This window comes from Pseudomonas sp. 7SR1 (assembly GCF_900156465.1).
Taxonomy (GTDB): domain Bacteria; phylum Pseudomonadota; class Gammaproteobacteria; order Pseudomonadales; family Pseudomonadaceae; genus Aquipseudomonas.
In genome coordinates, this window is the sequence record NZ_LT707064.1 from 564,423 (window position 1) to 679,765 (window position 115,343).

A 115,343-nucleotide genomic window follows, 5' to 3' on the forward strand; every position below is an offset into this window, starting at 1 on the left:
GCCGAAATCGATATAGGCTTCGTCGACCACCACCACCGACCCCGGGTTGGCCTGGAGAATCCCCTCGACCGCCTCCAGCGCCAGCAGGCAGCCGGTCGGCGCATTCGGGTTGGGGAAGATGATCCCGCCATTCGGCCTGGCATAGTCGGCCGGGTCGATCCGGAACTGCTCATCCAGAGGCACGGCCTCGAACCGAATGCCATACAACCCGCAATACACCGGGTAGAAGCTGTAGCTGATGTCCGGGAACAGCAGCGGCAGGTCGTGCTGCAGCAGGCCATGGAAAATGTGCGCCAGCACTTCGTCCGAACCGTTGCCCAGGAATACCTGGTTGGTCTGCACGCCGTAGTATCGGGCCACGGCGCCTTTGAGCAGGTCGCTGTTGGGATCCGGGTACAGGCGCAGGCTGTCGTTCAGTTCGGACTGCATCGCCGCCAGGGCCTTGGGCGACGGGCCGTAAGGGTTTTCGTTGGTGTTGAGCTTGACCAGACGGGTCAGCTTCGGCTGCTCGCCCGGGACGTAGGGGACCAGGTCCTTGACGAACGGGCTCCAGAATTTACTCATGTTCAGTTCCCCTGCCCGTCAATGGAAGGCTCGTCAAGGATGCGATATTCGGCACTGCGGGCGTGGGCGCTCAGGGATTCGCCACGGGCCAGCACGGAAGCGGTCTTGCCCAGTTCGGACGCCCCCTGCTCGGAGCAGAAGATGATCGACGAACGTTTCTGGAAGTCGTATACCCCCAGCGGCGACGAGAAACGCGCCGTGCCGGAGGTGGGCAATACGTGATTGGGACCGGCGCAATAGTCGCCCAGCGCCTCGCTGGTGTGGCGTCCCATGAAGATCGCCCCGGCGTGACGGATCTGCGGCAGCCAGGCCTGCGGATCGGCGACCGACAGCTCAAGGTGCTCCGGCGCGATGCGGTTGGCGACCTCGATGGCCTGCTCCATGTCACTGACCTTGATCAGCGCACCACGGCCGTTGATCGACGTATTGATGATCTCGGCGCGGTCCATGGTCGGCAGTAGCTTGTCGATGCTGGCGGCGACCCTGTCGAGGAATTCGGCATCCGGGCTGACCAGGATCGCCTGGGCGTCTTCATCGTGCTCGGCCTGGGAGAACAGGTCCATGGCGATCCAGTCCGGATCGGTCTGGCCGTCACATACCACCAGGATCTCCGAAGGACCGGCGATCATGTCGATGCCGACCTGGCCGAACACATGACGCTTGGCGGTGGCCACGTAGATGTTGCCCGGCCCGACCACCTTGTCGACCCTCGGCACGCTTTCGGTGCCATAGGCCAGGGCGGCCACGGCCTGGGCGCCGCCAATGGTGAACACGCGGTCCACCCCGGCGATACAGGCGGCGGCCAGCACCAGTTCATTGATTTCACCCCGCGGGGTCGGCACGACCATCACCACTTCGGCGACGCCGGCGACCTTGGCCGGAATGGCGTTCATCAATACCGAAGACGGGTAGGACGCCTTGCCTCCCGGCACGTACAGGCCGGCGCGGTCCAGCGGCGTGACTTTCTGGCCCAGCACCGTACCATCGGCCTCGGTGTAGCTCCAGGAGTCCTGTTTTTGCCGCTCGTGATAGCTGCGCACCCGGGAAGCAGCCTTTTCCAGGGCTTCGCGCTGGGGCACGGTGATGCGGGTCAGGGCCAGTTCCAGGCGCTCGCGCGGCAGGATCAGGTCGGCCATGGACGCCGCTTGCAGGCCATCGAATGCCTGGGTGAATTCCACCAGGGCAGCATCGCCACGCTCGCGAACGGCCTTGATGATATCCAGCACCCGCTGATTGACCGAGTCGTCAGACACACTTTCCCAGCTCAGCAGATGATCCAGATGATGCGCAAAATCCGGGTCGGCAGCGTTGAGTCGGCGAATCGAGGTGGGAGCGGTCATAGCGAGGGCCTCATAAATGGCAAATGCTCAGGCGCCCTAAGCTACCAGTCCATTCGCGTGGGCACCTGAGAAAATTGGCTATGACGCGGATAGACGGGCGCGACCGAGGCCGCGCGGGTGAATCAGTCGCGGTGTCGCGATTCCACTGCCTTGCGCAGGGTATCGATCAAGGCCTGGATACGGGCGTGCTGCATTTTCATCGATGCCTTGTTGACGATCAGCCGAGAGGTGATGTCCGCGATGAAATCCTGGGGCTCCAGGCCGTTGGCCCGCAAGGTGTTGCCGGTGTCGACCACGTCGATGATCTTGTCCGCCAGACCGATCAGCGGCGCCAGCTCCATCGAACCGTACAGTTTGATGATATCGACCTGACGGCCCTGCTCGGCGTAATAACGCTTGGCAATGTTGACGAACTTGGTCGCCACCCGCAGGCGCCCCTTGGGCTCTGGTGCGCCGACCTTGCCGGCGGTCATCAGCTTGCAGCGGGCGATTCGCAGGTCAAGGGGTTCGTAGAGGCCCTGGCCACCGTATTCCATCAGCACGTCCTTGCCGGCGACCCCCAGGTCGGCGGCGCCATGCTCCACATAGGTCGGCACGTCGGTGGCACGCACGATCAGCAAGCGCACGTCGGCCTGGGTCGTGGGGATGATCAGCTTGCGGCTCTTGTCCGGATTCTCGGTCGGCACGATGCCCGCTTCAGCCAGAAGCGGCAAGGTGTCGTCAAGGATGCGGCCCTTGGACAGTGCGATGGTCAACATGGAAACGTCAGTCCTTATCAAGGTACTCATGCCCGGTCGCAAGCGGCGCCGGACACACATCGAGGGTGCAAACACCCTCGACCTGAAACGAAATCAACGGACACATCCTTGTGCCCACGCAAAGTGCCTGCGCGACGATCATACTGCGTTGAAAACAGGCTCGGATGCTCATTGACAACCAGTCAAGTCGGGCGCGCGCCCGGCCGTTCCTCGCCTGTTTTCGCCTTGCCTGATCGCTCCGCAGTCACTTTCCAATTAGCCCGGCACGCGGCGGATCTTGGCGCCCAGCATCTGCAGCTTCTCTTCGATGCATTCGTAGCCACGGTCGATGTGGTAGATGCGATCGATCAGGGTATCGCCTTCGGCGACCAGGGCCGAGATGACCAGGCTGGCCGAGGCCCGCAGGTCGGTGGCCATCACTGGTGCACCCTTGAGTTTCTCGGTGCCGGTCACGATGGCGGTGTTGCCTTCGACCTGGATCTTGGCGCCCATGCGGTGCAGTTCATAGACGTGCATGAAGCGGTTCTCGAAGATCGTCTCGATCACCGCGCCCGTGCCTTCGGCAATCGCGTTGAGGGAGATGAACTGCGCCTGCATGTCGGTCGGGAACGCCGGGTATGGAGCGGTCCGCACGTTGACAGCCCTGGGCCGCTTGCCGTGCATGTTCACCTCGATCCAGTCTTCGCCGCAAGTGACTTCGGCGCCGGCTTCCTTGAGCTTCTCAAGGACGGCCTCGAGGATGGTCGGATCAGTGTCCTTGACCTTGACGCGGCCACCGGTGACCGCAGCGGCCACCAGGTAGGTGCCGGTTTCGATCCGGTCCGGCATCACTTTGTAGGTCGCCGAGTGCAGGCGCTCGACACCATCGATGGTGATGGTATCGGTGCCGGCACCGCTGATCTTCGCGCCCATGGCGATCAGGAAGTTCGCCAGGTCCACTACTTCGGGCTCGCGGGCGGCGTTTTGCAGCACGCTGCGACCACGGGCCAGCGCGGCAGCCATCATGATGTTCTCGGTACCGGTCACGCTGACGGTGTCGAAGAAGAAGTGCGCACCGCGCAAGCCACCTTCAGGTGCCTTGGCCTTGATGTAGCCGCCTTCGACGTCGATGACCGCGCCCATGGCTTCCAGGCCACGGATGTGCAGGTCTACAGGACGCGAGCCGATGGCGCAGCCACCCGGCAGGGCGACTTCGGCTTCGCCGAAGCGGGCGACCATCGGGCCCAGCACCAGGATCGAGGCCCGCATGGTCTTGACCAGCTCATACGGGGCGACCAGGGTCTTGATGGTGCGCGGATCGATCTCGACGCTGAGCTTCTCGTCGATGACAGGCTCGATGCCCATGCGGCCGAACAGCTCGATCATCGTGGTGATGTCGTGCAGGTGCGGCAGGTTGGCCACGGTCACCGGGCCATCGCACAGCAGGGTCGCGGCCAGGATCGGCAGGGCGGAGTTCTTTGCCCCGGAAATACGGATTTCGCCATCGAGACGAACGCCGCCGGTAATAATCAGTTTATCCATTAAGAAGAATCTCGAGGCCCGTGGGCTCAGGTGCGATCGGCCCAGGCCGCGCTGCTGAAAAATTTCATCGTGACCGCGTGGATGCTGCCATCGGCGATCCATGGGTTCAAATGGGCATAGATGCTCTGCTGGCGCTTCACCGGGGTCAACGCCGCCAGTTCATCGCTGATAACGTTCAACTGGAAGTTGCAGCCTTCGCCTTCCACTTCCACCTGCGTACCTGGCAGCTTTCCCTCAAGAAAGTGCTTCACTTCGTAAGCCTGCATGCTCAACCTCAATCGGCGCCCAGTGCGCGCGGGTCGCACATCATACAAAAAAGCCCCGCGCCTGCGAACCCCGCGAAGCCGGACTCTGACGGGGGGCTTGTTTCCAGGGTGTGTCTCAGGAATGTACCAGCAACTCGGTCAGTTCGCTGACCTGGGCGATCTCACGCATGTCATCGGGCATGCCACGGATGCTCCAGGCCTTGCCGGCCGCCTGGGCGTCCCGCATGAAGCACAGCAGCAGGGACAGCCCGACGCTGCTGGACTTGTGCACCGCCGAGCAGTCGAAGACCAGTTCGGTGGCGCTGGCGGACTTGATCAGCGCCTGGCCCTGCTTGCGCAGGGCCGGGCCGGTGCGGTAATCCAGCACGCCGCTGAGCAGCAATTCACCACCCTCGCCCAGACGGACGGCCGACTCGCTCACCGTCTCGTTCATTGTTCCTGCTTCTCTTTGGCTTCTTCGGCCACTTCCTTGGCCTTGGCGACTTCACCGGCCCAGCCGTTGATGGTCTTGTCCAGGTCGTTGCCGTTGCGCTGCATCGCGTCGGCGAACTGATCGCGGAACAGCTTGCCGATATTGATGCCGTTGATGATCACGTTACGCACCTTCCACTCGCCGTTCAGCTTCTCGAGCGTATAGGACACCGGGTAGATCGCACCGTTGTTGCCCTTGACCTGCATGTCGACGCTGGTACGGGTGCCGCTTTCGTCCTTGGCCGGCGAAACGGTGATGCCCTGGTTGTTGTATTCGAGCAGCGCGTTGCCATAGAACTGCATCAGGCTGCGCTTGAAGTTTTCCTGGAAGCGGGACATCTGCTCCGGGGACGCCTTGCGCGAGTACTTGACGGTCATGATGCTGCGGGAGATACCGTCGGCGTCCACCACGGGACCGACGATGCCATTGAGCGCGTCATAGAAGGCGCCAGGATCCTGCTTGTATTTTTCCTTGTTGGCCGAAAGGTCGGCCAACAACCGGTTCGTGGTGTCCTGGATGATGTCGTGCGCCGAAGGCGCCGCCACGGCATTGGCCATCAACGGCAAGGCCGCCAGCAGGACCAACAGGGTGCGTCGCAGGATGGAAATCATCGAAAGCTCCTTATTTGGCTTCTTTGCTAACGGTATTGAGCAGGAATTTCCCGATAAGATCCTCAAGCACCAACGATGATTGCGTATCGTGGATGGTGCCACCGTCCTTGAGCAGGGTTTCTTCCCCGCCCACGCTGATACCGATGTATTTCTCGCCCAGCAGGCCGGCAGTGAGGATCGATGCAGTGGAGTCGGTCGGCAGGTTGTCCACCCGCTTCTCCAGTTGCAGGGTCACCCGGCCGGTGAACGTGTCGCGATCCAGATCGATTGCCGTGACCTTGCCGATGGTCACACCGGCCATGGTCACTTTGGCTCTGACCGTCAAACCGGCGATATTGTCGAAATAAGCATAGAGTTTATAGGTATCGGTGTTGGCGGTCGGCGCCAGGCCACTGACCCGCAAGGCCAGCAGCAGCAAAGCCAGGATGCCAGCCAGCAGGAAAAGGCCGACACCGATTTCCAGGGTGCGGTTTTGCATCAGAAATCTCCAAACATCAAGGCGGTCAGAATAAAGTCAAGGCCCAGGACGGCCAGCGAGGCGTACACCACGGTCTTGGTTGTGGCACGGCTGATCCCCTCTGACGTGGGCTCACAGTCATAGCCTTGAAACACGGCGATCCAGGTCACCACGAAAGCGAACACCGCGCTCTTGATGATGCCGTTGAGCACGTCATCGAGAAAATCGACGCTGTTCTGCATATTGGACCAGTAGGAACCTTCATAGACCCCCAGCCAGTCGACGGCGACCCAGGAGCCACCCCAGATCCCGACGACGCTGAAGATCATCGCCAGCACCGGCAGGGAAATGAATCCGGCCCACAGGCGTGGGGCGATAATGTACTTGAGCGGGTCGACACCGATCATTTCCAGGCTGGACAGTTGCTCGGTGGACTTCATGTTGCCGATCTCGGCCGTCAGCGCCGAACCCGCGCGCCCGGCGAACAGCAGCGCGGTGACCACGGGGCCGAGCTCGCGCAGCAGCGTCAGGGAAACCATCTGCCCCACCGCCTGCTCCGAACCATAGCTGGACAGGATATTGAAGCCCTGCAGCGCCAGCACCATGCCGATGAAGATCCCGGAGACCACGATGATCACCAGGGACATCACGCCTACCGAATGCAATTGCTTGACCAGCAGGCCAAAACCACCGCCTGTCGAGTTGCGCCCGAACAAGGCATGGACCAGGAACAGCGTCGAGCGGCCCAGCACCGCCAGTACGTCGATGCCGGAGCGCCCGAACAGGCGAATTCTTTCTATCAGCGATTTCTTGCGCATCAGCGCTTCCCCAGCAGATCGGTACGGTAATCCGTGGCCGGAAAATGGAACGCCACCGGGCCGTCCGCATCACCCTTCATGAATTGGCGAATGCGCGGGTTGTCCGAGGCCTTGAGTTCCTGGGGCGTGCCCTGCCCCAGCACCTGGCCATCACCGATCACATAGATGTAGTCCGCGATACTGGCGGTTTCGGCCAGATCGTGGGAGACCACGATACTGGTGATACCCAGCGCATCGTTGAGCAGGCGGATCAGCCGTACCAGCACGCCCATGGCGATGGGGTCCTGGCCGACGAAGGGCTCGTCATACATGAGGATCTTCGGGTCGAGGGCAATCGCCCGCGCCAGTGCCACACGGCGCTTCATGCCGCCGGACAGCTCGTCCGGCATCAGATCGATGGCCCCCCGCAGCCCGACCGCCTGCAACTTGAGCAGCACGATGTCGCGGATCATCTCTTCCGGCAGGTCGGTATGGACCCGCAGCGGGAATGCCACGTTCTCGAACACATCCAGATCGGTGAACAATGCGCCGCTCTGGAACAGCACGCCCATGTGCTTGCGCGCATCGAACAGGTCGCTGCGCGAAAGCTTCGGAATATTCTGGCCATTGACCCAGACTTCGCCGGCACTGGGGCGCAGCTGGGCTCCCATCAGGCGCAGCAACGTGGTCTTGCCGCACCCGGAAGGCCCCATGATGCCGGTTACCTTGCCGCGCGGGATACGAATATCGATATCATTGAAAATGCTGCGCGTCCCTCGCTTGAAGGACAGCCCCTTCAGCTCGACCGCGTAGGCGTTGTCGGCACTCATCTAAACTCCTTGCGATGCAGCCTCACATCCGGATGCCCTGGCCAGCCGGCCAGATGCCGGTACTGCCGGGCATTCGAATCGGCGGCGAACTATAGCACTGCAACACCCAAGCGCCCAAGGGTTACCCCCCTGCGGTTAAGCGTGGATTAAGGTAGAAGCCCCAGGTTTATGACAAACCTGGCGAGGTCTTCGCATAAAGCGTGACGAACTAGCGTGAGTGAATTGTTCATTGCCGCTATAATCGCCGCCTTTTCATCGGGCTATACGATTTCTGACATGAGCCAATCCAGCGACCTGATTCAATCGGCACAACGTACCATCCGCCTCGAGCTCGAAGCCGTGCAAGGCTTGCTGCCCCATATCGACGCTGATTTCGTACGCGCCTGCGAGATGATTCTGGCCAGCAAGGGCCGCGTCGTCGTGGTCGGCATGGGCAAGTCCGGACATATCGGCAACAAGATCGCCGCCACCCTGGCCAGCACCGGCACCACGGCATTTTTCGTCCACCCGGCCGAGGCCAGCCACGGCGACATGGGCATGATCACCCGGGACGATGTCATCCTGGCCCTGTCTAACTCGGGCTCGACCAATGAAATCCTCACGCTGTTGCCGCTGATCAAGCGCCTTGGCATCCAGATGATCAGCATCACCGGCAATCCGGCTTCGCCCCTGGCCAAGGCCGCCGAGGTGAACCTCAACGTGCATGTCGAGCACGAAGCCTGCCCGTTGAACCTTGCCCCGACCTCCTCCACCACCGCGGCGCTGGTCATGGGTGACGCCCTGGCCGTGGCCTTGCTGGAGGCCAGGGGCTTCACCGCCGAGGATTTCGCGTTCTCCCATCCCGGCGGAGCCCTGGGCCGTCGCCTGTTGCTGAAAGTCGAAAACGTGATGCACGCCGGGGAAGAGCTGCCTCGAGTCCAGCGCGGTACGCTCCTCAAGGACGCTCTCATGGAAATGACCCGCAAAGGGCTTGGCATGACGGTGATTCTCGAAGCCGACGGCAAGCTCGCCGGAGTCTTCACTGACGGCGACCTGCGCCGCACCCTTGACCGCGCCATCGACATCCGCAATGCCACTATCGATGAGGTCATGACCCTCCACGGCAAGACGGCCCGCGCCGACATGCTCGCCGCCGAAGCCTTGAAAATCATGGAAGACCACAGGATCAATGCACTGGTGGTCGTGGATGACGAGGACCGCCCGATCGGCGCCTTCAATCTGTCCGACCTGCTGCGTGCCGGAGTAATGTAATGACGACCGACCTGCTGCAACGCGGTAAAGATATCAAGCTCGCCGTTTTCGACGTTGACGGCGTGCTCACCGATGGCCGCCTGTACTTCCTGGAAGATGGCAGCGAATTCAAGACCTTCAATACGCTCGACGGCCAAGGCATCAAGATGCTGATGGCCGCCGGCGTGCAGACCGCCATCATCAGTGGCCGCAAGACCCCGGTGGTCGAGCGACGCGCGAAGAACCTCGGCATCCCCCATCTATACCAGGGACGCGAGGACAAACTGGTGGTGCTGGACGAGCTTCTGGGCCAACTCAACCTAAGCTATGAACAGGTGGCCTACCTCGGTGACGACCTGCCGGACCTGCCGGTGATCCGTCGGGTCGGCCTGGGCATGGCGGTGGCCAACGCGGCCAGCTTCGTACGTGAGCATGCCCACGGCGTCACCACGGCACGGGGCGGCGAAGGCGCGGCCCGTGAATTCTGTGAACTGATCCTGCGCGCCCAGGGCCGCCTCGAAGCGGCCAACGCCGCGTACCTGTGAGCCATTTATGCTGAGCAAGAAGATTCGCACCATCGTGGTGTTCGGCTGTATCGCGGCGATTTTCGCGGCGGTGGGCTATTGGAACATCAGCCCGGAACGCTTCCTCGACCAGCCTGCGGCCCAGGTCGAGGAAAAGATCGACTGGTATGCGACCAACACGCACACCCTTCAGTACCTGCCCGATGGCAAGGTGCAATACGAAATGACGGCCGACAAGGTCGATCACGTCAAGGCCACCGACATCACGCTGGTGACCACGCCGGACCTGAACATGTTTCGTGGCACCGATTTCCCGTGGCATGTGCAAAGCAAGCGTGCCGAAGTCAATTCCGGCGGCACTGAAGTGGAGCTCATCGATTCGGTACGCGTGGCTCGCACCGATGAGAAGAACCGTACGACCATCATCACCAGCAGCCGGATGACAGTGTTCCCGCAGCAAGAATATGCGCAGACCGAGCAACCCGTTAGAATCGACGGCGCCGGCGGTGTGTCGACCGGCACTGGAATGAAAGCGTATCTGAAGGAAAGCAGGATACACCTGCTATCGAACGTAAGAGGACAGTATGAAGCTCGCTAAAACCCTCCCTATTTTGCTCAGTCTGGGCGCAGCACTGGGAAGCGCGAGCGCCTGGTCCCTCCCCAACGACCGCGATCAGCCTATCCGCATCCAGGCCGACGACGCCCAGCTGGACGACAAGAATGGCGTGGCCACCTACAAGGGTGACGTGATCATTACCCAGGGTTCGATGAAGGTGACCGGCAATACCGTGACCATCACCCGCACCCAGTCCGGGGATATCGACGTGGTGACCTCGGTGGGCAACCTGGCCTATTTCGAACAGCTGCAGACCGCGGGCGACACCAAGCCTGTCCAGGGCTACGGCGTGACCATCCAGTACCATGCCTCCCAGGACCGCGTCGTGCTGATCGACCGAGCCAAGGTCATCGACAAGGATGGCAACACCACCCAGGGCGAAAAGATCGTCTACGACACGAACAAGAAACTCGCCAGCGCGGGTCGCGCCACCGGTAACAAGGTGACCGAGCAGCGCCCACGGATCGACATGGTCATCCAGCCGAAAAAGAAAACCGAGCAGAAGGCCCAGTAATGGCAACTCTGAAAGCTCAGCACCTGGCCAAGAGCTACAAGGGCCGCCAGGTCGTGCGTGATGTCAGCCTGTCCATCGATAGCGGGCAGATCGTCGGCCTGCTTGGCCCCAACGGCGCAGGAAAGACCACCTGCTTCTACATGATCGTCGGCCTGGTCCAGGCCGATCAGGGCCGCGTACTGATCGACGACCTGGACGTCAGCCACCAGCCCATGCATGGTCGGGCGAAAGCCGGCATCGGCTATCTGCCGCAGGAAGCGTCGATCTTCCGCAAGCTGTCGGTCGCCGACAACATCATGGCGATCCTCGAGACCCGCAAGGACCTCGACAAGGCAGGCCGCCGCCAGGAGCTGGAGAGCCTGTTGCAGGAATTCCACATCAGCCACATCCGCGACAACCTGGGCATGAGCCTGTCCGGTGGCGAACGACGCCGGGTGGAAATCGCCCGCGCCCTGGCCACCTCACCGAAATTCATCCTGCTCGACGAACCGTTCGCCGGCGTGGACCCGATTTCGGTAGGCGACATCAAACAGATCATCCACCACCTCAAGGCCAAGGGGATCGGCGTACTGATCACCGACCACAACGTGCGCGAGACCCTGGACATCTGTGAAACCGCCTACATCGTCAATGATGGGCAGCTGATCGCCGAAGGCGACGCTACCACCATCCTGGCCAACGAACTGGTCAAGGAAGTGTATCTGGGTCATGAGTTCCGCTTGTAAGCACAAGGTGCCTGGCAAATTGGCCCGGCACCGCTAATTTTATTGCTAGGCAAACACTTCAGTTTCAGGCATATAATTTGCTTAAGGTTTGGCGCTCCGGCGCCATGTAGTGGATGGCGCATGTGCGCCGGCGAATAAGGTGTTAAGCCCCTGCCATGAAACCATCGCTAGTCTTGAGAATGGGCCAGCAGCTGACGATGACACCGCAGCTGCAACAGGCCATCCGCCTGCTCCAATTGTCGACCCTGGACCTGCAACAGGAAATCCAGGAGGCCCTGGAGTCCAATCCGATGCTCGAACGCCAGGAAGAAGGCGACGACTTCGATAACTCCGACCCACTGGCCGACAACGTCGAACAGAAAACCAGTACCGAGATCCAGGAACCGTCCTATCAGGAGGAGTCCGCCCCCACGGTGGATAACCTGGAGGATGGCGAATGGAACGAACGCATCCCCAACGACCTCCCCGTGGACACGGCCTGGGAAGATGTCTACCAGACCAGCGCCAGCAGCCTGCCCAGCAGCGATGACGACGAGTGGGACTTCACCACCCGTACGTCCGCCGGCGAGAGCCTGCAAAGCCATCTCTTGTGGCAGCTGAACCTGGCGCCGATGTCCGATACCGATCGCCTGATCGCGGTGACCCTGATCGACTGCATCAACAACCAGGGTTACCTGGACGAGACCCTCGAAGAAATCCTCGAGGCCTTCGACCCCGAGCTGGACATCGAGCTGGATGAGATCGAAGCCGTTCTGCATCGCATCCAGCAGTTCGAACCGGCCGGCATCGGCGCCCGCAACCTGGGCGAATGCCTGTTGCTGCAGCTGCGTCAGTTGCCCGCCAAGACCCCTTGGCTGGCCGAAGCCAAGCGACTGGTCAGCGACTACATCGACTTGCTGGGCGGCCGTGACTACAGCCAGTTGATGCGGCGCATGAAACTCAAGGAAGATGAACTGCGCCAGGTGATCGAACTGGTCCAGAGCCTGAACCCGCGTCCAGGCTCGCAGATCGAGGCTACCGAGCCAGAATACGTAGTCCCCGACGTGATCGTGCGCAAGCACAACGATCGCTGGCTGGTGGAGCTGAACCAGGAAGCGGTCCCCAAGCTGCGGGTCAATGCCCAGTACGCCGGATTCGTGAGGCGCGCCGACACCAGCGCCGACAACACCTTCATGCGCAACCAGTTGCAGGAGGCGCGCTGGTTCATCAAGAGCCTGCAGAGCCGCAACGAGACCCTGATGAAGGTTGCCACCCAGATCGTCGAACATCAGCGCGGTTTCCTGGACTACGGCGACGAAGCGATGAAGCCGTTGGTCCTGCATGACATCGCCGAGGCGGTGGGCATGCACGAATCGACGATTTCCCGGGTGACCACACAGAAATTCATGCATACCCCACGGGGTATCTATGAACTGAAATACTTTTTCTCCAGCCACGTCAGCACCTCCGAAGGCGGCGAATGCTCGTCCACGGCCATCCGCGCGATCATCAAGAAACTGGTGGCAGCGGAAAATCAGAAAAAGCCGTTGAGTGACAGCAAGATCGCTGGTTTACTGGAGGCACAAGGCATTCAGGTGGCCCGCCGTACCGTCGCCAAATACCGTGAATCCCTCGGGATCGCGCCTTCGAGCGAACGCAAGCGGTTGATGTAACAGGCCACGCCACAGCGTTCCAGTGGCAGGCATTTCTGCCTGCCGCTTTATGCACTGGCAACGAAGGAGAAGCTGTATGCAAGTCAACATCAGTGGACACCAACTGGAAGTGACCAAGCCTCTGCGCGAGTACGTCGAGCTCAAGCTCAAGAAACTCGAAGGGCATTTCGACAAGATCACCAACGTGCAAGTCATCATGACGGTCGAGAAGCTTCTGCAGAAAATCGAAGCCACGCTGCATATCCCCGGCGGAGAAGTCGTTGCCAACGCGTCGCATGACGACATGTATGCCGCGATTGACCTGCTGACCGACAAGCTGGATCGCCAACTCAAAAAGCATAAGGAAAAGACCCAGAGCCTCCTCCAGGGCGCAACCGGTCGTTAATCCCCCCAATCCATGATCCGACTAGAAACCATCCTGACCCCCGGCCGTTCCCAGGTGAACGCGCCGGGTGGCAGTAAAAAGAAAGCCCTCGAACAAATTGCCAACCTGATCCACCGTGAAGTCGGGGATCTGGAAATGCAGGACGTCTTCGAGGCCCTGGTTGCCCGTGAGAAACTCGGTTCCACCGGTTTCGGCAACGGCATCGCCATTCCCCACTGCCGCCTCAAGGGTTGTGCCGCACCGATCAGTGCGCTGTTGCACCTTGAAGCCCCCATCGATTTCGACGCCATCGACGGCGCACCAGTCGACCTGCTGTTCGTGCTGCTGGTCCCGGAAGCCGCCACAGACGCGCACCTCGAACTGCTGCGCCAGATCGCCAGCATGCTGGACCGCAAGGAAGTGCGTGACAAACTGCGCAGCGCACCGAGCAACGAAGCCTTGTATCAGGTTGTCCTGGACGAACAGAACGGTCATTGAACATGCGCCTGATCATCGTCAGTGGCCGTTCCGGCTCCGGTAAAAGCACAGCCCTCAACGTGCTCGAAGACAATGGCTACTACTGCATCGACAACCTGCCGGCCGGGCTGCTGCCGGAGCTGGCCGAGCGGGCCCTGATCCATACCGAGCTGGCGCAGCCGCTGGTGGCGGTCTCCATCGATGCACGCAACCTGCCCAGCCACCTGTCGCGTTTCCCTGAGCTGCTCGAGGAAGTTCGCAACAAGCACATCCAGTGCGACGTGCTGTACCTGGACGCCGATGAAGAAACGTTGCTCAAGCGCTTTTCCGAAACCCGTCGGCGCCACCCACTGAGCAATGCCAGTCGCTCCCTGGCCGAAGCCATCCACGACGAAAGCCAGTTGCTGGGGCCGATCGCCGACCTGGCGGACCTGAAGGTCAACACCACGCACCTGAACCTGTATCAGTTGCATGACACCATCAAGCTGCGCCTGCTGAACCAGCCCGAGCCGGGCACGGCGTTTTTGCTCGAGTCGTTCGGGTTCAAGCGCGGCATGCCGGTGGACGCCGACCTGGTATTCGATGTGCGCTGCCTGCCCAATCCCTACTGGAAACCGGAACTGCGCGAGCAGTCCGGGCTGGACCAGCCGGTGATCGACTACCTGGCCGCCCAGCCGGATGTCGAGGACATGTTCCAGGACATCTCTGCCTACCTGCTTAAATGGCTGCCCCGCTTCGCCGCGAGCAATCGCGCCTATGTGACCATCGCCATCGGCTGCACCGGTGGTCATCATCGTTCCGTCTACCTGACCGAGCGCCTGGGTCGTCTCCTGCAACCCACCCTGAAGAATGTCCAGGTTCGCCACCGCGACCTCAGCTAAAGGATTCACATCGCGATGCCTGCTCAGGAAATTGAAATCATTAATAAATTGGGTTTGCATGCCCGCGCGTCAGCGAAATTCGTGGGTGTCGCGGGTAAGTTTCCAGATACCACGATCAGGGTCGGGCGCACGCCAGAGTCAACTGTCGATGGCAAGAGCATCATGGCGATGATGATGCTGGCTGCGGGCAAAGGCACCAGGATCCATCTGAGCACGGAAGGTGAAAAGGCCCAGGAAGCGATGGATGCGCTGGTTGCCCTGATCAACAACTACTTCGACGAAGGCGAATAGTCCCCCCTATGGTGAGGGATCCGCTGGTGAGTGGATTTAGCGAATCGTCGCACTGCCCCGCCGGGTTGCGAAGCAGCCCCAAAAAGAGCTCAGTCGACCTGATGCTCGGCGGTGACAGATATCAGGACTGCTTCGCAGCCCAGCGGGGATAAATCGCCTCGCCACCGATTGATTCCGGCCACCACTGATTGATCCCTGCCCCACCTACCTGCCCCGCAGGTTCCCCCTGTCACGCCAGCGCCGTATCCAGCACCATCATCAGGCAAAACCCCACCAACAATCCCAGGCTCGCCAGTTTCTCGTGACCATTGCGACGGGATTCGGGAATGACTTCGTGGGTCACCACCAGCAGCATCGCCCCTGCCGCCAACGCCAGGCCGAGGGGCAAGAGCATCTCGGCCAGGCTGACCAACCAGGCGCACAGTAGCGCGAACACCGGCTCGACCAGCCCAGACGCCGCGCCAATCAGGAACGCCTTGACCCGCGACATGCCCGCCGTGGCCAGCACCAGCGCGATCACCAGTCCTTCGGGGACATCCTGCAAGGCGATGCCCATCGCCAGGCTGTCGGCATCGGGCATGCCGCCCCCGGCCGACACGCCCACCGCCATGCCTTCTGGAACGTTGTGGGCGATGATGGCGAACACGAACAACCAGATCCGCGGTGCGATGATCGGACGTCCTGGCGCTGCCACCAGCCTCTCGGGGCTGGCCGAGACCTTGCGGTCCACCAGGTACAGCCCGAACGCCCCCGACAGAATGCCAAAGCAGATAAGGCCACTGGCGGCCCAAGGCGTGAACCCCAATTGCTCCGCTGCGGCAATGCCCGGCACGATCAGCGAAAACGCCGTGGCAGCGAGCATCACCCCGGCACCGAAGCCCAGCAGCGAATCGCTCACGGCCCGGGGCATACGCCGGATGACCAGCACCGGCACGGCCCCGAGCGCGGTGCCCAAGGCACAGAGTCCGCCGCCTTGAAGGGCTCGCAGCAACCTGGCCTCCAGGTCCAGCCACGCCAGGCCCTGGGCCGCTAGCAACGTCATCCCGGTCAACAACAGCAATGACCCCAAGGCATAGCGGAACATCCGTCCGCTTCCAATCGCCAGTGTTTGAGTATCCATAGTCAGCCTTGGAGGGGGTTCATGAAGGACTCGATGCCAGCGCCGCCTGATAGCGCCGGGCGACTTCAGGCCAGTTGATCACGTTGTAGAAAGCGTTGATGTATTCCGGCCGACGGTTCTGGTACAGCAGGTAGTACGCGTGCTCCCACACGTCCAGGCCCAGGATCGGCGTATTGCCGTTCATCAGCGGGCTGTCCTGGTTGGCGCTGCTTTCCACCACCAGGGCCTTCTGCGGGGTCACGCTCAGCCAGGCCCAGCCGCTGCCGAAGCGGCTCAACGCAGCCTTGGTGAACGCTTCCTTGAATCGCTCCAGGCCCCCCAGCTGTGTCTCGATCGCTGCGCCAAGCGCACCGTCCGGTTGACCGCCACCCTCGGGGGACATCACTTCCCAGAACAGGGAATGGTTGGCATGGCCACCGCCCTGATTGATCACCGCCGCCCGCAGGTTCTGCGGCAACTGCTCCACGCTGGCCAGCAGTTTTTCGATGGGCCATTGGGCGTACTCGCTGCCCTCCACCGCGGCGTTGAGGTTATTGATATAGGTCTGGTGGTGTTTCGTGTAGTGGATCTCCATGGTTTTCGCATCGATGTGCGGCTCCAGGGCATCGTAGGCGTAAGGCAGCGCAGGCAAGGTAAAAGCCATTTTCAATGAACTCCATAATGAAGAGGGGCATTGCGGTGCAAGAGTGATGTGTCTTTGCTTTGGAGCAACCGTTGGGTGCGGGGGTACTCGCCATGCTCACTGATGAAACCCAGCAGTTCGACATAAGTCCTGTGGCTCTGGCGCATCGCGGCCGCACGCAGCGCTGCCGGCATGCGCTCGTCCTGCAGGGTCTGCAGCAACCGTTGATGGATGGCGCACAAGTATTCGGCGCTCTCCTCTGGCTGGTTCAGGCGCAGGTGCAAGTCCGCCAGGTTGTGGTGGGAGACGACGCAGGCGGCCACGGCCTCGTCGGCGTCAGGCCAGCGCTCATACAGCACCTGCGCCAGGGCCAGGGCTTGCAGGTAGGCTTCGCGGGCATCCACCAGTTCGCCCAGCATGAAATGACGATTGGCTCGTTCGATCGTGCGTTTCCAGTGCTCCATGATGAGTCCTCCACACAGGGATCGGAATTACACACCACCCGCCGTGAGCTTCTCGGGGTCCAGCAAGACCTCCAGTTCGCTACGCGACAGGTCGGTGTGTTCCAGGGCGACATCGATGACCGGGCGGCCTTGTTGATAAGCCGTCTTGGCGATTTGCGCGGCTTTCTGGTAACCGATGATCGGGTTCAATGCTGTAACCAGGATCGGGTTGCGCGACAGCGCCTCCTTGAGCCTGGCCTCGTTGACCTTGAAGGTGGCAATGGCCTTGTCCGCCAGCAACCGGCTGACATTGGCCATCAAGGCGATGCTGCTCAGCAGGTTCTGAGCGATGATCGGCAACATCACATTCAGTTCGAAGTTGCCCGACTGGCCGGCCACGGTGATCACCGTGTCGTTGCCGATCACCTGGGTCGCGACCATCGCGGTGGCTTCCGCAATCACCGGGTTGACCTTGCCGGGCATGATAGAGGAGCCCGGCTGCAAGCCCTCCAGTTCGATCTCGCCCAGGCCAGCCAGGGGCCCGGAATTCATCCAGCGCAAGTCGTTGGCGATTTTCATCAACGACACCGCCGTGGTCTTGAGTTGCCCGGAAACCGCCACCGCGGTGTCCTGGGAACCGATCAGGGCGAACAGGTTCTTGCCAGGAGTGAATTGCACCTGGGTCAGCAGGGTCAGCTGCTGGCTGAACAGCTCGGCGAAGCGAGGGTGGGCATTGACCCCGGTCCCCACCGCAGTGCCCCCCTGGGCCAGGGCCTGCAGGCTTGGCAGCAGGTCCTGCAGATGGCCGATATTGGCTTTCAACTGCTGCGCCCATCCCTCCAGCACCTGGCTCAGGCGGACCGGCATCGCATCCATCAGGTGGGTGCGACCGGTCTTGATGAACGGATGAACCGCCACCGCCTTGCGCTCGATCACCTGGACCAGATGTGTCAGCGCCGGCAACAACTGCTCATGCAAGGCCAGTGCGGCGCTGACATGAATGCAGGTGGGAATGATGTCGTTACTGCTCTGCCCGCAGTTGACGTGGTCGTTAGGATTGACCGTCTCTCCCAGCAGCCGGCTGGCGAGGGTGGCGATCACTTCGTTGGCGTTCATGTTGGAACTGGTGCCGGAGCCGGTCTGGAAGATATCCACCGGGAAGTGATCCATGAAATGACCTTCGAGCAACCCTTGGGCCGCATCGACGATGGCTTTGCCCTGGGCCGCGCTGATCTGTCCCAGCTCCACGTTGGCCCGGGCGGCGGCGGCCTTGGCCAGGATCAGTGCGCGAATGAACGCCGCCGGCATGCGCTGGTCACTGATGGGGAAGTTATCCACGGCACGCTGGGTCTGCGCGCCGTACAGGGCATCTGCCGGGACATGGAGCTCGCCCATGCTGTCGCGTTCGATACGGGTATTACTCATCGGGAAATCCTTGTACCGGTTCATTGAGAGAGAGGGAGGGTGCCAGGACACAGGTCGCCAGCGCCCAGGCATGGCTCTGCCAACGCCTCAGGCGACATTGGCAGAGTGATTGGCGTTCGAGATCGCGCAATGGCCGCCAGGCCTGGTCAAGACAGAGCGCCCGCCAGTGCCAGGGCAGCGCGATATCCGAGGCGGTGTCGAGCAGCAAGCGAAAGGCCGTTTCGCCGATCATCCATGGCGAAGTGGCGGTACAACAGGCCAGATAGCGCCCCTCAGCCAGGTAATGCTCAATCAACCGCGGTTCGTCCGGGTTCATCGCGCAACGGATCTGGCGACTCATCCAGCGCCAGCTTTCAAGGTAAGGCTGTTCGTGCAAGGCAGGACTCATGACCGGGGCTCAATCGGCAAATGAGATTAATTATTAGATGATAATAAGAAGCAACACAAGTCTGGAAAGGAACAGATTGTGCCATCGGGAGCCCATGTCCTTGGGCCAGATAGGGTCAAGCGGACACAAAAAAAGGCGCGTCACCCGCTAGGATGACGCGCCGTCCTTATTGCGATGGCAGGTCAGCTGCCCGCCACCGTCATCCGTTCGATCAGCACGGAACCGGTGCGGATGTTGCTGCGCAGTTCCAGGTCGTTCCCCACGGCGAGGATCTGCTTGAACATGTCGCGCATGTTGCCGGCGATGGTCACTTCCTGGACCGGGAACTGGATCTCGCCATTTTCGACCCAGAACCCCGCCGCCCCCCGGGAGTAATCCCCAGTCACCATGTTCAGGCCGTGGCCCATCAGTTCGGTCACCAGCAACCCACGTCCCATGCGGCGCAGCAAGGCCGCCTGGTCCTCTTCGCCATGGCTGACGAACAGGTTGTGCACGCCACCGGCATTGGCGGTACTCGGCATACCGAGCTTACGGCCCGAATAGGTGCCCAGGATGTAGGACACCAGCTCGCCCTTCTCCACGAACGGCTTGGCATAGGTCGCCAGCCCATCGCCGTCGAAGGCCGAACTGCCCATGGCTCGCATCAGGTGCGGCCGCTCATCGATCGTCATCCATTCCGGAAACAGTTTCTGCCCCAGCGCGCCTTCGAGGAACGAAGACTTGCGATACAGATTGCCGCCGGACACTGCCGACAGGAAACTGCCGAACAGCCCACCGGCCAGTTCGGCGGCAAACAGCACCGGCACTTCGCAGGTCGGCACCGGCCGCGCGCCCAGGCGGCTGGCCGCCCGCTGCGCGGCTTTCTGGCCGATGCTCACCGGGTCCGCCAGCAGGTTGCCCTGACGGTTCACGTCGTACCAGTAGTCGCGCTGCATCTGCCCGTCGGCCTCGGCAATCATCACGCAGCTGAGGCTGTGACGGGTCGAGGCGTAGCCACCAATGAATCCGTGACTGTTGCCGTAGACCCGGCAGCCCTGGTGGGTATTGAGCGTCGTACCGTCGGCGTTCCGGATCCGGCTGTCGGCATCGAACGCCGCCGCCTCGCAGCGCAACGCCTGTTCGATGGCCTGCTCGGGCGTGATATCCCAGGCGTGAAACAGGTCGAAATCAGGTTGTTCCTTGCACATCAGCGCCGCATCGGCCAAACCCGAGGCTTCGTCTTCGGACGTGTGCCTGGCAATCGCCAGTGCCGCGGCGACGGTTTCGCGGATGGCATCAGGACCACTGGCCGAAGTGCTGGCCGAGCCCTTGCGCTGGCCCACGTACAAGGTGATACCGAAACCCTGGTCGCGGTTGAACTCGACGGTCTCCACCTCCCGCTGGCGCACCGACGTCGACAGTCCCTGCTCCAGGGACACAGCCACTTCGCAGGCGCTGGCGCCCTGTCGCCGGGCTTCGGCGAGGATCTGCTCGACTTGTTCCTGCAGTGCCGGCAATGCTTGCGGACCGACGCTTTGAACTGCACTCATGGTGTTCTCCACTCAAATTCTGCTTTCGGTCGGGGCCTGCGGGAAAAGTGCCTGCGCGACTTTTCATACAAACCCGAGGCCTTCGAGCGACCGGGCCGGACAAGCGGCCCCCGACTGGTTATCATGGCGGCGTTTCTTTGCGGACTGCCACCATGGTTGATTCTTACGACGACTCCCTCTACGAGGGCGAAAAAAGCAAATCCCAGGTCAAACGCGAGCTGCATGCTCTGGTTGACCTCGGCGAGCGCCTCACGACACTCAAGCCCGACTTGCTGGCCAAACTGCCCCTGACCGACGCCCTGCGCCGGGCCCTGGCCGATGCGCCCAAGCACACCGCGAACATCGCGCGTAAACGGCACCTGCAGTTCATCGGCAAACTGATGCGAGATCAGGACACCAGCGCCATCCTGGTCCTGCTCGATCAACTCGATGCCTCCACCCGGCAATACAACGAACGCTTCCATAACCTGGAGCGCTGGCGTGATCGCCTGATCGCGGGCGACGACGGCACCCTGGAAAAATTCGTCATCGAGTACCCGGAGGCCGATCGCCAGCAATTGCGCTCCCTGATCCGTCAGGCCCAGCACGAACTGGCGCAGAACAAGCCACCGGCCTCGAGCCGTAAAATCTTCAAGTACATCCGTGAGCTGGACGAGACTCAACGCGGTTTGCGCTGAGTCGCGCCACGGGTGGAGGCCTTGCACTCCACCCGACGCTCCCATCATGCGCCCGTGCCACCCACGGTAATCGCATCGATCTTCAGGGTCGGCTGCCCGACACCCACTGGCACCGATTGCCCATCCTTGCCACATGTACCCACGCCGCTGTCCAGCGCCAGGTCGTTACCCACCATCGACACCTTGCTCATCGCCTCCGGTCCGTTGCCGATCAGCGTCGCGCCCTTGACTGGCGCGGTGATCTTGCCGTCTTCGATCAGGTAGGCCTCGCTGGTGGAGAACACGAACTTGCCGCTGGTGATGTCTACCTGGCCGCCGCCGAGGTTGGCGCAGTAGATGCCTTTCTTCACCGAAGCGATGATCTCAGCCGGGTCGCTCTGGCCACCCAGCATGTAAGTGTTGGTCATGCGCGGCATGGGCAGGTGCGCGTAGGATTCCCGGCGCCCGTTGCCGGTGCGGGCCACGCCCATGAGCCGGGCGTTGAGCTTGTCCTGCATGTAACCCTTGAGCACGCCGTTTTCGATCAGCGTGGTGCATTCGGTCGGGGTGCCTTCGTCATCGACGCTCAATGAACCGCGCCGTCCGGCCAGGGTGCCATCATCGACAATGGTGCAGAGTTTCGAGGCGACCATCTCGCCCATGCGTCCGCTATAGGCCGAACTGCCCTTGCGGTTGAAATCCCCTTCCAGGCCATGGCCCACCGCTTCATGCAGCAGCACGCCGGACCAGCCGGACCCCAGCACCACTGGCAACGTGCCAGCCGGCGCCGGAATCGCTTCCAGGTTGACCAGGGCCTGGCGCAACGCCTCGCGGGCGTAGCCCATGGCGCGGTCTTCGCTGAGGAAATAACGGTAGTCGGTACGTCCGCCACCGCCGTGGCCGCCACGCTCGCGGCGACCGTTCTGCTCGACGATCACGCTGACGTTGAAACGCACCAGTGGCCGTACGTCCGCCGCCAGGCCGCCATCGGTGGAGGCCACCAGGATCCGCTCCCAGACCCCGGCCATGCTCACCGACACCTGCTGGATACGTGGGTCCAGGGCACGGGTGGCGACGTCGATACGCTTGAGCAGCTCGACCTTTTCGGCGCGGCTCATCACCTCAAGCGGGTTGTCCGGCGCATACAACTGCGCGACGTCCTGGCGGGTGAATGCCTGGACCTTGCCGTTCTGCCCGGCACGGGAAATCGAGCGGGCCGCGCGGGCGGCAGCTGCGAGGGCTTCCAGGGTGATGGCGTTGCTGTAGGCAAAACCGGTCTTTTCCCCGGACTGGGCCCGTACACCCACCCCCTGGTCAAGGTTGAAACTGCCTTCCTTGACGATACCGTCTTCCAGGGACCAGGACTCGGAAATCTGCCCCTGGAAATACAGGTCGGCTGCATCGATGCCCGGGCCGGCCAGGTCGCCCAGCACGCTCTGCAGGCTTTCCAGGGTCACGCCGCCGGGGGCTAAAAGGTGTTCGCTGACTGAGGACAACAACCCGCTCATATGTTCTACGCCTTGAATTCGTCGTCTTGGACAGGCCGCTGTCGAGCGCCCTGCGAGAAAAAGCGCCGATGGCTTGCCACCGGCATGCGCGCCCTGATGGACGCCTGTTCGCTGCTGTCCAACTCGGCCAGCAGCACGGCTTCGCCTTGATCCTGGTGCGCCAGCACCCGCCCCCACGGGTCGACGATGGCGGCGTGGCCAAAGGTTTCACGTGGCCCCGGATGCACGCCACCCTGTGCGGCCGCCAGCACGTAGCACTGGGTTTCAATGGCCCGGGCGCGAATCAACACCTCCCAATGAGCGGCACCGGTGACCGCCGTGAACGCCGAGGGCGCGGTGATCAGCTCGGCCCCGGCAGCCCGGAGCTCGCTATAGAGTTCCGGAAAACGCAAGTCATAGCAGACCGTCAGGCCCACCCGCCCTACGGGCGTATCGGCGACCACCACGTTACCGCCATAAGCATAGTCATCCGACTCACGATAGCGTCCCCGATTGTCCGCCACGTCCACGTCGAACAGGTGCAGCTTGTCGTAGCGCGCCACCACCTGGCCCTGATCGTCCACCAACAGCGAACAGGCATGGGCCTTGGCCTCGGGCCGATCCACCGGCGGCAAGGGCAACGTCCCGGCCACGATCCATAACCTGAGGTCGCGGGCGACCTGTTTCAACCAGGGCAGGATCGGCCCCTGACCAAAGGCTTCGGCGCGACCGATGTCGGCAATGTCACGCCGTCCCATGGCCGCGAAATTCTCGGGCAGTACCGCCAGTCTCGCGCCGCCGGCAGCGGCCTGCTCCAGCAGTACCCGGGCGCGGGCCAGATTGGAGAGCACATCGCTCTGGCTGACCATTTGAATCACGGCGACTGGCATGGTGTTTCCCTCATTTTCTGCATCATTCTCCTGTGGGGGCGCGCAAGCTCGCTCCCACGGGAGTTATCCCATCGTCCATCAGAACGGCTTGTCGAAGGTGATCTTCGGCTCCTTCCAAGGCCCTTTGACGTCGTATCTTACGCTGGCGAACCGCGCCACGCGGTCGCCGATCAGTTTATCGATCAGAAACAATGCGCCTCCCACCGCCGGTGCGCCGACAATCAGCGCGGCAATCGGCAGGTTATTGGTCACCGGCAGCGTCACCAGCAGCTTGGCGTCGACCCGGTCGCCCACCATGTCCAGCGTTCCGTTGAGTTCCAGGTTGCTCGACGGCCCCGTCAGCGTAATGGGTTCACGGGTCACGTAGACACCATCGCTGGCCACCAGCAGCCCCTTGACCCGGTCATAGCTCAGGCCCTTGCCGAACAGATCGGAGAAATCCAGGCGCAGCCGTCGGCCGATGGAGTTGAAGTTCAGCAAACCGAATACCCTCAGCGCCTGGGCGCTGCCTTCGATCTCGACGAACTGGCCCTTGCTCAGCGAGGCATCGAGGCTGCCGGAAAAGCGCTTGGTGGCGACCCACGCCGGCGAGCCGGGCCAACGGCCATCGACATCCAGGCGGAACTCCTGGCTGGTCACGCTGGGGGCGAAGCCCCAACCCTTGAGCACGTCGGCCAGGTTCTTGCCGCTGATGCGTCCCTTGTACCAACTGCTGGTGGCGCCTGGCGCACCTTCCCAACCGCCGCTGCCGTTCAAGACCATGCCCTTGAGCCCCATGTCCAGGTTGCTCAGCGCGATGCCCTTGGCAGTCGGCCGTACTTTCAGAGACCACGCGCCGATCAGGTCAGTGCCCTGGAACAATTGGCCGATGGCGATATCCATGGCCGGGATCCGGGTGGGATCGACCGATGCCAACGGGTCTGGGGCATTTTCGTCGGCCTGTACCGTCGGGTCCGCAGCCGGCAGGCGGACATAATCCAGCTTGATGCCGATGGGCGCGGCCTTGGCGTCCGGCAGGCTGACATTGCCCTTGGCCTGCTGGCTGTCGAGGCGCAAGGCCCAGGCGTCCGGCTTGCGGTCGAGCTGCAGCGCCACCTGGTCCAGGGTCGTGCCCATGGCCGTGAGCTTGCCCACCTTCAGGTCGGCGCCGCTGAGCAGTTGCCTGGCGCTGCCGCCCGGGTCGTGACCTGCGTATTTGTTCACCAGTTCCTGCCAGGGCTCCACGTCCAGCTCAGGCAGCGAGCCTCGCAGCCGTATGCCCTTGGCGCCCGGCAACACGGCATCGCCATCCCCCAGCAGCAGCTCGCCACGCCCTTCGGCCACCTTGCCGCTCGGTGCCGCATAGGTGAAATTGGCCACATCGCCGTAGTCCACCCAATAGCGTCGCTCCGCGCCTTGCAGCGTCATGCGAAACACCGTGTCACGGCCGACATCGGCTGCCAGGCCAAAAGGCGCGGGCAGGTTCACGGCCACGCCCTTGAGATTGGAGTTGACCGACAACTGGCTGTCGGCGCCGTCCAGGATGACTTGCAACTGATACGGAATCACCCCGGATACGGGCAACGCCTGGGTGACGCCCAGCCAGTCGGTGAGCTTCTTGGTCTCCACCCGTCCGGACGCCGTTATCCGGGTATTGAGCGCACCGGCACGGCCTTCGGCAAAGATCTGCGCCGTCACGGGCCGGTCGAATGCCTGGGCGGAAATGTTCTTGCCGCTCAGCCCCTTGCTGCTGTCGAAGCGCAAGTCGCCTTTGAGCTGGGTCAACTCCAGCGCCGGCTCGCTGAGCTTGAGCCGGGCCTTGTCGGTATTGAAGTCCACGAGAATCTTGGGCTGCTCGCCCTTGGCCAGGGGAATGTCCAGCTTCACATTGCCTTGCAGACTCCCCTCGCCTTCCCATCCGGCGAACGTCTCGGCGGTGCCGATCGGTGCCGTCTGGAGGATTTTCAGACCGTCTCCCAGGCCGCCAGCGAACCCGCCGTCCAACAGCAGATGCGAAGGTTGCCCGCTCGGGGCATGGGGAATTTCCACCGTGACGTCCTTGACCTGCGTGTCCAGCAACTGGCCCTGGCTGGCATAGATACGCACGCCGCTGTCCTCGACGAAGACGTCGCCGCTGACCTTGCTGACCGAAGGCCAGCCCGGCTGGAACGCCAGTTCGGCGTCATGAACCTTGAAAAACAGGCTGATGCTGCGGGCCGCGTCTCCGGCACCGTGGTTAAGCGAGCCTTGGTACTGGAAAAAACCCTGGTCTACCGCCCCTTTGACGATGGCCGTACGCAGCCACTCGTCCAGGGCCGGGCTCAGGACCGCCGGCAGATACTTGGCGGTGTAGCGACCGTCGCCATCCACCAGGCCCACCCGCAGGTCCATGTAGTCCTCCTGGCTGTGGTCCAGGTGCAGGCGAATCAGGAAATCGCCGGCGATCCTGCCCTCCTCTCCCAGCACCTTCAGGTAGGGCGCGATCAGGGTGAAGCTTTGCTTGTCCAGTTTCCAGGTCAACCGTGCGTTAGCCTGCAGGTACTGCCACGGCTTGGCGAAGATCGGGTCCAGGTGCAGGACGAAATCCTTGCTGTCCATGCGCAGCTCACCGCCACCGAGGTCGCCACTGAGGCTGCCCGAGACGTTGCGCGCCGCCGGTGCGCCGCGATAGGCATCGAACCCGACGGTATCCAGGTTGGTGGCGAAGCTGACCTTGCGATCGCCAGCGTTCTGTGGACGGTAGTCCAGCAGCACGTTGCGCAAGGCGCCGGTCACCTTGAGCCGATCGATCGCCGTCGCGACGCCTTCGGGCAACGGTGCCAGGGAATGGAGCAGGGGCGTGAGCGGGGTCAGGTCGAGGCGGTCGGCCTGCAGGTGCCAGAGTTCTTCGGCCTTCTCGGTGGCGGCACTCTGTTGCAATTGCAGGCGCGACTCCCAGCGGGTTTCCCCCAGGCTCATCGCCAGGGAGTCGAACGTCGCGGTAAAACCGTCCGCGCCACGCTGGAAATACCCATCGAGCGCCAGGTTGCGGACCTGCACCGGCTTGCGCTCGGCATAGGCTCCCGTGAGCTGCGGCGCATTCAAGCGTACGGCCGCACTTTGCAGCGTCCCCGCGCCCCAGCTCAACCAGAGTTCACCGCCCGCCTTGAGCTGGGAGAAATGCCATTGTCGGGTCAGGCCTTTGGGCAGCCATTTCGACCAGTCACTCTGGGGCAGGCTCAGGTAGGCTTCGGCCTGACCGTTCTTCCAATCGCTGGCCCGGATGCGGGTGCGCAGGTTGAGCGCCACCGGTTGGCCGTCGGGCAGGGTCAGGCGGGCATCCAGGCGCTGACGGGTGGCCCCGGTCTTCAGGCTCAGGCCGACATAGGTCAGGGTCAGCGGCGATTGTTCCAGGGGTTGCAAGGTGACCTGGCTGTCGAGGATCGAAAGCCTGGAGATCATCTGCATGCGCTCCAGCAACTGCTGCGGATCCAGGGGCTGGTCGTCCTTCACCGGCAGGCCTTCCAGGGCCCACTGGCCGTCCGCGCCTTCCTTGAGGCTGACTTTCAGGCCGCCAAGCTCCAGATGAGCGATGCGCACCTGACGCGCCAGCAGGCTGCCCCACAAGTCGGGTACGGCCCGCACCTGGTCCAGGTGCAGGGCATTGGCGCCGTCTCCCACCGTCACGTCGTGGGCCGACAGGATCGGCGCCAATGCGCTCCAGCCACCCTCCAGGCTGCCAATGTGCACGGGCATGCCCAAGGCATCGCCGGCCCGGGTCTCGACCTCTGCGCGATACTCCGCCACCAGGGGCGCCAGCTCCCGGCCAAGGCTGACATACAATGCCAGCAGTACCAACAGCAGCGCGCACAGACCCAGCCCCCAACGGGTCAGCGTGGCCAAAATGCGTATCAAACGCTCCATGTCAGCAGACTCCCCTGGCAATGGTGTTCAAATCAGCGAGATCGCTGTTTCAGGAGCCACGTCAGAGCAGCACAACGTCGTATTGTTCCTGGGAATACATGGTTTCGACCTGGAAGCGAATCGTTCGCCCGATAAAGGCCTCCAACTCCGCGACATTACCCGATTCCTCGTCGAGCAGGCGGTCCACCACTTTCTGGTTAGCCAACACTCTATAGCCGGTGGCCTGGTAGGCGCGCGCTTCCCGGAGAATTTCCCGGAAGATTTCGTAACACACGGTTTCCGGGGTCTTGAGCTTGCCCCGTCCCTGGCAGCTGCTGCATGGTTCGCACAGCACTTGCTCGAGGCTTTCACGAGTGCGCTTGCGGGTCATCTGCACCAGGCCCAGCTCGGTGATACCGATGATGTTGGTCTTGGCGTGATCGCGCTCGAGTTGTTTCTCCAGCGTCCTCAACACCTGGCGCTGATGCTCTTCGTCTTCCATGTCGATGAAGTCGATGATGATGATCCCGCCCAGGTTGCGCAGGCGCAATTGCCGGGCAATGGCCGTGGCCGCCTCGAGGTTGGTCTTGAAGATGGTTTCTTCGAGGTTGCGGTGGCCGACGAAGGCACCGGTATTGACGTCGATGGTGCTCATGGCTTCGGCCGGGTCCACCACCAGGTACCCGCCGGACTTGAGCGGCACCTTGCGCTCGAGGGCTTTCTGGATCTCGTCCTCGACGCCGTACAGGTCGAATATCGGCCGCTCGCCGGGGTAATGCTCGAGACGGTCGGCGATTTCCGGCATCAGCTCGGCCACGAACTGAGTGGTCTTCTGGAAGGTTTCCCGGGAATCGATGCGGATTTTCTCGATCTTGGGGCTGACCAGGTCCCGCAGGGTCCGCAGTGCCAGGCCCAGGTCCTCGTAGATCACGCTGGGAGTGGCGATGGTCTTGATCTGGGCGGCAATCTGGTCCCAGAGCCTGCGCAGGTAGCGGATATCCATGAGGATCTCATCGGCCCCGGCCCCTTCGGCGGCGGTGCGCAGGATAAAGCCGCCGGTCTCCTTGATGCCTTCTTTTTCCACACAGTCGCTGACCACCTGCTTGAGGCGCTCGCGCTCGGCTTCGTCCTCGATCTTCAGGGAAATCCCGACGTGGGCGGTACGCGGCATGTACACCAGGTAGCGCGACGGAATGGACAGTTGCGTGGTCAGGCGCGCGCCCTTGGAGCCGATGGGGTCCTTGGTGACCTGCACCACCAGGCTCTGGCCTTCATGGACCAGGGCGCCGATGCTTTCCACCGCCGGCCCCTCGCGCATGGAGATTTCCGAGGCATGGATGAACGCTGCGCGGTCCAGGCCGATATCGACGAATGCCGCCTGCATGCCCGGCAACACCCGCACCACCTTGCCCTTGTAGATATTGCCGACAATGCCGCGCTTCTGCGTGCGCTCGACATGAACCTCTTGCAACACACCGTTTTCAACCACCGCCACGCGCGATTCCATCGGCGTGATGTTGATCAGGATCTCTTCACTCATGGCAGGGTCTCGTTCAGGCATGTTCACGATAATGGCCGCATCAGGTCGGACGGCGCTCAACGCGCATTGAAGGTTTGCCAACAGGGTATGCCGAAATGGCCCAACAGTTCTGCGGTTTCGCACAGCGGCAGGCCGACCACCGCCGAATAGCTGCCCTCGAGCCCGGCGACGAACACCGCTCCCAGCCCCTGGATACCATAGCTGCCGGCCTTGTCCCGGGGTTCACCGCTGGCCCAATAGGCAAGGGCCTCCCGTTCAGTGATCGTGCGAAAACGCACCCGACTGCCGACGACACGAGACTCGCAGCGCTGCCCGTCCAGCACGGCGATGGCCGTCAACACCTGGTGGTCGCGACCGGACAAGGCCATCAGCATGGCCAGGGAATCCGCCTGATCCAGCGGTTTGCCGAGGATCCGCCCATCCAGTACCACGGCGGTATCGGCTCCCAGCACACAGCCGTCATCGCCGATGGGCATGGCCCGTCGCCCGGCCTCGGCCTTGCCGCGCGCAAGGCGTTCGACATAGGCCGATGGGCTTTCGTTGTCCTGGGGAGTTTCGTCGATATCCGCTGCGATAGCGGTAAAAGTCACGCCGATCTGCGTGAGCAGTTCACGTCGGCGCGGTGAGCCGGAGGCGAGGTAAAGCGATTTCATCAAGACACTTTCCTCTCAAATGCCCGAACGAATCAGTTGATTTTGAAACGCAGGCGCAGGCCGCGCAAACCGAAGCTGATCCATGGCCAGAGCAACGCACTGACCAGGGCGGGCAATACCAGCGCCAGGGTCGGCTGGCGATTGCCGGTCAGGGCGCTGAGCCATAGTTGCACCAGTTGCGCCAGGCCGAAGATCACCAGGATCACCAGGCTTTGCTGCCACATCGGGAACATCCGCAGGCGTTGCTGCAACGACAGCACCAGGAAGGTGATCAGGGTGAGGATCAGCGCGTTCTGGCCCAGCAGCGTGCCGTAGAGCACATCCTCGGCCAGCCCCAGGCACCAGGCGGTGACCATGCCCACCTTGTGCGGCAGCGCCAGGGCCCAGAAGGCCAGCAGCAGCGCCAGCCACAGCGGGCGCAGGATTTCCATGAACTGCGGCAAGGGCGAAACGCTGAGCAACAGGCCGATGGCAAAGGTCAGCCAGACCATCCAGCCGTTACCGGATTGAGTACTGCTCATTCTTCTCTTGCTCCCCTGGTGGCCGGCGTGGCGGCAGGTGGCTTGGTCGCGGGACGGGGCGCCGGCGCATGGGCGGCAGGCCTGGCCGGTGTGGCCGCAGGTGCAGCGGCCGGTGGGGTTGGCGAGGCAGGCGCGGCTGGTGCGGGTGTCGATGGGCTCGGCGTCGCGGCCGGGGTCGCGCCGCCAGGAGTCGCGGCGTCACCACCCTGCCGGTCCTGGGCTTCCTGGGCCACGGCAGCGTCGTTGGCGCGCTCTTCCGGCGTACGGTTGTCGCTGAACACCAGCAGCAGGTAGCGACTGCGGTTCAGCGCGGCCGTCGGTACCGCACGAACGATGGCGAATGGCTGGCCGGAGTCATGGATGACTTCCTTGACCGTCGCCACCGGATAACCGGCCGGGAACCGCTGGCCGAGGCCGGAGCTGACCAGCAGGTCGCCTTCCTTGATATCGGCGGTATCAGCCACGTGCCGCAACTCCAGTCGCTCGGGGTTGCCGGTGCCGCTGGCAATCGCCCGCAAGCCGTTGCGGTTGACCTGCACGGGAATGCTGTGGGTGGTGTCGGTCAGCAGCAGCACACGGGATGTGTAGGGCATCAACTCCACCACCTGGCCCATCAGGCCACGGGCGTCGAGCACCGGCTGGCCAAGGACCACGCCGTCGCGCTCACCCTTGTTGATGATGATGCGATGGGTGAAGGGGTTGGGGTCCATGCCGATCAACTCGGCCACTTCGACCTTTTCGTTGACCAACGCGGAAGAATTGAGCAACTCGCGCAGCCGCACGTTCTGCTCGGTGAGGGCTGCCAGCTTTTGCATGCGCCCCTGCAGCAGCAGGTTTTCAGTCTTGAGTTTCTCGTTTTCGGCGACCAGCTCGGTGCGGCTGCCGAACTGGCTGGCCACACCTTGCCACAACCGTTGCGGCAGGTCGGTGATCCAGTACGACTCCATCAGGACCAGGGACATCTGGCTGCGCACGGGCTTGAGCAGCGTGAAGCGGGCATCGACCACCATCAGCGCGACCGATAGCACGGCCAGCACCAGCAGGCGCACACCCAGCGAGGGGCCTTTGGCAAAAAGCGGTTTAATAAGCCGCTCCTCCCAGGCAAACGTTCTCTTTATTCATACGGTATCGAACCGGCCTGGATACGAATGACAGAAGATAAACGCCAACAGGCAGCACTGCAAAGTGCTGCCTGTGTGCGCCCCCATGTAACGCAATCCGGCGATTATTCGCTGGAGAGCAGGTCCATGGTGTGCTTGTCCATCATCTCCAAGGCACGGCCACCGCCGCGGGCAACGCAAGTCAGCGGGTCTTCGGCCACGATCACCGGCAGGCCTGTTTCCTGGGCCAGCAGCTTGTCGAGGTCACGCAGCAGCGCACCACCACCGGTCAGCACCAGGCCGCGCTCGGCGATGTCCGACGCCAGTTCCGGCGGCGACTGCTCCAGGGCGCTCTTGACGGCCTGAACGATAGTGGCCAGGGATTCCTGCAGCGCTTCCAGAACTTCGTTGGAGTTCAGGGTGAAGGCCCGTGGAACGCCTTCGGCCAGGTTACGGCCACGAACGTCGACTTCGCGAACTTCGCCGCCCGGGTAGGCCGTACCGATTTCCTGCTTGATGCGCTCGGCGGTGGACTCACCGATCAGGCTGCCGTAGTTGCGACGCACGTAGGTGATGATCGCTTCGTCGAAACGGTCGCCGCCCACACGCACGGATTCGGCGTAGACCACCCCGTTGAGGGAGATCAACGCGATTTCGGTGGTACCGCCGCCGATGTCGACGACCATCGAACCACGGGCCTCTTCCACCGGCAGGCCGGCACCGATGGCCGCGGCCATCGGTTCTTCGATCAGGAACACTTCGCGGGCACCAGCGCCGAGGGCCGACTCACGGATGGCCCGACGCTCTACCTGGGTAGACTTGCATGGAACGCAGATCAGCACACGAGGGCTGGGCTGCAGAAAACTGTTTTCGTGAACCTTGTTGATGAAATACTGCAGCATCTTTTCGCAGACGCTGAAATCGGCGATCACGCCGTCTTTCATGGGACGAATGGCTGCGATGTTGCCCGGTGTACGGCCCAGCATGCGCTTGGCTTCCGTACCGACAGCCACGACACTCTTCTGGTTGCCGTGGGTGCGGATAGCCACGACCGAGGGTTCATTCAGGACGATACCGCGCTCGCGCACGTAAATAAGGGTGTTGGCAGTGCCCAGGTCGATGGAGAGATCGCTGGAAAACATGCCACGCAGTTTCTTGAACATGGGAAAGGGACCCTAGGCAACGCGTGGGTAAAAAAGTGCGGCAAACTCTAACAACGACAGGGATTTTGGGCAAGGCGCCAATATGTTAAATTGGCCGCTTTTCTATGCACCAAACCCCACGATCGCGGCCAGTGCCCTGTTTTGCAGATACGTTCCTTTTTGACGAGCGGCTATTGTCGGCAGGCAAGACGCCGCGAAGAGTCATCGCCCGCCAAGGCGAGAGGCGGCAACGCAGCATGATGGCAACAGACGCCGTCAAAAAAGGGACAGAATTCGTGATACAGGGCACTGGACCGTAGAAATGCGGTAGTGTTCCGACAATCTAACACACGGACAGACTGCGTCCGTTTTGTTTTCCACTGGAGAAACCCATGGCGCTTGAACGCTCCGACGTGGAAAAAATCGCTCATCTGGCCTGCCTGGGCCTCAATGAAGCCGATCTTCCACACATCACTTCCGCCCTGAACAGCATTCTGGGGCTGGTCGACGAGATGCAGGCCGTCGATACCGACGGTATCGAACCCCTGGCCCATCCACTGGAAGCCAGCCAGCGCCTGCGCGCCGACGTCGTGACCGAATCCGATAACCGCGAGGCCTATCAGTCCATCGCACCAGCGGTCGAAAACGGCCTGTACCTGGTTCCGAAAGTCATCGACTAAAGGGAAAGAGCCTCTCATGCATCACATGACACTGGCCGAGATCGCCCGCGGACTCGCCGATAAAAAGTTTTCCTCCGAAGAGCTGACCAAGGCCCTGCTGGCGCGTATCGCCCAGCTCGACCCACAGATCAACAGCTTCATCAGCCTTACCGAAGAATTGGCCTTGAGCCAGGCCAAGGCCGCCGATGCCCGTCGCGCCAACGGTGAAAGCGGTGCCCTGCTCGGCGCGCCGATTGCCCACAAGGACCTGTTCTGCACCCAGGGCATCCGCACCAGCTGCGGCTCGAAGATGCTGGACAACTTCAAGGCGCCCTATGACGCCACCGTGGTCGCGAAGCTGGCCGCCGCCGGGGCCGTGACCCTGGGCAAGACCAACATGGACGAATTCGCCATGGGCTCGGCCAACGAGTCGAGCCACTACGGCGCCGTGAAGAACCCGTGGAACCTGGAACACGTGCCGGGCGGTTCGTCCGGTGGTTCCGCCGCCGCCGTGGCCGCGCGCCTGCTGCCGGCCGCCACCGCCACCGACACCGGCGGCTCGATTCGCCAGCCTGCGGCCTTCACCAACCTCACCGGCCTCAAGCCCACCTACGGCCGGGTTTCGCGCTGGGGCATGATCGCCTACGCTTCCAGCCTCGACCAGGGCGGCCCGCTGGCCCGTACCGCCGAAGACTGCGCGATCCTGCTGCAAGGCATGGCCGGCTTCGACCCGAACGATTCCACCAGCATCGATGAGCCAGTGCCCGACTACAGCGCCAGCCTCAACGGCTCGCTGCAAGGCCTGCGCATCGGCGTGCCGAAGGAATACTTCGGCGCCGGCCTCGACCCGCGCATCGCCGAGCTGATCCACAACAGCATCAAGGAACTGGAAAAGCTCGGCGCGGTGGTCAAGCAAATCAGCCTGCCGAACATGCAGCACGCCATTCCTGCCTACTATGTCATCGCCCCGGCGGAAGCCTCCTCGAACCTGTCGCGCTTCGACGGCGTGCGTTTCGGCTACCGCTGCGAGAACCCGCAGAACCTGGTGGACCTGTACAAGCGCTCCCGTGGCGAAGGCTTCGGCGCCGAAGTGCAGCGCCGGATCATGGTCGGCACCTACGCGCTGTCCGCTGGCTACTACGACGCCTACTACCTCAAGGCGCAGAAAATCCGCCGCCTGGTGAAAAACGACTTCATGGCCGCCTTCGACGAAGTCGACGTCATCCTCGGCCCGACCACGCCGAACCCGGCCTGGAAACTCGGCGCCAAGAACAGCGACCCGGTCGCCGCGTACCTGGAAGACGTCTACACCATCACTGCCAACCTCGCCGGTTTGCCGGGCCTGTCCATGCCGGCCGGCTTCGTCGATGGCCTGCCGGTGGGCGTGCAACTGCTCGCGCCGTATTTCCAGGAAGGTCGCCTGCTCAATGTGGCGCACCAGTACCAGCTCAATACCGACTGGCACACCCGCACCCCAACCGGCTTCTGAGGAGAAACACATGCAATGGGAAGTCGTGATCGGGCTGGAGATTCATACCCAGCTCGCCACCCGATCGAAAATCTTTTCCGGTAGCGCCACCACGTTCGGCTCCGAGCCCAACACCCAGGCCAGCCTGGTCGACCTGGGCATGCCCGGCGTACTGCCGGTGCTCAACGCTGAAGCGGTGCGCATGGCGGTGATGTTCGGCCTGGCCATTGATGCCGAGATCGGCCAGCACAACGTGTTTGCCCGCAAGAACTACTTCTACCCGGACCTGCCCAAGGGCTACCAGATCAGCCAGATGGAGCTGCCGATTGTCGGCAAGGGCCACCTGGATATCGCCCTGGAAGACGGCACGGTCAAGCGGGTCGGCATCACTCGTGCCCACCTGGAAGAAGACGCCGGCAAGAGCCTGCACGAGGAATTCAACGGCGCTTCCGGCATCGACCTGAACCGTGCCGGCACCCCGCTGCTGGAAATCGTTTCCGAGCCGGACATGCGCAGCGCCAAGGAAGCCGTGGCCTACGTCAAGGCGATCCATGCACTGGTACGCTATCTGGGCATCTGCGACGGCAACATGGCCGAAGGCTCGTTGCGCTGCGACTGCAACGTGTCGGTCCGCCCCAAGGGCCAGGTCGAGTTCGGCACGCGCTGCGAGATCAAGAACGTCAACTCGTTCCGCTTCATCGAGAAGGCGATCAACAGCGAGATCCAACGCCAGATCGAACTGATCGAGGACGGCGGCAAGGTCATCCAGCAGACCCGCCTGTACGATCCGAACAAGGACGAGACCCGTCCGATGCGCAGCAAAGAGGAAGCCAACGACTACCGTTACTTCCCCGACCCGGACCTGTTGCCGGTGGTCATCGAGGACTCGTTCCTCAACGACGTGCGCGCTACCCTGCCGGAACTGCCACCCCAGAAGCGCGAGCGCTTCCAGGCGCAGTTCGGGTTGTCGAGCTATGACGCCAACGTCCTGGCCAGCAGCCGCGAGCAGGCCGACTACTTCGAGAAAGTCGTGAGCATCGGTGGCGACGCCAAGCTGGCGGCCAACTGGGTGATGGTCGAACTGGGCAGCCTGTTGAACAAGCAGGGGCTGGAGATCGACGAGTCGCCGGTCTCGGCCGAGCAACTGGGCGGCATGCTGCTGCGGATCAAGGACAACACCATTTCCGGCAAGATCGCCAAGATGGTCTTCGAAGCCATGGCCAATGGTGAAGGCAGCGCCGACGAGATCATCGAGAAGCGCGGCTTGAAGCAGGTCACCGATACCGGCGCCATCTCTGCCGTGCTCGATGAAATGCTCGCGGCCAATGCCGAGCAGGTCGAACAGTACCGTGCGGCGGACGAAGCCAAGCGCGCCAAGATGTTCGGCTTCTTCGTCGGCCAGGCCATGAAAGCCTCCAAGGGCAAGGCCAACCCGCAACAGGTCAACGAACTGCTGAAAAGCAAGCTCGAGGGCTGATGGACATGGAGCCAGCCTTGCTGTCTGGCTCAATTCCCTGTGGGAGCGAGCTGGCGCGCGATAGCGGCATGACAGTCAACACCGATGTTGAATGTGATGGCCTCTTCGCGAGCCAGCTCGCTCCCACATCTGGATCTGGAAAACCCTACATGAAGCGTCTCCTCGGCGCCTGCGCGCTGCTGTCCCTGCTGGCCGGCTGTGCCAGCCAGAGCGGGACGGTCGATCCACACGGCTACGACCAGACCGGCGTTGCCTCTTATTACGGTGCTCGCCACCATGGCAAACGCACCGCCAGCGGCGAGCGTTTCGACCAGCATGGCCTGACCGCCGCCCATCGCCAGTTGCCGTTCGGCACACGGGTGAAAATCACCAACCTGGGTAACAACGACAGCGTCGTGGTGCGCATCAACGACCGCGGTCCGTATTCCCGCGGGCGCCTGATCGACGTATCCCGCGCAGCGGCCGAGCAACTGGGCATGCTGCGCAGCGGCACCGCCCGGGTGCGTGTGCAAGCCCTCGACGATTGATAGACGGAGCCTGGCCATTTCCCTACTGACTGCCCTGCCCCTGCTCAGCCTGCTCGAACTGTCCGGCGGCTTGCTGTTGCTGATCACCGGCGCCGAGCTGCTGGTGCGAGCCGCCGTCGGCCTGGCGGCACGCCTGCAGGTGCGTCCACTGATCATCGGCCTGACGGTCGTCGCCTTCGGCAGCAGCGCGCCGCAGATGGCCGTCAGCCTGCAGGCGACCCTGGCGCAGAACGCCGATATCGCCGTGGGCAGCGTGATCGGCAGCGGCATCTTCAATATTCTCGTTACCCTCGGGCTGTCGGCGCTGATCATTCCGCTGCGCGTCTCGCGCCAGTTGGTGCGCCTGGATATTCCATTGATGATCGGCGCCAGCCTGCTGGTTTTCGTGCTGGCGTGGAACGAGACACTGACGCAGCTGGACGGCGTCCTGCTGCTGGTGGCCCTGGCGATCTATCTCGGCCTGCTGTTGCGCCAGTCACGGCATTCGGGGCGCCCCCATGCGGTGGCGGTCGATGTGACCCCGGCGTCCTGGTTCAAGAGCCTGTCGATGATCGTGCTGGGGCTGGCCATGTTGATCTTCGCCGGGCACCTGCTACTGGGCGCGGCGGTGGAAGTGGCCACCGATCTCGGGCTGTCGGAACGCATCATCGGCCTGACCATCGTGGCCGTCAGCACCTCGTTGCCGGAGCTCGCCACTTCGCTGATCGCCGCCCTGCGGGGCCAGCGGGACATCGCCGTGGGCAACGTGATCGGCAGCAACCTGTTCAACCTGCTGGGGGTCCTGGGGGTGACGGCCCTCGTCGCGCCCTCGCCGCTTTCGGTCTCCCCCAACGCCCTGGACTTCGACCTGCCAGTGATGCTCGGTGTGGCAGTGCTGTGCCTGCCGGTGTTCTATTCCGGCTACCGCGTCACCCGCGCCGAAGGCCTGTTGTTCCTGGGCCTGTACCTGGCCTATGGGCTGCACGTGGTGTCGTTCACTACCGGCATGCCCCTGGCCGGCCAGCTGGAACGCTTGATGCTGTTCTATGTCCTGCCGGCGCTGCTCGCCTTTTTGCTCTACACCTCCGTGCGCGCCTGGCGCCGCCAACACCACAAGAGGGATTTGCCATGACCGACACTCCAAAGACTGGCCTGGACATGCGACGCCAGGTGATGGGCGACGCATTCGTCGACCGCGCCCTGGGTAATGCCACCGAATTCACCCAGCCGCTGCAAGACTTCGTCAACGAACATGCCTGGGGCAGCGTCTGGAGCCGCGAAGGCCTGCCGCTGAAAACCCGCAGCCTGATCACCCTCGCCGCCCTCACCGCCCTCAAGTGCCCGCAGGAACTCAAGGGGCATGTTCGCGGCGCGCTGAACAACGGCTGTACGGTGCAAGAGATTCGCGAGGCATTGCTGCATTGCGCGGTGTACGCCGGCGTGCCGGCGGCGATCGATGCGTTTCGGGCGGCGCAGGAAGTGATCGATAGTTATCAAAAACCGGAGTGACCGTCAGATCGCTATCGCGAGCAGGCTCGCTCCCACAGCAGGGTGCACATGCGTTCTGTGTCTACTGAAATCCAATGTGGGAGCGGGCTTGCCCCAACATTAAAAACGCGCACGGCCAATGATAATGTGGAGGCGAACCTGCTCGCGAATCCGGGCCTGAGGCCCGGCCGTTAACCCCAGATCCGAGCACTCTCAGCCTGGAAGAACTCCACCCGGTGCGCTCCCAGGTAAGCTTGAGCGCGTCCTTTGAGCAAGACATTGTCTTCACTGTCCTTATCGCCGTAGACACTCACAAAAACCTTGCTTACCGAGCTCTGTTTTATCTGATCGAAGATGTGTCGGTCATTGTCATCGAACGAATGTCCATAGATAAACAACACCCCTTGCAACCGGCCCAATCGTTCAAAACAATAATTGAGATAGGGGTTGTGCTGAATTCTTACCTTCTTTCGCTCATGTGTAGGTTCTGAGACAAAGGTGGGAAACTTTCTGTGTTCCATGTTCCGTTTCACTTGCTCAATGATCGACTCGCCCTGATCCGAACATGCGTGCTTTCTGATACCGCCCTGGGTGTCATAGATGTGCAGCCCGCCATGGAGGAAATGAACATTCTGGGTTTCAGGGCCCTCCCACGGCCCGCCTCGAAACCCATCGTCCGTGTAATATTCCGGCTCAAGACCAAACTGGTTTCTCGCCCAATAAAACAACAAGTCATAATTGAGCGTGAACACATTGCTGAAGGGCTTGAGAAATTTCCTCACCGAAACATATTGCTCATCCGTCACTTCACGAGGCAACTCCGGGTGGGTTGCCGATATCACCTCAATCAGGGCGTTTTTGATGGCTTCCTGATCGGCCTTGATCTCTTCAATCAGCCCCTGGTCGGCATTGTAGATCCTGAGGATGTCTTCTGCGGCGATCAGCCGTTTCATGACCTTCTCAAAATCATATGTTTTGAACGTATCGAAGATACGTCGGATCACCCGATGCCTTTCACCGAAGTGCGCACTGGAAAACAGACTCTTGTAACTGAAAACATCTTTGTTCCAGGCTTGAGAAAACCCATTCGCCAATAAAATGGAACGCTGGCAGCTGTAATCGAAGGAAAAAGCTTCTTCGAAAGTGATCATATAGTCTTCCTTGTGTCGTTCTGATTAAGTCCCAACACAATGATACCAATGAGCCACCACTCTTAACCATTCAGAAGATCGTGGGCTAGATCCAGCCACCCCACTGCAACACAAAGATCCCCAGGTTGGTGGTAATCGCTGCCATCAAAGTGGTGATGACGATGATTGCCGCCGCCAGTTCATGGTTGCCGTCGGCGGCCCGGGCCATGACGAAGCTGGCGGCCGCGGTGGGGCTGCCGAAGTACAGGAACAGGATCCCCAGTTCCGCGCCGCGAAAGCCCCAGAGCCAGGCCCCGAGGGTGGTCACCAGCGGTAGGCCGACCATCTTCACCAGGCTCGAACTCAGGGCCATCTTGCCGCTCTTGCGCAGGGCCGCCAGCGATAGCGTGCCGCCGATGCAAATCAGCGCCAGGGGCAAGGTCATTTGCGACAGGTATTTGGCCGAGGTCTCGAACCAGTTCGGCACGCCGATCTGCCAATAGGCGAACGGCGCGGCGACGATCACGCTGATGATCAGCGGATTGCTGATCACGCTCTTGCAGATGCTCCACGGATCGGACTTGATCACCGGGCTGTAGACCGCCAGCACGATGGTCGACAGGGTGTTGTAGAACAGGATCACCAGCGCCGCGAGGATCGCGCCCAGGGAAATCCCGTAGTCGCCGTACATGCTCGCCGCCAGCGCCAGGCCGATGACACCGTTGTTGCCGCGAAATGCACCCTGGGTGTAGATGCCACGATCTTCCCGCGGGCAACGCCAGATCGCCCAGCCCCAGGCCATCGCGAAACTCAACAGGGTCGCGATGCAAAAGTAGATCAATAGATCCGGCTGCAGCGCTGCATGCAGATCCGCGTGCAGGATGCCGAGAAACAACAGCGCCGGCATGGTGACGTTGAATACCAGGGACGAGGCGATGTGGATGAAATTGTCGTTGATCCATTCGATGCGCTTGAGCAACACCCCCAGAAACAGCATGGCGAACACCGGCGCGGTGACGTTCAGGGTTTCGAGGAAAATTGCCAGCATGCCGGGGGACCTTGAGAGGGGTGTCGTTAGGAGGCTAATGATAAGCCACTAACGACGTTGGCGTCTGGTGAAGCGCTATCGCGAGCAGGCTCGCTTCCCTGTTTTTGGGTGAATACAGAACCTGTATTCGCCACAAATCCTCTGTGGGAGCGAGCTTGCTCGCGATAGCGGTGTTTCAGCTTGCACAAATATCGAATGTGCCACCGCCATCGCGAGCAAGCTCGCTCCCACACCGGGTCTGCGGCGATCACCAAATCATCAGGTAATCGGCGCCGGGTTGAACAAGGTAATGTCGTTGTACAGCTTGTGCCGCTCGGCCCAGGTCTGCTTCTTGCCGCTGGCCACTTCCAGGTAGTAGTGGAACAGCTCCCACCCCAGCTCTTCGATGGAGGCCCGGCCGGTGGCGATCCGTCCGGCATCGATGTCGATCAGGTCCGGCCAGCGCTGGGCCAGTTCGGTGCGGGTCGAGACCTTCACCACGGGGGCCATGGCCAAGCCGTATGGCGTGCCCCGGCCGGTGGTGAACACATGCAGGTTCATCCCCGCCGCCAGTTGCAAGGTGCCACAGACAAAATCACTGGCCGGTGTGGCACAGAAGATCAGGCCCTTTTGCTTGAAGCGCTCGCCCGGGCCGAGCACGCCGTTGATCGCACTGCTGCCGGACTTGACGATCGACCCCAGGGATTTCTCGACGATGTTCGACAACCCGCCCTTCTTGTTCCCCGGCGTGGTGTTGGCACTGCGGTCGGCCTCGCCCTTGGCCAGGTAACGGTCGTACCAGTCCATTTCCCGCACCAGCTCTTGAGCAACTTCTCGGGTCTGCGCCCGGGAGGTCAGCAGGTAGATCGCATCGCGCACTTCGGTGACTTCGGAAAACATCACCGTCGCCCCGGCACGCAGCAGCAGGTCCGAGGCATAGCCCAGCGCGGGGTTGGCGGTGATGCCGGAAAACGCATCGCTGCCGCCGCACTGCATGCCCAGGATCAACTCCGAAGCCGGCACGGTCTCGCGACGGCGCTGGTCGAGTTTTTTCAGGCGGGTCTCGGCCAGTTCCATGATCTGCTCGATCATTTCGGTGAAGCCGTGGCTGGAATCCTGCAGGCGATACAACCACGGCTCGCTCAAGTCCACCGAAGTGTCGTTCTCGTGCATCACCTGCCCGGCCTGCAATTTCTCGCAGCCCAGGCTGATCACCAGCGCTTCTCCCCCCAGGTTCGGGTTGCGTGCCAGGTTGCGCACGGTACGAATCGGGATGTAAGCGTCGGTGGCGGTGATCGCCACGCCACAGCCGTAGCTGTGGGTCAGCGCCACCACGTCATCGACGTTCGGGTACTTGGGCAGCAGCTCATCCTTGATGCGCTTGACCGCATGATCCAGCACCCCGGTCACGCACTGCACGGTGGTGGTGATGCCCAGGATGTTGCGCGTGCCGACGGTACCGTCGGCGTTGCGATAACCCTCGAAGGTATAGCCTTGCAGTGGTGCATCGGCCGCCGGCACGTCGGTGGACAGCGGCAGGCTTTCCAGCGGCGGCGCGGTGGGCATGCGCAGCTGGTCTTCCTTGACCCAGCTGCCACGGGGGATCGGTTGCAGCGCATAGCCAATCACTTGGCCGTAGCGGATCACCTCGCCACCCTCGGGGATGTCCTCCAGGGTGACCTTGTGGCTCTGGGGCACGAAGTCCACGGTAACCAGGCCGTCCGGGAACTCGGTCCCGGCCGGTACGCCCTGGTCGTTGACGACGATTACCACGTTGTCCCGCTCATGCAGGCGGATGTAACGAGGCGAGTCGGCATGTTCAATCAGTTGCATCGACACGGCTCCTTCAGGATTTGGCTTCGGACAGGCTGGAAAGGCCGGCATCCTTGGCAGCAGGCTCCTTGAGCACCACGCGCTTGATCGGCCCGACGATGACCAGGTAGCTGAAGACCGCCATCAGCGCGTTGCAACCCACGAACACCAGCGCCCACTTGAACGAACCGGTGGAGCTGATGATGTAGCCGATGACGATCGGCGTGGTGATCGATGCCAGGTTACCGAAGGTATTGAACAGGCCACCGCTCAAGCCGGCAATCTGCTTGGGCGATGTGTCGGACACTACGGCCCAGCCCAGCGCGCCCACGCCTTTGCCGAAGAAGGCCAGCGCCATGAAACCCACCACCATCCATTCGATGTCCACGTAGTTGCACGCCACGATGCTGCTGGACACCAGCAGGCCGGCGATGATCGGCGTCTTGCGGGCGAAGGTCAGCGAGTGCCCCTTGCGCAGCAGGTAATCGGAAATCACCCCACCCAGCACACCACCGATGAAACCGCAGATGGCCGGCAAGGAGGCGATGAAACCGGCCTTGAGGATGGTCATGCCACGCTCTTGAACCAGGTACACCGGGAACCAGGTGAGGAAGAAGTAGGTGATGCCGTTGATGCAGTACTGGCCCAGGTACACGCCAAGCATCATGCGGTTGGTCAGCAGTTGGCGGATGTAGTCCCACTTCGGGCCTTCGGTTTTCTTGTCCTTGCCCTTGTCCTGGTCCATGTCGACCATCGCCCCATTGGATGCGATGTGATTGAACTCGGCTTCGTTGATCATCGGGTGCTGGCGCGGGCTGTAGATCACTTTCAGCCAGATCAGCGAGAACACGATGCCAATCAGGCCCATCACGATGAACACGTGCTGCCAGCCGAAGCGATAGACGATCCAGCCCATCAGCGGCGCGAACAGTACGGTGGCGAAGTATTGGGCCGAGTTGAAGATCGCCGATGCCGTACCGCGCTCGGCGGTAGGGAACCAGGCCGCGACAATGCGCGCGTTCCCCGGGAACGATGGGGCTTCGGCCAGTCCTACCAGGAAGCGCAGCATGAACAGGGCGACCACGGCGGTGGAGAGGCCGAATTCACCGACGTAGCCTTGCAGCACGGTGAACAGCGACCAGGTGAAGATGCTCAGGGCATAGACTTTCTTCGACCCGAACCGGTCGAGCAGCCAGCCGCCGGGGATCTGCCCGGCCACGTAGGCCCAGCCGAAAGCGGAGAAGATATAACCGAGGGTGACGGCATCGATGCCGAGGTCTTTCTGCAGGCTGGAGCCTGCAATGGCGATGGTGGCACGGTCGGCATAGTTGATCGTCGTCACCAGGAACAGCATGAGCAGGATCAAATAGCGGACGTGTGTCGGCTTGGTCGCTTGCATCTAGAGGTACTCCCACTATTTATTTTTATGCGGGTCAGCAGATTGTACGTCCGGGCTGGAAGACCAGCCCGGACGGTGTTGCAGTCAGGAACCGATGTATGAAGTTTTCACCACGGTGTAGAACTCTTGCGCATAGCGACCCTGCTCGCGCGAACCATAGGACGACCCTTTGCGGCCGCCGAACGGCACGTGGTAATCCACGCCGGCGGTTGGCAGGTTGACCATCACCATGCCCGCCTGGGAATGGCGCTTGAAGTGATTGGCGTATTTCAACGACGTGGTGGCGATACCCGCCGACAGGCCGAACTCGGTGTCATTGGCCATGGCCAGCGCCGCCTCGTAATCCGCCACACGCACAATGTTGGCCACCGGGCCAAAGATTTCTTCACGGCTGATGCGCATCGAGGCCTCGCTGTCGGCAAACAGCGTCGGCGCCAGGAAATAACCTTCGGTGTCGCAGGTTACCAGGCCGCCGCCGCTGACCAGCCGCGCACCTTCGCTCTGGCCGATGTCGATGTATTTCAGGTCCTGGCTGAGCTGGGCTTCGGAAACCACCGGGCCGATATCGGTGCCGGCCTTCAACGCATGGCCAACCTTGATCGACTGCATGCGCTCGGCCATGGCCGCGACGAACTTGTCGTGGATGCCGGCGGTCACGATCAGGCGGCTCGAGGCGGTGCAACGCTGGCCGGTGGAGTAGAACGCGCTCTGCACCGCCAGTTCGACAGCCTGCTTGAGGTCGGCATCGTCGAGGATGATCTGCGGGTTCTTGCCGCCCATTTCCAACTGCACCTTGGCCTGGCGCGATACACAGTTGACCGCGATCTGCCGACCTACGCCCACGGAACCGGTGAAGCTGATGCCATCGACTTTCGGGCTGTTGACCAGGACGTCGCCGACTACGCGACCGCTGCCCATCACCAGGTTGAACACACCGGCAGGGAAGCCGGCGCGGGAAATGATTTCGGCCAGGGCCCAGGCACATCCTGGCACCAGTTCGGCGGGCTTGATCACCACGCAGTTGCCGTAGGCCAGGGCGGGGGCGATTTTCCAGGCCGGAATCGCGATCGGGAAGTTCCACGGGGTGATCAGGCCGACCACACCGAGGGCCTCACGGGTGACTTCGACGTTGACGCCCGGACGCACCGACGGCAGGTAATCGCCGGACAGGCGCAGGCATTCACCGGCGAAGAATTTGAAGATATTGCCGGCGCGAGTCACTTCGCCGATGGCTTCGGGCAGTGTCTTGCCCTCCTCCCGGGCCAGCAATTGGCCGAGCTCTTCACGGCGGGCGAGGATCTCGGTGCCGACCTTGTCCAGCGCATCGTGACGCGCCTGGATACCCGAAGTCGACCAGGCCGGGAATGCGGCGCGTGCCGCGTCGATGGCGGCGTTGACTTGGGCGGCGTCAGCCTTGGCGTATTCACCGATGACATCGGACAGGTCGGACGGGTTGATGTTGGCGCAATAGTCGGCACCGGCTACCCACTGACCGTTGATGTAGTGATCGAAACGCTTTGAATCTGCCACGTAGCTACTCCTCTTACAAAGCTGTCTGGGAACGCAGAGCGTCCCTGGCTGCACTCCCACGCCGGGCATGGGAACGCTCAAGCCTTACGCAAAAAGCCGCTGATTGCTCAGCGGCCTTGTCGGTCTGTTATTGCTTGCCTTGCTTGTCGATCAGCGCGGCCAGGGCTTCGTATTCTTCTGGCAGCAGGTCGGTCAGCGGCGTGCGCACAGGGCCCGCGTCGTGGCCAACGATCTTCGCGCCGGCCTTGACGATGCTCACTGCGTAACCGGCCTTGCGGTTGCGGATGTCCAGGTAAGGCAGGAAGAAGTCGTCGATGATCTTGCCAACAGTTGCGTGATCATCACGAGCGATGGCGTTGTAGAAGTCCATGGCGGTCTTCGGAATGAAGTTGAACACCGCCGAGGAATAGACCGGCACGCCCAGGGCCTTGTAGGCCGCGGCGTAGACTTCGGCGGTCGGCAGGCCGCCCAGGTAGCTGAAACGGTCGCCCAGGCGACGACGGATCGACACCATCAACTCGATATCGCCCAGGCCATCCTTGTAGCCGATCAGGTTCGGGCAGCGCTCGGCCAGGCGTTCCAGCTGAACGGCGTTCAGGCGGCAGACGTTGCGGTTGTACACCACCACGCCGATCTTCACCGATTTGCACACGGCTTCAACGTGGGCGGCGACGCCGTCCTGGCTGGCTTCGGTCAGGTAGTGCGGCAGCAGCAACAGGCCCTTGGCGCCCAGGCGCTCGGCTTCTTGAGCGTATTCGATGGCCTGGCGGGTGGCACCGCCAACACCGGCAAGGATTGGCACGCTGGTGGCGCAAGTGTCGACGGCGGTCTTGATGACTTGCGAATACTCGCTGGCGGCCAGGGAGAAGAATTCACCGGTGCCGCCTGCTGCGAACAGCGCAGAAGCGCCGTACGGGGCCAGCCACTCGAGGCGCTTGATGTAGCTGTCGCGATTGAAATCGCCTTGGACAGTGAAATCGGTGACCGGGAACGACAGCAGGCCAGACGAGAGGATGGACTTCAGTTCTTGTGGATTCATTATTCGAACACCCTGGGACGCAAGTTGTGTGTGTATGAAAGGTAAGCTTCTGTCAGAAGTTGTAAGTCATCGTACAACTTAAAATGAGAACGTCAACTGCATTTCATCTTTTGTGTGGAGCGCCACTGCTCGGAATCCGTCAGGGGCCTTGTAGACCGCGCTTTTGAGCGTGGTCCAGGCGACAGCTACGAAGGTGAAGATTCCTGGAGACGGCCGAGGTGAAGACCGTTGGTCGTCACTGTCAACTCTGTCAGTAGGCGTCGTCATGGGATGGGGGGATAACGCAGCTGTGGCTGTTCAGCGCCGACGGGTAAGGCGTGAGCAAGCCCTCTTAGGAAGAGCCTGTGTGAAGCAGCTGGTCGCGCGTGGTCAGGTTCCTTCCTGCATTCGAAATGAAGCTGGAAGTGAGTCGCCCCCTTGATGCAAAGGCGACTCCTTAAGGAGAGACCCCATGTCGGACGACAATGACAGTGCAAAGACCCAAGAGAGATTCGAGAAACCCATTCTCACGCAATTTCCTGCCGAACAGCTCTGCGAAGAAGTGACGGTCAGCCTGTCGAAGCTTGGCGATGGGCTAACGGTCCGGATTCCGTATCCGAACAAGATCTCGGTCACCTCATCGTGTCGGTTGGTCCTGGAGTCCGAGACGCACCCTGGATGGGAAGACACCCACGCTGAAGCGATGGGTGTCTACGACAAGGATCCGGAGACTCATCCGGATGATTTCGACGTGCCTTCGCCCCGAAAGGATGTGTTGATGAGCGTATCCAACGATGTATTGAAAGCCTACATCGGCACATCGGTGAAGCTGCGCTACCGGTGTTCGAACGAGAGCTATGACCCGGATAACTCCAAGCCGATCACGTTGAAAATCGTACCCTAAGGCCATGGTACGAGCTGCGCGCCAATCCATTTCTGTAAAGGAAACCATCATGAAAACGTCGAGACAACTGGAAAAACCTTACTTCTCACATGCCACAGAGGGTGTGGTTGACGTACCCAAACTCCCCGACCCTGCGAAGGCAGAGGTTCGACAATACGAAAACCATCGGGCAGGCGACGAGGTTAGATTCACCGTGACGACCAGCACCGGTAATACCTGGACTGACAGTGTTGCTTTAACCGCTGACCAGCGCTTCCCACTGGGCTTCGCAATTCCAAAATCGACGTTCGAGAAAGGGCTGACGGCTGGAGCGACAGCCAAAATGCAGTACACCGTTATTAACTACAATACTGGCAACCCAACACGCTCTGAAATCCTGGAGCTTTCGTTGGTGCTGTAGGGGCTTTCTGCGTCCCCTTACGCCAGCCCCGTTGTGCGGGGAGCCGCTGAACCTGCTTATCGTTGGAGTTGACCATTGCGTTGTCCTCTTGCCCCATCAATGGGGAGGCGCGTTCATTCGCACCGCCAGTCAAGGGCAAATAGGGACAGCGATCGAACTGTCAGGACTGACAGTTGCGACGGTCGGTATCGTTCAACTTTCAGCTAGCCCTGCGCCTGGGCCTCTTCATGGGCCTGGCGCAACCGCTCGCGGCTGTTGGTCAGGTGCAAGCGCATCGCGGCACGGGCGGCGTCGGAGTCCTGGCGGGCGATGGCCTCGTAGATTTCCTCGTGCTCACGGCTCAGGCGGTCCATGTAGTGTTGCTGGTCGTCATGGGCCAGGCGCGCCGAGTTCACGCGGGTGCGCGGGATGATGCTGGTGCCCAGGTGGGTCATGATGTCGGTGAAATAACGGTTGCCGGTGGACAGGGCGATTTCCAGGTGGAAGGCGAAGTCCGAGGCCACCGCATCGGTGGCGTGGGCCGCGCTCTCGCTCAAGGCATCGAGGGCGGCGCGCATCGTTGCCAATTGCTCGTCGGTGCGGCGCTGGGCGGCGAGCCCGGCCGACTCCACCTCCAGACTGATGCGCAATTCCAGGATCGCCAGCACATCACGCAACGTGACCACCGTGGCCGGATCGATACGGAAACCGCTCGGGCTGGGCGTGTCCAGCACGAACGTGCCGATGCCATGGCGGGTTTCCACCTGGCCGGCCGCCTGCAAGCGGGAAATCGCCTCGCGAACCACGGTACGACTTACACCGTGGGCCTCCATGATCGCCGACTCGGTGGGCAGTTTATCGCCCCGCTTGAGCACGCCGTCGCGGATCTGCTCGGACAACACCGTCACCAGCTCCTGCGCCAGGCTGCGGCGCTTGCGGGGGAGGCGTGGTAAATCGATGGGGTTTTCCATGGGTCAGTGTCTCGGCAGGCGGCTAATGGTCATCATCATAGCGCAACGTGGTTGTACGATCACCGTCCTACCGTACAGCCCTCGTTGGGAATTGTCGTTGTGGCGAGGGGATTGTCCCCACCGGGGCGCGAAGCGCCCCTATCAAATCAAGCGCAACACCGTGGCGTATATAGGTAGAGCAAGGGCTGCTGCGCAGCCCGGCGGGGATAAATCCCCTCGCCACAGTAATGTTCGGCATGGTCATCAAGCGGTCACGGTGTGCTCCACCAGTTGGCCATTTTCGATGCGCACCTGTCGTGGGTGGAAACGTTTCAAACTGCTTCGGTGGCCGACGCTGACAATGCTCAATCCCGGCAACTGATCGATGAGCGCCTGGTACAGCGTCGCTTCGTCTTCCTCGTCCATGGCCGACGTGGCCTCGTCCATGTACAACCACAGCGGGGCATAGAGCAATGCCCGGGCAAAGGCCAGACGCTGCTGTTCACCCGGCGAGAGCATGCGCTGCCAGTGATTGCTTTCGTCCAGTCGAGAAACCAGGTGTGGCAGACGACAGGTTTCCAGCACCTGTGCATAACGCTCGTTGGGGTATACATCCCCGGGCTGTGGATAACTGAGCACTTCGCGCAGGCTGCCGATCGGCAGATAGGGTTTCTGCGGCAGGAACAGGTAACGCGCCGCCGGCAGCAGGATGCGCCCGTGCCCGGTGGGCCACAGGTGTCCCATCGCCCGGAACAGCGTGGATTTACCGCTCCCGGAGCGGCCGCTGAGCATCACCCGCTCGCCGGGTTCGACGGTCATGGCGGCGTTGCTGAGCAGATGCCGACCGTCGGCCACATCCAGCCCCAGGTTCTCCACCTTCAGCAGGCTGCCCTGGTTCTCCACTTCGATGGCCGGCACCCGCTCTTCGTTGTCGCTCATGGCCTGGCGGAAGCTCAGCAGACGATCGCACGTGGCGCGCCACTCGGCGAGCTGGGCGTAGGCATCGATGAACCAGCTGAAATTCTCCTGCACATTGCCGAACGCCGAGTTGATCTGCATGAGCTCGCCCAGTTGGATCTTGCCGGCGAAGTAACGCGGTGCAGCAACCATGAATGGGAAGATGATCGCGATCTGGCCATAGCCGGAAGTGAAGAAGGTCAGCCGCTTGGACACCCGCATGATGTCCCAGAAGTTATGCCAGACCAGGCCGAAACGCCCGCTCAGGCGTCGGTTCTCGTTGGGCTCGCCGTTATAGAGCGCAATGCTCTCGGCGTTTTCGCGCACCCGCACCATGGAAAAACGCAGGTCCGCCTCGAAGCGTTGCTGGTTGTTGTTCAAGCCGATCAGCCGGCGACCGATCAGGTGCGTCAGCCAGCTGCCCACCGCGGCATACACCAGGGCGCACCAGAACATGTAGCCAGGGATGGTGTAGCCGAACACTTCGATGCTGCCCGACACGCCCCACAAAATGATCGAGAACGACACCAGGCTGACCACGGTGCGCAGCAGGCCCAACCCCAGGCCCAGGGTGTTGGTGGTGAAACTGTTGAGGTCTTCGGAAATCCGCTGGTCCGGGTTGTCGGTATAGCCGCCCTGCTCCAGTCGGTAGTAATTCTTGTTGTTCAGCCAGCGGGCGAAATGCTGTTCGGTGAGCCAGGCCCGCCAACGGATGGTGAGCATCTGCGTCAGGTACAGCCGGTATACCGCCCCCAGGATCGCCACGGCGGCAATGCCGCAGAAATACAGGATCAGTTGCCAGAATGCCGTGTCGTTCTTCTCTTGCAGGGCATTGTAGAAATCCTTGTACCAACTGTTGACCCACACCGAGATCGCCACGCTGAACAGCGACAGCGCGATGACGGCGATCAGCAGCGTCCAGGCCTTCCCCTTCTCCTCGCTACGCCAGTACGGAGTGGTCATTTGCCAGACACGACGGAAAAACTGCCCGCGCACCGCATCGTTGACCGCGGAATATTCAGCGTTCTGATTCATGATTTAAAGCCCGATCAAAAGAATCGGGCCGATCATAGAGCATCGGCCCGATTTATCGCGAGAGGGAGAACATCCGTTCAGCGCTGGTTCAGCGGCGCACCGGACGCTTCTGCAATTTGCGCTGCAAGGTGCGCCGGTGCATGCCCAGGGCGCGAGCGGTGGCGGAGATATTGCCTTCGTGCTCGGTCAGCACCCGCTGGATGTGCTCCCATTGCAGGCGATCCACCGACATCGGGTTTTCCGGCACCAGGGTGTCGAGGTCGGCATGCTCGGACAGCAGCGCGGCCAGCACGTCATCGGCGTCCGCCGGCTTGCACAGGTAGTTGCAGGCGCCGCGCTTGATGGCTTCGACCGCCGTGGCGATGCTCGAATAGCCGGTGAGGATCACCACGCGCATTTCCGGGTCCAGCTCCAGCAGCTTGGGCAGCAGCACCAGGCCCGAGTCGCCGTCCATCTTCAGGTCCAGGGCCGCATAGTCCGGCAGGTCGGCCTGGGCGATGGCCAGGCCTTCTTCAGCGGAACCGGCGGTGCTGACGCGAAACCCGCGACGGGACATGGCGCGGGCCATGACGCGGGTGAACGTGGCGTCATCATCAACCAGCAACAGGTGCGGCAGCTCTTCGCCGTCGACTTGGATCTCGTCACTCATGTTCGTCTCCTCGGTCGGCACGGGGCAGGCGCAGCTCGGTGAGCGTGCCGCCTCCCTCATGGGGGTAGAGTTTCACCGAGCCGCCGGCGCGTGTCACGCTGGCTTTGCTCAAAAACAGGCCCAGGCCCAAACCTTTGCCCTTGGTGGTAAAGAATGGCTTGCCGATCTGTTCGGCAATCGCCAGCGGCACGCCGGCGCCGTGGTCGCGGATGCAGATGGTCATCTCGTAGGCGTTCCAGTCCAGCGCCACTTCCAGGTTGTCGGGACAGGCATCGGCGGCATTGTTCAACAGGTTCAGCAACGCCTGGGTCAGGTCCGGCGGCGGCGCCATGCGCGGTACCACGCCCTTGCCCAGGTGTTGCAAGCGATAACTGGCTTCCGGGCGCATCAGGTGCCAGCGGTTCAGGGCCTCGTCGAGCCAGAAAGTCACCGCCTGCATGTCGATGTCCAACCGGCGGTTCGCCTCGGCGGCGCGCACCAGGTACTGCAGGGTTTCCTTGCAGAGCTTGACCTGGTCCTGCAGCACGCCGAGGTCGTCCTGCAGGGCCGGGTCGGGATGGTCCTGGCGCATTTCCTTGAGCAACACGCTCATGGTCGCCAGCGGTGTTCCCAGCTCATGGGCAGCGCCAGCCGCCTGGGTGGCCACGGCCAGCAGTTGTTCGTCCCGCAGGCCTTCCTCACGACGAATGGCCCGCAGCTCTTCCTGACGGCGCAGTTCCTCGGCCATGCGCGCGGCAAAAAACGTGATGACCGCCGCGGCCAGGGCGAAACTCAGCCACATGCCATAGATCTGCAGGTTTTCCCGGGCGATGGGGAAGGTTTCCAACGGATAGAAGCGCGCCAGCAGCAAGGTGTACAGCGCCAGGGCGATGCCGGAGAGAATCAGCGAATAACGCCACGGCAGGGTCACCGCGGCGATGGTCAGCGGCACCAGGTAATAGGACACGAACGGGTTGGTGGAACCGCCGGAGAAGTAGAGCAGCGCACTGTGGATAAACAAGTCGAAGGCCAGTTGCACCGCGTATTCCAACTCGGTCACCGGCCAGGACGTGCGCAGGCGGATGACCGTCAACACGCACAGCCCCATGGAACAGGCCAGGGTGATCCCCAGTTGCAGCCAGGGCAACGGCAGCAGGTCGAACCAGTAGGCAAGCCCTACCGAGCCGGCCTGGGCGGCCAGGACCAGGATCCGGATGAACGTCAGGCGCCAGAGGTTCTGGCGAGAGGCGGAAGTCATTTGCAAAGGGACGAGCATGAGCTCTCCTGATGAGCGCTCCAGGCGAATCGCACGGAGTATAACCAAGGCATGGGCGGCACAGACAGCTATGCGGCAAAGCGCCACAGCTTCGAAATGACACACTGCCCACTCTGGCAGGTATCTGTATAGAAGTTGTAACTGTGCGAACCCGCCCATAAAAGCTAGAGTCTTATCCTTCACGCAGGCCCGGACCTCACCCCTGCGCCACATTCCAAGGAGCTTTCATGCACACGTTCAGTCGCCACGCCGCCCTGCTCGCCGTCAGCCTCGGCACCGTCGCCAGCCTGCCGGCCATGGCCGCCGACGAGCTTCACTACAACCAGATTTCCCTGCGCGCCGAAGCCAGCCAGGAAGTGGCCCGTGACCTGATGATCGTCACCCTCTACACCGAGGACCAGAACGCCGACCCGGCCAAGCTCGCCGCCGCCGTCAGCACGACGCTGAACAAGGCCATCGGCCAGGCCAAGCAGGTCAAGGACATCACCCTGCGCCAGGGCAGCCGCAACAGCTACCCGATCTACGACAGCAAAGGCCAGAAAATCACCGGCTGGCGCGAACGCGCCGAACTGCGCCTGGAAAGCGCCGACTTCGCCGCCCTGTCCAAGCTGACCGGCGAACTGCTCACCGACATGAAAATGGGCGGCATGGACTTCGCCATCTCCACCGCCACCCGCCAGAGCAGCGAAAACGCCCTGCTCAAGGACGCGGTCAACGCCTTCAAGGCCCGCGCCCAACTGGCCACCGAGGCCTTGGGCGGCAAGGGTTACAAAATCGTCAACCTGAACCTCAACACCAACGGTTATCCACAACCCTTCATGCGCCCGCAAATGATGATGAAAGGCGCGTCCATGGATGCGGAGTCCGTGACGCCGGAAGTGGCACCCGGTACCAGTCAAGTGAGCATGACGGCGGATGGGGCGATTGAGGTGTTGATGCAGTAATCGATGGACTGACTGTGCCATCAGCCCAGAGAAGCCCTTGTGGCGAGGGGATTTATCCCGCTGGGCTGCAATCAGCCCCCCTGACACCGCAATGTGTCAGATGAATGGCAGCAGGGCCTCTGCAAGAGCTCCACCGCTCAAGGCACCACAAATACAAAAGCCCGCAACCGCGGGCTTTTTGTCGGGCATTACTTCGTGTAGTGGAAGCGACATGAAATGACTGTCAGCGTGTCATTCTCATAGGCGTAGACAAAGCGATGCTCTTTGTCGATACGGCGTGACCAATAGCCCGTTAAATCCCCTTTCAACGGTTCAGGTCGACCAACCCCCTTGAAGGGGTCGCGAAGACAGGCCTCGATAAGCTCATCTACCGTCGCGTGTTTGGTTGGATCGTTTGCGTCCCAGTATTGGTAGTCTTCCCAACCGTCTGGCACAAATGCAATTACCACGTTCTCGCGGGCGTTAGCTTTGTTCTTCTGTTTCTGTTTTGCCGACATTTAAAGGAAGCTCCCTGGCAAAGGCTTTCCCGGCTTTGTGCAGCGCAACAGAACGGCGTAAGCGCGTGGCATTCGACTCTGTACCTAACAGATACATCGTCTCGGCCATAGAGTTGTAGTCCTCCAAGGAGAGGATCACTACATGATCACCACGCTGACGGGTGATGACCGTCGGCTCATGATCTCGGCATACATCGTCCATCGTCTGCTTCAGGGCGGCACGAGCCTGGCTGAAAGTTATTACATGCATCGTCTAATTCCCTCCTGAGGCCAGCTCAGGCGAAACCAGGACCGCCCTGGTGGTTTGAGAGTTTCCCGCGGAACAACAGCGGGGCACTTGTCTCCTCCGCTGAGAAGCGGAGTCCTTGAATCCACGCCGCAAGCGGGGGTATCAAGGTAAATCTGGCACTTGGCTAAACCTCGATGCCTTCTCAGTCGTCCAGCAAAAGCGATGACGGCCGAGCGCGCACATAGTACAACGTTCTGTACAATTTCAAAACTCTGCGCCGGACAACTCGACTCGTACGAAATGCCTTCAAGCACTGCACGGTATATCCAAACCCACCAGTCCCTCGCACTTTTGGCTATTTCCCCCGTCCCACCCCAACCGCTACCCTCAGGAAAATCGTCACCACCGCCAAGGGATTTCATGGACAGAACCACCTTCAAACCACTCCTACTCACCCTCGCCCTGATCGGCAGCATTCCAATGGCCCAGGCCGCCACCACCCTGGTCTACTGCTCCGAAGCCAGCCCCGCCGGATTCGACCCCAGCCAGTACACCAGCGGTACCGACTTCGACGCCTCGGCCGAAACCGTCTTCAACCGCCTCACCCAATTCAGACGCGGTGGCACCGAGGTGGAACCGGGGCTGGCGACAAGCTGGGAGGTGTCGGCCGACGGCCTGGCCTACACCTTCCACCTGCGCGAGGGCGTCAAGTTCCACACCACCGACTATTTCACCCCCACCCGCGAGTTCAATGCAGACGACGTGCTGTTCACCTTCCAGCGCCTGCTCGACCCGCAGCATCCGTTCCGCCAGGCCTACCCCACCGAGTCGCCGTACTTCACCGACATGGGCCTGAACACCACGATCAAGCGCGTCGAGAAAATCGACCAGCACACCGTACGCTTCGACTTGAACAACGTCGATGCGGCCTTCGTGCAGAACCTGGCGATGAGTTTCGCCTCGGTCCAGTCCGCCGAATACGCCGCGCAGCTATTGAAGGAAGGCAAGGCCGGCGACCTCAACCAGAAACCGGTCGGCACCGGCCCGTTCGTGTTCAAGCGCTACCAGAAGGACTCGCAGATCCGCTACGCCGGCAACAAGGCCTACTGGAAACCCGAGGATGTGAGGATCGACAACCTGATCTTCTCCATCACCCCCGACGCCGCCGTGCGCCTGCAGAAGCTCAAGCGCAACGAATGCCAGGTCAGCGGCTACCCGCGTCCGGCCGACATCGAAGTGATGGAACAGGACCCCAACCTGCAAGTGCTCAAGCAGCCGGGATTCAACCTGGGCTTCCTGGCCTACAACGTCACGCACCCGCCCCTGGACCAGCTCAAGGTCCGCCAGGCACTGGACATGGCCATCGATAAGCCGGCGATCATCAAGGCTGTCTACCAGGGCGCCGGCCAACTGGCGCAGAACGCCTTGCCGCCGGCGCAATGGTCGTTCGATCCGGCCATACGCGATGCGCCCCATGACGTGACCAAGGCCAAGGCGCTCCTCGAGGAGGCCGGGGTTGCGCCAGGTACTACCATCGATTTATGGGCGATGACGGTGCAGCGCGCCTCCAACCCCAACGCCCGGATGTCGGCGCAGATGATCCAACAGGATTGGGCCAGGATCGGCATCAAGGCCAACATCGTCAGCTATGAGTGGGGCGAGTACATCAAGCGCGCCAAGAACGGCGAGCACGACGCGATGATCTACGGCTGGACCGGCGACAACGGCGACCCCGACAACTGGCTGGGGGTGCTCTACAGTTGCGCGGCGGTCAAGGGCAGCAACTACGCCAAGTGGTGCGACCCGGCCTATGACCGCCTGGTCCAGCAAGCCAAGGTCTCCACCGACCGCCAGCGACGGATCGACCTGTATCGCCAGGCGCAGCAGATCCTCAAGCAACAGGTGCCCATCACCCCCATTGCCAACTCCACGGTGTTCCAACCGATAAACAAACAGGTGGTGGATTTCAAGCTCAGTCCGTTTGGCCTGACACCCTTCTACGGCGTGGGTTTGCACAAGTAAAACCCGCCCCGAACCGGTGCCCGGCCACGCCGCCGCGCACCGATAAAGGGCGCGTTTTGCACCGAAAAAACCCGCGCAAACGATCAACCGCGTCAGAAGTTACACAGATGCGACATTAAGGTACGTTCGTGCCACTGTTTCAGATTTGCAACCGCTCTGGATCTTGCATTGGGTATGGGGCCTGCATAAGTATCCGCAGGACGACTCACGAGGTCGCCCTCAAATCCAAAAATGACAACAAATCATGAGGCCAACATGCTTAAACACGCGGTCATTCCGTTTTTAGTCGGCGCCAGCTTATTAGCCAGCGCACCCTTCGCCCAAGCGGCGGCTAACCTGGTGTTCTGCTCCGAGGGCAGCCCGGCCGGTTTCGACCCGGGTCAATACACCACCGGAACCGACTTCGACGCCTCAGCCGAAACCATCTTCAACCGTCTGACCCAGTTCGAGCGTGGCGGTACCGCCGTGATCCCGGGCCTGGCGACCAAGTGGGACATTTCCGAAGATGGCCTGACCTACACCTTCCACCTGCGTGAAGGCGTCAAGTTCCATACGACCCCGTACTTCAAGCCGACCCGTACCTTCAACGCCGATGACGTGCTGTTCACCTTCAACCGCATGATCAGCAAGGACGATCCGTTCCGTAAGGCGTACCCGACCGAATTCCCGTACTTCACCGACATGGGCATGGACACCAACATCGCCAAGGTCGAGAAGCTGGACGACAAGACCGTCAGGTTCACCCTCAATGCCGTCGACGCTGCGTTCATCCAGAACATGGCCATGCACTTCGCCTCCATCCAGTCGGCCGAATACGCCGCTCAGCTGCTCAAGGAAGGCAAGCCCGCCGACATCAACCAGAAGCCCATCGGCACTGGTCCGTTCGTCTTCAAGAGCTACCAGAAAGACTCGAACATCCGCTTCACCGGCAACAAGGAATACTGGAACCCGGATGACGTGAAGATCGACAACCTGATCTTCGCCATCACCACCGACCCGTCGGTGCGTATCCAGAAGCTGAAGAAAAACGAATGCCAGGTCACCCTCTTCCCGCGTCCGGCCGATCTCAAGGCCATCCGCGAAGACAAGAACTTGAAGATGCCGGACCAACCGGGCTTCAACCTGGGCTACATCGCCTACAACGTGATGGACAAGATCAAGGGCAGCGACCAGCCCAACCCGATGGCCCAGCTGAAGGTGCGCCAGGCACTGGACATGGCCGTCAACAAGCAGCAGATCATCGATTCGGTGTACCAGGGCGCCGGCCAACTGGCCGTCAATGCCATGCCGCCTACCCAGTGGTCCTACGACACCACCATCAAGGATGCGCAGTACAACCCCGAGAAAGCCAAGGAACTGCTCAAGGAAGCGGGCATCAAGGAAGGCACCGAGATCACCCTGTGGGCGATGCCGGTCCAGCGCCCCTACAACCCGAACGCCAAGCTGATGGCCGAAATGCTGCAGTCCGACTGGGCCAAGATCGGCATCAAGGCCAAGATCGTGACCTACGAGTGGGGCGAGTACATCAAGCGTTCCAAGGGCGGCGAGAACGGCGCGATGCTGATCGGCTGGAGTGGCGACAACGGTGACCCGGACAACTGGCTCAACGTGCTGTTCGGTTGCGACTCGCTGCAGGGCAACAACTTCTCCAAGTGGTGCGACAAGAAGTTCGACGACATCGTCAAGCAGGCCAAGCGCACTTCGGACCAGTCCAAGCGCACCGAGCTGTACAAACAGGCACAACACATCCTCAAGGATGCGGTGCCGATGACACCTATCGCTCACTCGACGGTGTTCCAACCCATGCGCACCAATGTGCAGGACTTCAAGATCAGCCCGTTTGGCTTGAACTCCTTCTACGGTGTCAGCGTCGACAAATAAGGTATGCAACGGCGACGTTTCTTGACGTCGCCGTTGCTTTATCTGCCGAGACCCAGGAAATCGCCTACGTCCCTCAGGCCCTGTCCCAGGCTGCACTTTTGCAAGCCTGACAGCAAGACCAGGACTATCGCCCTTTCTTACAAGTCTTTCAGGCGTTACGCATTTACGACCCGGCTCGCGACTCATACCGTCGAATCCTGGTCGATCTGCCGGCACCTGTGTCATCGCTGCACGCAATGGAATGAACCCAGTGACCCGGCCCTTCGGAAGGTTGCCGCCTCACTGTCAAACACCCCGAACGAGAGAGGGAGCGTCATGCGCCATACCCTGGTTTTATCCGCATTGCTGAGTACCGGCCTGCTGGCCACGACATCCGCGGCCCTGGCCGCCAACGGCAGCCTGGTGTTCTGCTCCGAAGGCAGTCCCGCCGGCTTCGACACGGCGCAATACACCACCGCCACCGACAACGATGCCGCCGAACCGCTGTACAACCGCCTGGCCGAGTTTGAAAAGGGCGCGACCAATGTCGTCCCAGGCCTGGCGACGAGCTGGGACATTTCCGAAGACGGCTTGAAATACACCTTCCACCTGCGCGAAGGCGTGAAATTCCATACCACCGACTACTTCACCCCGACCCGGGATTTCAACGCCGACGACGTGGTGTTCACCTTCACCCGCATGCTCGATCCGCAGCATCCGTTCCGCAAGGCCTACCCCACCGAGTTCCCCTATTTCAACGGCATGAGCCTGAACAAGAACATCGCCAAGGTGGAAAAGACCGGGCCGTTGACGGTGGTCATGACCCTCAACAGCGTGGACGCCGCGTTCATCCAGAACATCGCCATGAGCTTCGCCTCGATCCTGTCGGCCGAGTACGCCGACCAGTTGCTCAAGAACGGCAAGCCGAGCGACATCAACCAGAAACCCATCGGCACCGGGCCTTTCGAGTTCAAGAGCTACCAGAAGGATTCCAACATCCGCTACGTGGCCAACAAGCAGTACTGGGCGCCGGAGCGGGTCAAGCTGAACAACCTGATCTTCTCCATCAACACCGACGCTTCGGTGCGGGTGCAGAAGCTCAAGGCCAACGAATGCCAGGTCACCCTGCATCCGCGCCCGGCCGACGTGCCGGCGCTGAAGAACGACCCCAAGCTGCAGTTGATCGAACGACCCGGCTTCAACCTTGGCTATATCGCCTACAACACTCGCCACAAACCGTTCGACCAGGTCGAAGTACGCCGGGCACTGGACATGGCGGTGAACAAGCAGGGCATCCTCAATGCCGTGTACCAGGGCGCGGGGCAACTGGCACAGAACGCCATGCCACCGACCCAGTGGTCCTACGACGACACCATCAAGGACGCGCCCTACAACCCGGAAAAAGCCAAGGAGCTGCTCAAGGCCGCCGGGGTCAAGGAAGGCACCGAAATCACCCTGTGGGCCATGCCCGTGCAGCGCCCCTACAACCCCAACGCCAAGCTGATGGCCGAGATGCTCCAGGCCGACTGGGCGAAGATCGGCTTGAAAGTGAAGATCGTCAGCTACGAATGGGGCGAGTACATCAAGCGCACCAAGAACGGCGAACACGACATCAGCCTGATCGGCTGGACGGGCGACAACGGGGACCCGGACAATTGGCTCGGCACGCTGTACAGCTGTGATGCCATCGGTGGCAACAACTACTCCATGTGGTGCGACCAGGACTACGACAAGCTGATCAAGCAGGCCAAGGTCGTCACCGACCGCGACCAGCGCACCGTGCTCTACAAACAGGCCCAGCAGTTGCTCAAGCAGCAAGTGCCGATCACCCCTGTCGCTCACTCGACGGTCAACCAGCCGTTGAGCGCCAAAGTCGAAGGATTCAAGGTCAGCCCCTTCGGACGCAACGTGTTCTCCGGCGTCAGCCTGGCGCCATAACCCAACCATGCATTGGCGGGGGTCCCTTGCGGGACCCTCATGCAGCCGTTTTGCCTGAATTCGCCATTCATACACCCAGCAAACGTTTGCGAACTGTGATGAGTTGTAAAACCAAAGCCGTATCACCAAAAAAGACCGGCGTTAAATAAAGAAAGAAAAAGGAGCTTCACAATGAAATTAAGCAGCAGCGCGTTACTGGCCCTGGCCATCAGCAGCGTTACCGCGACCGCCTATGCGGAGTCGCAGAGCCAGGCGGTCACTCCCGTGACCCTCAAGACCACCAGCGCGCAAAGTGAAGCCACTGGTTTCATCGAAGGGCAATCGGTGACCGGCACTACCCGTAACTGGTATGCCAACGAGCAGTTCAAGCGCGGTACGAAACTCACCTATCGCAAGAACGGCGAAGCCCGTGAGACCGACCGCCGCATCAACTGGGTACAAGGCACCATCGTCAAGTACAACTCCGGTTTCACCGAAGGTACCGTGGGCTTCAGCACCGAATTGGCGGCCTACAACGCCATCGCCCTGGACCAGGACCGCAAGGACCTGGCGTCCAACAACGGCGGTGCCCCGACCACCCGTCCTGGCGCCGGCAACAACCGTACGCTGACCCGTGAAGGCGGCGACGCCGTCGGCCAATGGAGCAAACTGGGCCTGGCCAACGTCAAGGCGCGCGTTTCCAATACCACCCTGACCGCCGGCCGCCAGAACTTCAGCAGCCCGATGGTCGACGTCATCGGCAACCGTGCACTGCCCTCCAGCTTCCAGGGTGTGAGCCTGCACAGTGAAGAGTTCGAGAACCTGGCTTTCGATATCGCCACCTTCGACCGTAACTCGCCACGTACCGAACAGAGCCAGCGCAAGTTCCGCTCCGAATACGGCGACAGCAGTGTCGAGACCGATCACGTCAACACCGCCGGTATCACCTACCAGCCACTGGCCAGCCTGAAGACCAGTCTCTGGGCAACCGAAGCCGAGGACATGTGGAACCAGTACTACTTTGGCGCCACCCATGAGCTGGGGGACAGCTCGGTGCTGAGCCTGACCACCGGCCTGAACTACTACAAGACCGTGGACTCGGGCAAAAGCAAGCTGGGCGAGATCGACAACGACACCTACTCCCTGTCGTTCGGACTGACCCACCAGGCCCACAGCCTGACGTTCTCCTACCAGGAAGTGAACGGCAACGAGTACTTCGACTACCTGCACGAGACCAACGGCATCTACCTGGCCAACTCCCTGCTGTCGGACTTCAACGGCCCGAACGAGAAATCCTTCCAGATCGCCTACGGCCTGAACATGGCCGAGTACGGCGTGCCTGGCCTGAAGTTCAACATCTACCAGGCGCGCGGCTGGGGTATCGACGGTACCCACTACAACAGCACCGGATATAGCGATGTGCGGGCGATGGACGGTGAACACCACTACGAATACGGCATCGGCGCGTCCTATGCCGTGCAGAGCGGCCCTCTGAAAGCCACTGCTATCCGAGCGACCTATACTGCCCACCGCGCCAGTGAAAACCAGGCCGACGGCAGCCTCAACGAGTTCCGCCTGGTCACCACCATCCCGTTCAACATTCTGTAAACCCTGCGCCGGGCGGTCGACTCACGAGGTCGGCCGCCCGGCTTTACCGTTACATCGATTGCAGAGGATTTGACGATGAACATGATTCCCCTACGCGCAGCCATCGCCGCCGCGTTGCTGAGTGTCGCCGTTGGCGCCACGGCCAAGCCCCTCGTGGTTTGCACAGAAGCCAGCCCGGAAGGCTTCGACATGGTCCAGTACACGACTGCAGTCACTGCCGACGCCGTGGCAGAAACCATTTTCAACCGCCTGGCCGACTTCAAGCCCGGCACCACCGAAGTGATTCCGGCCCTGGCCGAATCCTGGGACATCAGTGACGATGGCCTGACGTACACCTTCCACCTGCGCAAGGGCGTCAAGTTCCACACCACCGAATACTTCAAGCCGACCCGCGACATGAACGCCGACGACGTGGTCTGGAGTTTCCAGCGCCAGCTGGACCCGAACCACCCGTGGCACAAGCTGTCGAGCGTGGGCTTCCCCTACTTTGAAAGCATGGGTTTCAAAGAGCTGCTCAAAAGCGTCGAGAAAGTCGACGAACACACGGTCAAGTTCAGCCTGACCCGTCGCGAAGCGCCGTTCCTGGCCGACATCGCCATGGCCTTCTCCTCGATCTACCCGGCCGAATACGCCGACCAGCTGCTCAAGTCCGGCAAGACCGGCGATCTCAACAGCAAGCCGGTGGGCACCGGGCCGTTCGTCTTCCAGCGCTACAACAAGGATGCCCAGGTACGCTTCAAGGCCAACCCGGATTATTTCCGCGGCAAGCCGCCGGCCGATGCCCTGGTACTGGCCATCGCCACCGACAACAACGTCCGCCTGCAGAAACTCAAGGCCAACGAATGCCAGGTCGCGCTGTATCCCAAGCCCGATGACATTCCAAGCATCAAGAAAGACCCCAACCTGAAAGTCGATGAACTGGACGCCATGACCGTGTCCTACGTTGCCATGAACACCCAGCACAAGTACCTGAGCGACGTCCGGGTCCGCAAGGCCATCGACATCGCCTTCGACAAGGAAGCCTACGTCAATGCCCTGTTCGGCAAAGGCAACGCCACCGTCGGCGTCAACCCGTACCCGCCGACACTGCTGGGCTTCAATCATGAGCTGAAGAACCCGCCGCGGGACCTGGACAAGGCCCGCCAGTTGCTCAAGGAAGCCGGCGTGCCGGAAGGCACCGTGCTGACCCTGTTCACCCGCAACGGCGGCGGCCCGACCAACCCCAACCCGATGCTCGGCGCACAGATGATGCAGGCCGACCTGGCCAAGATCGGGCTCAAGGTGGACATCCGTGTGATGGAATGGGGCGAAATGCTCAAGCGCGCGAAAAACGGCGAGCACGATATGGTGTCCGCCGGATGGGCGGGCGACAACGGCGACCCGGATAACTTCCTGACGCCTATGCTCAGTTGCGAGGCGGCCAAGAACGGCGAAAACTACGCCCGCTGGTGCAACGAGAAATTCCAGGCGCTGATCGACCAGGCCCGCGCCACAGTGAACCCCGAAGAGCGGATCAAGCTCTATGAACAGGCCCAGGTGATTTTCAACCAGGACCAGCCATGGATCAGCATGGCCCACACCCGGATGTTCACGGCAATGCGCAAGAACGTAGAGGGCTACTCCATTAGCCCGCTCACCACCAATAACTTCGCCACCACCCAGGTGAAGTAGATAAGAAGATGCCCCGGCATCCCTGACCCCAGGGCTGCCGGGCACGCCTAACCGGCTGATGAGGTACACCTGAAGATGTTTAGTTTTATTGCCCGCCGACTGGGATTATTGATCCCCACGTTCTTCGGCATCACCTTGCTGACCTTCGCGTTGATTCGCATGATCCCCGGCGACCCCGTGGAAGTGATGATGGGCGAACGTCGGGTCGATCCCGAAATGCATGCTCAGGCAATGGAACGCCTTGGCCTGAACAAGCCGCTGTACGCCCAGTACCTGGACTACATCGGCAAACTGGCCCACGGCGATCTCGGCGAATCGCTGCGCACCCGTGAAAGCGTATGGACCGAGTTCAGCTCCCTGTTTCCCGCGACCCTGGAACTGTCCATGGCCGCCCTGTTGTTCGCCGGTATCCTGGGCCTGCTGGCCGGGGTGATCGCGGCACTCAAGCGAGGGTCCCTGTTCGACCATGGGGTGATGGGCGTCTCCCTGGCGGGTTATTCCATGCCGATCTTCTGGTGGGGCCTGATCCTGATCATGTTCTTCTCGGTGTCCCTGGGCTGGACCCCGGTGTCCGGACGGATCGACCTGCTCTACGACATCGAGCCGAAAACCGGCTTCATGCTGATCGACACCTTGCTGGCCGATGAGCCGGGCGCCTTCCTCGATGCCTTGCACCACCTGATCCTGCCGGCCATCGTGCTGGGCACCATTCCGCTGGCGGTGATCGCCCGGATGACCCGCTCCTCGATGCTGGAAGTGCTGCGCGAGGACTACATCCGTACCGCCCGGGCCAAAGGCCTTTCGCCGGCGCGCGTGGTATTCGTCCACGGCCTGCGCAACGCGCTGATCCCGGTACTGACCGTGGTCGGCCTGCAAGTCGGCACCCTGCTGGCCGGCGCGGTCCTGACCGAAACGATCTTCTCCTGGCCGGGCATCGGCAAGTGGCTGATCGAAGCCATCGGCGCCCGGGATTATCCCGTGGTGCAGAACGGCATCCTGTTAATCGCCTGCCTGGTGATTCTGGTCAACTTCGTCGTGGACATCCTCTACGGCTTTGCCAACCCACGTATCCGTCACCAGCGCTGAGATCAAATCAATGAGTACTCCAACTACCTCGGTAGCAGTCGATCAAAGCCTGCTGTACCCGTCCCCCTACAAAGAGTTCTGGCAGGCGTTTTCCCGCAACAAGGGCGCCGTGGCCGGGCTGATGTTCATGATCCTGGTGGTGTTCTGCGCGATCTTCGCGCCTTGGGTCGCCCCCCATGACCCGAGCGAGCAGTACCGCGACTTCCTGCTGACTCCGCCGGCCTGGCTCGAAGGCGGGCAGATCCAGTTCCTGCTGGGCACCGACGAACTGGGTCGCGACCTGCTGTCGCGCCTGATCCAGGGTTCGCGCCTGTCGCTGCTGATCGGTTTGTCGTCGGTGGTGATGTCGCTGATCCCGGGCATCCTGCTGGGGCTGTTCGCCGGGTTCTTCCCGCGGGTCCTCGGCCCGACCATCATGCGCCTGATGGACATCATGCTGGCCCTGCCTTCGCTGCTGCTGGCCGTGGCCATCGTCGCCATCCTCGGCCCAGGCCTGATCAACACCGTGATCGCCATCGCCATCGTTTCCCTGCCGTCCTACGTGCGCCTGACCCGCGCCGCGGTGATGGGCGAACTGAACCGCGACTACGTGACCGCCGCACGCCTGGCCGGCGCCGGCCTGCCGCGCCTGATGTTCATCACCGTGCTGCCCAACTGCATGGCGCCGCTGATCGTCCAGGCCACCCTGAGCTTCTCCTCGGCGATCCTCGACGCCGCCGCCCTGGGCTTCCTCGGCCTTGGCGTCCAGCCGCCCACCCCGGAGTGGGGCACCATGCTGGCTTCGGCCCGCGACTACATCGAACGCGCCTGGTGGGTGGTGAGCCTGCCCGGTTTGACCATTTTGCTCAGCGTGCTGGCAATCAACCTGATGGGCGACGGCCTGCGCGATGCGCTGGACCCGAAACTCAAGAATGCCGCCTGAGGAGATTCCCATGTCACTGCTAGAAATCAAGAATCTCAACGTCCGCTTCGGCGATGCCAACGCCGTTCCAGTGGTCGACGGCCTGGACCTGACCGTGGAAAAGGGTGAAGTGCTGGCCATCGTCGGCGAGTCGGGATCCGGCAAGTCCGTGACCATGATGGCGTTGATGGGTCTGATCGATCATCCCGGTATCGTCACGGCCGACGCGCTGAACTTCGACGGCAAGAACATGCTCAAGCTCAACAGCCGCCAGCGTCGGCAGATTGTCGGCAAGGACCTGGCGATGGTGTTCCAGGACCCGATGACCGCGCTCAACCCCAGCTATACCGTGGGTTTCCAGATCGAGGAAGTGCTGCGCCTGCACCTGAAGATGACCGGCAAGGCGGCCCGCAAGCGCGCCATCGAACTGCTGGAAAAAGTCGAGATCCCCGGCGCCGCCAACCGCATGGACGCCTACCCTCACCAACTGTCCGGTGGCATGAGCCAGCGCGTGGCGATTGCCATGGCCATCGCCGGCGAACCGAAGCTGCTGATCGCCGACGAACCCACCACCGCCCTGGACGTGACCATCCAGGCCCAGATCATGGACCTGCTGCTGGCGTTGCAGAAAGAGCAGAACATGGGTCTCGTGCTGATTACCCACGACCTAGCCGTGGTGGCCGAAACCGCCCAGCGCGTGTGCGTGATGTATGCCGGGCAGGCCGTGGAAGTGGGCAAGGTCCCGCAGTTGTTCGACATTCCCGCCCACCCGTACAGCGAAGCGTTGCTGGCGGCGATTCCGGAACACAGCATGGGTGCCGAGCGCCTGGCCACACTGCCGGGCATCGTCCCCGGTCGCTACGACCGTCCCCAGGGCTGCCTGCTGTCGCCGCGCTGTCCGTACGTGCAGGATAACTGCCGCCAGCAACGTCCCGCCCTCGACCCGAAAACCAACAGCCTCGCCCGCTGCTTCTACCCGTTGAACCAGGAGGTGGCGTGATGGCCGTCGTACTTACCGCCCGTGACCTGACCCGTCACTACGAAGTGTCCCGCGGCATGTTCAAGGGCCACGCCACCGTGCGCGCCCTCAATGGCGTGTCGTTCGAACTGGAGGCCGGCAAGACCCTGGCCGTGGTGGGCGAATCCGGTTGCGGCAAATCCACCCTCGCCCGGGCCCTGACGCTGATCGAGGAGCCGACCGCCGGTTCCCTGAAAATCGCCGGGCAGGAAGTGGCCGGCGCCAACAAGGCCGAGCGCAAGCAGTTGCGCAAGGACGTGCAGATGGTGTTCCAGAGCCCCTATGCGTCCCTCAACCCACGGCAGAAGATCGGCGATCAACTGGCCGAGCCGTTGTTGATCAACACCAGCCTGTCGGCTTCCGAACGGCGGGAAAAAGTCCAGGCGATGATGAAGCAGGTGGGACTGCGCCCCGAGCATTACCAGCGCTATCCGCACATGTTCTCCGGCGGCCAGCGCCAGCGCATCGCCCTGGCCCGCGCCATGATGCTGCAGCCCAAGGTACTGGTGGCGGACGAACCGACTTCGGCCCTGGACGTTTCGATCCAGGCCCAGGTGCTGAACCTGTTCATGGACCTGCAGCAGGAATTCAACACCGCCTATGTGTTCATTTCCCACAACCTGGCGGTGGTGCAGCACGTCGCTGACGATGTGATGGTGATGTACCTCGGCCGTCCGGTGGAAATGGGCCCCAAGGAAGCCATCTACAGCCGCCCGCTGCACCCGTATACCCAGGCGCTGCTGTCGGCTACCCCGACCATCCATCCGGACCCGAACAAGCCGAAGATCAAGATCGTCGGCGAGCTGCCCAACCCGCTCAACCCGCCACCCGGCTGCGCCTTCCACAAGCGCTGCCCTTACGCCACCGAGCGCTGCAAGACCGAAGAGCCGGCCCTGCGCCTGCTGGATAACCGTCAGGTAGCGTGTCACTACGCCGAGCAGTTCCTCGGCGGTGCGGCATAAGAGCCTGATTGGAAGGGCGGTATTGTCTATCAATGACACACCGCCCTTGTGGCGAGGGGATTCATCCCCGTTGGGCTGCGCAGCCCCCCTGAAAACTGACCATTCAATGTTCCAGACAAAAATCATGTCTGAAGTTTTGGGGGCTGCTTTGCAGCCCAGCGGGGATGAATCCCCTCGCCACAGGGTTCAGGCCAAGGCAAACCGCTGACGCATGCTCTTACCCCAGGGCGATGCCCCAATGGCCTGCCCCTCTCCTTTAATCCACACAGCCTGCCCATCGAGATTGACTTCAAAATTGAACCCCAGCAGCACCTGCCATTGCGCTGAGTCGGACGACGTAAAATCCACCCGCTCCCGGGTAATGGAACCGCCCTGCCAGTCCATGGTTCGCTCTCCCGCGATCTCATAGTAGGCGCCCGCGCCTTCAATAGAAGGAAACCGATAGACCTTCGGCTCCCGACCGCGCTCGGGAATATAGAAGATCAGCTCTCTCTGACGCCCATCGCCGCCTCTCCAACTGGCCTGGATCACAAAATCCTCACTGCTCTCGTCAGCCATCAACGTGAGCGAAGTTGAATCAAACGCGACGCCGCCTACCCATCCCTTCAAGTATCCCATCGCTTGTGCTGATTGGTCGTTGATGCTCATTTTTCTGCTCTCCACTCCCAGCTGAATCGCATTCGAGTTATAAGAGCCAACCGCACAAGCGTCTACTGTCAGACCTGACAGTGAATGATGGGTTTACCCGGACGCACACATAAAAAACGCCCTGTTACCAGGGCGTTTTTTATTGAAAGCAGCGAACCGCGACGCCTGGATCAGGTCTGGCTATCGCCCTCTTCATCCGTATCGATGGACGAGTCGTCATCGTCCGTATCGCCGGATGTCCCTTCGTCATTCGTCGCGATCATCATCGCGCCCTGCGTCACCTGGCCATTGAGCGCCTGCTTGTCATGTTCATCGCACTCGGCCCAGGCGAGCGATGAACCGAGGGACAGCATCACCAGCACTTTCAATACGAACATCATGTGCAGAAACCTGTTCATAGCCGATTCCTCTTGTCTGAAATGAAGCCGTGACCCGACGGCATCCGGGATACCACTCCCCTAGAGGCTGGCTCCTAAGGATTAGGACGCGCAACCCGAGGCAGAATGCCCTGAACCTACAGACCACTTTCGAATAACGCTTATTTCCAAGCGTTATGCTGTGTAGCGGCCCGCAGGCCGGTCTCCCGACAGAATCAGGCTCAGCTCATGCCCATCCAGTTAGGCAGCACCAGGGAAATCCACGGCACATAGGTAATCAGGACCAGGAACGCCAGCAGAATCATCAACCAGGGCATGGCCGCCCGAATGGTGGCGGGCAGGGACATGCCGGTCACGGCCGACGTGACGAACAGATTCAGCCCCACCGGCGGCGTGATCAAGCCGATTTCCAGGTTCACGACCATGATGATGCCCAGGTGGATCGGATCTATGCCCAGCTTCATGGCGATGGGAAACAGGATCGGTGCCAGGATCAGGATGATCGCCGAAGGCTCCATGAACGCACCGGCAATCAGCAGCACGATGTTCACCACCAGCAGGAACGTCACGGGGGTCAGGCCGGCATCGAGCACCCACGCGGTGATTTGCTGCGGCAATTGCTCGGTGGTCAGCACATGAGCGAAGAGCATGGCGTTGGCGATGATGAACATCAACATGATGCTCAACTTGGCCGATTCCAGCAGCACCTTGGGCGTCTCGCGGAACGAGAGGTCCTTGTAGACGAACAATGCGATGAACGCCGAGTACACCGCAGCCACGGCGGCCGCCTCGGTCGGTGTGAACATTCCTGAATAGATCCCGCCAAGAATGATGACCATCAGCAACAGGCCCCAGATCGCCTGGCGCGCGGTGCTCAGCCACTCCCGCAGTGTCGCCCTGGGCATGGCCGGCAGGTTTTTCTTCACCGCGACGATGTAGATCGCCACCATCAATGCAAACCCCAGCAGCAGGCCTGGGACGACACCGGCCATGAACAGCTTGCCCACCGACGTTTCTGTCGCGGCGGCATAGACCACCATGACGATCGATGGCGGGATCAATATCCCCAGGGTGCCAGCATTGCACACGATGCCCGCCCCAAACGCCTGTGGATAACCCGAGCGCACCATCCCCGCAATGGCGATGGAGCCAACCGCCGCCACGGTTGCCGGGCTGGAGCCCGAGAGTGCCGCAAACAGCATGCACGCCAGCACCGCCGCGATCGCCAGCCCGCCACGGATATGTCCGACGCAGGCGTTGGCGAAATCGATCAGCCTTCGTGCCACGCCGCCCGTGGTCATGAACGCACCCGCCAGCAGGAAGAATGGAATCGCCAGCAACGTATAGTGTTCGGACGTTTCGAACAGCTTGATCGCCAGCGAACGCACCGAGTCGGGGCTGAAGAAGATGATGGTCAGCGAACCGGCCAACCCCAACGAAATCGCAATGGGCACGCCGATGAACATCAGCACGAACAGCGCCACGAACAGGAAGGCAATGGTCATGGTCTGTCTTCCTCGTGTTCGGTCAGCTTGACGGCTTCGGCCGCTTCATCGGCCAGGCCCAGGCCCGTCTGGCGATTACCCAGGATCCGGACAAGAATTTCGGCGAACCGGATGAACACCAGGGCGAAGCCGACCGGCACGATCAGGCCGATGTGCCATTGCATGATGCCGAAATGGCCCAGGTCCTCGGCGCCGATCTGGGCAATCATCAGGGTGTTGATCCATTCGAAGCTCGCCACCGCCAGCAACCCGGCGTAAGCGAGGCAGCACAGGCAAGCGATGACACCGATGAAGCGTTGCACCGGCTTGCTGGCCAGTTTCACCAACGCATCGACACCGATGTGCCCGGCGGTGCGGACACCGTAGGACAGCCCGAAAAAAATCAGCCAACCAAACAGTGCCTTGGTCAGGGACGTGCTCCAGGTCATGGCCTGAGCCATGGCCATGATGGAATCGCCCGTGGCGAACAGCAGCTCACTGGCGCCCGGCCAACGGTCACCCAGGCTGTAGAAGACGCTGTAGAGATTGTTGAGCACCACATAGACGAAGGTAACCAGCGTCATGGCGGCGAGGAGGAAGGCGATGAACCCTTCCTCGAAATGTTCCCAGGTGCGCCGAAGGGCGTTCATGGCGTGACCTCTGCTGTGGAAGACGACGACAGGCCGACGCTGCCGGACGGCAGCGCGGCCAACCAATCACTGGGCCTTGTTGGAGGCTTCGGCCGCCTTGATCAGGTCAGCGCCGATATCGCTTTCGAACTTTTTCCACACCGGCTTCATCTTGTCGCGCCATGCGTTGCGCTCTTGCGGGGTGAGCGTAATGATCTCGGTGGTCTTGGCGTCGAGGATGCGCTGCTTGTCGTGCTCGTTCAGTTGCGCCGCTTCCTTGTTCACGTGGGCAGTGACTTCGACCAGGATCTTGTCCAGCTCAGTGCGGATGTCAGCCGGCAGGTCGTTCCAGAACTTGGTGTTGGTGATCAGCATGTAGTCGAGTAAGCCGTGGTTGGACTCGGTGATGTACTTCTGCACTTCATGCATTTTCTGGCTGTAGATGTTCGAGTACGGGTTTTCCGCACCGTTGACCACACCGGTCTGCAACCCTTGGTACACCTCGGCAAAACTCATCTTGCGCGGGTTGGCATTGACGGCCTTGAACTGCTCCTCCAGAACAGCCGAAGCCTGTACCCTGAATTTCAGGCCACGCGCATCCTTGGGTTCGCGCAGCGGTTTGTTGGCCGACAACTGTTTCATCCCGTTGTGCCAATAAGCCAGACCCGTGATGTTCTTGCTCTCCATGGACTTGAGCAACTTCTGCCCCTCGGGGCTCAACTGAAAACGGTCCACCGCGGCAATGTCATCGAACAGGAACGGCAGGTCGAACAACTGCACCGTCTTGGTGTACTGCTCGAACTTGGCCAGCGAGGGCGCAATCATCTGCACGTCCCCCAACAGCAGGGCTTCCATTTCCTTGCCGTCGCCGAACAGCGAGGAGTTGGGGTAGACCTCCACCTTCACCTTGCCTGGCAGCCGCTCTTCCACGAGTTTCTTGAACATCAGCGCGCCTTGGCCTTTGGGCGTCTGCTCGGCGACCACATGGGAAAACTTGATGACCACCGGATCTGCGGCCATGACCGTGCTCAACGCACTGAGGGCCAACATGCAGACGAGCGCTTTCCATACAGGTTTGAACATGGCAGGACTTCCTCTTGGTTTTATTTTTTTCGTACGGCTCATTCAAAACGCGGTGCACGGCGAAACAATCTGAGTCTAGGCAGAAAAACGGCTTGCCGGAGGGCGATGAAGATTTTCAAACGGTTGGCGAACAAACGCCGCAGGGGAGGCAAGCCACGGAGGCAGGCCCCTATGACGCGCAGATTCGGATCTGATGGGATTTTTCGGCGATTCGACGGTATCGCCTGGATGACTTGGAATGGGGGAGCCAGGCCAGCCCCCCATTTTTTTGCCGCTTTGACGTTTAGTGATGCTCGCGGGTCGCGCGGAATTTCACATCCGGCCAGCGCTCTTCCATCAGCGCCAGGTTGACCCGGGTCGGTGCCAGGTAGGTCAGGTGACCGCCACCGTCCAATGCCAGGTTTTCCACGGCCTTGTTGGAAAATTCCTCGAGCTTCTTCTTGTCGCTGCAATCGACCCAGCGGGCCGAGTACACGGTGATCGGCTCATAGGAACATTCGACCTTGTATTCCTCTTTCAAGCGACTGGCGACCACATCGAACTGCAGCACACCCACGGCGCCGAGGATGATGTCGTTGCTGCGCTCCGGGAAGAACACCTGGGTGGCACCCTCTTCGGCCAGTTGCTGCAAGCCCTGGCGCAGCTGCTTGGACTTGAGCGGGTCCTTCAGGCGTACGCGGCGGAACAGCTCCGGGGCGAAGTGCGGGATGCCGGTGAAGCCCAGGGTTTCGCCTTCGGTGAAGGTGTCGCCGATCTGGATGGTGCCATGGTTGTGCAAACCGATGATGTCACCGGCGAAGGCTTCTTCCAGCTGCTCGCGTTCCGAGGAGAAGAAGGTCAGGGCGTCGCCGATGCGCACGTCCTTGCCCGTGCGCACGTGGCGCATCTTCATGCCTTTCTCGTATTTGCCCGAGCAGATGCGCATGAACGCGATACGGTCGCGGTGCTTGGGGTCCATGTTCGCCTGGATCTTGAAGATGAAGCCCGAGAACTTCTCCTCCACCGGATCCACGGTGCGCTCGTTGGCAACCCGTGGCAGTGGACGCGGGGCCCAGTCCACCACGGCATCGAGCACATGGTCCACGCCGAAGTTGCCCAGGGCGGTGCCGAAGAACACCGGCGTCATCTGGCCGTCGATGAAGGCCTGCTGGTCGAATTCGTGGCAGGCGCCCTGCACCAGCTCCAGTTGCTCGATGAAGCGTTCGTACTCGTCCCCCAGGTGTGCGCGCGCCTCGTCGGAGTCCAGGCGTTCGATGATCTTGGTTTCAGTGCGCTCGTGGCCGTGACCGGCGGTGTAGACGATGATGTAGTCGCCAGCCAGGTGGTACACGCCCTTGAAGTCGCGGTAGCAGCCGATCGGCCAGGTGATCGGCGCCGCCTTGATCTTGAGCACCGCTTCGATCTCGTCGAGCAGCTCGATCGGATCACGGATGTCGCGGTCGAGCTTGTTGATGAAGCTGACGATCGGGGTATCGCGAAGGCGGCAGACGTCCATCAGGGCGATGGTCCGCGGCTCGACGCCCTTACCGCCGTCGAGGACCATCAGCGCCGAGTCCACCGCCGTCAGGGTGCGGTAGGTATCCTCGGAGAAGTCTTCGTGGCCCGGGGTGTCGAGCAGGTTGATCATGTGATCGCGATACGGGAACTGCATCACCGACGTGGTAATCGAGATACCCCGCTGCTTTTCCATCTCCATCCAGTCGGAGGTGGCATGACGGTCGGACTTGCGGGATTTCACCGTGCCGGCGACCGCAATGGCCTTGCCCATCAGCAAGAGCTTTTCGGTGATGGTGGTCTTACCCGCGTCGGGGTGGGAAATAATGGCGAAAGTGCGGCGTTTCGCGACTTCGGCGGCCTGTTTGGTCATGGGAAATCGCCTGGCAGGTGGTTCAAAAAAGGGCGGCGAGTATAGCCCAAAACCACTGCCCTGGACCACCGTACGTAAGGGCAGTCCCCGCCCGGACGCCCAATCTGCCGGAGCCCGACGGCATCCCGGGAGGGAACCTTTTCGACAGCACGCACGTCCACTCCCCTGTTACGGCTTCGCCAGGGCCTGAAAAATCAGCATGTTAGCCTGGCGAGGCTGCGCTCATGGCTCCAATGACCTGCCGTTCGCCGGCATTGGCAGAGCCGCTTCTCGCGCCCCTTTTCCCGACACCCCTCATGGGGGCTGCCGCCAGGGAAAGCGGGTGCCGACCGAAAGAAAAAGGAGTCCGCCTGTGGCTATCCGCTATGGCAAAGGGCTGACAGGAGGCGTGGTCGTCGTCGCGCTCCTGGCCCTGTTGGTCCACTGGATCGGCATCGATACGATCCAACATTATCGCGACGACTTGCTGTTCTATCTCCAGGCTCACCTGATGCTGGTCGTGGTTTCCATGCTGGCGGCCCTGGTCGTCGGCCTTCCCGCCGGCGTCGTCCTCAGCCGTCCCGCCATGGCCGGGCGCGCCGAGCGCTTCATGCAACTGTTCAACATCGGCAACACCGTGCCGCCCCTGGCCGTACTGGCCATCGCCCTGGGCATCCTGGGCATCGGCAGCGGGCCCGCCATCTTCGCCCTGTTCCTCGCCTCGCTGCTGCCCATCGTGCGCAACACCTATGAGGGTCTGAAGAACGTCCAGGGCTCTCTCAAGGAAGCCGCCACCGGCATCGGCATGACCCCGCGCCAGGTGCTGTGGAAAGTCGAGCTGCCCAACGCCGTGCCGATCATCGTCGGCGGCGTGCGCGTGGCACTGGCCATCAACGTCGGCACCGCACCGCTGGCCTTCCTGATCGGCGCCAACAGCCTCGGCAGCCTGATCTTCCCCGGCATCGCCTTGAACAACCAGCCGCAACTGCTGCTCGGCGCGGCCTGCACCGCCCTGTTGGCGCTGCTGCTCGACGGCCTGGTGACACTGGCCAGCCGCCTCTGGCTGGAACGCGGCCTGCGCCCGTCATAAACCCGGTTGGATAAAGGAATCGTGATGAAGAAGACAAGCTTGTTGCTGGGCTGCCTGCTGCTGTTCGCAGGGATAGCCCAGGGCGCGGAAAAACCACTGATCCGCCTCGGCGCCCGGGTGTTCACCGAACAGACCCTGCTGGCGGAAATCACTGCCCAGTACCTGCGCGCCAAAGGCTACGACGCGCAGATCACCGGCGGCCTTGGCAGCAACCTGGCCCGCAGCGCCCATGAGACCGGGCAACTGGACCTGCTTTGGGAATACACCGGGGTGTCACTGGTGTCCTACAACCATGTCACGGAAAAACTCGACAGCGCCCAGTCCTATGCCCGGGTGAAAGAACTCGATGCGAAAAAAGGCCTGGTCTGGCTTTCACCGTCGAAATTCAGCAACACCTACGCACTGGCCTTGCCCGAGAAAGTCGCCCGGCAGTACCCGCAGATCAACAACATCAGTCAGCTCAACGCCGTGCTGCAGGCCGAAGCCGACGACAGTCACCTGGTGGCGCTGGATACCGAATTCGCCAACCGCTCCGACGGTCTGGCGGGCATGGTGGAACAGTACGGCATGGACCTGACCCGCAAGAACATTCGGCAGATGGATGCGGGCCTGGTCTATACCGCGCTGCGCAACAGCCAGGTATTCGCCGGGCTGGTCTACACCACCGATGGCCGGCTGAACGCCTTCAAGCTGAAACTGCTGGAAGACGACAGGCACTACTTCCCCGACTACACCGCCGCGCCGGTGGTGCGCCAAGCCTTCCTTGACGCGCATCCGCAACTGGCTGCCCAGCTCAAGCCACTGGCCGAACTGTTCGATGACCAGACCATGCGCCAGCTCAACGCCCGTGTGGACGTCGACCACGAGAGCCCTTCCGCTGTCGCGGCCGATTTCCTGCGCCAACACCCAATCGACTGAGGAGGAAAAGTCATGGAATTATTGAACGCCTTTTCCCATCTCGACTGGCAACAGGTCCTGCACCTGACCTGGCAACACATCACCCTGGTCGGCATTGCCGTGACCCTGGCGATCGTCATCGGCGTACCGCTGGGCATTTTCATGACCCGTTTCCCTGCCCTCGCCGGCCCGTTGCAGGCCAGCGCCACCGTACTGCTGACGATTCCGTCGATTGCCCTGTTCGGCCTGCTGCTGCCGTTCTATTCCACTTTCGGCCAGGGCCTGGGACCGCTGCCGGCGATCACCGCAGTGTTCCTTTATTCCCTGTTGCCCATCATGCGCAACACCTACCTGGCCCTCACGGGCGTGGAGCCGGGCATCCGTGAAGCCGCCCGAGGCATCGGCATGACCTTTGGCCAGCGCCTGCGCATGGTCGAACTGCCCATCGCCGTGCCAGTGATCCTGGCCGGTGTGCGCACCGCCGTGGTCATGAACATCGGCGTCATGACCATCGCCGCCACCATCGGCGCCGGTGGCCTGGGCGTGCTCATCCTCGCTTCCATCAGCCGCAGCGACATGTCGATGCTGATCGTCGGCGCCGTGCTGGTCAGTCTCCTGGCCATCTTCGCCGACCTGCTCCTGCAATGGCTGCAACGCTCGCTGACAAGTAGGGGGTGTTCGCCGCAAATGACGGGCGCGCCGACGCCCCACAAAGCGCAAGACTAGGCGCGAGGAGAGAAGTTTGGTTTTTTCAAATGAACGACGAGCAACGACGGATTGCGCTTTGTGGGGCTCGGCTCCAACGCGCCCGTCATTTGCGGCGAACACCCCCTATACAGGACTCCTCAAATGATCGAACTTCAAAACCTCAGCAAAACCTTCAAGAGCAACGGCAAGGACGTCAAGGCCGTGGACTCGGTGAACCTGACCGTCAACGAAGGCGAGATCTGCGTGTTCCTCGGGCCGTCGGGCTGTGGCAAGAGCACCACCTTGAAGATGATCAATCGCCTGATCCCGCCCACCTCGGGCAAGGTATTGATCAACGGCGAAGACACCACCAACCTGGACGAAGTGACCCTGCGCCGCAACATCGGCTACGTGATCCAGCAGATCGGCCTGTTCCCGAACATGACCATCGAGGAAAACATCACCGTGGTCCCGCGCCTGCTGGGCTGGGACAAGCACAAATGTCACGACCGCGCCCGCGAGCTGATGAGCATGATCAAGCTCGAGCCCAAGCAGTACCTGCATCGTTATCCCCGTGAACTGTCGGGTGGCCAGCAGCAGCGGATCGGGGTGATCCGCGCCCTGGCGGCCGATGCGCCGTTGCTGCTGATGGACGAACCCTTCGGCGCGGTGGACCCGATCAACCGCGAGATGATCCAGAACGAGTTCTTCGAGATGCAGCGGGCACTGAACAAGACCGTGATCATGGTCAGCCACGACATCGACGAAGCCCTCAAGCTGGGGGACAAGATTGCGATCTTCCGTGCCGGCAAGCTGATCCAGTGCGATCACCCGGACACCCTGCTGGCACATCCGGCGGATGAGTTTGTCAGCAACTTCGTCGGCCAGGACAGCACCCTCAAGCGCCTGCTGCTGGTCAAGGCCGAGGACGCGGCGGACAACGCGCCGTCGGTCAGCCCGCAAACGCCGGTGGCCGAAGCGCTGGAGCTGATGGACGAGCACGACCGCCGCTACGTGGTGGTCACCTGTGCCCAGAACAAGGCCCTGGGTTATGTCCGACGTCGCGACCTGCATCGCCAGACCGGCACCTGCGCCCAGTTCCTGCGTGAGTTCAATGCCACGGCGGCGTATGACGAGCACCTGCGGATCCTGCTGTCGCGCATGTACGAGTTCAACCGCTCGTGGCTGCCGGTCATGGACGCCGAGCGGGTGTTCCTCGGAGAAGTGACCCAGGAATCCATCGCCGAGTACCTGAGTTCCGGTAAGTCCCGTGGGGGCAAGACCAGCATCGTTTCGCCGGCGGAGATTGCGCAGGTCTGATCACCCCAACGAACCCACAGTTTCCGGGGCGGTCACCAAAATGGTGTCTCTGCCCGAAACGCACCGATTATCCATCCAGCGGGAACATCAATCCGTCACACAGGTCGGTTACATCAGGAGCTGTCGCGCGCGGCACGACAGACGCGTGCAAAAACGCGACATTTTTAGTTGATCTCAGGCCCCTCACGCCCTAAAGTTCGCGCCGAACGTCCATGCTGGAAACGATCCATCCGGCTCAAGTACTGACGACGAGACAGCAAGGCCAAGGGAACATGCGTCCCATGGCCTTTTTGCTTTCGGCGACATGCCTTGGGAAGTAGGCGAACCAAAGTGGGGATACGGAGGACGTTCACGAGGGCTGCCAGCCCTCAAACCCATTGATCCTGATGTTTGCCAGTAGGAGTCCCAACGTATGTCGATCCAGGTCGAAGATTATTTCGCGCGCGAAACCTTTCAGAAAATGAAGGCTTTCGCCGACAAGCAGGAAACCCCGTTCGTAGTGATCGACACCGCGATGATCGCCCAGGCCTATGACGACCTGCGCGCCGGTTTCGAATTCGCCAAGGTCTACTACGCCGTCAAGGCCAACCCGGCGGTGGAAATCATCGACCTGCTCAAGGAAAAGGGTTCGAACTTCGACATCGCCTCGATCTACGAGCTGGACAAGGTCTTGAGCCGCGGTGTGGGACCCGAGCAGATCAGCTACGGCAACACCATCAAGAAATCCCGGGACATCCGCTACTTCTACGACAAGGGCGTGCGCCTGTACGCCACCGACTCCGAAGCCGACCTGCGCAACATCGCCAAGGCCGCGCCGGGCTCGAAAGTCTATGTCCGCATCCTCACCGAAGGCTCGACCACCGCAGACTGGCCGCTGTCGCGCAAGTTCGGTTGCCAGACCGACATGGCCATGGACCTGCTGATCCTGGCCCGTGACCTGGGCCTGGAACCGTACGGCATCTCGTTCCACGTCGGCTCGCAACAGCGCGATATCAGCGTCTGGGACGCGGCGATCGCCAAGGTCAAGGTGATCTTCGAGCGTCTGAAGGAAGAAGATGGCATCGTCCTGAAGCTGATCAACATGGGCGGTGGCTTCCCGGCCAACTACATCACCCGCACCAACAGCCTGGAAACCTATGCCGAGGAAATCATCCGCTTCCTCAAGGAAGACTTCGGCGAAGATCTGCCGGAAATCATCCTCGAGCCAGGCCGCTCGCTGATCGCCAACGCTGGCATCCTGGTGAGTGAAGTGGTGCTGGTGGCGCGCAAGTCCCGCACCGCGGTGGAGCGTTGGGTGTACACGGACGTGGGCAAGTTCTCCGGCCTGATCGAAACCATGGACGAAGCCATCAAGTTCCCGATCTGGACCGAGAAGAAAGGCGAGATGGAAGAAGTGGTCATCGCCGGCCCGACCTGCGACAGCGCCGATATCATGTACGAGAACTACAAGTATGGCCTGCCACTGAACCTGGCCATCGGCGACCGCCTGTACTGGCTCTCGACCGGTGCCTACACCACCAGCTACAGCGCCGTGGAATTCAATGGCTTCCCGCCGCTGAAGTCGTACTACGTATAACGCGTCGCTCGCCTGAGCTGAAAAAGCCCGTGACGGTTGTCACGGGCTTTTTTCATGCCTGCGATCCGGTCGATGTCCCCCCTGGCGCTCAAGCGCGAGCCGAATCTTCCAATACATCCAGCCGCGCCTGGTAGGCCTCGATGAGTGACTCCAGGCCGGGCAACCGGGCGCCCTGCAGGATGGGCGTGGCGCGGCGAAGGAAGTTCAGATTGCCGGCGTGCAGCGCACGCCACAACCACACCAGGCCCTCTTCGAACTGTCCTTGCGCCAACAGCACGCAACCGTGGCTGAACTGCCCACGAAAATCGCCGGCCTCGGCCGAACACCGGTACCAGTATGCTGCCGCCAACGGATCCGCCGGACAGTGGCGACCGTCTTCCAGATAACGCCCCAAGAGATTCATCGACTTCGCATGGCCCAACTCCGCGGCTCGCCGATAGAGGGCCAGGGCTTGAGCCTGGTCTTGCATCACGCCGCGCCCGGTGGCCAGCAGGTTGGCGTAGTTGTACATCGCCCAGTCCAACCCCGCCTCGGCGGCCAGGCGATAGTGCGCTGCGGCGGTGGCGGCATCGCTGGCGCACCCCCAACCGTGTTCATGACAGCGCCCCAGCATATTGCGCGCCATCAGGTGTCCGCGTCGGGCCGCGATGCCGAACCAGCGCACCGCCAGCGGTTGGTCTTGGGCGATGCCACGGCCGTCGAGCAGAATCTGCCCCAGCAAAGCCTGGGCATCGAGCACGCCCTGGCCGGCGGCGAGCAGAATCGCCTGGGCCGCTCGCGAAGGGCTGTCGTCGAGCATGGCAGCCCAGTCGTTAGCGTCGAGCACCTGCTGGCGGCGCAGACGGAAATCCATGCCCTATACCTCTACCCAGCGACGCAGCAGATTGTGGTAGGTGCCAGTCAGGCGGATCAGCGAGGGGTGGTCGGGCATGTCGCGGGTCAGCTCCTGGATCGCCCCGTCCATTTCGAAAAGCAACGCTCGCTGGCTGTCTTCGCGTACCAGGCTCTGGGTCCAGAAGAAGGAGGCATAACGCGCGCCGCGAGTGACCGGGTTGACCTTGTGCAGGCTGGTGCCTGGGTAAAGCACCATGTCCCCCGCCGGCAGCTTGACCCGCTGGGTGCCATAGGTGTCCTGGATTTCCAGCTCGCCGCCGTCGTAGTCCTGCGGATCACTGAAAAACAGCGTGGCGGAAAGATCGGTCCGGACCCGCTCGGCGCTGCCCTTGGGCTGACGCACCGCGTTGTCGATGTGAAAGTCGAAACTGCCGCCGGCGGTGTAGCAATTCACCAGCGGTGGAAACACTTTGTGGGGTATCGCCGCCGACATGAACAGAGGGTTCTGCCACAGCCGCTCGATCATGGCCGCGCCAATCTCCTTGGCCAGAGGATGGCCTTCGGGCAGTTGCAGATTGTGCTTGGCCTTGGCCGATTGATAGCCGGCGGTGATCTTTCCATCCGCCCACTCGGTGTGCTCCAGCGCCTCGCGGATGCGCTGCACTTCTTTTGGAGAAAACACGCCGGGAATGTGCAGCAACATGACATCGGGCCCTGTGGATAAAATTGGGCGCAAATGATAGTGATTCTTATTGACTGTGTACAACCCCCATGACGTATCAGAACTCAAAACCGTATGAAATCTGTGTAAATAAAATGTAAAGCCATCTCAAATAGCAATGTATCTCAATTGATATATAAAACCATTTACCCTATATTCCGCCGCCTCGAAACCCTGGGGAGGGGAATTTCATGTCGCGTCAATCGATACAATTACCAGCCAATTCGCCGCGTTTGCTGGCGTCCGCCATCGGCGTCGCCCTCAGTGCGACATCCGTGACACAAATGGTTCAAGCGGCACAAAACAACGATGAGCAGGCCCCGCGCGAGGCCATTTCCCTGGAAGCCACCAACATCACCGGCGAGATTCAGGACAACACTTCCTATCAGGTCGAGAAAGCCTCGTCGCCCAAGTACACCGCCCCGCTAGTGGATACGCCGCGCTCGGTGACGGTCATCCCGCAGCAGGTCCTCAAGGACACCGGCGCGCTCAACATGCAGGACGCATTGCGCACAGTGCCGGGCATTACGTTCGGTGCCGGGGAAGGCGGCAACCCCCAGGGCGACCGTCCGTTCATCCGGGGTTTCGATGCCCAGGGCGACACTTACCTGGACGGCGTGCGCGACACCGGTTCGCAAAGCCGTGAAATCTTTGCCGTGGAGTCCATTGAAGTCAGCAAGGGCCCGAATTCGACCATTGGCGGACGCGGCGCCGCAGGTGGCACCATCAACCTGGTGAGTAAAAAAGCGCACCTGGGGAATTCCTTCGACGGTGGCTTCACCTGGGGAACCGACCAGACCCAGCGCTATACCCTGGATGGCAACTACCAGTTCAGCGACACCGCCGCCGGCCGCCTGAACCTGATGAGCCACGAAAGCAACGTCGCCGGCCGCGACAAGATCAACTACGACCGCTGGGGCGTTGCCCCTTCGCTGGCGTTCGGCCTGGGCACCGACACCCGGGTCAACCTCGACTACTACCACTTGGAAAGCAATGATCTGCCGGATGCTGGCATCCCCTACTCCATGCCCGCATCGGGCAGGACGGCCGATCGCAACAAGTCCAATCCGGACAAGCCCAACGACGGCGGCGACAGCAGCAACTTCTACGGCCTGACCGACCGTGACATGCGCAAGACCCGGACCGACACGGCGACCTTCGCCATCGAGCACGACCTGAACGATGCGCTGACCGTCAAGAACACCCTGCGCCACGGCTCCAGCATGCAGGATTACATCCTGACCCAGCCCGACGACAGCAAGGGCAATGTCAACAACGGCAGCGTCTGGCGCCGGGCCAATACCCGGGTCAGCAATGTCGATACCACCACCAACCAGACCGACCTGTTCGGGGATTTCTACATCGCCGGCTTCAAGAACAGTTTCTCCACCGGCATCGAGCTGAGCCGCGAGAAAGGCGAGAAATCCTCCTATACCGTCAACACCGACACCGTGCCCGGCACGACTGCCGCGAACACCAACTGCACGCCATCGACAATCGGGGCACCGAGCGGCTACAACTGTACGTCGCTGTCCAACCCGAACCCGGACGATCCATGGAACGGCAGGATTGCCCGCAACTATGCCGGCACCGACACCACCAGCGTCACCCGTGCGATCTACGCATTCGACACCCTGGAGCTGTCACCGCAATGGCTGCTGAACATGGGCCTGCGCTACGACCACTTCGACACGAAATACAAAACCTACAACGCCGCCGGCACCACCACGTCCAAGGGCGATGACGTGAGCGAATTCGTCACCGGTCAGTTGGGCCTGGTGTGGAAACCCGCGGACAACGCCAGCCTCTATGTCTCCTACGCCACCTCGGCCACACCGCCGGGCAACATGGTTGGCGAAGGCCAGGAAGGCAATCCGCTGGGCGGTACGCCGGACCGCAACGGCAACCTGCTCAAGAGCGACATGGAGCCGGAAACCACCAAGAACTACGAGATCGGCACCAAGTGGGACCTGCTGGGCAGCCGCCTGTCGTTGACCGCCGCGGTGTTCCGCACCGAGAAGGAAAACGCGCGGGTCCAGGTCGATACCACCACGTACGAGAACGCTGGCAAGACCCGTGTCGATGGCATCGAGCTTTCGGCCAGCGGCAAGATCACGGATAAATGGCAGGTGTTCGCCGGCTACAGCTACCTGGACAGTGAACAGGTCGATGGTGGCCCCTTGAGCGTCACCGACGGCAACCAGCTACCCAACACGCCGAAAAACAGTGCCAGCGTCTGGACCACCTATGCGGTCACACCGAAGCTGACCCTCGGTGGCGGCGCCTTCTATGTCGACGACGTGTTCGGCAACGTCGCCAACACCACCATGGTCGATTCCTATGTGCGCTACGACGCCATGGCCAGCTACAAGGTCAGCAAGCACCTGGACCTGCAACTCAACGTGCAGAACCTGACGGACGAAACCTACTACGACAAGGCATTGGGCAACCACTTCGCCAACCAGGCAGCCGGACGGACCGCGTTGGTGAGCACCAACTTCCATTTCTGACCGGCAGCCATACGGCTCGTGGCGAGGCAGCCTGCTCTCGCCACATGTTTCCAACAGCCGGCCAACAGCGTGCCCGAGCCCCGTTCATACGAATGATCGGGGCTTTTATACGTGTTTATGAATGCTTCTCGATAACACACGGCATAATACGCGCCGTGATGAAACGTAATACATGAACAAGGCGAGCGATGTGTTGAAGAAAACCCTGTTCCAGTTGCACTGGTTCTTTGGCATCAGTGCCGGCCTGGTCCTGGCATTCATGGGCATTACCGGTGCGGCGGTGTCGTTCCAGGATGAGATCCTGAGGGCATTGAACCCCCATGTGCTGGTGGTCCCGAAACAGCCGGCCGGCGTCCTGCCGCCGGCCGAACTGGTGGAACAGATCGAAGCCGCCTCCGGCAAGACCGTGAACATGCTCTGGGTCGAGACCGACAGCGGCAATGCCGCGCGGGTGATCTTCACCGCCCCGCCCGGGGAAAAACGCGGGGCCATGCGTTATTTCAATCCCTACAACGCCCAGTTCATGGGCGACGTGGTGGGCCAGGACTTCTTTGTCCTGGTGCTCAAGCTGCATCGCATCCTGGCCCTGGATGACGTGGGCCGGCAGATCACCGGGGCGTGCACGCTGATCCTGGTGTTCTTCTGCCTGTCCGGGCTTTATCTGCGCTGGCCGAGGCAATGGAAGAACTGGCGCGCCTGGCTGACCCTCGACTGGGCGAAGAAAGGCCGCGGCTTCAATTGGGACCTGCACTCGGTGGCCGGCACCTGGTGCCTGGTGTTCTACCTGCTGGCCGCCCTGACCGGCCTGACCTGGTCGTACGAGTGGTACAACAAAGGCGTGACACGTCTGCTCTCCGACTCACCCAAGGACGAAAGGGTGCGCAACCGGGGGCCGGCACCGGAAGGCCCGCCGCCGGTGGCCGACTACCGGGCCATGTGGAGCAGCATCTACAGCCTCGCAGGGCCGGACCTGTCCGCCTATAACGTGCGCATGCCACCGGTGGCCGGGCAACCGGCGACGGTGTTCTACCTGCTGAAGAATTCGCCTCATGATCGCGCGTTGAACCAGATCATGCTCGACCCGGCCACCGGCGCCATCACCCGACACAGCCGCTACAGCGACAAGAGCCTCAAGGCACAACTGCTGACCAGCGTCTATGCCCTGCATGTCGGCAGTTATTTCGGCCTGCCCGGGCGGATCCTGGTGACGGTTGCCGCGCTGGCCATGCCACTGTTCTTCATTACCGGCTGGTTGTTGTACCTGGACCGTCGTCGCAAGAAACGCCAGGCCAGGCAGGCGCGCCAGGCGCTGTCCAGCCAGCACGGCGATGCGCCGGCCTGGCTGATCGGGTTCGCCAGCCAGAGCGGCTTCGCCGAACAACTGGCCTGGCAGACCGCCGGCCAACTCCAGGCCGCCGGGGTGCCGGTGAATGTCCGGCCGCTGGCCGGCGTCAGCGAACAGGACCTGAGCCACTCCACCCATGCCTTGTTCGTGGTCAGTACCTTTGGCGACGGTGAAGGACCGGACAGCGCCCGTGGGTTCGAGCGCAAGGTGCTGGGCCAAACCCTGAGCCTGGAACGCCTGCACTACTCGGTGCTGGGCCTTGGGGATCGACAGTACGAGAACTTCTGTGGCTTCGCCCGGCGCCTGCACGCCTGGTTGGCCGAGCACGGCGGCAAGACGTTGTTCGCCCCGGTGGAAGTCGACAGCGGCGACCCGTACGCCCTGCGTCACTGGCAGCAGCAATTGGCCGAACTGACCGGCCAGGCGCCGGCCGATACCTGGAAAGCCCCCGACTTCGAAAACTGGACGTTGAACCAGCGCACTCTGCTCAACCCCGACAGCAGCGGCTCGGGCGTGTACCTGTTGGGGCTCACCGCCCCTGGCCCGAGCAGTTGGCTGGCCGGCGACCTGGTGCAGGTGTTGCCACGCAACGACCGCTGGGCCATCGAGCAGTTCCTCGATGGCCTGGGCATCGCCGGCAATGCCAAGGTGCAGGTCGACGGCCTGCCGCACAGCCTGGAACAGGCCCTGGCCACCCGTCAGTTGCCGGCCAACCGCGCTCACCTGGTGGGACTGCATGCCCAGGCCCTGTTCGATGCATTGGCGCCCCTGGCCATACGCGAATATTCCATCGCCTCGATCCCGGCCGATGGCTCGCTGGAGCTGATCGTACGCCAGGAACGCCACGCCGATGGCAGCCTGGGCATCGGCTCCGGCTGGCTCACCGAACACGCCCCGCTGGGCAGCGCCATCACCCTGCGCGTGCGCCGCAACAGCGGTTTCCATCTGCCGCCTCAGGGCGTACCGATGATTCTGCTGGGCAATGGCACGGGCCTGGCGGGCCTGCGCAGCCTGCTCAAGGCCCGGGTCGCCGAGGGCATGCAGCGCAATTGGTTGCTGTTTGGCGAACGCAACCGCGAACACGATTTCCACTGCCGCGACGAGTTGCAGGAATGGGTGACCTCCGGCGACCTGGAGCGCCTGGACCTGGCCTTTTCCCGGGATCAGGAACAGAAAATCTACGTCCAGGACCGCCTGCTGGAATCGGCCGCGCTGCTCAAGCAATGGATGGCCGACGGCGCGGTGATCTATGTCTGCGGCAGCTTGCAGGGCATGGCGTCAGGGGTGGATCACGTGCTCAACCTGGTGCTGGGCCGCGAGGACGTGGAACGGCTGATCGAGCAGGGGCGGTATCGGCGGGACGTCTACTGATCCTGGCCGCAACATCGACCCTGTGGGAGCGTTGCATGGCTGACATTCAAACCGGCTGCAACTTCTTCTCGAATACCGCCACCCCTTGCAGATCCCGCAGCACCACGCTCATCTCCCCGCTCTGCCCGTCGATGTTCACCTCACCGAAGAACTGGTAGCCGGCGAACGGCGAGGTGTTCTGCGCTGGCGGGGCCTTCTGGAACACCACCTCGGGCCCGAAGGTCTTGTCCAGGGCGTTGGGTCCGAAGCTGCCAGCATTCAAGGGCCCGGCGACAAACTCCCAGAACGGCTCGAAGTCCTGGAATGCGGCCTGCTCCGGGTGGTAATGGTGGGCGGCGCAATAATGGACATCGGCGGTCAGCCAGACGTAGTTGCGCACTTGATGCTTGCGCAAGTAGCCGAGCAGCTCGGCGATTTCCACCTCGCGCCCCTGGGCCTGGCCCGGGTCACCATTGGCAACCGCCTCCCAGCGCGGTACACCGGGGCTGACCTCCCCGTCAGGCACACCCAGGCCGATGGGCATGTCGGCGGCGATGACTTTCCATTGGGCACGGGACTGCTTCAATTCGCGCTTGAGCCAGTTCAGCTGCTCGCGGCCAAGGAACGGTTTGGCTGCGCCCAGGTTGGCGTCGTTGGCTTCGCGGTAACTGCGCATGTCCAGCACGAAGACATCCAGCATCGGCCCATAGCCGAGCTTGCGGTAGATCCGCCCGCCGCCGTCGGCCTTCTGCAGGCGCATCGGCGCGTATTCCAGCCAGGCCTGCCGTGCACGCCCCACCAGGGTGTGGATGTCCTTGGTCTGGTAGCGCTCATCCAGCTGTTTACCGGGTGACCAGTTGTTCACCACTTCGTGGTCGTCCCATTGCCAGATCTGCGGCACCTCGGCATTGAAGCGCCGCAGGTTCTCGTCCATCAGGTTGTAACGATAGTTGCCACGGTATTCATCCAGGGTCTCGGCGACCTTGCTCTTGGCTTCGGTGGTGAGGTTGCGCCAGATACGACCGCCTTCGGTGGTGATCTGCGCCGGGACCGGACCGTCGGCATAGATGGTGTCGCCGCTGTGGATGAAAAAATCCGGCAGGCGCAGGCGCATGGCCTCGTAGATCCGCATGCCACCGATATCCGGGTTGATACCAAAGCCCTGGCCGACGGTATCGCCGCTCCAGACAAAGCGGATGTTGCGCTTGAATTGCGGCACGCTGCGCAAGTGACCGAGCCAGGGTTCGCTGGCAACGCCGTATTGGGCGTCTTCGAAACGCACGCGATAGAACACAGCCTGGTCGGGCGGCAATCCGCTGAGCTCCACCCGCGCCGTGAAATCGCTGCGGCTGTCCACCACAGGCGAAACGACCTGCCGGGGGTTGTGGAACCGGCTGCGGGTATCCCATTGCACCACCATCCGTGCCGGACGATCGCAACGGCTCCAGATCATCGCCCGGTCACCGCGCAAGTCGCCGGACTGCACGCCGTCGGTGATCAGCGGACGATCCTTCACCGAAGCGATCACTGCCGGTGCCAGCCCCGGCAATAACAACCCCGCCCCCACGGCTTGAATCACACGACGACGGCCCCGGTCGAATTCGCTCATGGTGTTCTCCCTTGAAATGGGAAAACTAAAGCATGGGTGTGTGAAGTGGGTGTGACAGGGAATTCATGCCCGCCCCAAAAGCAATGTGGGAGCTAGCGTGCTCGCGATGGCGGAGTGTCAGGCAACCCAGTTGTCCACCGATACACCGCTATCGCGAGCAAGCTCGCTCCCACAGGGGAATTTCATTGTTTCAAAGAAGCGATCAGGCCTTGGCCGGCTCCAACGTCATTTCCACCCCCTCAGGCCGCTTGAGCAACGCATACACCACCGCCGTCAGCAAGCTACCCGCCACGATCGCCAGCAGGTACAGCAGCGCATGATTGATGGCATTGGGGATCAGCATCACGAACAGACCGCCGTGGGGTGCCATGAGTTTGCAGCCGAAGTACATCGACAACGCACCGGTCAGCGCACCACCGGCAATGCTGGCCGGAATCACCCGCAACGGGTCCTTGGCGGCGAATGGAATGGCGCCTTCGGAGATGAAGCACAGCCCCAGCACCAGGGCCGCCTTGCCGGCCTCGCGTTCGGTCCGGGCGAACTTGCGCCGGGCGATGAAGGTGGCGATACCCAGGCCAATCGGCGGCACCATGCCGGCGGCCATGGTCGCGGCCATCGGTGCGTAACTCTGGGAAGCCAGCAGGCCCACCGAAAACGCGTAGGCGGCCTTGTTGATGGGCCCACCCAGGTCGATGCACATCATCGCGCCCAGCAGCACGCCCAGCAAAATGGCATTGGCGGTGCCCATGCTATCGAGGAAATGGGTCAGGGCATCCAGCATGCCCGCCACTGGCTTGCCCACCACGTAGATCATCACCAGGCCAGTGAACAGGCTCGCCAGCAGCGGGATGATCAGGATCGGCTTGAGCGCTTCCAGGCTCTGGGGCAGTCGGGCGTAGCGATTGATCGCCTTGGCCGCATAACCGGCCAGGAAACCGGCGATGATGCCGCCGATGAAGCCGGCCCCCAGGGTGCTTGCCAGCATTCCCCCGATCATTCCCGGCGCCAGGCCCGGACGGTCGGCGATGGAATAGGCGATGTAGCCGGCCAGCAGCGGCACCATCAGCTTGAACGCCGTGTCGCCGCCAATCTGCATCAGCGCGGCCGCCAGGGTGCCAGGCTCCTTGAAGGCCTCGATGCCGAACACGAACGACAAGGCGATCATCAAACCACCGGCCACCACCATCGGCAGCATGAACGATACGCCGGTCAGCAGGTGCTTGTAGGCGCCGGTCTTTTCCGACTTGGCCGGGGCGCTGGCGCCGCTCGAGGCGCTTTCCTGGCGACCTTCGACCAGCGCTTTGTTCAGCGTCGCTTCGGCCTGTTTCAAGGCCACGCCAGTGCTGCAACGATAGATCTTCTTGCCAGCAAACCGCTCGGTGGCGACTTCAATGTCGGTCGCCAGCAGCACCACGTCCGCTTCGGCGATGGCCTCGGCGCTCAACGGATTGCGCGCACCGACCGAGCCCTGGGTTTCCACCTGCAGGTCGTAGCCCAGTTTCGTCGCCGCCTGCTGCAAGGCTTCGGCGGCCATGAAGGTATGGGCAACGCCCGTTGGGCATGCGGTGATGGCAACCAGGCGCGGGGCACGCTCGGCCGACGCCGCCGGTTCTTGTGCGAACGCGTCGGCCTCGCCCAGAACCTCAGCTTCTACGGCGCCACGACGCAGCACCGCATCAACGTCCTGCAGGGCCTGGGCCGGTGTGCTGCGAAATACCCGCTTGCCGACGAATCGCGACAGATCCACCGGGCCGCTGGCAACCAGCAAGATCCATTCGGCGGCTTCAAGGGTCGCCGTCGACAACTGGCGTTCCGGATGGGTCGCGTCATGCACCTCGACGCTGGTGCTCCATCCCTGGCGCTGGGCCGCCGCGTCCAGCAGGCGGGCGCACAACACACTGGTGACCATGCCGTTCGGGCAGGCCGTCACAATGGCTAGTTTCATACTTGCGAACCCTCTTATTGTTCTGTCAGGGGGCGCACGCGCACGCCCTGTTCAAGCGACGCCAGCAACGCGGTGTCACGGATGCCGAAACCGATCTGCGTCACGGCCATGGCGGCGATGGCCGTGGCGGTGCGCAGGGTCTGCTCGGGGGTGTGCGCGCCCAGCAGGCCGTGGAGCATGCCCGCCAACAGCGAGTCCCCGGCGCCCACGGTGCTGGCGACGGTGACCCGGGGCGGCGAGGCATGCAGCGCCGATCCGGCACTGAACCAGTTCACCCCGTCGGCGCCATGGGAAATCACCACCTGCTCGACGCCCTGTGCGTGCAGGCGCTGCGCAGCCTCGACCTGGGCCGATTCGCTCACTACATCACACCCCAGCGCATCGGCCAGTTCCTCGGTGTTCGGCTTGATCAGCCAGGGTCCGGCCGCCAGTGCGACGCGCAAGGCTTCGCCGCTGGTGTCCAGGGCCACTTTCAGGCCGAGTGTCTTCAAGCGCGTGATCAGGGCTTGCAACCATTGCGGGCTGACCCCACGGGGCAAGCTGCCCGCCACCACCACGGCATCGTGACCGGGGGCGATCCGTTCCAGCCGCTCGAGCAATGCCTGTTGCGCGGCGTCATCGACCTTCGGGCCCGGACCGTTGAGGTCCGTGATGCGCCCATCCTGCTCGGCCAGCTTGATGTTGCTGCGGGTTTCACCGGGCACCCGGATAAAGGCATCGGTAAAGCCGCGCTGGGCGAACAGCGTCTCGAACGCCTGGGCGTTGTCTTCGCCGAGAAAACCGCTGACGGTCAGCGTATGCCCCAGGTCGGCCAGGACCTGGGCCACGTTCACGCCTTTACCGGCGGCGTGGCTGTGCATGGCATCGCTGCGGTTGACCTGCCCCGGCTCCAGACGCGCCAGTTCCACTGTGAGGTCGAGCGCCGGATTGAGGGTCAGGGTAAGAATCTTCGCCATTACAGCGCCTCCACTAATGTGCGCACGTCATTGGCGCTGCCCACGGCCAGCGCCTCCTGGGCGAGGGCTTTGGCCTGTTCGAGGGTCAATTCGCGTACCCGTGCCTTGACCTCGGCGATGCTACGGGCTGAAACACTCAGTTCGTCCACACCCAGGCCTACCAGCACCGGCACCGCCAGCGGGTCGGCCGCCAGCTCACCGCACACACCGACCCACTTGCCGTGGGCATGCGCGGCGCGCACGGTGATGTCGATCAGTTGCAGCACCGCCGGGTGCAGGCCATCGGCCTGGGCCGAGAGGCTCGGGTGGCCACGGTCGATGGCCAGGGTGTACTGGGTCAGGTCGTTGGTGCCGACGCTGAAGAAATCCACTTCCTTGGCGAGTACCGGGGCCAGCAGCGCAGCGGACGGCACTTCGATCATGATCCCCAGCTGCAGGTCCGCCACAGGGATTTCCCGGCGCAGGCGCTCGGTCATGTCCCGGGCCTGGCGCCACTCTTCGACGCTGCCCACCATGGGAAACATGATCCGTAGCGGACGGTTGTCCGCCGAACGCAGCAAGGCCCGCAATTGCGCCTCCATGATCTGCGGACGCTGCAGGGTCAGACGAATGCCCCGCACGCCGAGGAAAGGGTTTTCCTCTTTGGCTATCGGCCAGTACGGCAGCGGCTTGTCGCCCCCCACATCGAGGGTGCGCACCACCAGTGGTCGACCGGCCAGGCCGTCGAGCACCTTGCGGTATTCGGCTTCCTGGATGGCCTCGTCCGGCGCCTGGGTGTGGGCCATGAAAATCAGCTCGGTGCGCAACAGGCCGATGCCCTCGGCGCCCTGCTCCACAGCGCTGGCGACCCCGGCGCTTTCGCCGATGTTGGCGAACACTTCCACCGCGTGGCCATCACGGGTCAATGCCGGTTGGTGACGCTGTTGGGCGGCGACCTTGAGGCGCTGTTCGCGGGTGTCGCGCTCCTCGACAGCGCGTTGCAAAGTGGCGGCGTCCGGATCGACATGCAGGCGGCCGCGCTGCCCGTCCAGCAACAATGGCGTGCCCGGCGCCAGCAGCAACACCGCGGCGCCGGCCCCCACCAGCGCCGGGATGCCCAGGGCACGGGCGACGATAGCGCTATGGGCAGTGGCGCCGCCCCGGGCGGTGAGGATCCCGGCCACGCGGCTCGGATCCAGACGAGCCACATCGGACGGCCCCACTTCGTCCATCACCAGGATGTACGGCTGCTCGGGTTCGTTCGGGGTTTCGACGCCACACAGTTGCGCCAGCACCCGACGGCCAACGTCCCGCAGGTCGGCGGCCCGCTCGGCCAGCAAGGCATCCTGCAAGGCCTCCTGCTCTTTGGCGGCGGCTTCGATCACGCCCATCCACGCCGCCTGCGCACTCTCGCCCAGCTTCAAGCGGGTGTCGACTTCGTCGGTCAGCTCCGGGTCGTCGAGCATTTCCTGGTGGGTGATGAAGATCTCGCGAACAGCCTTGGCCTTGGCGCGTTCGATCAGGCCCTGGATGTCGCGCCGCACCTGGCTCAAGGCGTTCTGCAGGCGCTCGCGCTCGATGGCCGCCGATTCACCGCGCAGCGGATAGTCGATGGCCTGCAGTACCTGGATATGGGCCGGGCCGATGGCGATGCCCGGGGCGGCGGCGACGGCCTGGATCAGGCTGCCGGATTCAGGCGCCAGCATGACGGTCGCGACCTCGGCCATCACGGTTTCCCGTGGCGCACTCGGTGGCGGCAACGGTTCGACCTCTTCGCCCAGGCCTTCTTCAATGGCCGCCAGCAGTGCCGGCAACGCATCGTTGGCAATGCTCGGTTCGGCAATGAACTCCAGGACCTGGCCGCGCCGGGCGCCCAGGCTCAGCAGCTTGCTCAGGCTCTTGGCCGACACGGCGCTGTCCTGGCCATCGACGATCCGCACGCGAATCTCGCCTTCGAAGCTCTTGGCCAGTTGCGCGAGGATCTTGGCCGGACGCGCATGCAAGCCATGGGCATTGGCCAGGCCGATGCGGGCGCTGGGCCAGTCGGCGGGCAACTCGCCGCCCAGCACTTCCAGTACCTTGCGACTGCTGGTGGCCCGCCCCAGTTCGTGGCCGCGCCCTTCGATCAACAACGCACACAGGCGTTCGAGCAGCGCCTGGTGCGCCTCGCCGAGACTGGCCAGGCAGAACAACCCGCTCAGGGGCTGGCCGAGATAACGGATGGGTTTGTCCGGCGTCACGAACGCCAGGCCCGGACGCTTGACCGTCTGTTCGCTGTGCAACCACCACAGGCCATCGCCCAGGGGCAGCGCATCGACTTGCTGCAAGACCCCGGCAAACCCATTGCTGACGCAATCGGCCTGGCGCAGCAGGCGGGCGCCACGCCAGACCAGTTCTTCGAAATCATCGGCCGACACACCCAGGCCGATCATCTGTGCGTCCAGGGCCAGTTCCTGTGGCGCCCCTTGCAGCAGCTTCAACAGCGCCTCGGCAGAACTGGCACGGCGCAGGGCCTGGCCCAGGTCGGTCTCGCCCAGGGCCCGGGTCAGCAATTGCAGCAAACGCAGGTGTTCGTCGGATTTGGCCGCGATGCCGATCGCCAGGTAGACGATCTGTCCATCGCCCCAATCCACCCCGTCGGGGAACTGCAGCAAGCGCACGCCCGTGGAGTGAACCAGGTCGCGGGTCTGCGGCGTACCGTGGGGAATGGCGATACCTTGGCCAAGAAAGGTCGAGCCCTGTGCTTCGCGGGCCTGCAAGCCGGCGAGATAACCTTCGGCCACCAGGCCATCGGCAACCAGTTTGTCAGCGAGCAATTGCAGCGCGGCGGCTTTATCCACAGCCGTCTGGGCCATGGATATCTGCTCTGGATTGAGCTCGAGCATGCTTTCTCCTTTTTGGCGTCCGGTGGTCGCCAGGTATTGTTTTGAATGAATCAGCTTAGGCTTTGTACCCTAACGCGACAGGACAGCATTTGGCGGGATCGCGGCAGAGTCGCCAAAATTTCTGTCAGCCTTGAAAATACGCTTGCTGAAACGTTTAATCTAGAAAGATTGGCACGTTACTCGATAATCTTTCATCCTTGAAGTGCAACTTGTCGAAAGCGTCCGTCACCCACAATCGGGTAGGATGGCTGCTCATTGTCGGGGCAACCTCGAAAAAACAAGGAAAACCGGGTTGAAACTCAGTGATATCGCCCAACTGGCCGGTGTGTCCGTCACCACCGCCAGTTATGTCATCAACGGCAAGGCCGAACAGCAACGCATCAGCAACGCGACCGTCGAGCGGGTGCGCGCGGTGGTCGAAGAACACGGCTTCACGCCCAATCCCCAGGCCGCCGGGCTGCGCAGCCGGTACACCCGTACCCTGGGCTTCATCCTGCCGGATCTGGAAAACCCCAGTTACGCCCGCATCGCCAAGCTGCTGGAACAAGGCGCCCGGGCCCAGGGCTATCAGTTGCTGATCGCCAGCTCCGACGACGCGCCCGACAGCGAGCGCCAGCTCTTGCAGCTGTTCCGCGCCCGCCGCTGCGATGCGCTGATTGTCGCCAGCTGCCTGCCCGCCGGCGATGACAGTTATCGCCAACTGCAGGCCAAGGGCATCCCGATCATCGCCATCGACCGGGTAATGGAACCGGCCCACTTCTGCTCGGTGATCAGCGACGATCGCCAGGCCAGCCTGCAATTGACCCGCAGCCTGCTGGAAACACAGCCCCGGCAGATCGCGCTGATCGGCGCTCGCCCAGAGCTGAGCATCAGCCAGGAACGGGCCGCCGGTTTTCGCCAGGCACTGGCCGGGTTCGACGGCCAGGTATTGATCGAACACGGCGAGTCGTTCAGCCGGGAATGCGGTCGCCAGTTGATGGAGGAGTTGCTCGAACGCCTCGGTCACTTGCCCGATGCACTGATCACCACGTCCTACGTCCTGCTGCAAGGGGTGTTCGACGCCCTGCACGACTTCCCGCTCAAGGCGCGCCCGCTGCGCCTGGGTACGTTCGGCGACACACAACTGCTGGACTTCCTGCCACTGCCGGTCAACGCCATGTCCCAGCAACATCAACTGATTGCCGACAAGGCACTGGAACTGGCCCTGGCAGCCATCGAAAACGATGAATACCAGCCGGGTGTGCAAGCCATCGCGCGGACATTCAAACAGCGCATCCACCAGGGTTGAGCATTTCAGGGCCGGAACATGGAGCTGATCGACACCCACACCCACCTGGACTTTCCCGACTTCGACGCGGACCGGCCGGCGCTGCTGGCCAATAGCCGCGCGCTGGGCGTCCGGGAGATGGTGGTGCTGGGGGTGCATCGGGACAATTGGCAGCGCGTCTGGGACCTGGTGCAGAGCGACCCGGACCTGCACGCCGCGCTGGGCCTGCACCCGGTCTACCTGGACCAGCATCGCGCCGACGACGTGACGCAACTGCACGACTGGCTGGACCGCCTGGCCGGGCATCGGCAACTGTGCGCGGTAGGTGAAATCGGCCTGGATTACTACATCGAAACCCTCGACCGCGAGCGCCAGCAGACGCTGTTCGAGGCGCAGTTGCAACTGGCGGCGCAATTCCGCCTGCCGGCGCTGATCCATGTACGCCGCAGCCACGCCGCCGTGATCGCGACCCTCAAGCGCTTCGCCCTGGAACGCACAGGCATCATCCACGCCTTCGCCGGCAGCTACGAAGAGGCACGCGAATACATCAAGCTAGGCTTCAAGCTTGGCCTGGGCGGTGCCGCGACCTGGCCCCAGGCCCTGCGCATGCACCGCGTGCTGGCGAAACTGCCCCTGGACGCCGTCGTGCTGGAGACCGACTCACCGGACATGGCGCCGGCGATGTTCCCCGGTCAGCGCAACAGCCCTGCGCATCTACCGGCTATCTGCGAGGCACTGGCCGGGATCATGGCGGTGACGCCTGAGCGACTGGCCGAGGCCAGCACCGCCAACGCCCGCCAACTCTTCAACTGGTAAAACCTGTGGGCGCGAGCAGGCTCGCTCCCACAACGGTCTACACCCGAAACGCATTGATCAATTGCTTGAGCTGCACCACCTGGGCTGACAATGCCCGGCTGGCATCCTCGGTCTGGTGTGCACCTTCGGCGGTGCGTTCGCCGGCGCGGTTGATCTCGACGATGTTCTGGTCGATGTCATGGGCCACGGCCGTCTGCTGTTCCACGGCGGCGGCGATCTGCTGGTTCTGGTCGACGATCATGCCCACGGCGCCGAGGATATTTTCCAGGGCCTGCTGGACCTGTTCCGATTGGCCTACCGTGCCGCTGGCCATTTCATGACTGGTGCCCATGGCCCGGACCGCAGCCCCCACGCCGCCGTGCAGGCGACTGATCATCGCTTCGATTTCTTCGGTCGATTGCTGGGTGCGCTTGGCCAGCGTCCGCACTTCGTCGGCCACCACCGCGAAGCCGCGCCCCTGCTCACCGGCCCGGGCCGCTTCGATGGCGGCGTTGAGGGCCAGCAGGTTGGTCTGCTCGGCGATGCTCTTGATCACGTCCAGCACGCGGCTGATGGCCTGGCTGTCGGTCGCCAGTTGATTGATGACCTGTACCGACTGGTCGATCTCGCTGGCCAAGCGGGCAATGCTGCCCTGCTGGGATTCCACCAGGCCTCGGCCGCTGAGGGTTTCGTCGTTGACGCTGTGGGCGCTGCTGACCGCCGCCGCGGCACTGCGAGCCACTTCCTGGGCGGTGGCCGACATCTGGTTCATGGCCGTGGCCACCAGCTCGATCTGGCTCCGCTGGCCGGCAACCGCCTGGTTGCTGCGGGCCGAGACGGTTTCCACCTGCCCGGCCTGGCGCTCCACCTCGGCGACCGTGCGGCCCACCTGTTCGATCAGGTCGTGGATCTTCGCCACCGTGCCATTGAACACCGCGCCCAATTCGCCCAGCTCATCCTTGCTGCTGGCCACGAAGTTGACCGTCATGTCCCCGGCCGCCACCTTGTCCATCATCTGCCCCAGGCGCTGGAGCGTCGTACGGGTCGAGGCATAGAAGCCGGCGTACAGGTAGAAAATCAGCAGGAATACCGCCGCCAGCGCCACGGCTTGCAGCACCATGTGGCTGCGATTCTGCTCCAGGCGATGCTGCAGTTGGGCGCCGAGAAAGCCCAGGGTCGATTCGTTCAGCCGGTAGGTCTGGGCCATCAGCCCACTGACCTGATCGTAGAAGGCCGACCAGGGTGCATCGAGGGTGTCGGCCATCACCACTTGTTCTTCGATCAGTTCCGCCGCTTGCCTGAGGGTGTTCTTGCTGCTGGCCGCCGGCTCGGCCAACGCCTGCCCGGCCGCCTTGCTCGAGCCCAGGGCGTCCTGCAATTTCAGATCGTATTCGCCCTGAAGCTTTTCGACCTGTGCCAGCCACTCGTCGAACCGGGTGCTCGACGAGGAGTTGAGAAACCCCAGCCCCAGGGATGACGCGCCCAACGCGCGGCCTTCACCCAGGATCTGGGTCACGTTGGGAGTCACAGCGGTGATCAGTTCGCTGAGTTGACGGATATCACCCTGCCCATCGCGGCTCAGGCCTGCCTGGCTGGCGATGATCTGGCTCAGCATTTGCGCGCTATTGAGCAGCTTGCCGATCAAGGCGCTTTTGCTTTGCAGGGAACTCTCGGCCTGCTGGGCCTTGAACGCAGCGACCATTTCGTCGCGCTTGGCAACGAAGGCCTCTGCCTGCTCGGGTTCCACGGCCATGGCGGTCATGCCCTGCAGGCGGGCGAGGACCTGTTGTTCGAGCGTGCCGATCTTCGCTTCCACATCGCCGGCCTTGCCGGATTGGCCCAGGCTGGCATTGATCTGCACCAGGTTGTTAAGGGTTTCCAGATCGCGGCGCAGGCTCAGGCTGCTGCCCAGCAGGTCGAGGCTCTGCAACTCCACATGGGTGCCCTGCAATTCCCGATAGGACTCGCGCACCAGAAAGAAGTTGGTCACCAGCATCGGCACTAGAAACAACACACTGATCAGGCTGAACTTCATGCCAAAGCTCAGACGGTTCATCAGGGCGACGGCGGGCCAGAGCAAACTCTTCACAGGAAAGCCTCCCGGTAGTGTTTTTATTTTTATGAGCACGCGCACAGCGACAGCAGAAAGCCACCATTGGTGGTGCTGTCCCTGTATAGCCTAAATCGGAAGGAAGATTTGTAACTTAAGGTTAACGGGAACGATCGTGAGGCGATCCCGCGTGCCGGGGGCTTGCTGCAGCCGGCCTGCGAAGCAGATCCTGGGGCGCTTCAGGAAATGCCCACGCACGTTCGCGATTGCCCGCAACCGGGCGCAGGCAAGCCCTCGGGTCACAGGCCTGGCGGCGTGGTCTCGCGCCCGTCAGGCCAGTACGGTCCACACCGCAAACCCGGCGTACCAGAGCACCGCCGCACGCAGCAGCAACTCCCAGAGCCGATCCAGGTTATTGATGCCCTCGGGCCCTGCCAGGGGAGCGGAAATTTCCCCAGCCGCCAGGCCGACCTTATCGATCAGTTGCGCAGCACTGATGTTCCAGTTCAGCAGTTCATGCAGCATGATCCGGCTGACCCCGACGAAGTTGCCCACCAAGGCGAAACTGGCCGCCAGCAGCCGGACCGGCACCCAGTCGAAGGCATGGCGCAATTGCGCCGCCCGCTCCGCCACGCCAGGGTTCTGGCTATGTTCGGCAGCCAGCGCCAGCAAGCGATAACTCAGGGCCGCCACCGGCCCCAAGAGGAAGTACCAGAAGATCACCGCAAAAAAGCTCTGGTAGGCCTGCCACAGCAGATGGCCCTGGACCCTGCCCAGCAATTGCTCGCCATTGTCGGCTTCGATAGCCAGGTCGCGCTTGGCCACATGAGTCGCCGCCTGCAGGTCTTCGCGTCGCCAGGCATCGCGAAAGGGGCCCAGCTCGGCCAGCAGGTCACCGCGTCCCAGGCTGTAGATCACCACCAGCAGGTGCACCGGCAATGCCAGCAGACCATAGGCCACCGGCTCCAGCACCCACAGCAACAAGGCCAGCAACGCCACGGGGGCCAGTACCATCACTCCCAGCACCAGCCACGGCCGATTCACCCAGCGAGGGCTCGCTTCGATCCTGTTCAGCTCACGCAGCCATCCGCCGTCGCGCTGGATCCGCTGGCGCAAGGCCGAGAACTTCTCGATCCACACCGCCAGCAGCAACACCAGAAAACTCATTGTCCTTCCCCTTCTGTCAGGGCCGCACGGTAGCGTGCCCAGTCGAATGCCGGCCCCGGGTCAGTCTTGCGGCCCGGCGCAATGTCGCTGTGCCCGCAGATGCGCTCTACAGTGATCGAGCTGAACGCCGCCTGCAACTGCCGTGTCAGGTCCACCAGGGCGGCATATTGCGCGTCGGTGAAAGGCAGGTCGTCGGTGCCCTCCAGCTCGATGCCTATGGAGAAATCATTGCAGGTCTCCCGGCCTTCGAAGCACGAAACCCCGGCGTGCCACGCACGCTCTAGACAAGAGACGAACTGGGTTATGGCGCCATCACGCTCGATCAGGAAATGCGCGGAAACGCGCAGGTCGGCGATACCGGCAAAATAGGGATGTTCCGTGACATCCAGGCGATTCTGGAAAAATTCCTGGACCTTGCCCGTGGCGAACTGGGCAGGCGGCAAACTGATGTTATGGATCACCAGCAGGGAAATCTCGCCCTCGGGGCGCGCATTGAAGTTGGGCGACGGGCAATGACGCACGCCGTGGCACCAACCGCTCGCGGGGTCCAGCTGCATACAGGTTCCTTCGATGACGACGATCAATGCCGCCAGTATGCCGTGATCGGCCTCGCCAGCGCGATCACTTGCCGCGATTGAGTTGTCGCAGGTTGCCCAGCACGGATTCCAGGGCCCTGTCGAACAGCAGGGTGTCGTCCAGTACCCGTGCCGCTCCGCGACGGAACTCCAGGGCCAGGCTGGTACGGCTGTGCTCCTGCACCTTGAGCCCGGTGCGGTTGACGAAAACGTATTTGCCGGTGCTCTCGATGATCGCCGCCAGCTTGCAACGCAGGCTGTTGTCTTCATCCTCCTGGAATTCCACCCAGCTTCCCAGGCGCAACTGGTCGACCTGGCGCAGCCCTACGTCATCGGCCGGCAAGCGAACCGCCGCGCTGTCGGCTGGCGCCTTGTGCGGAGGCCGCAAGACAATTCTTTCCTTCACTTCGATCATTTCCGGCGAATCGGACGCCTGGGCCTGCTCCGTGGCCTGGCCCATGCGCTGCAGCGCCTGCACATGCAGGAGCTCCAACTCGCTGAAAAACTCGCTGGTGGCGAACGGATCGAACGCCGAACGGCTCAGGCCCTCGCGCAGCGCCTTGAGCAACTCCGGCACCATCGCCAGCAAGCGCAGGCCGGCATCGGATTCGTCGTGGTACTGGACGCTCCAGATCAGTTGCTCCAGGGTCAGGACATCGGCGCGCCACTCGGCGGACTCCTCGCCATGCTTGAAGCCGGTCAACAGCAGCACCTGGCTCCAGGCCTGCTGCACAAACTCCACCACGGCCAGGGGCAGGGTCTTGCCCAGCATCACCTGGTTCAATACGCCTTCGACCCGTAAACGCGCCAGCTCGGCCTTCGCCCGCCCCTCTTCGGCGTCACGAATGCGCTGTTCGAGCAGCTCACAGCGACGCCGCTCGTCGCTGGTAAAGGCCAGGAAATCCGCCAGCACTTCGGAAAAGATCGCCGGGTCATCGATGAAGTCGTTCAGCAAGCGCTGGACCACCTGTTCGATACGCACGTAGAGATTGTCCCGCTGATGATCGTCGCAATCGCCCCAGCCCATGGCTGCGTCGGCAATTTCATTGAGCAACCGTCGAGCCGGATGATTGCCGCGGCTGAAGAAACTCTTGTCCAGCACCGCCACCTTGAGCATCGGGATCTGCAGGCGGCCGATCAGCGCCTTGAGGGTCTCGGGCAGGTTATGGTCGTCGAGAATGAACTCGAACATCATCGAGATCAGGTTGATCACATCTTCATCAGCACCTTCGACCACCCGAGACTTGCCACTCTTGACGCTGACACGGGTGAGCAGTTGTTCGAGCTGGCTGCGCAGGTCGAACTCATCCTGCTGGGTGGGCGCTGGCACATACTGCTGCAGGTGGGACAGCAGACGCAGCAGGTCCCGAGTGGAAATCGGCTGGGCCGGCGCACTGGGCTCCAGGGTCGGCGCCACGCTGCCTCGCACCTGCGCCAGCAGCTTCTGCAACGCGGCGAACACCTCCTGCACGCTGTCATCGACTTCAGCGACCGTCGGCCTGGCTGCCCTTTCCGGCAAGGATCGGGTGGGCTCCTCGATGCGATCCGACGCCCGCCGGGAGGGCGAAATCTTGAGGTCCGGCAGAATGCCCGTGGCGGCCAGCAACTGGTTGGCCTCGGCATAGAGCTGGTCGCATTCGCTGAGCACATAACGCTCGAACAGCTTGAGCAGGATCAGCTTGACCTTGATTCCCACCCCCAGGTTGCGCCCGGCCTGCAGGAAGTTTTCACACAGCAGTGCGGGGCTCAGAGGATTCTGCGAATTGGCCATGGGCCGGGCCAGCAGCACGCTGAGGCGTGCCGTCAACTGATCCAGGGAAGCTCCGTCGCGGCTCAGCACCCGAGTGACCATGGCCTCCACCGCCAGGTGGCGCTCCAGGTCGTCGCGGCTCGATCGCGCCTGGGCCAGGGCCGGCGTCAACGTAGCCTGGGTCAGGTCGTACTGGGCCAGGCTGACGAACGCCTCGAAAAACTGCTCGATGAACTCGCGCTCGATGCTTTTGCGTTTCAGGCGCAAGTCGCGCATGGCTTCGAAGTACAGGTTCTGTTCGACATCGTTGCGCGCCCGGTCGGCCATTTCGAACAATGTGTCGTCGGCGTTATCGAACAACCCTTGCAAGCCCAGGCGCAGTTGCTGGGCGGCCTTGTCGCGGACCTGAAGCAGAATCACAGGCAAACGGGCGAGCGGCGAACGATTCGCCTGATCGGTAGAAACCTTGTGCAAAGGCACTACATTCCCGTCGTTGTGCATCCTGGCCTCCTGAAACGGTGTTCTTCGGTCGTAAACGTCAAAGCCATGACGTCAATCGAAAGGCGGATTATCTGGTAAAAGAACCCCGTCGCACCAGAGGACTCTGTGACCCAGCTCGAAATACATCGAAATAAGTGACCGGAAAATCGAGAAAATGTTGCGCGCAGGCGACCAAATGCAGGTCGCCAGCCCCAGGACGACATGACAATCAGGGGCGCCGTCGGGAAGGAACAATGCTTGTGGGACAGGACACTGGCCCTATAATCGGGCCACTTTGTCTGTGGAGCCCGTTATGCCGAACCTACGTCTCGCCGACCTGACCGCTGAAATCGAAGCCAATGTGCGCCGCGCGTTGCTCGAAGACGTCGGCAGCGGCGACATCACCGCGCAACTGATCCCCGCCGAACGCCTGGCCAAGGCCACCATCATTACCCGGGAAGCCGCGACCATCAGTGGCACCGCCTGGGTCGATGCCGTGTTCCGGCAACTGGATCCGCGCGTGGCGGTACATTGGCAGGTGCGCGACGGCGACCGGGTCAGCCCCGACCAGGCGCTGTTTCACCTCGAGGGCCCGGCCCGCTCGCTGCTGACCGGCGAACGCAGTGCGCTGAATTTCCTGCAGATGCTCTCGGGCGTGGCCACCCGGGCTCGCTACCTGGCGGACTTTGTCGCCGGCACCCAGGTCAAGCTGCTGGACACCCGCAAGACCTTGCCCGGGCTGCGCCTGGCCCAGAAGTACGCAGTGACCTGTGGCGGCTGCCACAACCACCGCATCGGCCTCTACGATGCCTTCCTGATCAAGGAAAACCACATCGCGGCCTGCGGCGGCATCACCCAGGCCATTGCCGCCGCCCACAAGATCGCACCGGGCAAACCGGTGGAGGTCGAGGTCGAAAGCCTGACGGAATTGAAGGAAGCCCTGGCGGCCGATGCCGACATCATCATGCTCGACGAACTGAGCCTGGACGACATGCGCGAGGCCGTACGCCTGAACGCCGGGAAGGCGAAGCTGGAGGCCAGCGGTGGCATCAACGAAAGTACCTTGCGTCCGATTGCCGAGACCGGCGTGGACTACATCTCGATCGGTGCAATGACCAAGGATGTGAAAGCCGTGGATCTGTCGATGCGACTGAGCCTTTGATACGAAAAAACGCCAGCCCCGAAGAGGCTGGCGTTTTTCTCAGACCACCAGATTATTCATCTCGCAGTACTCTTCCCACTCCACGCCCAACACCTCGGCCGCTTCCTTGTGCAGGGCCAGGCGCTGCGCCTCGAACTCCTCAGGCGTGCTGGTGTACTTGAGCGTCAGTTCCCAAGGCTGCAGCCCCTGGGCTTCGGCTTCGTCCTCGAACGCCCATTGGATCTGGTCTTTCTGATCGTCGGCGCTCAGGTCCTTGATTTCTTCCATTAACTGAGGCGTATCCAGGGCGTATTTGCGCAGGGCTTCTTCGTGTCTGGCTTCTTGCGTCAGTTCTTTAGCCGTCATGTCGTTCTCGCTGATCGGAGGAATGGGGATGGGTCTGGATCATCAAGGATCTCTCTGACGCAGAAAACCGTTAACAAGCCCGGTTTACCTGGCCTTCGGAACCATTCGGGGATCATCTGAAAACTGCTGGGCGATACACATGCAGCACGAATATAGGTTGTTTTACCGACGATTTACACGGCTCTTTACATCTATCCCACAAAAAAACCTGTACAGAAGAAATCGAGCGGGCCCTGGAACATCTGTCAAAACAACCAGTCATAGCCATGTGCCATACCGGCAAATCACAAGGACCCCAGCGATGCGCAGCTTTGCGAAACGTTCGTCAATCCAACTGGCTACCGCAACTTTGCTGCTCGGCAGCCTGGCCCTGGCCGACATCGCTCACGCGGCGGTTGAAGTTTCTTCCAACGGGCCGTCTTACTCCGACGTCATTCCTGCCCTTCATCATGAGGCGTTTGATAAGTACACACTCGTCAGGACCAACATCAGCGCCAGTGCCTTGGAAAACCTGCCAAAAACCGTGAAGGACAATGCCGACGAACTGGAAAACCAGAAGCGCACCCTCGCCGAGCAGGCCCGCCAGATCGAGGAGCTCAAGCGCAACAGCGGCTCGAGCTCCACCTCCAGCAGCAGGGAGATTGACGATCTCAAGCGCACCATCAAGGAACAGGAACGCGAACTGAGCGACCTCGGCAAGCAAGTGGAGGAACTCAAGCGCAATGGCGGGTCCAGTGCGAGTGCGAGCAACAGCGAAATTTCCTCGCTGAAACAGGAACTCGGCAACCAGGATCGCGAGATGGATCAGCTCAAACGCACAGTCGAGGAATTGAGCCGGAAGGTGAAGTAGCGGAGGGATGATGGTGCCCGAGACAGGAATCGAACCTGCGACCTTCGCGTTACGAGTGCGCTGCTCTACCGGCTGAGCTACACGGGCGGTGGCTAAACCTAGCATCGTCGCCTGTGGCCAGGCAACCCGCGACAAAAGGATTTTCGCCACACAGCAAAACGCCCCGAACCAGTCGGGGCGTTTGCTTGTTCAGCGGTCAGGCGCGGGGGTGATTAAACGCCCGATGCCTTGGCTGCTGCGACGTCCTTGATGGACAGCTTGATACGGCCGCGGTTGTCCACGTCCAGTACCAGCACTTCCACTTCCTGGCCTTCCTTGAGGATGTCGGTCACTTTCTCGACGCGAGCATCGCTCAGCATGGAGATGTGAACCAGACCGTCCTTGCCCGGCAGGATGTTGACGAAGGCGCCGAAGTCGACGATGCGCTCGACCTTGCCGACGTAGATCTTGCCGATCTCGGCTTCGGCAGTGATGCCCAGGACGCGCTGGCGTGCAGCCTCTGCCGCTTCCTTGGTTTCGCCGAAGATCTTGATCGAACCGTCGTCCTCGATGTCGATCGAAGCCTTGGTTTCCTCGCAGATCGCACGGATGGTCGCGCCGCCTTTACCGATGACGTCACGGATCTTGTCGGTGTCGATCTTCATCGCGATCATGGTCGGAGCGTTTTCCGACAGTTCGGTACGGGACTGACCGATGACCTGGTTCATCTGACCGAGGATGTTCAGGCGCGCTTCCAGGGCCTGGCCCAGGGCGATCTCCATGATCTCTTCGGTGATGCCCTTGATCTTGATGTCCATCTGCAGCGCGGTCACGCCCTTGGCGGTACCGGCTACTTTGAAGTCCATGTCGCCCAGGTGGTCTTCGTCGCCCAGGATGTCGGTCAGGACGGCGAACTTCTCACCTTCCTTCACCAGGCCCATGGCGATACCGGCAACCGGCGCCTTCATCGGAACGCCTGCGTCCATCAGTGCCAGGGAAGCGCCGCAGACCGAAGCCATGGAGCTCGAACCGTTGGACTCGGTGATTTCCGAAACCACGCGGATGGTGTACGGGAACGAATCGGTGTCCGGCAGCATGGCCTGGACGGAACGGCGGGCCAGGCGGCCGTGACCGATTTCGCGACGACCGGCGCCACCCATGCGGCCACACTCGCCCACCGAGAACGGCGGGAAGTTGTAGTGCAGCATGAACGGGTCTTTCTTTTCGCCTTCCAGGGTGTCCAGCAGTTGCGCGTCACGGGCGGTGCCCAGGGTTGCAACGACCAGGGCCTGGGTTTCACCACGGGTGAACAGCGCCGAACCGTGGGTCTTCGGCAGCACGCCGACTTCGATGTTCAGCGGACGTACGGTGCGGGTGTCGCGACCGTCGATACGTGGCTTGCCGTTGACGATGTTTTCGCGAACGGTGCGGTATTCGATTTCGCCGAAAGCCGCCTTGACGTCGCTGGCCGATGGCTGGCCTTCTTCGCCGGAGAACCGCGCCACTACCTGGTCACGCAGCTCGCCCAGGCGCGCATAACGGTCGGCCTTGATGGTGATGGTGTAGGCCTGGGAAATCGCTTCGCCGAACTCGGCACGGATCGCGCCCAGCAGCTCGGTGGCTTCCGGTTGCGGCGCCCAGGTCCAGGTTGGCTTGGCAGCTTCGGCGGCCAGTTCCTTGACGGCGTTGATCACGACCTGGAACTCGTCATGGGCGAACAGTACGGCGCCCAGCATCTGGTCTTCGGTCAGTTCCTTGGCTTCGGATTCAACCATCAGCACGGCTTCGGAAGTACCGGCCACGACCATGTCCAGGCTCGATGCCTTCAGTTGCTCGTAGGTCGGGTTCAGCAGGTAGCCGGTGCTTTCGTGGAAGGCCACGCGGGCAGCGCCGATAGGACCGTCGAAAGGAATGCCGGAGATCGCCAGCGCGGCCGAGGTACCGATCATCGCAGCGATGTCCGGATCGGTTTTCTTGCTGGTGGAAACGACGGTGCAGACCACCTGCACTTCGTTCATGAAACCTTCAGGGAAAAGCGGACGGATCGGACGGTCGATCAGGCGGGAAGTCAGGGTTTCCTTCTCGGAAGGACGGCCTTCGCGCTTGAAGAAACCACCCGGGATCTTACCGGCGGCGTAGGTCTTTTCCTGATAGTGGACAGACAGAGGGAAGAAGCCCTTGCCTGGATCGGCCTGCTTGGCACCGACAACGGTCACCAATACGCTGACGTCGTCGTCAACGGTGACCAGCACTGCGCCGGATGCCTGACGGGCGATACGGCCAGTCTCGAGGGTAACGGTCGACTGACCGAACTGGAATTTCTTGATTACCGGGTTCACGGTGTCCTACCTTCTTTGTGGCTCTTGGGGAAACTTGTCTTCTTGCGAAATTCTTGGGCAGTGCCGGGAATCGGCCCAACGACTGTCCAGATAAAACTTGAGGCTGGGAGCCTGCCGGTCGCCGACGCGAACGCGGGCAACTGGCAGACAACCAACCTCATAGCGCAATCGCTGATTAGCGACGCAGGCCCAGGCGGCCGATCAAGGTGCTGTAACGATTGACGTCCTTGCCCTTGAGGTAGTCCAGCAGCTTGCGACGCTGGTTTACCATGCGGATCAGACCACGACGGGAGTGGTGATCTTTACCGTTGGCCTTGAAGTGACCTTGCAGTTTGTTGATGTTGGCGGTCAGCAGTGCAACTTGCACTTCTGGCGAACCAGTGTCACCAACAGCTTGCTGGTAGTCGGTCACGATCTGAGCTTTTTCTTCAACGCTGAGTGCCATGTGGCTTTCCTCTTGTTCAAGGTACCGTTTCCGAGGAAACCGCACCAACAGGCCAGGGACAGATCCCTGTATCTATAAATGAGTGATGACCGTGCCTGTTGACAGCCACACTCGCCCGCCTGCTTACACAGACGGGTTCCGGTCATTCCGACCGAATCAATCGACGTGGCGCAATGCGCCCGTCTTCGCTCACTTCACCGATACCGATGAAGCGACCGTTGTGATCCTGTACCCGTACCATGCCGAATTTCGGCGCGTCCGGGGCGCGTACCGGCTGGCCGTTGAGCCAGTAGAAAGCGCTGTGTTCGGAGAACTGCAGCAGCGGCCAATCCAGCAAGCCACTGTCCGATGGCATCAGGAAACGGTCCACCGCTTCGTTGCCACCTTCGGCATGTGCCGCTTCCAGCTCTTGCAACGTGACCGTCTGGGCCAGCGCGAAAGGACCGGCCTGGGTCCGTCGCAGTTCTGCCACGTACGCACCACAGCCGAGCTGCTCACCGATATCCTCCACCAGGGTACGGATATAGGTGCCTTTGCTGCAATCCACGGCAAGCCGGACAGTATTACCGTCAAAAGCCAGCAATTCCAAGCGCGCAATAGTAACAGAACGCGGTTCACGCTCCACTACTTCGCCTGCACGAGCCAGCTTGTACAGCGGCTGTCCGTCCCGCTTGAGCGCGGAGTACATCGGCGGTATCTGACTGATTTGCCCGCGGAAACGCGGCAGTACCGCTTCGATATCCGCCTGACCAACGGTCACCGGGCGCTCGCGCAAAACCTCGCCTTCGGCATCTGCCGTGGTGGTGGTCTTGCCCAGTTGCGCCAGGGTTTCATAGCCCTTGTCGGAATCGAGCAGGTACTGGGAGAACTTGGTCGCCTCGCCGAAGCACAACGGCAGCACGCCGGTGGCAAGCGGATCGAGGCTACCGGTATGCCCGGCCTTCTCGGCATTGAGCAGCCAGCGAACCTTCTGCAATGCCGCGTTGGAGGTAAACCCCAACGGTTTGTCGAGCAGGATGATGCCGCTCACGTTACGACGGATACGTTTGACCTGAGCCACCGCTTACTCCTTGGTGTCTTCGGGTTCAGCCGCGTGCTGACTGTCTTCAGCCACGGCGCGCTCGATCAGGGCCGACAGATGCGCCCCGCGCGCGACGCTTTCGTCGTAGTGGAAATGCAACTGTGGAACGCTGCGCAACTTCATTTCGCGGGCCAGCTGCATGCGCAGGAAGCCGGCGGCCGAGTTGAGCACCTTGATGCTCTGGCCGATGTCTTCGGCATTGTCCTGGCCCATCACGGTGATGAAGATCTTCGCATGACCGACGTCACGACTGACTTCTACCGCGGTGATGGTCACCAGGCCGACACGTGGATCCTTGACTTCGCGACGGATCAACTGCGCCAGCTCACGCTGCATCTGATCGCCGATGCGTTGGGTACGGCTATATTCTTTTGCCATGTCTTGTTACCTGTTACTGCCCCACGGTGAAACCCGCAAGGTCTGAAAGCGGCAAACGCCCGGCCTGGCAAAAAGCCGGACCGGGCGTTGCGTTTAGAGTCCGCCGGCGACGGCGCGCATGTGCATGCGGCCAGCCACCAGGGCTCTTGAAGTGCGCGAGTCAGAGGCTGCGAGCAACCTGGACCTTCTCGAAGACTTCGATCTTGTCGCCGACCTTGACGTCGTTGTAGCTCTTGACGCCAATACCGCATTCCATGCCGGCACGTACTTCGGAAGCGTCATCCTTGAAGCGACGCAGGGATTCCAGCTCGCCTTCGAAGATCACGATGTCTTCACGCAGTACACGGATCGGACGGTTACGGTGAACGACACCTTCGATCACCATGCAACCGGCGATCGCGCCGAACTTCGGCGAACGGAACACATCGCGTACTTCGGCCACGCCCAGGATGTTCTCCCGCACGTCGCTGCCCAGCATGCCGGTGAGGGCTTTCTTGACGTCTTCGATGATGTCGTAGATCACGTTGTAGTAACGCATATCCAGACCTTCCTGCTCGACGATCTTGCGAGCGCCGGCATCGGCACGCACGTTGAAGCCGAACAGTACAGCGTTGGAAGCCAGCGCCAGGTTGGCGTCGCTTTCGGTGATACCACCGACGCCGCCACCGACCACGCGCACCTGCACTTCGTCGTTGCCCAGGCCGTTCAATGCGCCCTGCAAGGCTTCCAGCGAGCCACGGACGTCGGACTTGAGGACGATGTTGAGCGTCTTCTTCTCTTCCTGGCCCATGCTTTCGAAGATGTTTTCCAGCTTGCCGGCGTGAGCGCGAGCCAGTTTGACTTCGCGGAACTTGCCTTGACGGAACAGAGCCACTTCACGGGCTTTCTTCTCGTCGGCCACAACGCTCATCTCGTCGCCAGCGTCCGGGGTACCGTCCAGGCCGAGGATTTCGACCGGAATGGCCGGACCGGCCTCCTTGATGGCCTTGCCGTTCTCGTCGAGCATGGCACGCACGCGGCCATAGTTCGAACCGACCAGCACCATGTCACCCTGACGCAGCGTACCGTCCTGAACCAGGACCGTTGCCACCGGACCGCGGCCCTTGTCCAGGCGCGATTCGACTACGACACCACGGCCAGGAGCCGACGGCGTGGCGGTCAGTTCGAGCACTTCAGCCTGCAGCAATACCGCTTCGAGCAGCTCGTCGACGCCAGTACCCATCTTCGCGGAAACCGGGACGAATGGCGTGTCGCCACCCCAGTCTTCGGAGGTCACGCCGTGAACCGACAGTTCGCTGCGGATGCGATCGAGGTCGGCACCCGGCTTGTCGATCTTGTTCACCGCCACCACCAGCGGAACACCGGCCGCCTGGGCGTGCTGGACAGCCTCGACAGTCTGAGGCATCACGCCGTCGTCCGCCGCGACCACCAGGATCACGATGTCGGTCGCCTTGGCACCACGGGCACGCATTGCGGTAAACGCGGCGTGGCCCGGGGTATCGAGGAAGGTGACCATGCCACGTTCGGTTTCAACGTGGTACGCACCGATGTGCTGGGTAATGCCGCCGGCTTCGCCAGCCGCTACCTTGGCGCGACGGATGTAGTCGAGCAACGAGGTCTTACCGTGGTCGACGTGACCCATGACGGTCACGACCGGTGCACGAGGAACCGCTTCACCTTCGAACTTCAGGGACTCGGCCAGGGAATCTTCCAGGGCGGTGTCGCTGATCAGGGTCACTTTGTGGCCCAGCTCTTCGGCAACCAGTTGGGCAGTTTCCTGGTCCAGTACCTGGTTGATGGTGGCCGGGGTACCCAGCTTGAACATGAACTTGATGATTTCAGCAGCCTTGACCGACATCTGCTGGGCCAGGTCGCCCACAGTGATGGTCTCGCCGATCTTCACTTCGCGCACGACAGGGCCGGTAGGGCTCTGGAAACCGTGGGCGTTGCGCTTCTTCAGCTTGGCCTTGCCACGACCGCCGCGACGGAAGCCATCGCTTTCTTCGTCGGTGGTGCGTGGTGCAACCCGCGGGGCCGGTGCTTTTTCCTTGACCGACGCGCGATGAGGAGCATTCTTGCGCTCGCCATCACCACCACGACGGTTTTCGTCGGCACGCGACTTGTCCGGGCGACGCTGTTCGTCACGCTTGCGGGTATCCGCCACAGGGGCTGGAGCCGGAGCCAGTACCGGCGCGCTTTCACGCACAGGCTCGACAACCTCGGCAGGTTCCGCGACCGCTTCGACCGGAGCGGCTTGCTCCGCAGGAGGCTGGCGACGCGCTTCTTCTTCGGCGCGGCGCTTGGCTTCTTCTTCAGCCTTCTGGCGCGCAGCATTTTCCGCTGCACGACGTTCTTCCAGCTCGCGTTTGCGCTCGGCTTCGATTTCTTCCGGGCTGCGCTGCACGAAAACTTTCTTCTTGCGCACTTCTACGCTGATGCTCTTGCTACCGGCAACACGCAGGGTGCTGGTAGTTTTACGCTGCAGCGTGATCTTGCGCGGTTCTTCCACTTTTGCCTTGTGACTGCTCTTCAAGTGAGTCAGCAGGGACTGCTTCTCACTGTCGGTCACATGTTCCTCGGCGGCGGTGTGCGGCAGACCTGCCTCACGCATCTGCTGCAACAGGCGCTCTACCGGTGTTTTGACCTCATCGGCCAGTTGTTTCACCGTGACTTGCGTCATGCACTTCTCTCCTCAGGCCGCGCCTAATTACTCGAACCAGTGGGCTCGGGCGGCCATGATCAACTTGCCGGCACGATCATCGTCAATGCCGTCGATGTCGAGCAGATCGTCAATAGACTGCTCGGCCAGGTCTTCGCGGGTAATTACGCCGCGCACCGCCAGTTCCATCGCCAAATCCTTGTCCATACCCTCAAGCGAGAGCAGGTCTTCGGCCGGATGGGCGTCTGCCAGCTTTTCCTCAGTAGCGATGGCTTTGGTCAACAAACGATCCTTGGCCCGAGCGCGAAGCTCGGTGACGATATCTTCGTCAAAGCCATCGATGTTGAGCATCTCTTCCACCGGCACGTAGGCAATCTCTTCCAGGCTGGTAAAGCCTTCATCCACCAGCACCTGTGCCAACTCTTCATCGACTTCGAGCTCTTCGATGAAATTGCGCAGGATGTCGCCGGTTTCAGCTTGCTGTTTGGCCTGGATGTCCGATTCGGTCATCACGTTCAAGGTCCAGCCTGTCAGTTGGCTGGCCAGACGTACGTTCTGACCACCGCGACCGATGGCCTGGGCCAGATTGTCTGCGCCAACGGCGATGTCCATGGCATGGGCATCTTCGTCGACGATAATTGCCGCCACTTCGGCAGGCGACATGGCATTGATCACGAACTGGGCCGGGTTATCGTCCCACAGCACGATGTCCACGCGCTCGCCGCCCAACTCGCCGGATACGGCCTGGACACGCGAACCGCGCATGCCGATGCAGGCACCTTGCGGGTCGATACGCTTGTCCTTGGAACGGACCGCGATCTTGGCACGCGAGCCCGGATCCCGGGAGGCGCCCATGACTTCGATCAGGCCTTCGGCGATTTCCGGCACTTCGATGCGGAACAACTCGATCAGCATTTCCGGCGCGGTACGCGACAGGATCAACTGCGGGCCGCGGTTCTCGGTGCGGATTTCCTTGAGCAGCGCACGCAGACGCACCCCCACCCGGAAAGTCTCGCGGGAAATGATGTCTTCCCGAGCCAGCAGCGCCTCGGCATTGTTGCCCAGGTCGACGATCACGTTGTCGCGGGTAACCTTCTTCACGGTGCCGGAGATGATTTCACCCAGCTTCTCGCGATAGGCGTCGACGACTTGCGCACGCTCGGCTTCGCGAACTTTCTGCACAATGACCTGCTTGGCAGTCTGTGCAGCGATGCGACCGAACTCGATGGATTCGATCTTTTCCTCGACCACGTCACCCACCTTGGCGCCAGGATGCGTTTGCGCAACCTTGCTCGGCCAGGTTTCGATCGCCGGGTCATCCAGGTCGGCTTCCTCGACTACCGTCCAACGACGGAACGTCTCGTAGGCACCGGTGTGGCGATTGATCTCCACACGCAAGTCAACTTCGTCTTCAAACCGCTTCTTGGTAGCAGTGGCCAGAGCCAACTCCAGCGCTTCAAAAATCACGCCAGCCGGTACGCCCTTTTCATTGGATACCGACTCAACAACCAGCAGTACTTCTTTGCTCATCGTACGCCTCGCCTTTCGCAAGCCATTGGATCCGCGGGATCCGCAGTATCTGGCACGTATCAGTCAAAACTGGGAATAATGTTGGCCTTGTCGATCATATCGATCGGCAACAGGAACTCATGGTCATCTACCTGCACCACGACGTCCTGCTCTTCTACACCGCGCAGAAGGCCTTGAAAGTTGCGTCGTCCTTCAAAAGGCGAGCGCAGCTTGATCTTTACTTGTTCCCCGGCAAACGAGGCAAACTGTTCGAGAGTGAACAGAGGGCGCTCCATGCCAGGCGAGGAAACTTCAAGGGTGTATTCGCTGCTGATAGGATCTTCAACATCCAGTACACCGCTGATCTGACGGCTGACGATGGCACAGTCGTCCACCAGCACGCCGCCTTCCTTATCGATATAAACGCGCAACAGTGAGTGGCGACCTTGAGCCGAAAACTCAATACCCCAGCATTCATAGCCAAGGGCCACGACCACCGGGGCCAACAAGGCCTGCAACTGTTCTAGCTTGCTCGACACCTGAACCCCCTCGTGCATGTTTGTGCATGCTGTGCAAATAAAAAAAAATGGGCGAATCGCCCATCCCTGAAACGCCGTTGAACAGCGGCGTTGTAAAGTGTCCAGCTAACAAAAAGCCCCTTGGAAGGGGCCCTGAAACTGGTTGCGGGAGCCGGATTTGAACCGACGACCTTCGGGTTATGAGCCCGACGAGCTACCAGGCTGCTCCATCCCGCGACAAAGCTGGGGCAAAAGTATACGACTGATCCCTTATAGGGTCAATGTAACCTTCCACCTACAAGAAAGCCCGCAACTGCGGGCTCTCCTGTTCAATTGGTACCGAGAAGGGGACTCGAACCCCTACACCCTATGGGCACAACCACCTCAAGGTTGCGTGTCTACCAATTCCACCACCTCGGCAAATACTGCGCTTGAAACCTTCTTACTTCTGCTCTTGAGCTGGAGGCACGTCAGTCGCCGAGTTGGCCGACTTTTGCTCTTGAAGCACCGGGACATCATCAGAAGCCGGTTGTTGCTTTGGTACTTCCAATACTGCCGGGTTTGGCAAACCTACTTGAGTCAGCTCTTGAGCTTTCTCTTTAGCAAAGTAACCTAACCCTAAGCTGGTCAAGAAGAAACCGGCGGCGAGTATAGCAGTAAACTTACTAAGAAAGGTAGAGGAACCTTGGCTTCCGAATACAGTATTTGAAGCACCTGCACCGAAAGACGCACCAGCATCCGCACCTTTACCCTGCTGCAGCAGTACGAGAGCAACTACACCCAGTGCACCCAGCAGATGAAAAACGACTACGACTGTTTCCAGCATTTTTTCAGTTTCCCGCGGCGCGACAGATCGCACCGAACTCATCTGCATTCAGGGACGCTCCACCAATGAGCCCCCCATCGATATCCGGCATGCCGAACAGTTCGGCCGCATTGGCCGCCTTCACGCTGCCGCCGTATAGAAGCCGCACACCTCGTGCCACTTCAGAATTCTCTTCCGCCAACTGCGCGCGGATGGCGGCGTGCACATCCTGCGCCTGTTGCGGCGAAGCCGTCAGCCCGGTACCAATGGCCCAGACAGGCTCGTAGGCAATGACTGCCTTTGCAAAAGCACCGACACCCAGGTCTTCGATGATGCTGCCGAGCTGACGCCCGACAACCTCAATGGTCCTGCCGGCCTCACGATGCGCGAGGGTTTCCCCTACGCACAACACCGGGATCAGACCACAGGCCTGAGCTGCAGCAAACTTGCGGATCAAGGTCTTGTCCTGCTCGCCCATGATCTGGCGACGCTCGGAATGCCCAACCAGGACCAGGGAGCAGCCTGCATCCACCAACTGACTCGGCGCAATCTCGCCCGTCAACGCACCCTGCATGGATTCCACCGCAGAGTTCTGCGCGCCGACCGAGATCGACTTGCCTTTCAAGCCATCAACCACTTGGTTGATATACAAGCAAGGCGGGAATACCGCGACATCAACACCGCTTGGCAAGGCCAGATGACGAAGGCCGTTGATCAGCTCAGCGACGCTGGCGCGGGTACCGTGCATCTTCCAGTTACCAGCTACCATAGGGCGACGCATGCTGTACCTCGTCGGTCAAAGTGGGCGCAGATGTTACCCAACCGATTCATGACTGGCAAGCCGAATTCAGGCAGAAACTTCACTAACAAGCTTCGCCAGCTCTTCGGCATAACCGCGGACCTGTATTTCATCCTCGCCTTCGACCATGACGCGCACCAGGGGCTCCGTACCGGACTTGCGCAGCAACACGCGCCCACGTCCCGCCATCGCCTGGGTCACGCGCTCGCTGGCCTGCTTGACCGTCTCATGCTCGAGCGGGTTCGCACCACCACCGAAACGCACATTGATCAGCACTTGCGGGCATTTGCGCAACGCTTGACGCGATTGGGCCAGACTTTCATTGCGCGCCTTGAGCGCCATCAACACCTGCAAGGCGGCGATGATCGCGTCGCCGGTCGTGGTGTGGTCGAAGCACACGATATGGCCGGAGTTTTCACCACCGATGACCCACTCGCGCTCCAGCAGCTCCGAAATGACATAACGGTCGCCGACGTTGGCTCGCACGAACGGGATATCCAGGTCCGCCAGGGCCAGCTCGAGCCCGAGATTGCTCATCAGAGTACCGACCACACCGCCCTTCAGCTTGCCGCGCTCATGCAGATCGCGAGCGATGATGAACAGCAGCTCGTCCCCATCCACGACCGTGCCGGTGTGATCGACCATCAGGACCCGATCGCCATCGCCATCGAAGGCGATCCCGATATCGGCCTGCTCTGCCAGGACCGCAGCCTGCAAGGCGTCGGTATGGGTGGAGCCACAGTTGTGGTTGATGTTCAGCCCGTTCGGCTGGGCAGAAAGCACCACGACATCGGCACCCAATTCGCGGAATACACTCGGTGCGACTTTATAGGTGGCGCCATGAGCGCAATCGACGACGACTTTCAGCCCGGAGAAGCTGGTACCGGTGGGCACGCTGCCCTTGCAGAATTCGATATAGCGACCCGATGCGTCGTTGATCCGCGATACCTTGCCGATCTTGCTCGACTCGACCACCGTCATCGGGGTATCCAGCAGCTCTTCGATCATCAGCTCGACTTCGTCCGGCAGCTTGGTGCCCTTGCCGGAGAAAAACTTGATGCCGTTGTCATCATGGGGATTATGAGAAGCACTGATGACGATACCCGCCTGCGCATGGAAGGTACGCGTCAGGTAGGCAATGGCCGGCGTCGGCATCGGCCCCAGCAGCATCACATCGGCACCCGCCGAGGTCAGACCAGCCTCAAGAGCCGACTCGAACATGTAGCCGGAAATGCGCGTGTCCTTGCCGACCAGCACCTTGCAGGCGCCCATCTTGCGGAACGCCATGCCAGCGGCCCAGCCGAGCTTGAGCATGAAATCAGGTGTAATGGGGTACTCGCCGACCCGACCACGAATGCCGTCGGTGCCAAAGTATTTCTTGCTCATAAGTGCTCCGTCATTCTTATTCGGCTGATTCCACCGCTGCGATCATCCGTACGATATCCATCGTTTCGGCCACATCATGCACCCGCAGCAGGCGCGCGCCTTTTGTAACAGCCAGGGCCGCGAGCGCAAGACCGCCATACAGGCGCTCTCCCACCGGTCGACCCAGGGCATTGCCTATCATGCTCTTTCGCGAGACGCCGACCAACAACGGCCGCCCCAGGGCATGCAATGCCTCCATGTGCTTGAACAGGCTCAGGTTGTGAGCCAAGGTCTTGGCAAAACCGAACCCGGGATCCAGCACGATCTTTTCGGCAGGGATACCCGCCGCGACGCACTGCTTCAGGCGTTCCGCGAGGAACTCGCCCACCTCCCGGGTCACGTCACCATAACGAGGATCGTCCTGCATGGTTCCGGGCTCGCCGAGCATATGCATCAGGCACACCGGCAGGCCGGTAGCCGCCGCGGCATCCAGGGCTCCATCGCGCCGCAAGGCGCGGACGTCATTGATCAGCCCCGCCCCAAGTCGCGCGCTTTCGCGCATGACCGCCGGCGTGGACGTATCGACCGAAATTATGACATCAAGTTCGCGATGGATGCGTTCGACAATC

The 115,343-nt window shown here is 61.8% G+C and carries 104 protein-coding genes, 3 tRNA genes and 1 pseudogene (2 of these 108 cut by a window edge); 40 read left to right on the plus strand and 68 right to left on the minus strand.

All coding sequences use genetic code 11. The features are described 5' to 3' along the window. The 10 genes from hisC to BW992_RS02785 form a co-directional block, all read right to left on the minus strand. A protein-coding gene (hisC, locus tag BW992_RS02740; RefSeq protein ID WP_072388357.1) for a histidinol-phosphate transaminase crosses the window boundary here: on the minus strand, positions 1-564 show its 5' portion. It extends 489 nt beyond the left edge of the window; 564 of the gene's 1,053 nt are visible here — the first part of the coding sequence; its start codon is at positions 562-564; its stop codon lies off the left edge, out of view. 2 nt (positions 565-566) lie between these two features. Beyond that, positions 567-1,904, minus strand: coding sequence for a histidinol dehydrogenase (gene hisD, locus BW992_RS02745; RefSeq protein WP_072388359.1), 1,338 nt, complete (start codon positions 1,902-1,904; stop codon positions 567-569). Positions 1,905-2,026: 122 nt separating this feature from the next. Next, positions 2,027-2,662 carry an ATP phosphoribosyltransferase gene (gene hisG, locus BW992_RS02750; protein WP_076405549.1) on the minus strand — a complete coding sequence of 212 codons (636 nt, stop codon included), beginning with the start codon at positions 2,660-2,662 and terminating at the stop codon, positions 2,027-2,029. A 255-nt stretch (positions 2,663-2,917) separates the two neighbouring features. Beyond that, on the minus strand, positions 2,918-4,183 hold the full coding sequence (gene murA / locus BW992_RS02755) for a UDP-N-acetylglucosamine 1-carboxyvinyltransferase (protein WP_076405551.1): 1,266 nt from the start codon (positions 4,181-4,183) through the stop codon (positions 2,918-2,920). Positions 4,184-4,209: 26 nt separating this feature from the next. Then, positions 4,210-4,449, minus strand: a complete 240-nt coding sequence (locus BW992_RS02760; RefSeq protein WP_072388365.1) for a BolA family protein — start codon at positions 4,447-4,449, stop codon at positions 4,210-4,212. Between the two features lie 115 nt (positions 4,450-4,564). After that, on the minus strand, positions 4,565-4,870 hold the full coding sequence (locus tag BW992_RS02765) for an STAS domain-containing protein (protein ID WP_072388751.1): 306 nt from the start codon (positions 4,868-4,870) through the stop codon (positions 4,565-4,567). Positions 4,871-4,878: 8 nt separating this feature from the next. Then, the gene (locus BW992_RS02770; protein WP_072388367.1) at positions 4,879-5,532 is read right to left on the minus strand and encodes an MlaC/ttg2D family ABC transporter substrate-binding protein; all 654 of its coding nucleotides are present in this window, start codon (positions 5,530-5,532) and stop codon (positions 4,879-4,881) included. Positions 5,533-5,542: 10 nt separating this feature from the next. Continuing rightward, complete coding sequence (gene mlaD / locus BW992_RS02775) at positions 5,543-6,010, minus strand: outer membrane lipid asymmetry maintenance protein MlaD (RefSeq protein WP_072388369.1); 468 nt, start codon at positions 6,008-6,010, stop codon at positions 5,543-5,545. Further along, positions 6,010-6,807, minus strand: coding sequence for a lipid asymmetry maintenance ABC transporter permease subunit MlaE (gene mlaE / locus BW992_RS02780; RefSeq protein WP_072388371.1), 798 nt, complete (start codon positions 6,805-6,807; stop codon positions 6,010-6,012). Before mlaE ends, mlaD begins: the two co-directional genes overlap by 1 nt. Further along, entirely contained in the window at positions 6,807-7,616 is an 810-nt protein-coding gene (locus BW992_RS02785; RefSeq protein WP_072388373.1) for an ATP-binding cassette domain-containing protein, read from the minus strand. Before BW992_RS02785 ends, mlaE begins: the two co-directional genes overlap by 1 nt. Positions 7,617-7,892: 276 nt before the next feature. Here BW992_RS02785 and BW992_RS02790 point away from each other — a divergent pair, with 276 nt between their 5' ends. The 10 genes from BW992_RS02790 to BW992_RS02835 all read left to right on the plus strand — a co-directional run bounded on the left by BW992_RS02790 (position 7,893) and on the right by BW992_RS02835 (position 14,890). Then, on the plus strand, positions 7,893-8,867 hold the full coding sequence (locus BW992_RS02790) for a KpsF/GutQ family sugar-phosphate isomerase (RefSeq protein ID WP_072388375.1): 975 nt from the start codon (positions 7,893-7,895) through the stop codon (positions 8,865-8,867). Then, entirely contained in the window at positions 8,867-9,391 is a 525-nt protein-coding gene (locus BW992_RS02795) for a KdsC family phosphatase (RefSeq protein WP_072388377.1), read from the plus strand. Before BW992_RS02790 ends, BW992_RS02795 begins: the two co-directional genes overlap by 1 nt. Positions 9,392-9,398: 7 nt before the next feature. Next, positions 9,399-9,968: an LPS export ABC transporter periplasmic protein LptC gene (gene lptC, locus BW992_RS02800; protein WP_072388379.1), complete on the plus strand. Its 570-nt coding sequence runs from the start codon at positions 9,399-9,401 to the stop codon at positions 9,966-9,968. After that, complete coding sequence (lptA, locus tag BW992_RS02805; RefSeq protein ID WP_072388381.1) at positions 9,955-10,500, plus strand: lipopolysaccharide transport periplasmic protein LptA; 546 nt, start codon at positions 9,955-9,957, stop codon at positions 10,498-10,500. Before lptC ends, lptA begins: the two co-directional genes overlap by 14 nt. Beyond that, positions 10,500-11,225, plus strand: coding sequence for an LPS export ABC transporter ATP-binding protein (gene lptB / locus BW992_RS02810; protein ID WP_072388383.1), 726 nt, complete (start codon positions 10,500-10,502; stop codon positions 11,223-11,225). Before lptA ends, lptB begins: the two co-directional genes overlap by 1 nt. Positions 11,226-11,380: 155 nt before the next feature. Further along, positions 11,381-12,877, plus strand: a complete 1,497-nt coding sequence (locus tag BW992_RS02815) for an RNA polymerase factor sigma-54 (RefSeq protein WP_072388385.1) — start codon at positions 11,381-11,383, stop codon at positions 12,875-12,877. A gap of 76 nt (positions 12,878-12,953) precedes the next feature. After that, on the plus strand, positions 12,954-13,262 hold the full coding sequence (hpf, locus tag BW992_RS02820; RefSeq protein ID WP_072388387.1) for a ribosome hibernation-promoting factor, HPF/YfiA family: 309 nt from the start codon (positions 12,954-12,956) through the stop codon (positions 13,260-13,262). A gap of 12 nt (positions 13,263-13,274) precedes the next feature. Beyond that, positions 13,275-13,739: a PTS IIA-like nitrogen regulatory protein PtsN gene (gene ptsN / locus BW992_RS02825; RefSeq protein ID WP_072388389.1), complete on the plus strand. Its 465-nt coding sequence runs from the start codon at positions 13,275-13,277 to the stop codon at positions 13,737-13,739. A gap of 2 nt (positions 13,740-13,741) precedes the next feature. Continuing rightward, positions 13,742-14,599, plus strand: a complete 858-nt coding sequence (rapZ, locus tag BW992_RS02830) for an RNase adapter RapZ (RefSeq protein WP_072388391.1) — start codon at positions 13,742-13,744, stop codon at positions 14,597-14,599. 15 nt (positions 14,600-14,614) lie between these two features. Further along, positions 14,615-14,890, plus strand: a complete 276-nt coding sequence (locus BW992_RS02835; RefSeq protein WP_072388393.1) for an HPr family phosphocarrier protein — start codon at positions 14,615-14,617, stop codon at positions 14,888-14,890. 229 nt (positions 14,891-15,119) lie between these two features. Here the strand turns inward: BW992_RS02835 and BW992_RS02840 are convergent, their stop codons facing one another. The 6 genes from BW992_RS02840 to pmbA all read right to left on the minus strand — a co-directional run bounded on the left by BW992_RS02840 (position 15,120) and on the right by pmbA (position 20,417). Continuing rightward, complete coding sequence (locus BW992_RS02840; RefSeq protein WP_076405553.1) at positions 15,120-16,010, minus strand: ZIP family metal transporter; 891 nt, start codon at positions 16,008-16,010, stop codon at positions 15,120-15,122. A gap of 19 nt (positions 16,011-16,029) precedes the next feature. Further along, complete coding sequence (locus BW992_RS02845; RefSeq protein WP_072388397.1) at positions 16,030-16,653, minus strand: superoxide dismutase; 624 nt, start codon at positions 16,651-16,653, stop codon at positions 16,030-16,032. Between the two features lie 2 nt (positions 16,654-16,655). Then, complete coding sequence (locus BW992_RS02850; protein ID WP_072388399.1) at positions 16,656-17,096, minus strand: hypothetical protein; 441 nt, start codon at positions 17,094-17,096, stop codon at positions 16,656-16,658. A gap of 27 nt (positions 17,097-17,123) precedes the next feature. Continuing rightward, a complete protein-coding gene (locus tag BW992_RS02855; RefSeq protein ID WP_076405556.1) occupies positions 17,124-18,500 on the minus strand; it encodes a class II fumarate hydratase in 1,377 nt (458 codons plus the stop codon). Beyond that, positions 18,493-18,888 (minus strand): FagA protein, encoded by a 396-nt coding sequence (locus tag BW992_RS02860; RefSeq protein WP_072388402.1) that lies wholly within the window; start codon positions 18,886-18,888, stop codon positions 18,493-18,495. Before BW992_RS02860 ends, BW992_RS02855 begins: the two co-directional genes overlap by 8 nt. Before the next feature lie 182 nt (positions 18,889-19,070). Further along, positions 19,071-20,417, minus strand: a complete 1,347-nt coding sequence (pmbA, locus tag BW992_RS02865; RefSeq protein WP_072388404.1) for a metalloprotease PmbA — start codon at positions 20,415-20,417, stop codon at positions 19,071-19,073. A gap of 152 nt (positions 20,418-20,569) precedes the next feature. On the opposite strand from pmbA, the gene yjgA reads away from it, so the two are divergent. Continuing rightward, positions 20,570-21,094, plus strand: coding sequence for a ribosome biogenesis factor YjgA (gene yjgA / locus BW992_RS02870; protein ID WP_072388406.1), 525 nt, complete (start codon positions 20,570-20,572; stop codon positions 21,092-21,094). Positions 21,095-21,138: 44 nt separating this feature from the next. Here the strand turns inward: yjgA and tldD are convergent, their stop codons facing one another. The 8 genes from tldD to mreB form a co-directional block, all read right to left on the minus strand. Beyond that, positions 21,139-22,581 carry a metalloprotease TldD gene (gene tldD / locus BW992_RS02875; RefSeq protein ID WP_072458690.1) on the minus strand — a complete coding sequence of 481 codons (1,443 nt, stop codon included), beginning with the start codon at positions 22,579-22,581 and terminating at the stop codon, positions 21,139-21,141. A 5-nt stretch (positions 22,582-22,586) separates the two neighbouring features. Further along, a complete protein-coding gene (locus BW992_RS02880; RefSeq protein ID WP_076405558.1) occupies positions 22,587-23,450 on the minus strand; it encodes a carbon-nitrogen hydrolase family protein in 864 nt (287 codons plus the stop codon). 78 nt (positions 23,451-23,528) lie between these two features. After that, entirely contained in the window at positions 23,529-27,332 is a 3,804-nt protein-coding gene (locus BW992_RS02885) for a YhdP family protein (protein ID WP_076405560.1), read from the minus strand. Positions 27,333-27,393: 61 nt separating this feature from the next. Further along, positions 27,394-28,851, minus strand: a complete 1,458-nt coding sequence (rng, locus tag BW992_RS02890) for a ribonuclease G (protein WP_072388413.1) — start codon at positions 28,849-28,851, stop codon at positions 27,394-27,396. Between the two features lie 56 nt (positions 28,852-28,907). Then, positions 28,908-29,504 (minus strand): Maf family protein, encoded by a 597-nt coding sequence (locus BW992_RS02895; RefSeq protein WP_072388415.1) that lies wholly within the window; start codon positions 29,502-29,504, stop codon positions 28,908-28,910. 32 nt (positions 29,505-29,536) lie between these two features. After that, positions 29,537-30,025: a rod shape-determining protein MreD gene (mreD, locus tag BW992_RS02900; RefSeq protein WP_076405562.1), complete on the minus strand. Its 489-nt coding sequence runs from the start codon at positions 30,023-30,025 to the stop codon at positions 29,537-29,539. Continuing rightward, entirely contained in the window at positions 30,022-31,062 is a 1,041-nt protein-coding gene (gene mreC, locus BW992_RS02905; RefSeq protein ID WP_442961970.1) for a rod shape-determining protein MreC, read from the minus strand. The genes mreD and mreC overlap by 4 nt, the downstream gene beginning before the upstream one ends. Before the next feature lie 188 nt (positions 31,063-31,250). Next, the gene (gene mreB / locus BW992_RS02910) at positions 31,251-32,288 is read right to left on the minus strand and encodes a rod shape-determining protein MreB (protein ID WP_002555108.1); all 1,038 of its coding nucleotides are present in this window, start codon (positions 32,286-32,288) and stop codon (positions 31,251-31,253) included. A 371-nt stretch (positions 32,289-32,659) separates the two neighbouring features. On the opposite strand from mreB, the gene gatC reads away from it, so the two are divergent. The 6 genes from gatC to BW992_RS02940 all read left to right on the plus strand — a co-directional run bounded on the left by gatC (position 32,660) and on the right by BW992_RS02940 (position 37,886). Beyond that, positions 32,660-32,947: an Asp-tRNA(Asn)/Glu-tRNA(Gln) amidotransferase subunit GatC gene (gene gatC / locus BW992_RS02915; protein WP_072388421.1), complete on the plus strand. Its 288-nt coding sequence runs from the start codon at positions 32,660-32,662 to the stop codon at positions 32,945-32,947. A 16-nt stretch (positions 32,948-32,963) separates the two neighbouring features. Continuing rightward, the gene (gatA, locus tag BW992_RS02920) at positions 32,964-34,415 is read left to right on the plus strand and encodes an Asp-tRNA(Asn)/Glu-tRNA(Gln) amidotransferase subunit GatA (protein WP_072388423.1); all 1,452 of its coding nucleotides are present in this window, start codon (positions 32,964-32,966) and stop codon (positions 34,413-34,415) included. Between the two features lie 10 nt (positions 34,416-34,425). Then, entirely contained in the window at positions 34,426-35,871 is a 1,446-nt protein-coding gene (gatB, locus tag BW992_RS02925; protein ID WP_072388425.1) for an Asp-tRNA(Asn)/Glu-tRNA(Gln) amidotransferase subunit GatB, read from the plus strand. Between the two features lie 149 nt (positions 35,872-36,020). Next, a complete protein-coding gene (locus BW992_RS02930; protein WP_072388427.1) occupies positions 36,021-36,398 on the plus strand; it encodes a septal ring lytic transglycosylase RlpA family protein in 378 nt (125 codons plus the stop codon). 49 nt (positions 36,399-36,447) lie between these two features. Then, positions 36,448-37,509, plus strand: a complete 1,062-nt coding sequence (locus BW992_RS02935) for a calcium/sodium antiporter (RefSeq protein ID WP_072388753.1) — start codon at positions 36,448-36,450, stop codon at positions 37,507-37,509. Beyond that, the gene (locus tag BW992_RS02940) at positions 37,506-37,886 is read left to right on the plus strand and encodes a carboxymuconolactone decarboxylase family protein (protein WP_072430755.1); all 381 of its coding nucleotides are present in this window, start codon (positions 37,506-37,508) and stop codon (positions 37,884-37,886) included. Before BW992_RS02935 ends, BW992_RS02940 begins: the two co-directional genes overlap by 4 nt. A 170-nt stretch (positions 37,887-38,056) precedes the next feature. Here the strand turns inward: BW992_RS02940 and BW992_RS02945 are convergent, their stop codons facing one another. The 6 genes from BW992_RS02945 to kdgD form a co-directional block, all read right to left on the minus strand. Further along, positions 38,057-39,016 (minus strand): DUF4917 family protein, encoded by a 960-nt coding sequence (locus tag BW992_RS02945; RefSeq protein ID WP_072388431.1) that lies wholly within the window; start codon positions 39,014-39,016, stop codon positions 38,057-38,059. 85 nt (positions 39,017-39,101) lie between these two features. Then, positions 39,102-40,043, minus strand: coding sequence for an AEC family transporter (locus BW992_RS02950; RefSeq protein WP_076405564.1), 942 nt, complete (start codon positions 40,041-40,043; stop codon positions 39,102-39,104). 258 nt (positions 40,044-40,301) lie between these two features. Next, positions 40,302-41,855 carry a galactarate dehydratase gene (gene garD, locus BW992_RS02955; protein ID WP_076405566.1) on the minus strand — a complete coding sequence of 518 codons (1,554 nt, stop codon included), beginning with the start codon at positions 41,853-41,855 and terminating at the stop codon, positions 40,302-40,304. 13 nt (positions 41,856-41,868) lie between these two features. Continuing rightward, entirely contained in the window at positions 41,869-43,233 is a 1,365-nt protein-coding gene (locus tag BW992_RS02960) for an MFS transporter (protein ID WP_072388438.1), read from the minus strand. Between the two features lie 84 nt (positions 43,234-43,317). Further along, a complete protein-coding gene (locus BW992_RS02965; protein ID WP_072388445.1) occupies positions 43,318-44,763 on the minus strand; it encodes an aldehyde dehydrogenase family protein in 1,446 nt (481 codons plus the stop codon). 127 nt (positions 44,764-44,890) lie between these two features. Then, the gene (kdgD, locus tag BW992_RS02970) at positions 44,891-45,802 is read right to left on the minus strand and encodes a 5-dehydro-4-deoxyglucarate dehydratase (RefSeq protein WP_072430750.1); all 912 of its coding nucleotides are present in this window, start codon (positions 45,800-45,802) and stop codon (positions 44,891-44,893) included. Between the two features lie 451 nt (positions 45,803-46,253). Between kdgD and BW992_RS02975 the strand changes: the two genes are divergently transcribed. Beyond that, positions 46,254-46,685 (plus strand): hypothetical protein, encoded by a 432-nt coding sequence (locus tag BW992_RS02975; RefSeq protein WP_072388449.1) that lies wholly within the window; start codon positions 46,254-46,256, stop codon positions 46,683-46,685. A gap of 49 nt (positions 46,686-46,734) precedes the next feature. Next, the gene (locus BW992_RS02980; RefSeq protein WP_072388451.1) at positions 46,735-47,085 is read left to right on the plus strand and encodes a hypothetical protein; all 351 of its coding nucleotides are present in this window, start codon (positions 46,735-46,737) and stop codon (positions 47,083-47,085) included. Between the two features lie 203 nt (positions 47,086-47,288). Here the strand turns inward: BW992_RS02980 and BW992_RS02985 are convergent, their stop codons facing one another. The 4 genes from BW992_RS02985 to BW992_RS03000 all read right to left on the minus strand — a co-directional run bounded on the left by BW992_RS02985 (position 47,289) and on the right by BW992_RS03000 (position 51,910). Beyond that, on the minus strand, positions 47,289-48,035 hold the full coding sequence (locus tag BW992_RS02985; protein ID WP_072388453.1) for a FadR/GntR family transcriptional regulator: 747 nt from the start codon (positions 48,033-48,035) through the stop codon (positions 47,289-47,291). A 243-nt stretch (positions 48,036-48,278) separates the two neighbouring features. Further along, complete coding sequence (locus BW992_RS02990; protein WP_072388455.1) at positions 48,279-50,006, minus strand: ABC transporter ATP-binding protein/permease; 1,728 nt, start codon at positions 50,004-50,006, stop codon at positions 48,279-48,281. A gap of 88 nt (positions 50,007-50,094) precedes the next feature. Then, the gene (locus BW992_RS02995; protein ID WP_025211826.1) at positions 50,095-50,655 is read right to left on the minus strand and encodes a response regulator transcription factor; all 561 of its coding nucleotides are present in this window, start codon (positions 50,653-50,655) and stop codon (positions 50,095-50,097) included. Then, positions 50,648-51,910: an ATP-binding protein gene (locus tag BW992_RS03000; protein ID WP_072388458.1), complete on the minus strand. Its 1,263-nt coding sequence runs from the start codon at positions 51,908-51,910 to the stop codon at positions 50,648-50,650. The genes BW992_RS02995 and BW992_RS03000 overlap by 8 nt, the downstream gene beginning before the upstream one ends. 227 nt (positions 51,911-52,137) lie before the next feature. Between BW992_RS03000 and BW992_RS03005 the strand changes: the two genes are divergently transcribed. After that, entirely contained in the window at positions 52,138-52,854 is a 717-nt protein-coding gene (locus BW992_RS03005) for an SIMPL domain-containing protein (protein ID WP_072430748.1), read from the plus strand. A 188-nt stretch (positions 52,855-53,042) separates the two neighbouring features. On the opposite strand, the gene BW992_RS03010 is transcribed toward BW992_RS03005, so the two are convergent. Further along, positions 53,043-53,351 carry a Txe/YoeB family addiction module toxin gene (locus tag BW992_RS03010; RefSeq protein ID WP_072458692.1) on the minus strand — a complete coding sequence of 103 codons (309 nt, stop codon included), beginning with the start codon at positions 53,349-53,351 and terminating at the stop codon, positions 53,043-53,045. Continuing rightward, entirely contained in the window at positions 53,317-53,601 is a 285-nt protein-coding gene (locus tag BW992_RS03015) for a type II toxin-antitoxin system Phd/YefM family antitoxin (RefSeq protein ID WP_072388464.1), read from the minus strand. The genes BW992_RS03010 and BW992_RS03015 overlap by 35 nt, the downstream gene beginning before the upstream one ends. A gap of 399 nt (positions 53,602-54,000) precedes the next feature. Here BW992_RS03015 and BW992_RS03020 point away from each other — a divergent pair, with 399 nt between their 5' ends. The 9 genes from BW992_RS03020 to BW992_RS03060 all read left to right on the plus strand — a co-directional run bounded on the left by BW992_RS03020 (position 54,001) and on the right by BW992_RS03060 (position 66,625). Further along, entirely contained in the window at positions 54,001-55,602 is a 1,602-nt protein-coding gene (locus BW992_RS03020) for an ABC transporter substrate-binding protein (protein ID WP_076405568.1), read from the plus strand. 255 nt (positions 55,603-55,857) lie between these two features. Continuing rightward, the gene (locus BW992_RS03025; protein ID WP_072388468.1) at positions 55,858-57,483 is read left to right on the plus strand and encodes an ABC transporter substrate-binding protein; all 1,626 of its coding nucleotides are present in this window, start codon (positions 55,858-55,860) and stop codon (positions 57,481-57,483) included. A gap of 315 nt (positions 57,484-57,798) precedes the next feature. Next, positions 57,799-59,400, plus strand: a complete 1,602-nt coding sequence (locus BW992_RS03030) for an ABC transporter substrate-binding protein (protein ID WP_072430747.1) — start codon at positions 57,799-57,801, stop codon at positions 59,398-59,400. Positions 59,401-59,571: 171 nt separating this feature from the next. After that, entirely contained in the window at positions 59,572-60,987 is a 1,416-nt protein-coding gene (locus BW992_RS03035; RefSeq protein WP_072388472.1) for an OprD family porin, read from the plus strand. Positions 60,988-61,062: 75 nt separating this feature from the next. After that, positions 61,063-62,658 (plus strand): ABC transporter substrate-binding protein, encoded by a 1,596-nt coding sequence (locus BW992_RS03040; RefSeq protein ID WP_072430746.1) that lies wholly within the window; start codon positions 61,063-61,065, stop codon positions 62,656-62,658. Positions 62,659-62,733: 75 nt separating this feature from the next. Next, positions 62,734-63,744 (plus strand): ABC transporter permease subunit, encoded by a 1,011-nt coding sequence (locus BW992_RS03045; protein ID WP_072388476.1) that lies wholly within the window; start codon positions 62,734-62,736, stop codon positions 63,742-63,744. Positions 63,745-63,754: 10 nt separating this feature from the next. Further along, positions 63,755-64,666 carry an ABC transporter permease subunit gene (locus BW992_RS03050; RefSeq protein ID WP_072388478.1) on the plus strand — a complete coding sequence of 304 codons (912 nt, stop codon included), beginning with the start codon at positions 63,755-63,757 and terminating at the stop codon, positions 64,664-64,666. A 10-nt stretch (positions 64,667-64,676) separates the two neighbouring features. Beyond that, positions 64,677-65,645: an ABC transporter ATP-binding protein gene (locus BW992_RS03055; protein WP_072388480.1), complete on the plus strand. Its 969-nt coding sequence runs from the start codon at positions 64,677-64,679 to the stop codon at positions 65,643-65,645. Further along, positions 65,645-66,625, plus strand: coding sequence for a peptide ABC transporter ATP-binding protein (locus tag BW992_RS03060; protein ID WP_072388482.1), 981 nt, complete (start codon positions 65,645-65,647; stop codon positions 66,623-66,625). The genes BW992_RS03055 and BW992_RS03060 overlap by 1 nt, the downstream gene beginning before the upstream one ends. 186 nt (positions 66,626-66,811) lie before the next feature. On the opposite strand, the gene BW992_RS03065 is transcribed toward BW992_RS03060, so the two are convergent. The 6 genes from BW992_RS03065 to BW992_RS03090 all read right to left on the minus strand — a co-directional run bounded on the left by BW992_RS03065 (position 66,812) and on the right by BW992_RS03090 (position 72,713). Beyond that, a complete protein-coding gene (locus tag BW992_RS03065; RefSeq protein WP_072388484.1) occupies positions 66,812-67,273 on the minus strand; it encodes a hypothetical protein in 462 nt (153 codons plus the stop codon). Between the two features lie 170 nt (positions 67,274-67,443). Beyond that, positions 67,444-67,671, minus strand: coding sequence for a hypothetical protein (locus BW992_RS03070; protein ID WP_072388486.1), 228 nt, complete (start codon positions 67,669-67,671; stop codon positions 67,444-67,446). Positions 67,672-67,871: 200 nt separating this feature from the next. Next, positions 67,872-69,155: a C4-dicarboxylate TRAP transporter large permease protein DctM gene (dctM, locus tag BW992_RS03075; protein WP_072388488.1), complete on the minus strand. Its 1,284-nt coding sequence runs from the start codon at positions 69,153-69,155 to the stop codon at positions 67,872-67,874. After that, on the minus strand, positions 69,152-69,784 hold the full coding sequence (locus tag BW992_RS03080; RefSeq protein ID WP_072388490.1) for a TRAP transporter small permease: 633 nt from the start codon (positions 69,782-69,784) through the stop codon (positions 69,152-69,154). Before BW992_RS03080 ends, dctM begins: the two co-directional genes overlap by 4 nt. 66 nt (positions 69,785-69,850) lie before the next feature. After that, entirely contained in the window at positions 69,851-70,846 is a 996-nt protein-coding gene (locus BW992_RS03085; protein ID WP_072388492.1) for a TRAP transporter substrate-binding protein, read from the minus strand. Between the two features lie 283 nt (positions 70,847-71,129). Next, complete coding sequence (locus tag BW992_RS03090; RefSeq protein ID WP_076405570.1) at positions 71,130-72,713, minus strand: peptide chain release factor 3; 1,584 nt, start codon at positions 72,711-72,713, stop codon at positions 71,130-71,132. 352 nt (positions 72,714-73,065) lie between these two features. On the opposite strand from BW992_RS03090, the gene BW992_RS03095 reads away from it, so the two are divergent. The 5 genes from BW992_RS03095 to BW992_RS03115 all read left to right on the plus strand — a co-directional run bounded on the left by BW992_RS03095 (position 73,066) and on the right by BW992_RS03115 (position 78,262). Then, entirely contained in the window at positions 73,066-73,782 is a 717-nt protein-coding gene (locus BW992_RS03095) for an ABC transporter permease (RefSeq protein WP_072388496.1), read from the plus strand. A gap of 24 nt (positions 73,783-73,806) precedes the next feature. Further along, positions 73,807-74,700: a glycine betaine ABC transporter substrate-binding protein gene (locus tag BW992_RS03100; RefSeq protein WP_076405572.1), complete on the plus strand. Its 894-nt coding sequence runs from the start codon at positions 73,807-73,809 to the stop codon at positions 74,698-74,700. 12 nt (positions 74,701-74,712) lie between these two features. Further along, a complete protein-coding gene (locus BW992_RS03105; protein ID WP_072388500.1) occupies positions 74,713-75,405 on the plus strand; it encodes an ABC transporter permease in 693 nt (230 codons plus the stop codon). Between the two features lie 123 nt (positions 75,406-75,528). Next, the gene (locus tag BW992_RS03110; RefSeq protein ID WP_072388502.1) at positions 75,529-76,686 is read left to right on the plus strand and encodes an osmoprotectant ABC transporter ATP-binding protein OsmV; all 1,158 of its coding nucleotides are present in this window, start codon (positions 75,529-75,531) and stop codon (positions 76,684-76,686) included. 412 nt (positions 76,687-77,098) lie between these two features. After that, positions 77,099-78,262: a type III PLP-dependent enzyme gene (locus BW992_RS03115; protein ID WP_072388504.1), complete on the plus strand. Its 1,164-nt coding sequence runs from the start codon at positions 77,099-77,101 to the stop codon at positions 78,260-78,262. 88 nt (positions 78,263-78,350) lie between these two features. Here the strand turns inward: BW992_RS03115 and BW992_RS03120 are convergent, their stop codons facing one another. Then, a complete protein-coding gene (locus BW992_RS03120; protein ID WP_076405574.1) occupies positions 78,351-79,115 on the minus strand; it encodes a tetratricopeptide repeat protein in 765 nt (254 codons plus the stop codon). Between the two features lie 3 nt (positions 79,116-79,118). After that, positions 79,119-79,799, minus strand: coding sequence for a Fe2+-dependent dioxygenase (locus BW992_RS03125; protein WP_072430742.1), 681 nt, complete (start codon positions 79,797-79,799; stop codon positions 79,119-79,121). Positions 79,800-80,008: 209 nt separating this feature from the next. Here BW992_RS03125 and BW992_RS03130 point away from each other — a divergent pair, with 209 nt between their 5' ends. After that, positions 80,009-82,327, plus strand: coding sequence for a TonB-dependent receptor (locus BW992_RS03130; protein ID WP_076405576.1), 2,319 nt, complete (start codon positions 80,009-80,011; stop codon positions 82,325-82,327). A gap of 190 nt (positions 82,328-82,517) precedes the next feature. Continuing rightward, a complete protein-coding gene (locus tag BW992_RS03135) occupies positions 82,518-85,043 on the plus strand; it encodes a PepSY domain-containing protein (RefSeq protein WP_176776499.1) in 2,526 nt (841 codons plus the stop codon). Positions 85,044-85,089: 46 nt separating this feature from the next. Here the strand turns inward: BW992_RS03135 and BW992_RS03140 are convergent, their stop codons facing one another. The 4 genes from BW992_RS03140 to ptsP form a co-directional block, all read right to left on the minus strand. Next, on the minus strand, positions 85,090-86,631 hold the full coding sequence (locus BW992_RS03140) for an alkaline phosphatase D family protein (protein ID WP_072430740.1): 1,542 nt from the start codon (positions 86,629-86,631) through the stop codon (positions 85,090-85,092). A gap of 202 nt (positions 86,632-86,833) precedes the next feature. Beyond that, entirely contained in the window at positions 86,834-88,576 is a 1,743-nt protein-coding gene (locus tag BW992_RS03145) for a PTS fructose-like transporter subunit IIB (protein WP_072430739.1), read from the minus strand. 14 nt (positions 88,577-88,590) lie between these two features. Further along, the gene (gene pfkB, locus BW992_RS03150; RefSeq protein WP_072388519.1) at positions 88,591-89,532 is read right to left on the minus strand and encodes a 1-phosphofructokinase; all 942 of its coding nucleotides are present in this window, start codon (positions 89,530-89,532) and stop codon (positions 88,591-88,593) included. Further along, entirely contained in the window at positions 89,532-92,396 is a 2,865-nt protein-coding gene (gene ptsP, locus BW992_RS03155; protein WP_072388521.1) for a phosphoenolpyruvate--protein phosphotransferase, read from the minus strand. Before ptsP ends, pfkB begins: the two co-directional genes overlap by 1 nt. A gap of 292 nt (positions 92,397-92,688) precedes the next feature. On the opposite strand from ptsP, the gene cra reads away from it, so the two are divergent. Both cra and BW992_RS03165 read left to right on the plus strand, forming a co-directional pair. Next, a complete protein-coding gene (cra, locus tag BW992_RS03160; RefSeq protein ID WP_076405580.1) occupies positions 92,689-93,684 on the plus strand; it encodes a catabolite repressor/activator in 996 nt (331 codons plus the stop codon). Positions 93,685-93,702: 18 nt separating this feature from the next. Further along, the gene (locus BW992_RS03165; RefSeq protein WP_072388525.1) at positions 93,703-94,479 is read left to right on the plus strand and encodes a TatD family hydrolase; all 777 of its coding nucleotides are present in this window, start codon (positions 93,703-93,705) and stop codon (positions 94,477-94,479) included. A 37-nt stretch (positions 94,480-94,516) separates the two neighbouring features. Here the strand turns inward: BW992_RS03165 and BW992_RS27410 are convergent, their stop codons facing one another. The 5 genes and pseudogenes from BW992_RS27410 to BW992_RS03185 all read right to left on the minus strand — a co-directional run bounded on the left by BW992_RS27410 (position 94,517) and on the right by BW992_RS03185 (position 100,501). Then, positions 94,517-95,446, minus strand: coding sequence for a methyl-accepting chemotaxis protein (locus BW992_RS27410; protein ID WP_371856259.1), 930 nt, complete (start codon positions 95,444-95,446; stop codon positions 94,517-94,519). Next, positions 95,423-96,514, minus strand: a pseudogene (locus BW992_RS27415) (methyl-accepting chemotaxis protein); the annotation flags it as partial. The gene BW992_RS27410 and the pseudogene BW992_RS27415, both read right to left, overlap by 24 nt. Before the next feature lie 324 nt (positions 96,515-96,838). After that, entirely contained in the window at positions 96,839-97,675 is an 837-nt protein-coding gene (ampE, locus tag BW992_RS03175; RefSeq protein ID WP_072430737.1) for a regulatory signaling modulator protein AmpE, read from the minus strand. Continuing rightward, positions 97,672-98,232 (minus strand): 1,6-anhydro-N-acetylmuramyl-L-alanine amidase AmpD, encoded by a 561-nt coding sequence (ampD, locus tag BW992_RS03180; RefSeq protein WP_072458702.1) that lies wholly within the window; start codon positions 98,230-98,232, stop codon positions 97,672-97,674. Before ampD ends, ampE begins: the two co-directional genes overlap by 4 nt. 64 nt (positions 98,233-98,296) lie before the next feature. Further along, the gene (locus BW992_RS03185; protein WP_072388533.1) at positions 98,297-100,501 is read right to left on the minus strand and encodes a DUF1631 domain-containing protein; all 2,205 of its coding nucleotides are present in this window, start codon (positions 100,499-100,501) and stop codon (positions 98,297-98,299) included. A gap of 292 nt (positions 100,502-100,793) precedes the next feature. Here BW992_RS03185 and nadC point away from each other — a divergent pair, with 292 nt between their 5' ends. Further along, entirely contained in the window at positions 100,794-101,642 is an 849-nt protein-coding gene (gene nadC / locus BW992_RS03190) for a carboxylating nicotinate-nucleotide diphosphorylase (RefSeq protein WP_072388535.1), read from the plus strand. Between the two features lie 39 nt (positions 101,643-101,681). Here the strand turns inward: nadC and BW992_RS03195 are convergent, their stop codons facing one another. After that, a complete protein-coding gene (locus tag BW992_RS03195; RefSeq protein WP_072388537.1) occupies positions 101,682-101,987 on the minus strand; it encodes a DUF6388 family protein in 306 nt (101 codons plus the stop codon). A 301-nt stretch (positions 101,988-102,288) separates the two neighbouring features. On the opposite strand from BW992_RS03195, the gene BW992_RS03200 reads away from it, so the two are divergent. Beyond that, positions 102,289-102,837, plus strand: a complete 549-nt coding sequence (locus BW992_RS03200; RefSeq protein ID WP_072388539.1) for a hypothetical protein — start codon at positions 102,289-102,291, stop codon at positions 102,835-102,837. Between the two features lie 11 nt (positions 102,838-102,848). Here the strand turns inward: BW992_RS03200 and BW992_RS03205 are convergent. From BW992_RS03205 to folP, 14 genes are all read right to left on the minus strand, one after another. Next, positions 102,849-102,924, minus strand: a tRNA-Thr gene (locus tag BW992_RS03205). 125 nt (positions 102,925-103,049) lie between these two features. Further along, a complete protein-coding gene (pnp, locus tag BW992_RS03210) occupies positions 103,050-105,155 on the minus strand; it encodes a polyribonucleotide nucleotidyltransferase (RefSeq protein WP_072430735.1) in 2,106 nt (701 codons plus the stop codon). Positions 105,156-105,330: 175 nt separating this feature from the next. Continuing rightward, positions 105,331-105,600, minus strand: a complete 270-nt coding sequence (rpsO, locus tag BW992_RS03215; RefSeq protein ID WP_039592311.1) for a 30S ribosomal protein S15 — start codon at positions 105,598-105,600, stop codon at positions 105,331-105,333. Positions 105,601-105,742: 142 nt separating this feature from the next. Further along, positions 105,743-106,660, minus strand: coding sequence for a tRNA pseudouridine(55) synthase TruB (gene truB / locus BW992_RS03220; protein WP_072388543.1), 918 nt, complete (start codon positions 106,658-106,660; stop codon positions 105,743-105,745). 3 nt (positions 106,661-106,663) lie between these two features. Continuing rightward, a complete protein-coding gene (gene rbfA / locus BW992_RS03225; protein ID WP_072388545.1) occupies positions 106,664-107,059 on the minus strand; it encodes a 30S ribosome-binding factor RbfA in 396 nt (131 codons plus the stop codon). A 160-nt stretch (positions 107,060-107,219) separates the two neighbouring features. Next, on the minus strand, positions 107,220-109,739 hold the full coding sequence (gene infB / locus BW992_RS03230; RefSeq protein WP_072388547.1) for a translation initiation factor IF-2: 2,520 nt from the start codon (positions 109,737-109,739) through the stop codon (positions 107,220-107,222). A gap of 27 nt (positions 109,740-109,766) precedes the next feature. Beyond that, positions 109,767-111,248, minus strand: a complete 1,482-nt coding sequence (nusA, locus tag BW992_RS03235; RefSeq protein ID WP_072388549.1) for a transcription termination factor NusA — start codon at positions 111,246-111,248, stop codon at positions 109,767-109,769. Between the two features lie 59 nt (positions 111,249-111,307). Beyond that, on the minus strand, positions 111,308-111,766 hold the full coding sequence (gene rimP, locus BW992_RS03240) for a ribosome maturation factor RimP (protein WP_072388755.1): 459 nt from the start codon (positions 111,764-111,766) through the stop codon (positions 111,308-111,310). A 139-nt stretch (positions 111,767-111,905) separates the two neighbouring features. Further along, a tRNA-Met gene (locus BW992_RS03245) sits at positions 111,906-111,982 on the minus strand. Between the two features lie 97 nt (positions 111,983-112,079). After that, positions 112,080-112,165 (minus strand) — tRNA-Leu (locus BW992_RS03250). 22 nt (positions 112,166-112,187) lie between these two features. Continuing rightward, the gene (gene secG, locus BW992_RS03255; protein WP_072388551.1) at positions 112,188-112,571 is read right to left on the minus strand and encodes a preprotein translocase subunit SecG; all 384 of its coding nucleotides are present in this window, start codon (positions 112,569-112,571) and stop codon (positions 112,188-112,190) included. Positions 112,572-112,575: 4 nt separating this feature from the next. Further along, on the minus strand, positions 112,576-113,331 hold the full coding sequence (tpiA, locus tag BW992_RS03260; RefSeq protein WP_072388553.1) for a triose-phosphate isomerase: 756 nt from the start codon (positions 113,329-113,331) through the stop codon (positions 112,576-112,578). A 66-nt stretch (positions 113,332-113,397) separates the two neighbouring features. After that, the gene (glmM, locus tag BW992_RS03265) at positions 113,398-114,735 is read right to left on the minus strand and encodes a phosphoglucosamine mutase (protein ID WP_072388555.1); all 1,338 of its coding nucleotides are present in this window, start codon (positions 114,733-114,735) and stop codon (positions 113,398-113,400) included. 16 nt (positions 114,736-114,751) lie between these two features. Next, positions 114,752-115,343, minus strand: partial view of a dihydropteroate synthase gene (gene folP, locus BW992_RS03270; protein WP_072388557.1) — the 3' portion only. 260 nt of this gene lie beyond the right edge of the window; only the last 592 of its 852 coding nucleotides appear in the window; the start codon falls outside the window, past its right edge; it ends in the stop codon at positions 114,752-114,754.

Bases quoted from the DNA above. Each gene is read 5' to 3' on its own strand.
- hisD (WP_072388359.1), bottom strand. From the start codon at position 1,904: ATGACCGCTCCCACCTCGATTCGCCGACTCAACGCTGCCGACCCGGAT.
- hisG (WP_076405549.1), bottom strand. From the start codon at position 2,662: ATGTTGACCATCGCACTGTCCAAGGGCCGCATCCTTGACGACACCTTG.
- murA (WP_076405551.1), bottom strand. From the start codon at position 4,183: ATGGATAAACTGATTATTACCGGCGGCGTTCGTCTCGATGGCGAAATC.
- BW992_RS02760 (WP_072388365.1), bottom strand. From the start codon at position 4,449: ATGCAGGCTTACGAAGTGAAGCACTTTCTTGAGGGAAAGCTGCCAGGT.
- BW992_RS02770 (WP_072388367.1), bottom strand. From the start codon at position 5,532: ATGATTTCCATCCTGCGACGCACCCTGTTGGTCCTGCTGGCGGCCTTG.
- mlaD (WP_072388369.1), bottom strand. From the start codon at position 6,010: ATGCAAAACCGCACCCTGGAAATCGGTGTCGGCCTTTTCCTGCTGGCT.
- mlaE (WP_072388371.1), bottom strand. From the start codon at position 6,807: ATGCGCAAGAAATCGCTGATAGAAAGAATTCGCCTGTTCGGGCGCTCC.
- BW992_RS02785 (WP_072388373.1), bottom strand. From the start codon at position 7,616: ATGAGTGCCGACAACGCCTACGCGGTCGAGCTGAAGGGGCTGTCCTTC.
- BW992_RS02790 (WP_072388375.1), top strand. From the start codon at position 7,893: ATGAGCCAATCCAGCGACCTGATTCAATCGGCACAACGTACCATCCGC.
- BW992_RS02795 (WP_072388377.1), top strand. From the start codon at position 8,867: ATGACGACCGACCTGCTGCAACGCGGTAAAGATATCAAGCTCGCCGTT.
- lptC (WP_072388379.1), top strand. From the start codon at position 9,399: ATGCTGAGCAAGAAGATTCGCACCATCGTGGTGTTCGGCTGTATCGCG.
- lptA (WP_072388381.1), top strand. From the start codon at position 9,955: ATGAAGCTCGCTAAAACCCTCCCTATTTTGCTCAGTCTGGGCGCAGCA.
- lptB (WP_072388383.1), top strand. From the start codon at position 10,500: ATGGCAACTCTGAAAGCTCAGCACCTGGCCAAGAGCTACAAGGGCCGC.
- BW992_RS02815 (WP_072388385.1), top strand. From the start codon at position 11,381: ATGAAACCATCGCTAGTCTTGAGAATGGGCCAGCAGCTGACGATGACA.
- hpf (WP_072388387.1), top strand. From the start codon at position 12,954: ATGCAAGTCAACATCAGTGGACACCAACTGGAAGTGACCAAGCCTCTG.
- ptsN (WP_072388389.1), top strand. From the start codon at position 13,275: ATGATCCGACTAGAAACCATCCTGACCCCCGGCCGTTCCCAGGTGAAC.
- rapZ (WP_072388391.1), top strand. From the start codon at position 13,742: ATGCGCCTGATCATCGTCAGTGGCCGTTCCGGCTCCGGTAAAAGCACA.
- BW992_RS02835 (WP_072388393.1), top strand. From the start codon at position 14,615: ATGCCTGCTCAGGAAATTGAAATCATTAATAAATTGGGTTTGCATGCC.
- BW992_RS02840 (WP_076405553.1), bottom strand. From the start codon at position 16,010: ATGGATACTCAAACACTGGCGATTGGAAGCGGACGGATGTTCCGCTAT.
- BW992_RS02845 (WP_072388397.1), bottom strand. From the start codon at position 16,653: ATGGCTTTTACCTTGCCTGCGCTGCCTTACGCCTACGATGCCCTGGAG.
- BW992_RS02850 (WP_072388399.1), bottom strand. From the start codon at position 17,096: ATGGAGCACTGGAAACGCACGATCGAACGAGCCAATCGTCATTTCATG.
- BW992_RS02855 (WP_076405556.1), bottom strand. From the start codon at position 18,500: ATGAGTAATACCCGTATCGAACGCGACAGCATGGGCGAGCTCCATGTC.
- BW992_RS02860 (WP_072388402.1), bottom strand. From the start codon at position 18,888: ATGAGTCCTGCCTTGCACGAACAGCCTTACCTTGAAAGCTGGCGCTGG.
- pmbA (WP_072388404.1), bottom strand. From the start codon at position 20,417: ATGAGTGCAGTTCAAAGCGTCGGTCCGCAAGCATTGCCGGCACTGCAG.
- yjgA (WP_072388406.1), top strand. From the start codon at position 20,570: ATGGTTGATTCTTACGACGACTCCCTCTACGAGGGCGAAAAAAGCAAA.
- tldD (WP_072458690.1), bottom strand. From the start codon at position 22,581: ATGAGCGGGTTGTTGTCCTCAGTCAGCGAACACCTTTTAGCCCCCGGC.
- BW992_RS02880 (WP_076405558.1), bottom strand. From the start codon at position 23,450: ATGCCAGTCGCCGTGATTCAAATGGTCAGCCAGAGCGATGTGCTCTCC.
- BW992_RS02885 (WP_076405560.1), bottom strand. From the start codon at position 27,332: ATGGAGCGTTTGATACGCATTTTGGCCACGCTGACCCGTTGGGGGCTG.
- rng (WP_072388413.1), bottom strand. From the start codon at position 28,851: ATGAGTGAAGAGATCCTGATCAACATCACGCCGATGGAATCGCGCGTG.
- BW992_RS02895 (WP_072388415.1), bottom strand. From the start codon at position 29,504: ATGAAATCGCTTTACCTCGCCTCCGGCTCACCGCGCCGACGTGAACTG.
- mreD (WP_076405562.1), bottom strand. From the start codon at position 30,025: ATGAGCAGTACTCAATCCGGTAACGGCTGGATGGTCTGGCTGACCTTT.
- mreB (WP_002555108.1), bottom strand. From the start codon at position 32,288: ATGTTCAAGAAACTGCGTGGCATGTTTTCCAGCGATCTCTCCATCGAC.
- gatC (WP_072388421.1), top strand. From the start codon at position 32,660: ATGGCGCTTGAACGCTCCGACGTGGAAAAAATCGCTCATCTGGCCTGC.
- gatA (WP_072388423.1), top strand. From the start codon at position 32,964: ATGCATCACATGACACTGGCCGAGATCGCCCGCGGACTCGCCGATAAA.
- gatB (WP_072388425.1), top strand. From the start codon at position 34,426: ATGCAATGGGAAGTCGTGATCGGGCTGGAGATTCATACCCAGCTCGCC.
- BW992_RS02930 (WP_072388427.1), top strand. From the start codon at position 36,021: ATGAAGCGTCTCCTCGGCGCCTGCGCGCTGCTGTCCCTGCTGGCCGGC.
- BW992_RS02940 (WP_072430755.1), top strand. From the start codon at position 37,506: ATGACCGACACTCCAAAGACTGGCCTGGACATGCGACGCCAGGTGATG.
- BW992_RS02945 (WP_072388431.1), bottom strand. From the start codon at position 39,016: ATGATCACTTTCGAAGAAGCTTTTTCCTTCGATTACAGCTGCCAGCGT.
- BW992_RS02950 (WP_076405564.1), bottom strand. From the start codon at position 40,043: ATGCTGGCAATTTTCCTCGAAACCCTGAACGTCACCGCGCCGGTGTTC.
- garD (WP_076405566.1), bottom strand. From the start codon at position 41,855: ATGCAACTGATTGAACATGCCGACTCGCCTCGTTACATCCGCCTGCAT.
- BW992_RS02960 (WP_072388438.1), bottom strand. From the start codon at position 43,233: ATGCAAGCGACCAAGCCGACACACGTCCGCTATTTGATCCTGCTCATG.
- kdgD (WP_072430750.1), bottom strand. From the start codon at position 45,802: ATGAATCCACAAGAACTGAAGTCCATCCTCTCGTCTGGCCTGCTGTCG.
- BW992_RS02975 (WP_072388449.1), top strand. From the start codon at position 46,254: ATGTCGGACGACAATGACAGTGCAAAGACCCAAGAGAGATTCGAGAAA.
- BW992_RS02980 (WP_072388451.1), top strand. From the start codon at position 46,735: ATGAAAACGTCGAGACAACTGGAAAAACCTTACTTCTCACATGCCACA.
- BW992_RS02985 (WP_072388453.1), bottom strand. From the start codon at position 48,035: ATGGAAAACCCCATCGATTTACCACGCCTCCCCCGCAAGCGCCGCAGC.
- BW992_RS02990 (WP_072388455.1), bottom strand. From the start codon at position 50,006: ATGAATCAGAACGCTGAATATTCCGCGGTCAACGATGCGGTGCGCGGG.
- BW992_RS02995 (WP_025211826.1), bottom strand. From the start codon at position 50,655: ATGAGTGACGAGATCCAAGTCGACGGCGAAGAGCTGCCGCACCTGTTG.
- BW992_RS03000 (WP_072388458.1), bottom strand. From the start codon at position 51,910: ATGCTCGTCCCTTTGCAAATGACTTCCGCCTCTCGCCAGAACCTCTGG.
- BW992_RS03005 (WP_072430748.1), top strand. From the start codon at position 52,138: ATGCACACGTTCAGTCGCCACGCCGCCCTGCTCGCCGTCAGCCTCGGC.
- BW992_RS03010 (WP_072458692.1), bottom strand. From the start codon at position 53,351: ATGTCGGCAAAACAGAAACAGAAGAACAAAGCTAACGCCCGCGAGAAC.
- BW992_RS03015 (WP_072388464.1), bottom strand. From the start codon at position 53,601: ATGCATGTAATAACTTTCAGCCAGGCTCGTGCCGCCCTGAAGCAGACG.
- BW992_RS03020 (WP_076405568.1), top strand. From the start codon at position 54,001: ATGGACAGAACCACCTTCAAACCACTCCTACTCACCCTCGCCCTGATC.
- BW992_RS03025 (WP_072388468.1), top strand. From the start codon at position 55,858: ATGCTTAAACACGCGGTCATTCCGTTTTTAGTCGGCGCCAGCTTATTA.
- BW992_RS03030 (WP_072430747.1), top strand. From the start codon at position 57,799: ATGCGCCATACCCTGGTTTTATCCGCATTGCTGAGTACCGGCCTGCTG.
- BW992_RS03035 (WP_072388472.1), top strand. From the start codon at position 59,572: ATGAAATTAAGCAGCAGCGCGTTACTGGCCCTGGCCATCAGCAGCGTT.
- BW992_RS03040 (WP_072430746.1), top strand. From the start codon at position 61,063: ATGAACATGATTCCCCTACGCGCAGCCATCGCCGCCGCGTTGCTGAGT.
- BW992_RS03045 (WP_072388476.1), top strand. From the start codon at position 62,734: ATGTTTAGTTTTATTGCCCGCCGACTGGGATTATTGATCCCCACGTTC.
- BW992_RS03050 (WP_072388478.1), top strand. From the start codon at position 63,755: ATGAGTACTCCAACTACCTCGGTAGCAGTCGATCAAAGCCTGCTGTAC.
- BW992_RS03055 (WP_072388480.1), top strand. From the start codon at position 64,677: ATGTCACTGCTAGAAATCAAGAATCTCAACGTCCGCTTCGGCGATGCC.
- BW992_RS03060 (WP_072388482.1), top strand. From the start codon at position 65,645: ATGGCCGTCGTACTTACCGCCCGTGACCTGACCCGTCACTACGAAGTG.
- BW992_RS03065 (WP_072388484.1), bottom strand. From the start codon at position 67,273: ATGAGCATCAACGACCAATCAGCACAAGCGATGGGATACTTGAAGGGA.
- BW992_RS03070 (WP_072388486.1), bottom strand. From the start codon at position 67,671: ATGAACAGGTTTCTGCACATGATGTTCGTATTGAAAGTGCTGGTGATG.
- dctM (WP_072388488.1), bottom strand. From the start codon at position 69,155: ATGACCATTGCCTTCCTGTTCGTGGCGCTGTTCGTGCTGATGTTCATC.
- BW992_RS03080 (WP_072388490.1), bottom strand. From the start codon at position 69,784: ATGAACGCCCTTCGGCGCACCTGGGAACATTTCGAGGAAGGGTTCATC.
- BW992_RS03085 (WP_072388492.1), bottom strand. From the start codon at position 70,846: ATGTTCAAACCTGTATGGAAAGCGCTCGTCTGCATGTTGGCCCTCAGT.
- BW992_RS03090 (WP_076405570.1), bottom strand. From the start codon at position 72,713: ATGACCAAACAGGCCGCCGAAGTCGCGAAACGCCGCACTTTCGCCATT.
- BW992_RS03100 (WP_076405572.1), top strand. From the start codon at position 73,807: ATGAAGAAGACAAGCTTGTTGCTGGGCTGCCTGCTGCTGTTCGCAGGG.
- BW992_RS03105 (WP_072388500.1), top strand. From the start codon at position 74,713: ATGGAATTATTGAACGCCTTTTCCCATCTCGACTGGCAACAGGTCCTG.
- BW992_RS03110 (WP_072388502.1), top strand. From the start codon at position 75,529: ATGATCGAACTTCAAAACCTCAGCAAAACCTTCAAGAGCAACGGCAAG.
- BW992_RS03115 (WP_072388504.1), top strand. From the start codon at position 77,099: ATGTCGATCCAGGTCGAAGATTATTTCGCGCGCGAAACCTTTCAGAAA.
- BW992_RS03120 (WP_076405574.1), bottom strand. From the start codon at position 79,115: ATGGATTTCCGTCTGCGCCGCCAGCAGGTGCTCGACGCTAACGACTGG.
- BW992_RS03125 (WP_072430742.1), bottom strand. From the start codon at position 79,799: ATGTTGCTGCACATTCCCGGCGTGTTTTCTCCAAAAGAAGTGCAGCGC.
- BW992_RS03130 (WP_076405576.1), top strand. From the start codon at position 80,009: ATGTCGCGTCAATCGATACAATTACCAGCCAATTCGCCGCGTTTGCTG.
- BW992_RS03140 (WP_072430740.1), bottom strand. From the start codon at position 86,631: ATGAGCGAATTCGACCGGGGCCGTCGTCGTGTGATTCAAGCCGTGGGG.
- BW992_RS03145 (WP_072430739.1), bottom strand. From the start codon at position 88,576: ATGAAACTAGCCATTGTGACGGCCTGCCCGAACGGCATGGTCACCAGT.
- pfkB (WP_072388519.1), bottom strand. From the start codon at position 89,532: ATGGCGAAGATTCTTACCCTGACCCTCAATCCGGCGCTCGACCTCACA.
- ptsP (WP_072388521.1), bottom strand. From the start codon at position 92,396: ATGCTCGAGCTCAATCCAGAGCAGATATCCATGGCCCAGACGGCTGTG.
- BW992_RS03165 (WP_072388525.1), top strand. From the start codon at position 93,703: ATGGAGCTGATCGACACCCACACCCACCTGGACTTTCCCGACTTCGAC.
- BW992_RS27410 (WP_371856259.1), bottom strand. From the start codon at position 95,446: ATGACGGTCAACTTCGTGGCCAGCAGCAAGGATGAGCTGGGCGAATTG.
- ampE (WP_072430737.1), bottom strand. From the start codon at position 97,675: ATGAGTTTTCTGGTGTTGCTGCTGGCGGTGTGGATCGAGAAGTTCTCG.
- ampD (WP_072458702.1), bottom strand. From the start codon at position 98,232: ATGCAGCTGGACCCCGCGAGCGGTTGGTGCCACGGCGTGCGTCATTGC.
- BW992_RS03185 (WP_072388533.1), bottom strand. From the start codon at position 100,501: ATGCACAACGACGGGAATGTAGTGCCTTTGCACAAGGTTTCTACCGAT.
- nadC (WP_072388535.1), top strand. From the start codon at position 100,794: ATGCCGAACCTACGTCTCGCCGACCTGACCGCTGAAATCGAAGCCAAT.
- BW992_RS03195 (WP_072388537.1), bottom strand. From the start codon at position 101,987: ATGACGGCTAAAGAACTGACGCAAGAAGCCAGACACGAAGAAGCCCTG.
- BW992_RS03200 (WP_072388539.1), top strand. From the start codon at position 102,289: ATGCGCAGCTTTGCGAAACGTTCGTCAATCCAACTGGCTACCGCAACT.
- rpsO (WP_039592311.1), bottom strand. From the start codon at position 105,600: ATGGCACTCAGCGTTGAAGAAAAAGCTCAGATCGTGACCGACTACCAG.
- rbfA (WP_072388545.1), bottom strand. From the start codon at position 107,059: ATGGCAAAAGAATATAGCCGTACCCAACGCATCGGCGATCAGATGCAG.
- infB (WP_072388547.1), bottom strand. From the start codon at position 109,739: ATGACGCAAGTCACGGTGAAACAACTGGCCGATGAGGTCAAAACACCG.
- nusA (WP_072388549.1), bottom strand. From the start codon at position 111,248: ATGAGCAAAGAAGTACTGCTGGTTGTTGAGTCGGTATCCAATGAAAAG.
- secG (WP_072388551.1), bottom strand. From the start codon at position 112,571: ATGCTGGAAACAGTCGTAGTCGTTTTTCATCTGCTGGGTGCACTGGGT.
- tpiA (WP_072388553.1), bottom strand. From the start codon at position 113,331: ATGCGTCGCCCTATGGTAGCTGGTAACTGGAAGATGCACGGTACCCGC.
- glmM (WP_072388555.1), bottom strand. From the start codon at position 114,735: ATGAGCAAGAAATACTTTGGCACCGACGGCATTCGTGGTCGGGTCGGC.